At 31.5% G+C, this 94,982-nt stretch carries 85 protein-coding genes, 1 tRNA gene and 1 pseudogene (1 of these 87 only partly in view); 21 read left to right on the top strand and 66 right to left on the bottom strand.

What is annotated here, in order from left to right:
• From OQK60_RS06240 to OQK60_RS06230, 3 genes and pseudogenes are all read right to left on the bottom strand, one after another.
• Positions 1–690: pseudogene (locus tag OQK60_RS06240) on the bottom strand (cell shape-determining protein MreD); the annotation flags it as partial.
• Positions 691–830: 140 nt separating this feature from the next.
• The gene (locus OQK60_RS06235; protein ID WP_297685202.1) at positions 831–4,991 is read right to left on the bottom strand and encodes an Ig-like domain-containing protein; all 4,161 of its coding nucleotides are present in this window, start codon (positions 4,989–4,991) and stop codon (positions 831–833) included.
• A gap of 151 nt (positions 4,992–5,142) precedes the next feature.
• Positions 5,143–5,232, bottom strand: a tRNA-Ser gene (locus OQK60_RS06230).
• Between the two features lie 151 nt (positions 5,233–5,383).
• Between OQK60_RS06230 and OQK60_RS06225 the strand changes: the two genes are divergently transcribed.
• Both OQK60_RS06225 and OQK60_RS06220 read left to right on the top strand, forming a co-directional pair.
• Positions 5,384–6,007 (top strand): transglutaminase-like cysteine peptidase, encoded by a 624-nt coding sequence (locus OQK60_RS06225; RefSeq protein WP_297685200.1) that lies wholly within the window; start codon positions 5,384–5,386, stop codon positions 6,005–6,007.
• Between the two features lie 100 nt (positions 6,008–6,107).
• The gene (locus OQK60_RS06220; RefSeq protein WP_297685198.1) at positions 6,108–6,731 is read left to right on the top strand and encodes a transglutaminase-like cysteine peptidase; all 624 of its coding nucleotides are present in this window, start codon (positions 6,108–6,110) and stop codon (positions 6,729–6,731) included.
• On the opposite strand, the gene pyrF is transcribed toward OQK60_RS06220, so the two are convergent.
• Complete coding sequence (gene pyrF, locus OQK60_RS06215; protein WP_297685196.1) at positions 6,728–7,411, bottom strand: orotidine-5'-phosphate decarboxylase; 684 nt, start codon at positions 7,409–7,411, stop codon at positions 6,728–6,730. The two genes, OQK60_RS06220 and pyrF, sit on opposite strands and share 4 nt — an antisense overlap.
• Positions 7,412–7,611: 200 nt before the next feature.
• Here pyrF and OQK60_RS06210 point away from each other — a divergent pair, with 200 nt between their 5' ends.
• The 4 genes from OQK60_RS06210 to mgtE are packed head-to-tail and all read left to right on the top strand — an operon-like array spanning position 7,612 to position 11,043.
• On the top strand, positions 7,612–8,592 hold the full coding sequence (locus tag OQK60_RS06210) for a phosphatidylglycerol lysyltransferase domain-containing protein (RefSeq protein WP_297685194.1): 981 nt from the start codon (positions 7,612–7,614) through the stop codon (positions 8,590–8,592).
• A complete protein-coding gene (locus OQK60_RS06205; RefSeq protein ID WP_297685192.1) occupies positions 8,589–9,050 on the top strand; it encodes an N-acetyltransferase in 462 nt (153 codons plus the stop codon). The genes OQK60_RS06210 and OQK60_RS06205 overlap by 4 nt, the downstream gene beginning before the upstream one ends.
• A complete protein-coding gene (locus OQK60_RS06200) occupies positions 9,019–9,669 on the top strand; it encodes a hypothetical protein (protein WP_297685190.1) in 651 nt (216 codons plus the stop codon). The genes OQK60_RS06205 and OQK60_RS06200 overlap by 32 nt, the downstream gene beginning before the upstream one ends.
• Positions 9,670–9,681: 12 nt before the next feature.
• Positions 9,682–11,043 (top strand): magnesium transporter, encoded by a 1,362-nt coding sequence (gene mgtE, locus OQK60_RS06195; protein WP_297685188.1) that lies wholly within the window; start codon positions 9,682–9,684, stop codon positions 11,041–11,043.
• 23 nt (positions 11,044–11,066) lie between these two features.
• Here the strand turns inward: mgtE and acs are convergent, their stop codons facing one another.
• The 10 genes from acs to OQK60_RS06145 all read right to left on the bottom strand — a co-directional run bounded on the left by acs (position 11,067) and on the right by OQK60_RS06145 (position 23,677).
• Positions 11,067–13,016, bottom strand: coding sequence for an acetate--CoA ligase (acs, locus tag OQK60_RS06190; protein ID WP_297685186.1), 1,950 nt, complete (start codon positions 13,014–13,016; stop codon positions 11,067–11,069).
• On the bottom strand, positions 13,017–13,634 hold the full coding sequence (locus OQK60_RS06185; protein WP_297685184.1) for a 3'-5' exonuclease: 618 nt from the start codon (positions 13,632–13,634) through the stop codon (positions 13,017–13,019). It abuts the gene before it with no gap.
• Positions 13,634–15,448, bottom strand: a complete 1,815-nt coding sequence (locus OQK60_RS06180; RefSeq protein ID WP_297685182.1) for a putative nucleotidyltransferase substrate binding domain-containing protein — start codon at positions 15,446–15,448, stop codon at positions 13,634–13,636. The genes OQK60_RS06185 and OQK60_RS06180 overlap by 1 nt, the downstream gene beginning before the upstream one ends.
• A 142-nt stretch (positions 15,449–15,590) precedes the next feature.
• On the bottom strand, positions 15,591–17,255 hold the full coding sequence (locus tag OQK60_RS06175) for a cation acetate symporter (RefSeq protein ID WP_297685180.1): 1,665 nt from the start codon (positions 17,253–17,255) through the stop codon (positions 15,591–15,593).
• A complete protein-coding gene (locus OQK60_RS06170) occupies positions 17,256–17,570 on the bottom strand; it encodes a DUF485 domain-containing protein (protein WP_297685178.1) in 315 nt (104 codons plus the stop codon).
• Between the two features lie 11 nt (positions 17,571–17,581).
• Entirely contained in the window at positions 17,582–18,928 is a 1,347-nt protein-coding gene (locus OQK60_RS06165) for an OprD family outer membrane porin (RefSeq protein ID WP_297685176.1), read from the bottom strand.
• Between the two features lie 128 nt (positions 18,929–19,056).
• Positions 19,057–19,713: a response regulator transcription factor gene (locus OQK60_RS06160; RefSeq protein ID WP_297685174.1), complete on the bottom strand. Its 657-nt coding sequence runs from the start codon at positions 19,711–19,713 to the stop codon at positions 19,057–19,059.
• A complete protein-coding gene (locus OQK60_RS06155) occupies positions 19,713–20,930 on the bottom strand; it encodes a HAMP domain-containing sensor histidine kinase (protein ID WP_297685172.1) in 1,218 nt (405 codons plus the stop codon). Before OQK60_RS06155 ends, OQK60_RS06160 begins: the two co-directional genes overlap by 1 nt.
• Before the next feature lie 34 nt (positions 20,931–20,964).
• The gene (locus tag OQK60_RS06150; RefSeq protein WP_297685171.1) at positions 20,965–22,221 is read right to left on the bottom strand and encodes a response regulator; all 1,257 of its coding nucleotides are present in this window, start codon (positions 22,219–22,221) and stop codon (positions 20,965–20,967) included.
• On the bottom strand, positions 22,211–23,677 hold the full coding sequence (locus OQK60_RS06145) for a DUF3365 domain-containing protein (RefSeq protein WP_297685170.1): 1,467 nt from the start codon (positions 23,675–23,677) through the stop codon (positions 22,211–22,213). Before OQK60_RS06145 ends, OQK60_RS06150 begins: the two co-directional genes overlap by 11 nt.
• A 121-nt stretch (positions 23,678–23,798) precedes the next feature.
• Between OQK60_RS06145 and OQK60_RS06140 the strand changes: the two genes are divergently transcribed.
• From OQK60_RS06140 to OQK60_RS06085, 12 genes are all read left to right on the top strand, one after another.
• Complete coding sequence (locus tag OQK60_RS06140) at positions 23,799–24,302, top strand: peptidylprolyl isomerase (protein WP_297685168.1); 504 nt, start codon at positions 23,799–23,801, stop codon at positions 24,300–24,302.
• An 82-nt stretch (positions 24,303–24,384) separates the two neighbouring features.
• Positions 24,385–25,467, top strand: coding sequence for an epoxyqueuosine reductase QueH (locus OQK60_RS06135; RefSeq protein WP_297685166.1), 1,083 nt, complete (start codon positions 24,385–24,387; stop codon positions 25,465–25,467).
• Positions 25,468–25,514: 47 nt separating this feature from the next.
• Positions 25,515–25,964: a 3-hydroxyacyl-ACP dehydratase FabZ gene (gene fabZ, locus OQK60_RS06130; RefSeq protein ID WP_297685164.1), complete on the top strand. Its 450-nt coding sequence runs from the start codon at positions 25,515–25,517 to the stop codon at positions 25,962–25,964.
• The gene (lpxA, locus tag OQK60_RS06125) at positions 25,964–26,749 is read left to right on the top strand and encodes an acyl-ACP--UDP-N-acetylglucosamine O-acyltransferase (protein WP_297685162.1); all 786 of its coding nucleotides are present in this window, start codon (positions 25,964–25,966) and stop codon (positions 26,747–26,749) included. Before fabZ ends, lpxA begins: the two co-directional genes overlap by 1 nt.
• The gene (gene clpX, locus OQK60_RS06120) at positions 26,746–27,990 is read left to right on the top strand and encodes an ATP-dependent Clp protease ATP-binding subunit ClpX (protein ID WP_297685160.1); all 1,245 of its coding nucleotides are present in this window, start codon (positions 26,746–26,748) and stop codon (positions 27,988–27,990) included. The genes lpxA and clpX overlap by 4 nt, the downstream gene beginning before the upstream one ends.
• A 10-nt stretch (positions 27,991–28,000) precedes the next feature.
• The gene (locus OQK60_RS06115; RefSeq protein WP_297685158.1) at positions 28,001–29,038 is read left to right on the top strand and encodes a rod shape-determining protein; all 1,038 of its coding nucleotides are present in this window, start codon (positions 28,001–28,003) and stop codon (positions 29,036–29,038) included.
• Positions 29,031–29,792 (top strand): rod shape-determining protein MreC, encoded by a 762-nt coding sequence (gene mreC, locus OQK60_RS06110; protein ID WP_297685208.1) that lies wholly within the window; start codon positions 29,031–29,033, stop codon positions 29,790–29,792. The genes OQK60_RS06115 and mreC overlap by 8 nt, the downstream gene beginning before the upstream one ends.
• Before the next feature lie 82 nt (positions 29,793–29,874).
• Positions 29,875–33,132, top strand: coding sequence for a carbamoyl-phosphate synthase large subunit (gene carB, locus OQK60_RS06105; protein WP_297685156.1), 3,258 nt, complete (start codon positions 29,875–29,877; stop codon positions 33,130–33,132).
• A 1-nt stretch (position 33,133) separates the two neighbouring features.
• Positions 33,134–33,568 (top strand): Sua5/YciO/YrdC/YwlC family protein, encoded by a 435-nt coding sequence (locus OQK60_RS06100; RefSeq protein WP_297685154.1) that lies wholly within the window; start codon positions 33,134–33,136, stop codon positions 33,566–33,568.
• Positions 33,565–34,005, top strand: coding sequence for a hypothetical protein (locus tag OQK60_RS06095; RefSeq protein ID WP_297685152.1), 441 nt, complete (start codon positions 33,565–33,567; stop codon positions 34,003–34,005). The genes OQK60_RS06100 and OQK60_RS06095 overlap by 4 nt, the downstream gene beginning before the upstream one ends.
• Positions 34,005–34,574 (top strand): hypothetical protein, encoded by a 570-nt coding sequence (locus OQK60_RS06090; protein WP_297685150.1) that lies wholly within the window; start codon positions 34,005–34,007, stop codon positions 34,572–34,574. Before OQK60_RS06095 ends, OQK60_RS06090 begins: the two co-directional genes overlap by 1 nt.
• A gap of 2 nt (positions 34,575–34,576) precedes the next feature.
• Positions 34,577–35,755: a glutathionylspermidine synthase family protein gene (locus OQK60_RS06085; protein WP_297685148.1), complete on the top strand. Its 1,179-nt coding sequence runs from the start codon at positions 34,577–34,579 to the stop codon at positions 35,753–35,755.
• Position 35,756: 1 nt separating this feature from the next.
• On the opposite strand, the gene OQK60_RS06080 is transcribed toward OQK60_RS06085, so the two are convergent.
• From OQK60_RS06080 to OQK60_RS05830, 51 genes are all read right to left on the bottom strand, one after another.
• Positions 35,757–36,002, bottom strand: a complete 246-nt coding sequence (locus OQK60_RS06080; RefSeq protein WP_297685146.1) for a helix-turn-helix transcriptional regulator — start codon at positions 36,000–36,002, stop codon at positions 35,757–35,759.
• Positions 35,971–37,185 carry a type II toxin-antitoxin system HipA family toxin gene (locus tag OQK60_RS06075; protein ID WP_297685144.1) on the bottom strand — a complete coding sequence of 405 codons (1,215 nt, stop codon included), beginning with the start codon at positions 37,183–37,185 and terminating at the stop codon, positions 35,971–35,973. The genes OQK60_RS06080 and OQK60_RS06075 overlap by 32 nt, the downstream gene beginning before the upstream one ends.
• 75 nt (positions 37,186–37,260) lie before the next feature.
• On the bottom strand, positions 37,261–37,509 hold the full coding sequence (locus tag OQK60_RS06070) for a helix-hairpin-helix domain-containing protein (RefSeq protein WP_297685142.1): 249 nt from the start codon (positions 37,507–37,509) through the stop codon (positions 37,261–37,263).
• 81 nt (positions 37,510–37,590) lie between these two features.
• A complete protein-coding gene (pglF, locus tag OQK60_RS06065) occupies positions 37,591–39,324 on the bottom strand; it encodes a UDP-N-acetylglucosamine 4,6-dehydratase (configuration-retaining) (protein ID WP_297685140.1) in 1,734 nt (577 codons plus the stop codon).
• Positions 39,324–40,283: a glycosyltransferase family 4 protein gene (locus OQK60_RS06060; RefSeq protein WP_297685138.1), complete on the bottom strand. Its 960-nt coding sequence runs from the start codon at positions 40,281–40,283 to the stop codon at positions 39,324–39,326. Before OQK60_RS06060 ends, pglF begins: the two co-directional genes overlap by 1 nt.
• The gene (locus OQK60_RS06055) at positions 40,284–41,138 is read right to left on the bottom strand and encodes an NAD-dependent epimerase/dehydratase family protein (protein ID WP_297685136.1); all 855 of its coding nucleotides are present in this window, start codon (positions 41,136–41,138) and stop codon (positions 40,284–40,286) included.
• 4 nt (positions 41,139–41,142) lie between these two features.
• Positions 41,143–42,345: a glycosyltransferase family 4 protein gene (locus OQK60_RS06050; RefSeq protein ID WP_297685134.1), complete on the bottom strand. Its 1,203-nt coding sequence runs from the start codon at positions 42,343–42,345 to the stop codon at positions 41,143–41,145.
• A complete protein-coding gene (locus OQK60_RS06045) occupies positions 42,342–43,859 on the bottom strand; it encodes an oligosaccharide flippase family protein (protein ID WP_297685132.1) in 1,518 nt (505 codons plus the stop codon). The genes OQK60_RS06050 and OQK60_RS06045 overlap by 4 nt, the downstream gene beginning before the upstream one ends.
• Complete coding sequence (locus OQK60_RS06040; protein ID WP_297685130.1) at positions 43,846–45,075, bottom strand: hypothetical protein; 1,230 nt, start codon at positions 45,073–45,075, stop codon at positions 43,846–43,848. Before OQK60_RS06040 ends, OQK60_RS06045 begins: the two co-directional genes overlap by 14 nt.
• Positions 45,068–46,456: a hypothetical protein gene (locus tag OQK60_RS06035; protein WP_297685128.1), complete on the bottom strand. Its 1,389-nt coding sequence runs from the start codon at positions 46,454–46,456 to the stop codon at positions 45,068–45,070. The genes OQK60_RS06040 and OQK60_RS06035 overlap by 8 nt, the downstream gene beginning before the upstream one ends.
• Complete coding sequence (locus tag OQK60_RS06030) at positions 46,456–47,319, bottom strand: SDR family oxidoreductase (protein ID WP_297685126.1); 864 nt, start codon at positions 47,317–47,319, stop codon at positions 46,456–46,458. The genes OQK60_RS06035 and OQK60_RS06030 overlap by 1 nt, the downstream gene beginning before the upstream one ends.
• Before the next feature lies 1 nt (position 47,320).
• Complete coding sequence (gene wecB, locus OQK60_RS06025; RefSeq protein ID WP_297685206.1) at positions 47,321–48,430, bottom strand: UDP-N-acetylglucosamine 2-epimerase (non-hydrolyzing); 1,110 nt, start codon at positions 48,428–48,430, stop codon at positions 47,321–47,323.
• Positions 48,431–48,441: 11 nt separating this feature from the next.
• Positions 48,442–49,464, bottom strand: a complete 1,023-nt coding sequence (locus OQK60_RS06020; RefSeq protein ID WP_297685124.1) for a polysaccharide biosynthesis protein — start codon at positions 49,462–49,464, stop codon at positions 48,442–48,444.
• Entirely contained in the window at positions 49,457–50,578 is a 1,122-nt protein-coding gene (locus tag OQK60_RS06015) for a glycosyltransferase (protein ID WP_297685122.1), read from the bottom strand. Before OQK60_RS06015 ends, OQK60_RS06020 begins: the two co-directional genes overlap by 8 nt.
• A 3-nt stretch (positions 50,579–50,581) precedes the next feature.
• Positions 50,582–51,406, bottom strand: a complete 825-nt coding sequence (locus OQK60_RS06010; RefSeq protein WP_297685120.1) for an NAD(P)-dependent oxidoreductase — start codon at positions 51,404–51,406, stop codon at positions 50,582–50,584.
• The gene (locus OQK60_RS06005) at positions 51,403–52,197 is read right to left on the bottom strand and encodes a glycosyltransferase family 2 protein (protein WP_297685118.1); all 795 of its coding nucleotides are present in this window, start codon (positions 52,195–52,197) and stop codon (positions 51,403–51,405) included. The genes OQK60_RS06010 and OQK60_RS06005 overlap by 4 nt, the downstream gene beginning before the upstream one ends.
• On the bottom strand, positions 52,197–53,171 hold the full coding sequence (locus OQK60_RS06000; RefSeq protein WP_297685116.1) for a GDP-mannose 4,6-dehydratase: 975 nt from the start codon (positions 53,169–53,171) through the stop codon (positions 52,197–52,199). The genes OQK60_RS06005 and OQK60_RS06000 overlap by 1 nt, the downstream gene beginning before the upstream one ends.
• On the bottom strand, positions 53,168–54,274 hold the full coding sequence (locus OQK60_RS05995; RefSeq protein WP_297685114.1) for a glycosyltransferase family 1 protein: 1,107 nt from the start codon (positions 54,272–54,274) through the stop codon (positions 53,168–53,170). The genes OQK60_RS06000 and OQK60_RS05995 overlap by 4 nt, the downstream gene beginning before the upstream one ends.
• The gene (locus tag OQK60_RS05990; protein WP_297685112.1) at positions 54,271–55,305 is read right to left on the bottom strand and encodes a polysaccharide pyruvyl transferase family protein; all 1,035 of its coding nucleotides are present in this window, start codon (positions 55,303–55,305) and stop codon (positions 54,271–54,273) included. The genes OQK60_RS05995 and OQK60_RS05990 overlap by 4 nt, the downstream gene beginning before the upstream one ends.
• 7 nt (positions 55,306–55,312) lie before the next feature.
• Positions 55,313–55,885: an acyltransferase gene (locus tag OQK60_RS05985; RefSeq protein ID WP_297685110.1), complete on the bottom strand. Its 573-nt coding sequence runs from the start codon at positions 55,883–55,885 to the stop codon at positions 55,313–55,315.
• Positions 55,875–56,858, bottom strand: coding sequence for an FAD-binding protein (locus OQK60_RS05980; protein ID WP_297685108.1), 984 nt, complete (start codon positions 56,856–56,858; stop codon positions 55,875–55,877). The genes OQK60_RS05985 and OQK60_RS05980 overlap by 11 nt, the downstream gene beginning before the upstream one ends.
• Entirely contained in the window at positions 56,851–58,455 is a 1,605-nt protein-coding gene (locus OQK60_RS05975) for a hypothetical protein (protein WP_297685106.1), read from the bottom strand. The genes OQK60_RS05980 and OQK60_RS05975 overlap by 8 nt, the downstream gene beginning before the upstream one ends.
• 142 nt (positions 58,456–58,597) lie before the next feature.
• On the bottom strand, positions 58,598–58,912 hold the full coding sequence (locus OQK60_RS05970) for a hypothetical protein (RefSeq protein ID WP_297685104.1): 315 nt from the start codon (positions 58,910–58,912) through the stop codon (positions 58,598–58,600).
• A 153-nt stretch (positions 58,913–59,065) separates the two neighbouring features.
• Entirely contained in the window at positions 59,066–59,821 is a 756-nt protein-coding gene (locus tag OQK60_RS05965; RefSeq protein WP_297685102.1) for a GNAT family N-acetyltransferase, read from the bottom strand.
• Entirely contained in the window at positions 59,808–60,794 is a 987-nt protein-coding gene (locus tag OQK60_RS05960; RefSeq protein WP_297685100.1) for a glycosyltransferase, read from the bottom strand. The genes OQK60_RS05965 and OQK60_RS05960 overlap by 14 nt, the downstream gene beginning before the upstream one ends.
• The gene (locus OQK60_RS05955) at positions 60,795–61,856 is read right to left on the bottom strand and encodes an N-acetylneuraminate synthase family protein (RefSeq protein WP_297685098.1); all 1,062 of its coding nucleotides are present in this window, start codon (positions 61,854–61,856) and stop codon (positions 60,795–60,797) included.
• Positions 61,853–62,203: a hypothetical protein gene (locus OQK60_RS05950; RefSeq protein ID WP_297685096.1), complete on the bottom strand. Its 351-nt coding sequence runs from the start codon at positions 62,201–62,203 to the stop codon at positions 61,853–61,855. The genes OQK60_RS05955 and OQK60_RS05950 overlap by 4 nt, the downstream gene beginning before the upstream one ends.
• The gene (locus tag OQK60_RS05945; protein WP_297685094.1) at positions 62,200–63,330 is read right to left on the bottom strand and encodes an N-acetyl sugar amidotransferase; all 1,131 of its coding nucleotides are present in this window, start codon (positions 63,328–63,330) and stop codon (positions 62,200–62,202) included. Before OQK60_RS05945 ends, OQK60_RS05950 begins: the two co-directional genes overlap by 4 nt.
• Positions 63,327–63,956: an acyltransferase gene (locus tag OQK60_RS05940; RefSeq protein ID WP_297685092.1), complete on the bottom strand. Its 630-nt coding sequence runs from the start codon at positions 63,954–63,956 to the stop codon at positions 63,327–63,329. The genes OQK60_RS05945 and OQK60_RS05940 overlap by 4 nt, the downstream gene beginning before the upstream one ends.
• Positions 63,956–65,617, bottom strand: coding sequence for an asparagine synthase (glutamine-hydrolyzing) (gene asnB / locus OQK60_RS05935; protein WP_297685090.1), 1,662 nt, complete (start codon positions 65,615–65,617; stop codon positions 63,956–63,958). The genes OQK60_RS05940 and asnB overlap by 1 nt, the downstream gene beginning before the upstream one ends.
• Before the next feature lie 3 nt (positions 65,618–65,620).
• Positions 65,621–66,922: a UDP binding domain-containing protein gene (locus tag OQK60_RS05930; RefSeq protein ID WP_297685088.1), complete on the bottom strand. Its 1,302-nt coding sequence runs from the start codon at positions 66,920–66,922 to the stop codon at positions 65,621–65,623.
• A 4-nt stretch (positions 66,923–66,926) separates the two neighbouring features.
• Complete coding sequence (locus OQK60_RS05925) at positions 66,927–68,057, bottom strand: DegT/DnrJ/EryC1/StrS aminotransferase family protein (protein WP_297685086.1); 1,131 nt, start codon at positions 68,055–68,057, stop codon at positions 66,927–66,929.
• The gene (locus OQK60_RS05920) at positions 68,054–68,914 is read right to left on the bottom strand and encodes a radical SAM protein (protein WP_297685085.1); all 861 of its coding nucleotides are present in this window, start codon (positions 68,912–68,914) and stop codon (positions 68,054–68,056) included. Before OQK60_RS05920 ends, OQK60_RS05925 begins: the two co-directional genes overlap by 4 nt.
• The gene (locus tag OQK60_RS05915) at positions 68,911–69,600 is read right to left on the bottom strand and encodes a hypothetical protein (protein ID WP_297685083.1); all 690 of its coding nucleotides are present in this window, start codon (positions 69,598–69,600) and stop codon (positions 68,911–68,913) included. The genes OQK60_RS05920 and OQK60_RS05915 overlap by 4 nt, the downstream gene beginning before the upstream one ends.
• Positions 69,597–71,282, bottom strand: coding sequence for an ABC transporter ATP-binding protein (locus tag OQK60_RS05910; protein WP_297685081.1), 1,686 nt, complete (start codon positions 71,280–71,282; stop codon positions 69,597–69,599). Before OQK60_RS05910 ends, OQK60_RS05915 begins: the two co-directional genes overlap by 4 nt.
• Positions 71,283–72,527, bottom strand: a complete 1,245-nt coding sequence (locus OQK60_RS05905) for a nucleotide sugar dehydrogenase (RefSeq protein WP_297685079.1) — start codon at positions 72,525–72,527, stop codon at positions 71,283–71,285.
• Positions 72,520–73,482 carry a GDP-L-fucose synthase gene (locus tag OQK60_RS05900; RefSeq protein WP_297685077.1) on the bottom strand — a complete coding sequence of 321 codons (963 nt, stop codon included), beginning with the start codon at positions 73,480–73,482 and terminating at the stop codon, positions 72,520–72,522. Before OQK60_RS05900 ends, OQK60_RS05905 begins: the two co-directional genes overlap by 8 nt.
• Positions 73,482–74,603 (bottom strand): GDP-mannose 4,6-dehydratase, encoded by a 1,122-nt coding sequence (gene gmd / locus OQK60_RS05895; RefSeq protein ID WP_297685075.1) that lies wholly within the window; start codon positions 74,601–74,603, stop codon positions 73,482–73,484. Before gmd ends, OQK60_RS05900 begins: the two co-directional genes overlap by 1 nt.
• 34 nt (positions 74,604–74,637) lie before the next feature.
• Positions 74,638–76,005 carry a mannose-1-phosphate guanylyltransferase/mannose-6-phosphate isomerase gene (locus OQK60_RS05890; RefSeq protein WP_297685073.1) on the bottom strand — a complete coding sequence of 456 codons (1,368 nt, stop codon included), beginning with the start codon at positions 76,003–76,005 and terminating at the stop codon, positions 74,638–74,640.
• Entirely contained in the window at positions 75,998–77,017 is a 1,020-nt protein-coding gene (locus OQK60_RS05885; protein ID WP_297685071.1) for an NAD-dependent epimerase, read from the bottom strand. Before OQK60_RS05885 ends, OQK60_RS05890 begins: the two co-directional genes overlap by 8 nt.
• 1 nt (position 77,018) lies before the next feature.
• Positions 77,019–78,188, bottom strand: coding sequence for a nucleotide sugar dehydrogenase (locus tag OQK60_RS05880; RefSeq protein WP_297685069.1), 1,170 nt, complete (start codon positions 78,186–78,188; stop codon positions 77,019–77,021).
• Positions 78,189–79,397 (bottom strand): glucose-6-phosphate isomerase, encoded by a 1,209-nt coding sequence (locus OQK60_RS05875; RefSeq protein ID WP_297685067.1) that lies wholly within the window; start codon positions 79,395–79,397, stop codon positions 78,189–78,191.
• Positions 79,394–79,840 (bottom strand): HepT-like ribonuclease domain-containing protein, encoded by a 447-nt coding sequence (locus OQK60_RS05870; RefSeq protein ID WP_297685065.1) that lies wholly within the window; start codon positions 79,838–79,840, stop codon positions 79,394–79,396. Before OQK60_RS05870 ends, OQK60_RS05875 begins: the two co-directional genes overlap by 4 nt.
• A complete protein-coding gene (locus OQK60_RS05865; protein WP_297685063.1) occupies positions 79,833–80,120 on the bottom strand; it encodes a nucleotidyltransferase family protein in 288 nt (95 codons plus the stop codon). Before OQK60_RS05865 ends, OQK60_RS05870 begins: the two co-directional genes overlap by 8 nt.
• A 2-nt stretch (positions 80,121–80,122) precedes the next feature.
• The gene (gene galU / locus OQK60_RS05860) at positions 80,123–80,950 is read right to left on the bottom strand and encodes a UTP--glucose-1-phosphate uridylyltransferase GalU (protein WP_297685061.1); all 828 of its coding nucleotides are present in this window, start codon (positions 80,948–80,950) and stop codon (positions 80,123–80,125) included.
• 31 nt (positions 80,951–80,981) lie between these two features.
• A complete protein-coding gene (locus OQK60_RS05855) occupies positions 80,982–83,114 on the bottom strand; it encodes an STT3 domain-containing protein (RefSeq protein WP_297685059.1) in 2,133 nt (710 codons plus the stop codon).
• Positions 83,104–83,937 carry a glycosyltransferase family A protein gene (locus OQK60_RS05850; protein WP_297685057.1) on the bottom strand — a complete coding sequence of 278 codons (834 nt, stop codon included), beginning with the start codon at positions 83,935–83,937 and terminating at the stop codon, positions 83,104–83,106. The genes OQK60_RS05855 and OQK60_RS05850 overlap by 11 nt, the downstream gene beginning before the upstream one ends.
• A 62-nt stretch (positions 83,938–83,999) precedes the next feature.
• A complete protein-coding gene (gene mqnE / locus OQK60_RS05845; protein ID WP_297685056.1) occupies positions 84,000–85,034 on the bottom strand; it encodes an aminofutalosine synthase MqnE in 1,035 nt (344 codons plus the stop codon).
• Positions 85,035–85,037: 3 nt separating this feature from the next.
• Positions 85,038–86,237: a methionine adenosyltransferase gene (metK, locus tag OQK60_RS05840; protein WP_297685054.1), complete on the bottom strand. Its 1,200-nt coding sequence runs from the start codon at positions 86,235–86,237 to the stop codon at positions 85,038–85,040.
• 67 nt (positions 86,238–86,304) lie between these two features.
• Positions 86,305–87,867 carry an autoinducer-2 kinase gene (gene lsrK / locus OQK60_RS05835; protein ID WP_297685052.1) on the bottom strand — a complete coding sequence of 521 codons (1,563 nt, stop codon included), beginning with the start codon at positions 87,865–87,867 and terminating at the stop codon, positions 86,305–86,307.
• 4 nt (positions 87,868–87,871) lie between these two features.
• Positions 87,872–88,159 carry a putative quinol monooxygenase gene (locus OQK60_RS05830; RefSeq protein WP_297685050.1) on the bottom strand — a complete coding sequence of 96 codons (288 nt, stop codon included), beginning with the start codon at positions 88,157–88,159 and terminating at the stop codon, positions 87,872–87,874.
• A 105-nt stretch (positions 88,160–88,264) separates the two neighbouring features.
• On the opposite strand from OQK60_RS05830, the gene OQK60_RS05825 reads away from it, so the two are divergent.
• From OQK60_RS05825 to OQK60_RS05815, 3 genes are all read left to right on the top strand, one after another.
• The gene (locus OQK60_RS05825; RefSeq protein WP_297685204.1) at positions 88,265–90,778 is read left to right on the top strand and encodes an HD domain-containing protein; all 2,514 of its coding nucleotides are present in this window, start codon (positions 88,265–88,267) and stop codon (positions 90,776–90,778) included.
• Entirely contained in the window at positions 90,779–92,632 is a 1,854-nt protein-coding gene (gene glmS / locus OQK60_RS05820) for a glutamine--fructose-6-phosphate transaminase (isomerizing) (RefSeq protein ID WP_297685048.1), read from the top strand.
• A 129-nt stretch (positions 92,633–92,761) separates the two neighbouring features.
• The gene (locus OQK60_RS05815) at positions 92,762–94,609 is read left to right on the top strand and encodes a GGDEF domain-containing protein (protein WP_297685046.1); all 1,848 of its coding nucleotides are present in this window, start codon (positions 92,762–92,764) and stop codon (positions 94,607–94,609) included.
• Between the two features lie 324 nt (positions 94,610–94,933).
• Here OQK60_RS05815 and OQK60_RS05810 read toward each other — a convergent pair whose 3' ends face one another.
• Positions 94,934–94,982 carry the 3' end of an Mrp/NBP35 family ATP-binding protein gene (locus tag OQK60_RS05810; protein ID WP_297685044.1) on the bottom strand. 1,058 nt of this gene lie beyond the right edge of the window, so the window shows 49 of its 1,107 coding nt (coding positions 1,059–1,107); its start codon lies beyond the right edge, outside the window — the gene reads right to left on this strand; it ends in the stop codon at positions 94,934–94,936.

Below are 94,982 nucleotides of genomic sequence, written 5' to 3'. Positions count from 1 at the left end.
GTTGCCTGTTGATGTTATTGTTTGAGAAATTGTAAATGCATTTGTAAATCCCATATCTTCATTACCTACATTTATGCTTGCGTGGTTTTGGGAAACATCTATTATATTGTTTTGGACTTTTGTTATAGTATCATCTACTGCTACAGGGTTTTCATTGGTATCAGTTATTACAGAAGCATCATTATTTATCTCAACTCTACGAGCTTCTTCTTCAAAACTTAAATTATTATTTTCTGGCTCTTCACTTGTAAATGATTCTGGATTAAGAGCCGCATTAATATCTGTGCTGGCATTACTTGCTTTTGCAAAAACAGCTTCACCACCTTCAGTAGACTCTACCCCAGCCCCTTCTCCTGCAGCAGTTTCCAGCTCTTGTGCATTATCAATATCACCATATTCTTGCAGTATATTTTGTATTGAGTCATTTTGAGTAACTGTCTCTTCTAAAGCAAACTCCTCAGATGAAAGAGAAGAGTCAAAAAGTTGCTTATCTTGACTCGGTAAGATTAGCTCACTTCCATCACTCATAGATATCACAACAGTAGCAGAAGGGTTGTTTCCTTTATCGCCAACTATTGTTTCGCCTTTTAAAACCTCATAACCTTCTGAGACTTCACGAAGAGAACCATCAGAGCCTTTTACATAAAAAGTACCATCCATACTTGCGATTTTTCCAATAATTGTTGACATGTCAGACTCCATAAAGATAGTTTAATATCACTATAATATGATAAATTTTAAATAATGTATATTGTACTCAGGTACAAAAAAGAAATAGATATGTAAGTAAGATATGCTACTTACATGTCATAAAATTAAGACATAGATTATCAACTCTCATCAATAGTAATTTGAGTACTTATCTCTAAAGTAACAGTATCATCTAAACTACTGTAATGATTGTATGTTTGACCGGTTTGTGCATCAGTGATTTCGTCTTTAAATATCCATTCACCACTACCATCTACCACTGTATCTATATTAATAGTATCTCCGTTAAGGCCATCTATTCTAAGTGCATTATCACTATCTGTGATATTTAGTACATCATCAAGATGAAGTGTAATGTCTTGATTAGCTCCACTAAGATTTATAGTTTCAATATTAGAAATATTTCCACTTAAAGCACTAAAATCTATAGTTAAATTGTCTTCATCAAGAACCAATGTGTCTAAACCAGCTCCACCATCTACGGCAGCTGCATCATAAATATATGTTTCGTCTATACCAATAACAAGATCTAGATTATTAGTTGCTATATCACCGTCATTATCTGTTACTGTTACACTAAAATTTTCCGTGATATCATTTTCAGAGGCAATAATAGGAGTATAGATATATGTACCTGTATCAAAATTTAAAGCCATATTCCCTTCACTTAGTTCTATTGTTTGGACAGGGTTAGAGGCATCATATGTATATGTCACACTGCCATTTACCTGGTCTATATATGTCAACTCAACTATATGACCTCCATCTGCTCCAAAATTGATTCCTGCAGTGCCATTATCCCCATATAAACTTCCTTCAATAGACTCTATGCCAGCAAGTATTGTTGAACTTAGTTGAGTCTCCTCTGTTATTATAAGAGCATCTTTTCCCTCCACTACTTGAACCATATCAAGATAGGTGCTATCTAGGTTTGTACCTATGCCAATAACATTCAAATCAATATTATTGTTGTTTATAAAAGTTGTCCATTGTGTAACATATGGAGTATCCAACCAGCCACTTTCTGCATCATTGCCAACATTCCAGTTTTTGTCCTTTCCTTCAATGTTTTCCACATTTGGAGCACCGTCAGATATAAAATAAGCCACTGTTCTATCAGCTGACGGCAAGTTTGTATTATAAGTTGATGGTGTTACATCAACGGCAGCTTCGTAATTTGTATAAAAGTTTGTAAGGCCTTCGATACTGCTTCCATCATAGTTTATATAACTGCCGCTCATTGTTAACTTACTTAAATAATCAAGAGCTTCAGTGGTACTCATCCAGCCTAAATTTACTGCTCCAGAATTAAAAAGTGTCAAATTGACATTAACATCTCCTTGAGCATCATACGCATTTATCGTATCTATAAGTGCAGCTTTTGCTATATCAAATCTTGTCTGCGTAATTGTCACATCTGTATTCATTGAACCCGATACATCCAATGTTAAAACTATATTTGTATCTATAGCTTCTGGAATCGATAAAGAAACTGCTGTTGTATTATTTACAATAGGCACATCATCAACAATCGTAACTGCTAAATCAGCAGTAGAAGAAGAACCATCAGCAGCAGTAACAGTATATGTAAATGTATCCACAAGAGTGTCATTTCCTGTAACTGGGTGGTTAACTTTACTTAAAAGAGTATATGTGTATTCACCATAATTTGCAGAAGTTACATCTGCATTAACTACAAGGGTATTACCATCAGCTGTTACAACTGTTATAATACCGTTAACATCAGCACTTACTCCATTAATGCTTGTTAACGCTCCTCCAACAGGCAAGATATCATCACTTAAAATATTTCCTGTAGCAACTTCATCTGTGCTTGCGCTGTCAGTTCCATATGACATTGCAGACTCATTGACTTGAGCTAGATTATCTTCTAATGTCATTTGATTTGCATTATTCGTTACAGTCACACTAATTGGTAAAGTAGTTGAAGCTGTATCTGAATTTGAATACTCTGTAGATGTCGCAACAACATTTAGTGTATATATTGTTGTAGCATCAACAGCAGGTGCGGTTAGTGTTAAAGCATTATAAGTCCAATCTGTAATATTTACACTTGTAGTAGATGCATCTGCTGTAAATGTATGAGTACCGTCAGAAATTGTAAAGCCATCTGGTATATCTCTTAGTTCCAAGTTCAGGCTTTCAGAGCCATCAGTATCAGCCAAGGCGGACTCAATGTTAAAGGCAACTGAAGAGTTCTCCTCTAAAACTAATGGGTCTGAATTTGTTTCCACTTTCTCATATGTAATAGAATTAATAAGATAATCATCATTACTATACGGTGCAGCAAACACTATTGTGTCAAAAGATGCTCCATCAGTAGCTTGAAGTGTTTCAACTGCTTCAATACCATCATCACCAAATCTACTCTCACCATAACCAACCTCTACACCATCTTTATAAAAAGTGTATGAAGCGCTTTCAGTATCATTCATCCAAGCAAAAGAGACATCTACAGAACTCACTAAATTATCAAATGTAACAACCAGTTTTTCAGAACCTCCTAACTCGCTATCAGCACCATTTGAAGCAGCTCCGGAAACACCAAAGCCTTCAGGATAGGTTGTATGTGTACTAACAGTTGTTTCTATTCCATTGACATCTAAAGCAGTCACATTAAATCCACTAGTAGTGCTAGTTACATTAGATATATCAATAGTTTGTAAAGTAGTTGTTTCTCCTGTTACACTCAGAGTAGGAGCATCAGCAACAGCGTCAACATCGACAGTCATTGTTGAACTGGATTCACTCCAGTTTAATCCATCACTTACGCTAAAGTTAAACACAGCATAGTCAGTCAACTGCTCGCCAACACTTGTCTGATCTACAATATCATCACTATACTGGTCTGAACCTGAATCATGTAAGGCTGGTGTAAAAGTCAATAAATCAATACTAGCAGCATCTATCTCTTGACCTTGCGTAACAGCAATATCATCATATAAAAGCTGCCCCATTACAGGAAGAGAATCTATTCTAATATAACTTAAAGAATCACCATCAATATCACTAAAACCAAAATCACTAAGTGCAAATGAATAAGTTGTATCCTCGTTCATAGTTATGTTACTAACACTTGCTACTGGTGTATCATTTACTGGAGCTACAGTAATTGTTAAAGTACCTATATCAGTAAGTGTTCCATCTGTAACTGTGTAATTAACTGTATCAACACCGTTAAAGTTAACTGCTGGTGTATAAGTATAAGATCCATCACTAGCAAGAACTAAAGTTCCGCCTTTGACTGTTGTGAAAGTACCTGGTGTTACACTTAGTGCATCTCCATCTAAGTCTGTATCGTTTGCATCTAAATCAATTGTAGAAGTAAATACTGTATCTTCAATTGCATTAATTTCATCATCTACTGCAACCGGAGCGTTATCGTTTTGAGGAGTCTCATTTAGGTTTACTGTGATATCTGTTGTGTTTGTACCATCTGTTGCTTGAACTGTAATAACTTGTGCATTATCTCCAAGCTCAAAGTCATTTGCGTAAGCTGTTACACCTGCAGCACTTAAGCTGATAGCTCCTGTATTTGTATCAATCTCATAGTAACCGTTCTCATTATTAGTGATTGTGTAAGTTACATTGTCACCATCTAAATCTGTTGCTTTTACAGTTCCTAGTACATCTGTAGCTGCTGAGTTTTCAGAATAAGTAAATGTGTAATCATTTACCGGATTACCGGTTGGATCTTCAAATACCGGAGCGTTATCGTTTTGAGGAGTCTCATTCAGGTTTACTATTGGAAGCTCAGCACGACGAGCCTCTTCTCCAAGACCTTCTCTGTCTAGCAGTTGCTGTTCAATATATGCTCTATCTCTAAGATCTGCGTTTATATCAACACTGGCATTATTTGCATCTGCAAAGTCAGCTTCTCCGCCTTCAGTTGATTGAGCAACAGCAGCTTCTTCACCGGCGGCAGTTTCGATATCTTCAATATTTTCACTGTTGATATCACCATTATTTTCTAAAAGTGCTTGAAGAGAATCTTTTTGTGTAACTGTTTCTTCTAGGGCAAACTCTTTAGATGAAAGAGAAGAATCAAAAAGTTGTTTATCTTGACCTAATAGAACCATATCGTTTCCATCATTCATAGATATAATAATATTATCAGTAGGACTGTTTTTCTTGTCTCCAATAATAGTTTCGCCTTCTAAAATCTCATAATCTTCCGAAACTTCACGAAGAGAACCATCAGAACTCTTTATATAAAAAATACCATCGACACTTGCGACTTTTCCAATGATAGTTGACATATTACACCCTATATTAAAATATTTATTGTAGAGATTGTAGTTTAAAAGTTAAAATAAATATATTGTACTCAGGTACAATGTTCATATAGTAGTTGTATTTTGATTAATTTTTATAATTATGTGTAAGTGAAGTTATTGGATTATAAGCTTGTGGTGGACGAGGAGAGATTCGAACTCTCGGTACAGTTACCCGTACGCATCCTTAGCAGGGATGTGGTTTCAGCCGCTCACCCACTCGTCCATTTGAAGAACGAGATTATAGTCATATATTAATAATATGTAGCTTAAGATATTATCTTTTCATTACTTTATTTTTATAATCAATAGCACCCAAAGAAATATATTGATAAAATACAAAATAGTTATATATAATTTTTTTCCTAGGCATAATTATGAAATTTTTTTTATTTTTTTTCTTAATCTCCATTGGCTATGCTTCTGAGTATCCACATTTTTCAGAGCGTGAATTACAAGATATAAAGATGAAATCTGGAATCATTGCTAAAAATAGGATTCTTGATTATAAACAAACAGTTACATCATTCAAAGAATATTCAAAATCTAAACAACTCGAACAAGTAAATTTTTATCTTAACAAACTTTTACCACAATATGACGCAGTTATTCAAAAACAAGAAGATTACTGGGCAACTCCAAAAGAGTTTTTAATAACAGGATATGGAGATTGTGAAGATTATGTAATAATCAAATACTTTACACTTCTAAAGTTGGGATTTAAAGAAGAAGAACTATTTTTAACTACGGTGCATGACAAATACCATGGGGGATATCATATGGTCCTTAGCTATTTTAAAACAAAACACAAACCACCACTTATTTTGGATAACCTAAGTTTTAAAATTTTAGACTTAAAGCAAAGAGAAGATTTAGAAGCCGATCTGTTTGTAAATTCAAGCGGTGTTTATAAAATAGACAAAGAGTATAAACTTATACCTGTTGCCAAACATTTTACACAATATGATAAGCTTCTTCGAAAAATTCAAAAAGAAAATTAAGTTTTTACTTATACATGTCGATAGATAATCTTTAGTCTTTAATGGAACTAAATTTGCTGATAAATTCTAAATTAAATATACTAACATACCAGGATTATAGATGAAACTACTTTTGTTTTTGCTAACAAACTCTATAATATATGCTTCAAGTTACCCAAATTTTACAAAAAATGAATTAAAAAAATTTACAGGGCATTCTGGAATAATCACTAAAAACAGAGTGCTTGACTACGCTAAAAGTGTAGACTCATTTAAAAAACTACCTAAACAAAATCAACTTATCAGTGTTAACCATTATTTAAATCAACTGCCACACAAAACAGACATGTTAAATAACAAACAAAGTGATTACTGGGAAACTCCAAAAGAGTTTTTAACATGTGGTTATGGTGATTGTGAAGATTATGCGATTATTAAATACTTTACACTTTTAAAACTTGGATTTTCTAAAGATAAACTTTTTATAACTACTGCATTTGAAAAATATACCGGGCAATACCATATGGTACTTAGTTATTTTGAGGAAGAAGACAAACCACCATTGGTTCTTGATAACCTAAGTTACAAGGTTTTAGACCTTAAAAAAAGGGAAGATCTAAAGGCAGATATATTTATAAGCCCTGCTGGAACTTATAAACTTGATAACTTCAATAAGCTTATTAAAGTTGACAAAGTACCGGAAAAATTTATTGACTTACTCGAGAGAGTAAAAAAGGAGAGTTAGATTTTTTCTAAAATTTTCTTAACTACCTCAGCGGGGTTTTGAGACTGATAAATTGGACGGCCGACTACTATGAAATCAACCAATGCATTCTTAGCAAACTTTACATCCGCTACTCTTTGCTGATCGCCTGAATCTTCACCAAATGGACGAATACCGGGAGTTAATGTCATAAAATCTTTAGTTGTTATATTTTTTATCGACTCACTCTCATAAGCTGAACACACTACTCCATCTAAACCACTATTCATCGCATCTTTTGCGAACTGGTCAGCTTTTGTTGATATATCTTTTTCATAAACTGCTTTAAACTCATCTTCACTAAATGAAGTTAAAGCAGTTACAGCCAATACTATTGGACGATTTTCATATTTTTTGAGCCTATCCATTACTGTGCTCATGGCTCTTTTGCCTGCACTTGCATGGACATTAAACATATCAACACCAAGTCCCATTATGGACTCAGCAGAATCAGCCATAGTATTTGGAATATCGTAAAGCTTAAGGTCTAAAAATATTTTAAAATCAGGGTTTATTTTTTTAATATCTTTTAAAAAATCTTCACCATCTCTTATATAGGTGCGAAGTCCGACTTTTAACCAAACATCATACCCTTTTATTTTATTAATCAAATCTAAATTTTCTTCTTTTGTTGGTAAGTCAAGTGCTACACAGAGTTCCATTGTTTCTCTTTTTATAATTTTAATTACGAAATTATATCATCTTGAATACTATTACTCCTTAGCCGTTGCAATTAAGAGATTATTACCCATACATTTAAAGCCTAAAATAGGCACATTTAAAGGCTAAAAAAAGTTGTGTATGCAAAAGTAAAAAAAAGATGTATTATTTCAAAAATTATTTCAAAATAAAGAGGAATTAAATGGCAAATTTGGCAGTAAATGAACAGATACTGATGCCCTTCACAATTGATACTAAACCTGTAATAGAAAAATATCTTGCAAAGCTTGATGTTGACCTTAGTGACTATACTTTTGCGGCTAATTACATTTGGCTTGCTAACAGCAGTGGTTTTTATGCAATCATAAACAAATGTTTTTGTTTGTTTGTTATGAGTGGAGGAGAGTTAACAATGCTTTTGCCACCTCTAGGAAAGAAAAAATACATAACTGATGCCATTGTAAAATGTTTTGAGATTATGAACGAAAACAACAGTTCGCCATATTATGCGCGAATTGATTATGTACAAGAGTCTATGATAGATGAATTTTTACAATCAACAGATGAAGCCGGAAATATTTTTGAGATGCTCGAACACTATCTTGTTGAGAAAAAACTTGTTGATTATATATATCAAGTAGATGCCTTAATAGAACTTCGCGGGAACAGTTACCATACAAAAAGAACTGAGATAAATAAGTTTAAAAAATCATATCCAGACCATATTGTAGAAGAACTTGATACGCATAAACATCATGATGAGATAGTAAACCTTTTTAACAAATGGGTTGCAGACAGAGTTAAGTATATGCCAAAAGAGGAAGCTGAAGTGTTCTTAGAGGGTATTCATCAAGAAAGACACGCGATTAAACATATGCTTAAAAATTATACTAAGCTAAATCTTATTGGAATTGTTCTTTATATAAATGGTGAACTTAAAGGCTTTACGGTTGGTGAGCGTATCAACAACGATACTGCAACGGTTATCATTGAAAAAACTGATTTTGAAGTACTTGGATGTGCGCAGTTTATATTTAGAGAATTTTCAAAAATGTTAAAAGAGCATTATGATGTTACTTATATAAATGTTGGCGATGATATGGGATTTGAAAATTTAAAAAAAGTCAAAATGTCTTATCGCCCTTTTAAGCTTGTACCAAAATACACAATTTACCAAAAATGACAATAAAAAAAGCAGATATCAAAGATATAAATGAACTTTATGAACTTGAGCTGAGTTTATTTAATAAAGAGAACTTTCCTTTGTCTAAAAGTTCTCTTAGGTACCATATACAAAACAATCTTATCTATGTTGTGAGAGTTCAAAGTGAAATAGTTGGATATATTTTAGTACTTATTAAAAGAAAAGTTGCAAAAATATACTCACTTGGTGTTAAAAAAGAGCATAGAGGAAAAAAAATTGCTCAACTATTAATAAGTGAATCACTAAAGCAACTATATGAGATGAAGTTTTTTAAAACAGTGTTAGAGGTAAGAGTTGATAATAACAATGCCATAGCACTCTATGAAAATTTCGGTTTTAAAACTATAAAAAAAATAAATTCTTTTTATCTTGATGGGTGCGATGCATATCTTATGGAGATATACAATGGTTTACAAAAATTACACAAAACTATATAAAGAGGTAAGAAAAAGCAAACTTTTAAAACTTCAATTTGTAGTTTTATTTTTAAGCACATATATAGACTGGGTTTTAATGCCCTATATAGCAAAACTTGAAGGTTTATATCTTCCTGTTTTTATGATAAGTTTTTATATGCTCATAAGTGCAACTGATGGTTTGATACAGCCACTGTTTAAAAAAGTAAAAATATATAAAATATATATGTTTGTAATTATACTAGACATCATTCAGATAAGTAGCTATTTTTTGATTGAAGTTGACATAGTGATATTTACATATGTAATACTAAGTATATTTACATTTCAAGCTATCACTTTTGAGATATCAAGAATTCATACAATAGACTTTATGAAAAATGAGATAGAGTTAAAAGATTACTTAATGTTGCGCTCTTTTATTGTGTCTGCTGCCATAATTGGTGGAGCTGTAAGTGCCATGATTTTTGACTATTTTGATATAGCATTAAAAAATATATTATATTCATTAGGTATCTTTGGAATTTATGTTATATTTATTGAGTACAAACTTTATGCAAAATTTAAAAATATTGTTCAGACAGAAGAAACTATCATAGAGCGACAAAAAAGCCTGCTTAGTGAAAAAATAAATTTATAAGGAAAAACTAGTATGAAATACTCATCACAAGAACTTATTGAATCTCTTGAACTTAGAGTACAAAAATATATAGATGGGTTTGATACAAATCTTCATCCGTACGATATTGCCGAACTTCTTTTAGAATTGCGTGATATTGATGAGAAGATATACTTAGCAGAGTTGGCAAAACTGCCTGAAGAGTTAAAAGCTCTCGTCCTTATAGAACTTCCTAAGCAGTGTCATGAAGAGTTGGTTGAACACTTTAGTACCAATGAGCTTGCAGAACTTGCCAACACTCTTGACACGGACGATGCAGCTGAATTGATTCGTAATATCGAAGAGATTGATGAAGATATAGCTGAAGAGGTACTGCAAAATCTTCCTAATGAAGACAGAGAAAATCTTGAGACACTTATATCTTACGGTGATTACGAAGCTGGTGCGTATATGCAAACTGAGCTTTTCTCAGCATATATTGATGAGCAAGTCGGTGAATCAATCAGAAGACTAAAGCGCCTTAAAGCGGCAAAAGAACTCGACAGTGTCTATCAGGTTTATGTGATTACACGAAGAAATAAATTTTTAGGTTCTATCCCGTTAGAGGATTTGATACTGCTTGGCCCAAATGTCAAATACGAAGAGCTTATAAAAGAGGGGTTAAATACCATCTCCGTAAATGCAAAAGATGACATACATGATGTTGTCGAGATAGCATCAAATTATGACATGGGCGTTATCGCCGTAGTTGATTTAAAAGGAAAACTTCTTGGTCGTATCACCTCAGATGATATCTATGACATCATAGAAGAGCGTGCTACCGGACAACTGTATAACCTTGCTGGTGTAAACGATGAAGCTGAACAAGAAGAGAGCCTTTTTCTCATTGGTAAACACCGTGCTATCTGGCTTGGCATTAATCTTCTAACAGCCATAGCCGCTTCTTTGGTAATTGGACTCTTTGATACAACCTTACAGTCACTAGTGGCACTAGCTGTACTAATGCCAATTGTTGCTTCAATGGGTGGAAATGCAGGAACTCAAACACTAACAGTAACGGTGCGTCAAATGGCACTTGGTGACATTAGTGACGATGACGCTAAAAAAACTATAAAAAAAGAAGTGATTTTATCTATCATGAATGGTTCCATATTTGCGCTTGTAATTGGCATAATAGCTTGGTTATGGTTTTCTATGCCTCTTTTGGGTGTTGTAATAGCACTTTCAATGGTTATAAATCTTATAACTGCTGGGTTTTTTGGTTCTATGATACCGCTAATTTTGAAAAAAGCAGACATAGACCCAGCTGTTGGATCTTCAGTAATTTTAACAACCGTTACCGATATAGTAGGATTTTTCAGCTTTCTTGGGCTTGCGACAATTATCTTACTGTGATGTGTTGGTAAAGTAGGAAAACCCTACTTTGCCATTGCTACAATTTTTTCAACTATACTTGGATCTTCCAAAGTAGAAATATCTTGTGTAATCTCTTCACCCTTAGCAATTGAGCGAAGTATTCTTCTCATGATTTTCCCTGAACGAGTCTTTGGAAGTCCAGGAACAAAAATTATATGATCACAGAGTGCTATATTTCCTATTTCTTGTTTTATAATATTATTGATAGATTTTTTCTCAGCTTCTTCATCTGATACTTCAGATTTTAGAGCTATATAAGCAAATATACCTTCACCTTTTAAAGGGTGTGGTTTACCAACAACAGCTACTTCTGCTACATTATCATCTTTTAGGATTGCTGCTTCAACTTCTGCTGTTCCCATTCTATGTCCAGAAACATTGATAACATCATCAGTACGACCGGTAATAGTTATATAACCATCTTTGTCATAAACAGCGCCGTCACCTGTAAAGTAAACTGGTTTACCGTCTTTTTTAACATCACCAAAGTAAGACTTGATAAATCTCTCTTTATCGCCCCAAACGCCTCTTATCATAGCAGGCCAAGGACGAGTAATACACATTAGTCCTTTTTCACCGAGTTCAGGAGTATTTCCTTCTTCATCAATAATCTCGGCCATAATTCCAGGAAGCGGAAGTGTTGCACATGCCGGTTTGATAGGAGTAGCACCAGGAAGTGGCGATACAACATGTCCACCTGTTTCTGTTTGCCAGTATGTATCAACAATAGCACATTTTGAATTACCAACCTCTTCATAGTACCACTTCCATGCCGGAGGATCGATTGGTTCACCAACAGTTCCAAGAACTTTTAAAGATGACACATCATAGTTAGCAGGTTCATGCTCACCCATTTTATGTAAAACACGAATAGCCGTAGGGGCTGTGTAGAACTGATTTACTTTATGGTCTTGTACCATTTTCCAAGGGCGACCAGCATCAGGATAAGTAATAACACCTTCAAACATTACGGTTGTAGCACCCATTGCAAGCGGTCCATAAACTATATATGTATGTCCTGTAATCCAGCCAACATCAGCTGTACACCAATAAACATCATCTTCTTTTACATCAAAAACCCACTCCATTGTCATCTGAGCCCATAAAATGTACCCTGCACTATTGTGTTGAACACCTTTTGGTTTACCAGTAGAACCTGAAGTATAAAGCAAGAAAAGCGGATCTTCTGAGTCCATAACTTCTGGCGCACAAACATCTGATTTGTTTTTAATCAGTTCGTGATATGAATAATCTCTTCCGTCAACCCAATTAATTTCTTCATTGTTTCTCTCAACAACCAATACCTTTTTAACAGGCGTTTCACCTTCGAGTGCAGTATCTACAACAGGTTTTAGCATATATGGTTTAGTTTTTCTGTAAGCTCCATCTGCTGTTATAACAACCTTAGCTTCTGCATCTTGAATTCTATCTTTAAGTGCTTCTGCCGAAAATCCGCCAAATACTATTGAGTGAATAGCGCCGATTCTTGCACATGCTAACATTGCGTATGCAGCTTCTGGAATCATCGGCATATAGATAACAACTCTGTCACCTTTTTTAACTTCGAAGTCTTCTTTTAAAAGGTTTGCAAACTTATTTACATTTTTTGAGAGTTCTTTATAAGTAATTTTTTGAACATCACCTCTGTCACCTTCAAAAAGTATAGCAGTTTTATCACCGCGAGCATCTAAATGACGGTCGATACATTGAGATGAAACATTTAGTTTTCCGCCATCAAACCACTTTACAAATGGAAAATCTGACTCATCAAGTACATTTGTAAATGGCTCAACCCAGTCAAGCTTTTCTTTTGCAAATCTGCCCCAGAAACCTTCATAGTCATTTGTAGCTTCATCTTGTAGTGCTCTATATTCATCCATACTTTTAATAGCTGCGTTTTTTGCAAACTCTTCATTTGGATGGTAAACTTTTCTATTATGTAAATCTGACATTTATTTTTCCTTTGTTAATTTTAAATATATCATTGCTGTCATAATCGCATCATTTACAGCATTGTGTGCTCCCATATCAGGAACCTCACATTTTTTTAAGATTGTATCAAACCGTAAATCAATATTTCCTTGCGGAATTAATGAAACATTTTTATCAAAGTATATTTCAGATACTTCAATCATTTTGTTTGGTAAGGTAATGCCCAACATCGGTTTTGTGTATTTATTTATCATTGCAACATCAAACTCTAAATAGTAGCCAACAAGGGGTCTAGAGCCTATAAAATGCAAAAATTCTTTAATAGCCAAATCCATAACCTTAGCATTTTCTAAATCACAAGGTCTAATTTGATGTATCTCTATACTCTTAGGATTTATTTTACCAGAGTTTCGTATTAATACTTCAAAAGTCTCTGATATTATAATTTTATTGCCCTTAACTTTAACTGCCCCAATTGACAACAGCTCATCTTTTTTTGGATCTAAACCTGTTGTTTCTGTATCAAACACAACATACTCACCACTTGTATCTTCCTCAAACAAAAATTCAAAGTTTTTATCATTAAGTCTTGAATGGTTAGCGCTTGTTTTAAGTTTTTTTAATAATGAAGCTATCATTACGAAACCATATTTAAATGAAAATGAAAAATCATAAACTTTTTAAACTTATTTATAATTTTAAAACTATCTTTTAGTAAATCCCTTTGATTTTTTTGCAAATTATTAGGATTTATATAGTTACTTTCATCTAAATCTTTTGCTTCTAGCATTGCTTTTAGACGAATTGATGACAATGTATCAAAACTCTCAATAAGCTCTGTTGCAAATATTTTATCAATTACACCTTGCCTATTTAGCTCTTTTATTCTTTCAATTGTATTGGTTGCTTTTATTTCATACTGTAAACACAGTGTGCGAACACCGTGAACAATGGCAAATATACCTCCTTTTTTTATGTCTAATTTATTGTTATACTCTTTATCTGTAACAAATGAAGAAAACATAGATATTGGTGTTTGGAAATTTAAAATTGCTTTTGCAATATGCGCTAAAACATCATCTCTTTGATAAAAGTGACTGTACATGTAGTTATTTACTTCATCTAATAAAGCACAGTTTCCGGCTACGCATTTTGCATCCAAAAATATACTTAGGTTACGAAGACTATCTTCTCCCATATCGTGTGCCCAGCTGTCAATACTGTTTTTATACGCATAAACCTCTTTTCTCCAATAAGCATTAGTTACCATTACATTGCCTTTGCATTTAGGAAATCCAAGTTCTAGCAAATAACTGTTTAATTTACTCATTGCTTCTTCAAACTTTTGTGTATCAGCGCAATCTTCAATAATGAGAGCATTATCCTGGTCTGTTTTAAAGGTTTGTTCCTCTCTGCCTTCGCTGCCCATAACGATAAGTGCACACTTGTTTTGTAAGGGTTTATCCACGCACATGTCAAAAACTTTTTTGTAAACCTTTAGATTTAGAGCAGATACAAGTTTTGTCACATATCTTACTTTTACGCCTTTAGCTGTAAGTGTAATGATTAAATTTTTAAAATCTTTTTGAAGATTTTTCAAATCATCTATTGTTTTTGCTTTATCAATTTGTACTGCAACAAGATGGGAATGGTTAGCAAAGTAACTAAGAAGGTCTAATTGTTCTAAAATTCCTTCAACTTTATCTTTGTTCATTACAACTAATCTTTTTATTTCATTGTGAGTCATGGATAAAAGCGCATTAAATAAAAAGTCATTGATATCTATAGTTATGAGATTTTTTGTAGCAATTTTATCAATAGTATCATCTGTATTGAATTTGCCTAAAAGCATTTTTTTTCGTATATCAGTATCAGTTACAATAGAGTAAGAATCAATCTCTTTTACTAAAATTACTTTTGCTTTTTTATCTTGTTGTTCAACTAGTGCATTATAAATACTCTGTGTTGGTTCTACTATGCAGGCTTCATGTAGAAAAATATCAGATACTTTTGCAATTAAAAAAGAAGACAATTCACTTTGAAGTTCATAATCTTTTAGGTTTTGGTGTCTTGTTACAAAATCTTGTAAAAAATAACTTTGAACATCTTTGTTTTGCATTAAATCAATAAAATCATTTTTTTTGATCTCGTAGCATATCAAGTCTTCATCAACAACAAATTTGCCTTTGGTTGTTGAGTAGATGAGAGCATCCGCATCAAAGCTGTCTCCAGCATTAAAAACACTGTAAACTTCATCATCTATTAGTTCTTTTACAGAACCTTTTATAATAATATAAAAAGCAATTGATTCAAGACTCGGCGAGATTAAAAGAGTGTCTTTGGGATAGTAAGCGATATCTATCTTTTTCATAAGAGTGTCTAAAGCGCTTGAACTTAGTAGTTCAAAAGGATGAATAGATTCAATAAGTTTTCTCTGGTCTAATATACTCATGAAAAACATACTCCATATTTTAACAGCCCTCAAGGCTGTCTTTAGTCGCCTACAGTAAAAAATTTAGTTTTTTACTGCATCGTGTTTTAACACAGTAGCGGCGCAAGCGAAGTAAAAGGGGCGAGTTCCTTTTACGGACTAATTAGTGTTCACTAGCGCCTTCAGCACCGATACCTGTCTGACTTCTAATATATTGAGCTTCAAAAGCTTCTCTTTCTTGCTCGGCATTATGAGAGCTGTCTGTAATAGAGAAAAACCAGATACCGATAAATGCTGCCGTTACAGAGAACAGTGCCGGATATTTATAAGGAAAAATCGCCTCTGCATTTCCTAAAATATCAACCCATACAATTGGGCCCAAAACAACTAAAATAACAGCGGTTGCTAATCCTAAGGAGCCACCAATTACAGCACCGCGAGTTGTAAGTTTACTCCAGTACATAGAAAGAAATAAAATCGGAAAGTTTGCAGATGCTGCAATAGCAAAAGCAAGACCAACAACAAATGCAATATTTTGCTGTTCAAACATAATACCCATAATTATTGCAAGAAGCCCAAGAACAACTGTAGCAATTTTAGATACTCTCATCTCAGCCATACCGTCAGCTTTACCTTTTTTAATTACTGAAGCGTAAAGGTCGTGACTTATTGCAGATGCACCGGCTAAAGTAAGACCGGATACAACAGCTAAAATAGTTGCAAATGCAACAGCTGAAATAAAACCTAAGAAAAAGTCACCACCAACTGCATGAGAAAGATGAATTGCAGCCATGTTGTTTCCGCCTAAAATAGGATAACCACCGTCTATAGCTTGCTTTGCCATGTCTAAATATTGAGGATTTTGAAAAACCATGACAATCGCGCCAAAACCAATAATAAAAGTTAAAATATAAAAATAACCGATAAAACCAGTTGCATAAAAAACTGATTTACGAGCTTCTTTTGCATCACTAACCGTAAAAAATCTCATAAGGATGTGAGGAAGACCGGCTGTACCAAACATAAGTGCTACGGCTAAGGATATAGCAGATATTGGGTCACTAACCAATCCGCCAGGACTCATAATTTTAATACCTTTAAGCTCTGTTGCATGTGAAAAAAGTGCACCAAAATTAAAATCATAATGTGCCATAACAGCTACTGCCATAAATGTAGCACCTGATAGTAGTAAAAATGCTTTAATAATCTGAACCCATGTAGTTGCAAGCATACCACCAAATGTTACATAAAGTATCATCAAAACACCAACCAAGATAACAGCTATTTCATACTCAAGACCAAACAGAAGCTCAATAAGTTTACCCGAACCAACCATTTGAGCGATAAGATAAAGAATAACAGTTGCGATTGAACCAGATGCCGCTAAACTTCTAATTGGTGTTTGACGAAGTCTATAAGAAGCAACATCGGCAAATGTATACTTACCTAAGTTTCTAAGTGGCTCAGCAATCATAAAAAGTATAATTGGCCAACCAACTAAAAAACCTATAGAATAAATCAGTCCATCATAACCCTTTAAATAAACAAGACCGGAAATTCCAAGAAATGACGCGGCTGACATGTAGTCACCTGCTATTGCCATACCATTTTGAAAACCGGTTATTCCACCACCTGCAGTATAAAAGTCTTTTGCACTTTTTGTTCTTTTTGCAGCCCAGTAAGTGATACCCAAAGTACCGCCTACAAATATTAAAAACATTACAATAGCAGACATATTAAGGTCTTGTTTTTGTATCTCACCCTCTATGGCACCAGATGCAAATACTGCAATTGTTCCCAGTATTAAAAATAAAAATATTCTATTCATCTAGTCTTCCTTTATAGATTGTTTGATTTTATTTGCCAAATCATCAAATTCACCATTGGCGCGTTTTGTATAGATACCGGTTAATATAAAAGCAAATATGATGACAGCCACACCTATTGGAATACCTATAGTTGTCACAGAATCTTCTGATATCGGCGTACCAAGTATTGAGGGGTTAAATGCTATTGTCAATATAAATGTAAAATAGACTGCCAGCATAGTAACGGAGAGTTTTATAGCAAAACTATTTCTTGTGGAAGCTAGTTTTTGATAATCCGGATTTTCTTTAATTTTTTTAACAAGTTCTTTATTCATTTTCTTTTCCTTTAAAAGTTATAGTTCAATATAAATCGATATTCATCCCAAGATGTTGTTGCATCTGCTGCTGATACATGAAAATCATCAGCATAGTTAGCACGCAAACGAACTTGTAAGTTTTGTATTATTTCTGGATGATAAATTATATCAAAACCCATCTCACTTGCATCATCAAATGTATATCCATTATTTATATCCATGTCATATGAAGTGTAATATAGAGTTGTTTTAAAGTCAACTCCCATATCTTTAAAGTCATATGTAGCTGCGAGTTTTGTAGCCTTTGTACCGGCTAAAAACTGATGTCGCGTAACCATACCTTGTGTAAACGCCGGCATTCCGCCCCATGGACTAACAATAGCATTTGCATAACTTGCATCACCTGCATCATTTTTGGATGTTTGCGAGTAAGCAACATAAGCACTCAGGTTTTGAACTTTTGCACCAAGCTTAATAGCCCAATAATCACTGTCAATTTTACCATCTCCTCCTATATTTTTTATAAGACTTTTACCGACATCATTTTCTTTAATAAATTGCACAGATAAAAATGCCATAGCTGATTTTATATCCATTTTATAATCAGCCTGAGCATAGATAGCATTTAAAATGTCGTGCGCATAATAATCCCAAAGCTGAAGCTTAAGACCTTCAATACCTGTGTAGGTAACTGATGCCAAAGAAATGCCATCAGTTGATTCTCCAACCGTATATGTGCCTATATTTTCAAACCCACCTACTTGATCTCTAGAATCTACTGGAGAGTAACCAGATGTAGCTGACAAGATTCCACCATCATAAACTCGTCCAAATGTACCTTGAGCAAATTTACTGACATGCCCTGCTACCAATGTTGTATCAGCTATGTCCGTATTACTTAAAACATATGCTTCAAACAGATTGGGCAACATTCTTGCATCATCTGCTGAAGCCATTGGTGTGTTTAATTTTTGGCGACCGCCTTTAAATGCTGTATTATCAAACTTGAACTCTAGATATACTTCACCTAAAATTGAGTATGATTCATTATCTTTACCTAAAAGAGTAGGATCTACTTTGGAGTAGTTAGTTTTTGGGCTATCATTTAAAAACCCGTTTGTTGTATAAAACGCAGCTCCCAGACTTAAACCTTTAAAGTCCGCTGTTTCATATTTTAGATAACCGCCTACAGCATTTGCTGAGCGGCTATCATCTTGGCTGGTTGATTTTTTATAAGTTCTTACTATGCTGAACTCTCTAATCTGTCCGCTAAGCTTGCCCTCACTAAACATTGAACTTAAATCATCAGCTGCATTAACACCGACTGTTTTCATAAGCAATGTTATGATTAGACTATTTAGTAGTCTTTTTCTCATCTATCTTCCCTCTTTACATTTTAAACATTCCAATGCTAAAATAAGAAAATAGCATGAACATAGCAAAGGCAAAAAGAGGCTGTTTTAATTTATTGAGATTTAAAAGTGTGAAGAAAAGTAACGCAGGCTTATGGCTTATCTATCATGTACCCCATTCCTCTAACATTAATGATTAGATCTTCTTTTAAAACTTTTTTCAATCTGTTCATTTCAGTTCTTATGGTGGCATTATCTATAATCTGTTCATCCCAGACATAGATTCTAAAGTCTTCAAAGTCAACCACCATACTCCTGTTTCTAGCTAACAAATCTATAATCTGTGATTGCTTTTTTGTCAAAGTCTGGGGTTCATGATTAAACAAAAGTGTGCTATGTTCTTGGTCGTAACTGTAGTTTTTAGAAAGTCTTAGATGAATCCTTGGTGTTTCGTTTGAGAGTTTAATTCTATTGACTCTTAAAGAGAGTTCTTTTAAATGAAACGGCTTTTTCAAATAGTCATAGCATCCCAAATCATAGGCACGGGATATCTCTTCTATATCTACTAAAGCACTTATATATATGGTTGGTACATGTATCTTTAAACCATGAATATTTTCTAAAAAACTAAGCCCGTCCATTCCAGGAACATTTATATCTAAAATCAGCAAATCATAAGAGTTGTTTTTTATACTTTCATACGCTTGTAATCCATCAAAATATGAATCAACCTGATGGCCTTGAGAGTCCAAGTATTCACATATAGATTCATTAAGCATTACTTCATCTTCAAGTAAAAGTATTTTCATTATTCTCCAATCATTTTAAACTTATATGTAAAAGTTGTTAAAGTATCGCTAGAATTGACCTCTATATCAACACCCTCTTCCTCGCAAATACTTCTTACAAGTTTTAAACCTAAGCCAAAACCATCACGACTCTCTTCTTCTCTATAATATGCATCAAAAACCTTGTCTGTGTCTTTTATAATTTTAGACCTGCTTCCCACGCTAAACTCCACAAAAGCACCGACTTGTTTTATTCTTACATGTACCTCTTCATCAGGCATAGTATATTTGATTGCATTTGTTATTGTATTGTCTATTATTCTTTGAAGTTTTGTCTCATTGAAGTATACATGTATATCTTCATTTGTTTGTATGTAATTGAACTTTATTCGAGACATATGGGCTACTTCTGTAAAAAAATCTATCCTACTAGAGAGATAATTGTTAAGGTTAATTACAAGTTTTGGATACTCAATCTGATCTTTTTTTACCAGATAACTCAAATCGTCATATATACTAAATATGTTTTTAACAGCGGCTTCTATTTTAGAGAGCTGTCTATCTTTTGGATTATTCATTAAGTATAGTTCTATACTTGTCAATATTACACTAAGAGGAGTGTTCGTCTCATGCACCGTATATCTCAAAAATTCCTTTTGTGATTTTAGTAGATTTTGTGAAAATGTTTTTTCTTGCTCTAAATTTTCATTTATCTGCAACAAAGCTGCTGTTTTGTTTTTAACCCTCTCTTCAAGCCCCAGATTTAATTCTTTAAGCGTGTGTTTTTGCTCATTAATCTTAGTGACCATATCATTTGCATACCCGACCATAATCTTTAAATCTTTAAAAAATATAAGTTTTGGATTTATAACCTGATCATGATGGACTGAGTGTTCAAAAAAATCCAAAAATGTCTGCATATCTCTTTGTAAAAGCTTATTAAAAAGATTGTTTAGCCCTAAAAACACCGCAAAAAGTATAAAAGAGAGCGTGACAATCACTAAAGCAGTTTTTATTAAAAGTGCTTTTAATTTTTGCTGTTTTTGCTTTAAAACTTCATTATCGGGGCTAACTTTACTATCTGTAATATAACTCTGCTCAAGAGATTGTTCATAATCTTCATATATCTCCTCTACAAGAAGCCCAACAAAGACCATTGAAAACAAAAATATAACCGTTATAGTAAAAACATTTGCCTGTTTTATGGTTATATTTTGAAACAAATACTTTATTTTCATAGAGATGTTATGCCATAGTATATTTTTATCAACTTTACATCATATCAAAAGCATTAATCAAATCAACTTCTATTTGATTGATTTCTTTGTTTGTATCTAAATTTTCAAGTTTAATCTTTGTAGACAACTCAAGTTCCATATCAGAACCGGCATGTTTTTTCACCACATTTAATGCAGACATGTTTATATTTTTTAGTTTTTCATAAAATCTATTAAAATTGTTACTTGGGATAATTATTATTTGATTTTTTTCAAAATACCCAATAAATGCATCCGGCATAATTAAGTCTCTAATGCTTTTTATAGCATTAGCAAATGCAGTTTCCACCTCTATAGCATCTTGCTTGCCATACCATTTTTCAACAGTATCAAAGTGATTTACACTCATGATAATTACATTTAAACTACTTGCTTTTTGTTTTAAAATCTCAATCTTTTCCAGTGTAAATCTTTTAGCTGGCAGCTTTGTATGTTCTTCCATAAACAAAGCATTATGAATGGCCGTAATATCAGTAAATGTCAGTATATAACTCTCTTCATCTTCTATTTTAGTTAAAGTAACTTGATACTCGATTGTTTTTGCGTCTTTCATTATCCTTACTTTTCTATCTTCATCACCCAATGTTTTTAACTGTTCTATTAAATCACTGTTACTTTCGGCATTTATACAGTGAGATGCTTCTTCAAATAAAACTCCGATTTCAGGCATTTCCAACACTAATGTGTCAAAAGTGTCAAAACCGCCGATATCCAAAAAGGCCTTGTTTGCCATATCAAGTTTATTGTCTTTTATTACAATTATTCCTATATTTGCCTGATCAACAATAAGCTGAGCTCTTTTTGAAATGTAAGCAATCTCATCTTGAAGTTTTGCCTGCTCTTTAGTAAAAGTCAACTCTTCAGCAATCTTATACAGTACATATAAAAACTGTTTGTTGTTAAAAGGCTTAAGTACAAAACGCATAACATTTAAGTTGATAAGTTTCATAAGATATTCGCTGTCATTGTATGCAGATGTAACCAACACTATCTGTTCGTATTTTATCCCTTTTATTGCCTCTATCATCTCTATGCCGTTCATATTTGGCATATTGATGTCGGTGATTACAACATCAAAACTTCTCTCTTTGTATTTGGCAAGTCCTATCGCTCCATCTTCTGCTACAACAACATCAGGGAAAAAACGACCTAAAAAACTTGCAGTCTGTGAGCGAATCAGCTCATCATCTTCAACATAGAGTACTGAACATACTGAAGCATATTTTTTCAATTTTACTATATTAATATCCATCTATAACATCCTTTTTAATTAATACTATTTTAAATGTAGTCGAAGCATCTTTACTTTGAACATCTAAATATCCGCAAAGATGATCTTCAACAATCATTTTAGACATGTAAAGACCGAGCCCTGTACCGTTTTTGTTGTCTTTTGTACTAAAATATGGGTCAAATATCTTTTCTATTGTGTCTTTTGGTATTCCGCCTGCATAATCTTTAATGAATAACTCAATCCTTTTAGGGTTGTCAACTGCGGTGATTTCGATTATTTTATTGTCCTCTATTTTGTTTTCTATATATGCATCAATAGAATTTTTTATAAGATTTAGGATAATCTGCACAACATCATTTCTCTGAGTTAAAATTGTCAAATCATCACTTATGCTCAGTTTTATCTCTATTGCGTTACTTTTAATAGAACTATCAATAAGCATACACGAGTCTTTTACTACCTGAGCTATATTGACTCTTTCAGGTTTATTGTCCGGTCTAAAGAAGTTTTTGAAATCATCTATTGTTTCTGAGAGATATGAAATTTGTTTATTAACAACTTCTAAATTATCTTTGAGCCTTTTGTCATCAATATCTTGAAGTTCAATATCTAAAAGCAGATTATTGGTTGTTATACTCATACCTGTTAGCGGCTGTCTCCATTGATGGGCTATCATACCTATCATCTCTCCCATTGCGGCAAATTTAGACTGCTTAGCAATAAACTTATCTTTTTCAGTTAACTGAACTAGAAAATATCTTACTACTAGATATATGATAAAAAAGATTATCAACATCATAAACTCTACCATCAAAAAAAAGTTCCACATCTTGTCATCAGAGTCAATTGTAGAATACACTGCATTTATTGCGCGAATTTGTCCGATTTCTTCATTAAACCCGTTTTTATCTCCATACATCTCAATCATTTCTTTTGGTGCATCTTTTGGATCGCCGTGACACTGCATACAGGCTTTAGTATTTTTCATTACGGGAAGCGCGACAAAGAGTAGTTTTTTACCATTTCGTTCAATTTTTTGTGAGTATGAAGTTATATCAGAGTTGTTAAATTTTTTTAGTATTTCAGACTCAAATGCATCTGCTTTGTTTGCAGGATTTGTAGGATTATCACTTGGAAACTTAAAGTTGAGCTTTTCATGAATATGAGCAGAATTTTTTTTATGCTTATCATGAAAAATCTCATTGATTTTTGATATTATAAAGGTTGAGGACATTAGAGTCGGGTCAAAATAATCTTTTGATAATTTACCATCTTCGACAAGACTCTTAATGGTTGTTTTTTGATACTTACCGACATACTCTTGCATAGCTTCGAACATGGCTACATTGTCTTGTATAAAATCAAATGTTTCTGTCTCGTGGTAATCTTCTAAAACAAAATAAAAAATTGTACTACCAACGAAAAAAGGAACAATTAAAATTAATTTCAATCTATTGAGTAAGTGATTTAACATAAATACTCCTAAAAAATCTTAATAGTAATACTAACACATATTATTCTAATCTATATATCTTGTTTATAAAAATTGATAAATTTACACTATAATTTCAAAAAATACCTATAAGGACAAAACAATGTTTGGAAGAACTGAGTTAAAAACATACGATTTAAGTGCTGATGAGTTAGCTAAGCTGCAATGGGCAAAAGTATCAACTGCCAAAGGTGATATTTGGATAAAATTATATCCTGAGGAAGCTCCAAACACAGTAGCAAACTTTGCTCATTTGGCAAATACAGGTTTTTACAACGACCTTAATTTTCATCGTGTAATTCCTGGATTTATGGCTCAGGGCGGTTGTCCTACCGGAACCGGTACAGGCGGACCTGACTGGGCTATCCCTTGTGAGACTTCCGCTAACACTTCTGTTCATAGAAGAGGAACTCTTTCAATGGCTCACGCCGGACCAAACACTGGCGGAAGTCAATTTTTCATAACTTTTGTTGCTACTCCACATTTAGATGGTGTTCACACAGTTTTTGGTGCGATAGAAGAAGATGATGCGGATAGCTTTGCAGTTCTTGACTCAATAGTTGGTGAAGATGCAATCAACTCTATCGAAGTTTTAGAAACTCGTTAATTTATGAAAAACATCTCACCGATGGTTGTAGCTTTAGTGAGAGCAATTATAAAGTAGCTTTGCTGCTTTATAAGGAGACATTATGCTAGTACACATCTGTTGTAGCGTCGATAGCCACTTTTTTTTACAAAAGCTGCAACAGGACTTTCCCGAGGAGAAGCTAACAGGCTTCTTCTACGACCCAAATATACACCCATATTCAGAGTATCAGCTTCGCTATCTTGATGTTGAACGCTCATGTAAAAAACTCGGTATTGATTTACTTGAAGGTCCATATGATTTTGAAGCTTGGATGCAAGCGGTAAAAGGTTTGGAAAATGAACCTGAAAAGGGCGCAAGATGCGAAGTATGCTTTGACAAACGCTTTGAAGTCAGTGCAAAAAAAGCTTTAGAACTTGGCGAGAAAAAGGTGACTACAACTCTGCTTGTAAGCCCTCTAAAATCACAAGAACAGCTCAAACGCAGCGGCGATATTTTTCATGAAAAATATGGAGTAGAATTTATTGCTGTTGATTATAGAGCCGGTGGCGGTACACAAGACCAGAGCCGTGTGACAAAAGAGGAGCAGCTCTACCGCCAAGACTACTGCGGATGTATCTTCGGACTAACTATGCAAAGAGAACAGCAAGAGCGTCTTATGGACGAGATGTTCTCTCCAATCTCAAATCAAATCCTCCCTGCTTCTATTGAAGAGAGGCTTGACATGTACAAGTATCGTATGGAACTTGAAGATAAAAATATAGAGTATAGAATCATTAAGCAGAAATTTTTAAATTATCGTCAATTTAACTTTAAACTTATCAAAGGTAAAAAAGAAGTTATTCCTGCTTATGCACTTTCATATTCAAGCTTGCCAAGAGGTAAAGCACAAGGTCGAATTGAATTTGAAGATAAAAACATTTATTATTTCAACCGAGAAGAGATAAAATTTGTAACTTTAAAATTTTTCAACTCTACATGTAAAACTGATTATAAAACTATAAATGAACTTATTTTCAATCCACCAACTATTGAAGAAGAGCTAAACTTTAGAAACACTATGACATGTACAAATTATGATTTAAGCCCAATTGTAATCGTTGATGAAATTCCGCTTACAAAGCTCACAGTAGAACTTAATGCAAAAACTTATGAAGATGTCAGAGAAAAACTAATCATTATATAATCTTTTTTTAGGTAAAATAACCAAAATTATTATAAAGGCTTCTGCTTATGACTATGGATGTTGTTGAAATTCAAAAAATTATACCTCACCGTTACCCTTTTTTACTTTTAGACAGAGTTACTGATATCAAAGAAAATGAATCTTTAATCGGCTATAAAAATGTAACTATCGGAGATAATGTATTTCAGGGTCACTTTCCCGGTCACCCGATTTACCCTGGTGTTATGATTTTAGAAGGAATGGCTCAAGCCGGCGGAATCTTGGCATTTAAAAGCATGGGTGATATGACTGAAGAAGAAGCCGCTTCAAAAGTTGTATATTTTATGAGTATTGACAAAGCAAAATTTCGCGCTCCTGTTAAACCAGGAGACAAGCTAGAGTATCGCATAAGTGTTATCAAAAACAAAGGTGCCATCTGGATGCTTGACGGAAAAGCTTATGTTGATGATGCTTTAGTTTCACAAGCTGAATTAAAAGCTATGATTGTTGATAAATAATGAGTAAGATTTCTCCACTAGCCATCATTGAAGATGGTGCAATTATAGGTAAAGATGTTGAAATAGGACCTTACTGTCTTATCTCTGCGCAAGCTACTATTGGCGATGGAACCAAGATAGACCAAAATACCTCAATCTATGGCAAAACAACTATCGGTAAAAACAACCATATATTTTCACATGCTGTTATCGGTTCTGTCCCACAAGATTTAAAATTTGCAGGCGAAGATGTTGAACTTATCATAGGCGATAACAACAAAATCAGAGAATTTACACTTTTTAATCCAGGAACAAAAGGCGGTGGCGGCAAGACTATCATCGGCTCACATAATCTTTTTATGGGTTATGTTCATATCGGTCATGATGTAATTATAGGCAATCACTGTATTTTGGCTAATGCTGCAACACTAGCAGGACATGTTGAAATGGGAGATTACGCTGTAATTGGCGGAATGACTCCAATACATCAGTTTGTACACATTGGTGATTATGCGATGGTTGCAGGTGCATCTGCTTTAGCTCAAGATGTTCCTCCGTTTTGCATGGCTGAGGGAAATCGAGCAACACTTAGAGGCCTTAACTTAACAGGACTCAGAAGAAATCTTTCACGAGAAGATATAGATGAAATCAAATCAGCATACAGAGAGCTATTTGAAAATGGAAAACCTTTAAAAGATGTTGCAAATGAACTTCTTGAAAGCAGTAACAATCATCATGTTCATGACCTTTGTCACTTTATACTAAAAACTAAAAGGGGTATCCCTTATGAGAGGAAAAATATATGATTCATAGAACTTGTAGTTTTTGTGATGCTCCTGAGAGCGATGAAAACCCGCTGATAGCCGGAAATGGAGTCTACATATGTAAAAACTGTGTAATTTCCGCATATAAGATTATGTTCGGTGATGACTCTGAATCGGCATCTGCTGAAGATAATGACTTAGTTGATGCAGTTATAAAGTTGATGACTCCCAAAGAGTTAAATAACTTTCTAGGTGACTATGTTATTGGTCAAGAGCGAGCTAGAAAACTCGTAAGTGTAGCAGTTTATAACCATTACAAAAGAATCTTTAAAACTGATGCAGTAACTGATGACGATACAGAAATCACAAAATCTAATGTACTTCTGATTGGACCTACTGGAAGCGGAAAGACTCTTATGGCGCAAACTATTGCAAGAGTTTTAAATGTTCCTATTGCAATTGCTGATGCAACAAGCCTGACAGAAGCCGGATATGTTGGTGAAGATGTTGAAAACATTCTGACTAAACTTATTCAAGCTGCAGATGGTGATGTTGAAAAAGCTCAACAAGGAATCGTTTTTATCGATGAAGTAGATAAAATATCTCGTATGAGTGAAAACCGCTCTATAACTCGTGATGTTTCCGGAGAAGGTGTTCAACAGGCACTTTTAAAAATTATCGAAGGTGCGATGGTTAACATCCCTCCAAAGGGCGGAAGAAAGCATCCAAATCAAGAATTTACTCAGATTGATACTACTGGAATACTATTTATTTGCGGTGGTGCGTTTGATGGTCTTGATGAGATTATGAAGAAAAAACAGGGTGAGAATGTTTTAGGCTTTGGTCAAGAGAAAAAAAGTAAAGATGAGCAAAAAACTACTTACGCTATGGTTGAGCCTGATGACTTGGTTAGTTATGGTCTCATTCCTGAGCTTGTTGGTCGTCTCCCTATTATCGCATCTTTAAATGAAATAACAGAAGATGACATGGTTCGTATTTTAACTGAGCCTAAAAACTCTGTTATCAAACAATATAAAAAACTTTTTTCAATTGACAATGTAGAACTTAACTTTGAAGATGATGCACTAAGAGCTATTGCAAAGAAATCTATAAAAAGAAAAACTGGTGCTCGCGGTCTTCGTGCAATTTTAGAAGAAAATATGATAGATATCATGTATGAGCTCCCAGAATATAGCGGATACGAAGTTTTAATAACAAAAGCCGTAATTGACGATGGTGAAGCTCCTGTTTACATCAAAAAACAAACAAAACAAATAGCATAAGGCAGTATAAATGATATTTAATAAACTAGTTGGTCTTTTTTCAAACGATTTATCAATAGATTTAGGAACAGCGAATACGATTGTTATCGCAAAAGGTAGAGGTATCATCATTAATGAGCCTTCTGTGGTTGCAGTTAAAACAGAAAAATATGGACAACAAAGAGTTTTAGCGGTTGGGCAAGAAGCAAAAGATATGGTTGGTAAAACTCCGGGAAATATCAAAGCAATTAGACCTATGCGTGATGGAGTTATCGCTGACTTTGACATGACTGAGAAAATGATTAGAAAGTTCATAGAAAAAGCGCACGGCAGAAGCAGCCTTATCAGTCCAAGAATTATTATCTGTGTTCCTTATGGTCTTACTCAAGTTGAACGCAAAGCCGTTCGTGAATCAGCTTTGAGTGCAGGTGCAAGAGAGGTTTTTCTTATTGAAGAACCTATGGCAGCGGCAATTGGTGCAGGTGTAGAAATAAGAGAACCACAAGGAAATTTAGTAGTTGATATTGGTGGTGGTACAACTGAAATTGGTGTTGTTTCACTAGGTGGTCTTGTACTTTCAAAATCAATCCGTACTGCCGGAGATAAGATAGACCAAGGCATAATCAACTATGTTAGAAAAAAATACAACTTACTTATCGGTGAGAGAGTTGCTGAAGAGATTAAAATAACTATAGGTACTGCTGTTACACTCGATGAAGAACTAGTAATGGTAATAAACGGTAGAGACCAAGTAGAAGGACTTTTGAGTTCTGTTGAATTGACAAGTGAAGATGCTAGAGAAGCGATGAGAGACCCTCTTAAAGAAATTGGAGAGGCTCTTCGTGATGTACTAGAGCAGATGCCTCCGGATTTAGCAGGAGACATAGTAAACCATGGTATTATATTAACTGGTGGTGGAGCTCTAATCCGTCAACTTGATAAATATTTATCTGATATTGTAAAAATTCCTGTATATGTTGCTGATGAGCCTCTGCTTGCTGTTGCTCGCGGAACTGGCCGTGCACTAGAAGAGATAGACCTACTACAAGAACTTTTTGACAATGACTAAGGGGCTGTTTAGCTTTTTATTTATTTTTATTGCGCTCCTCGTGAGTGCACTGTATTATACAAATATAATACAATCACCATTTATTTCTATACTTAATAGCATTAAAATAAACTACCACGATAGCACAGAATTCATACAAAAAACTATCGATAAACACTTTTTTCAAGCAAAGCATATAGCAGAACTAGAAGAAAAACTTCAAAAATATGAAAACAACCATCTTGTAATGCAACAACTTGCTTCTGAGATTAATGACTTATTTCAAGAGAATCATTCGAGTATTAAGACAGATCCAAAAGTAGAACTTGTAAGAACTATTTCTTATCAAAAATTTGCAGATTTAAATAGAATCTGGCTAGAAGTGCCTGATTATAATTCATCTAGGGTATATGGCCTTACATATAAAGAGTTAGTAGCAGGAATTGTTGTCTCAGAAAATGGAAGAGCTTTAGGCCTTTTAAACAGAGATATAAAGAGTTCGTACGCTGTTTATATTGGTGATTCAAAAGCACCTGGAATCGCTCATGGCAACAGTGCAAAAAACTTAGTTGTTAAGTTTATTCCGGCATGGTTTTCTATAAAAAAGGGAGATGAAGTTACAACTTCTGGTTTAGATGAGATTTTTTTCAAGGGGCTAAAAGTTGGAACCGTAATATCTGTTACAAAATCTCAAGGTTACCAAAATGCTGTTATAGAGCCATACTACAAAGCCAATGACCCAAACTATTTTCATATGATAAAAAAAGTTAAGTAAAGCTAACAAAACTCATCAAATCTTAAGTGCTTTTTGCCTATAATAAACAAATTTTTTTATGTACAAATATTAAAGGTAAAAAATGCCAAAACGCACCGACATTCATACTATTTTACTTATAGGCTCCGGTCCAATAATTATTGGTCAAGCTTGTGAATTTGACTACTCCGGAACTCAAGCAGTTAAAACTTTAAAAGAGCTAGGTTATCGCGTAGTTCTTATCAACTCTAATCCAGCAACTATTATGACAGACCCTGAGTTTGCTGATAGAACCTACATTGAACCTATCAAAGAAGATATAATCGCTAAGATTATCAAAGATGAAAAAGTTGATGCCGTACTTCCAACGATGGGCGGACAGACTGCGCTAAATGTAGCAACAAGCATGTATGAAAAAGGAATGTTGGAGGGAGTAGAGTTTTTAGGTGCATCTCCCGAAGCTATCCACAAAGGTGAAGACCGTTCAGCTTTTAATGAGGCTATGATAAAAATTGGTATGGATTTACCAAAAAGCAATAATGCATACAGTGTTGATGAAGCAATAGCTGTAGCAAAAGAGATTGGTTTCCCGGTCATTAGCAGAGCTTCTTTTACACTTGCAGGTGGTGGTTCAGGTGTAGCATACAACATGGAAGAGTTTAAAAAATTGGCACAAGAAGGTCTCTCGGCTTCTCCAGTTGGTGAAATTGAAATTATGGAATCTATGCTAGGTTGGAAAGAGTATGAAATGGAAGTTATTCGCGACAAAGCGGATAACTGTATTATCGTATGTGCAATTGAAAATTTTGACCCAATGGGTGTTCATACCGGAGATTCTATTACAGTTGCACCCGCTCTTACTTTAACTGACAAAGAGTACCAAAGAATGCGTAATGCTTCTTTTGACATTTTAAGAGAGATCGGTGTTGATACCGGTGGGTCCAATGTTCAATTCTCAATTGACCCAAAAACAGGCAGAATGATTGTTATTGAGATGAATCCTCGTGTAAGTCGCTCATCTGCATTAGCTTCTAAAGCTACCGGCTATCCTATTGCAAAAGTAGCAACACTTTTGGCTGTTGGTTTTACTCTTGATGAAATTACGAATGATATTACAGGTACTCCTGCTTCATTTGAACCTGTAATTGATTATGTTGTTACAAAGATTCCTCGTTTTACTTTTGAAAAATTCCCAGAGGCTGTAAATACACTTAGCACAAGCATGAAAAGTGTTGGTGAAGTTATGGCAATTGGTAGAACATTTAAAGAGTCTTTGCAAAAAGCTCTTTGCTCACTTGAGACCGGTCTATGTGGTTTTGAACCTATAGATGCTGATGATGCGTTTGTTAAACATGAAATCCGTCGTCCAAATGCAGAGCGCATTCTTTATGTAGCTGAAGGTTTCCGTCGTGGAATGAGCGTTGAGGAGATGTTTGACACATGTCAAATCGATCCATGGTTTTTGTGCCAAATGCAAGAGATGTTAGAATCTGAGACTACTATTACAGATAAAATCCTGTTTGATGCAGAGTTTATGAGAAGCATCAAGGTTGATGGTTTTTCGGATAAAAGAATTTCTCAATTAATAGCTAAAAACTCAAATCAAAATGTTAGCGAAAATGAAGTTTACGAAAAAAGAAAAGCTTTGGGTGTATCTTTAGAATTTAATGAAGTCGATACATGTGCAGCTGAATTTGAAGCATTAACACCATATCTTTACTCAACTACAAACATCACTAAGCTTCCTAATGTAACTAGTCGTGTAAGTGACAATAAAAAAGTTCTTATACTTGGCGGTGGACCAAACAGAATCGGTCAAGGTATCGAATTTGACTACTGCTGTGTTCATGCGGCATTTGCTCTAAAAGAAATGGATATTGAGTGTATCATGTATAACTGTAATCCTGAAACGGTTTCTACTGACTACGACACCTCAGATGTACTCTATTTTGAGCCAATTGACTTTGAACATGTACGAGAAGTTATAGAAAATGAGCAGCCAGATGGAATTATTGTTCACTTTGGTGGACAAACTCCGCTAAAACTTGCAGATGGACTTACTAAAATAGGCGCTAAGATTGCAGGTACTCCATCTGCTGTAATCGATCTTGCAGAAGATAGAGAGCAGTTCTCTGATTTTGTAAACAAACATGGACTTAAGCAACCCGCAAATGGATTAGCAAGAACAAAAGAAGAAGCTCCTGCAATTGCTGAGAAGTTAGGTTTTCCTGTTCTTGTTCGCCCATCTTTTGTTCTTGGTGGACGCGGTATGAAAATCGTTTATTCCCAAGAAGAACTTGCAGAGTATATGACATTAGCAATAAGCGTTTCAAATGAAGCTCCGGTTTTAATTGACAAATTTCTTGACCAGGCAATTGAACTTGATGTTGATGCTATCTGTGATGGAACTGATGTTTATATCGGCTCTGTTATGCAGCACATCGAAGAAGCCGGAATTCACTCTGGTGACAGTGCATGTTCACTTCCTCCTGTAAATCTTTCTGCAGAGATGATTGAAAAAGTAGAGCAACAAACTAAAACAATCGCTCTTGGGCTTGGAGTCGTAGGACTTATGAATGTTCAATATGCAATCTTTCAGGATGAAATATATCTAATCGAAGTTAATCCAAGAGCTTCAAGAACAGTTCCTTTTGTATCTAAAGCTACCGGCATGCCACTAGCCAAAGTTGCTACTCGTGTTATGGTTGGGGAAACTCTTAGAGATGCCCTTGAATATTATGACAAATATAGCATAGTTCAAGAAGTAAACGGTCTATTAAAGCCAAAACTTAAAGGTCATGTCTCCGTAAAAGAGGCAGTATTTCCTTTCCATAAGCTTTATGGTGCAGACTTGGTTCTTTCTCCTGAGATGAAATCAACCGGTGAAGTTATGGGAATCAGTTCAAACTTTGGTATTAGTTTTGCAAAAGCTCAACTCTCTGCCGGAAATAAAATCCCAACAGATGGAACATGCTTTTTATCTTTTGTAGATACAGACAAACGACACGCTCCTGAAATAGCAAGCGGACTGCATAGACATGGGTTTAAACTTGTAGCAACAAAAGGTACTCAAGCTATAATAGAAGAAGCGGGCATTCCTTGTGAAGTAGTTCTTAAAATCTCTGAGGGTCGTCCAAATATTGAAGATAGTATGAAAAATGACGAAATCTCAATGGCAATCAACACTTCAGACAACAACACCTCTAAAAAAGACGCTGTAGTAATTCGCCAAGAGGTACTAAAAAGAAGTATTCCATATTTTACTACTCTTAGTGCTGCGAGAGCACTAATACTTGCACTTGACGAGATGAAAGATGACTCATGGTCAGATGTCAAAGCACTACAAGACTTTCTAGCTTGAGATGTCACAAATAATCCTAACTCAAACCGACACTACTGTCGGTTTTTTATCTCAAAACAGCAAAAACCTTTATGAGATTAAGTCCCGCTCTGCTACAAAACCATTTATAAAAGTCTACAGTAACTTCAAAAGTTTTTTAGAATCCGGCAATAGAGTTTCAAATAGTAATAAAAAATTAGTTCGTAGAGCTAAAAAAACAACATTTATAGTAAAAAATAGAGCATTTAGAGTTGCTGCGACTACATTGAATTCTCAAATACTAAGAGACTCCTCTTGGCACTACTCAACTTCTGCCAACAAAAGCAATGAAAGTTTTAACAGGGAGTTTTGTGAATCAAAAGCTGATATAATAATAGAAGATGTTAATGGACTTGTTGAAAAGAGTTCCTCGGCACTTATAAAAATTAATCGAAACAAGAGGATAAAGCTAAGATGACTAAAATTTTACAAGCACTTTTGACCGGTATGTTTTTTACATTTATTTTTGATTTTTTTATATTTTTGGGGATTCAGCAGAACTACATAGATTTTTATAATATAGACCTATACTACAATATTTTATTTGCAGACAATCAAAACCTGTATATCTTCTTTTTATTTTCAGTTATATTGGGCTTTATTATTATTTATCTTAATAATGACAAAATCAGTATTGCTATAATAGGTTTTTTATCTATACTTGCAATGTCAACCCTTATTCCAAGCGTTGGATATACTGTTGGTGAAATGCTGTTTATGACAAAAAACACAACACTCAAAGACAGCAGGTATATATATCATGGTGATATTTATTATGATGGAAGAAAACAGATAACATTTTACGATTATGAATTAAAGAAAACTATACTATTAAATAAAAAGGATTTGAAATAGTGAAGCATATTTCTAGCTTAGCCGGTGGCGTTGCACTTGGAAGTGCGGGTGTAATAATGATGAGTGTTCTTAGCGGCTGTGAAGCACCGCAAGAACAGATGAAAAATAGATACCTTGTAATTGAACAACAGACAAACGGAAAATATGTTGTAGTTGAAGAGATGCCTACAGAAGGCCCAAATAGAGCAATAATTCGTGAAAAAGACGAAAATGGCAATATAGTTGAACGCTTTATGAATGAAACCGAGATGAAGGCTCTTGCTGAACAAGAGTATCAAAAAGTACAAGATGGCACATCTGAGACAGTTCAAAGTGGTGATAGTAGTACCGGTATGGGCTTAGGAGGAACTATACTTGCTGTTGCTGCTGGTTCACTTATGGGTAATATGATTGGCAATGCTCTTATGAATAATAAAAACTTTGCCAACAGGTCTACTTCAGTAAATAAAAGTGCTTACAGCCGTTCAGCTGCAGGTAAAGCGGAGAGAAGCAGAACTTCATCAAAAAAAAGCTTTTTTGGCAGCAAGAGCGGATCTTCTTCTTATGGCAGCAGAAGATTTGGTGGTTAAAATTGATTAAATTACAAAAAGTAAATCCTCTAGAGGATAAAACACTAGATGAGCTAGGGTTTACTTGGCATACAGATGTTGATGGAAGTAAATATGTAAGTGATGAATTGGTTCAAATATCTCAAAATGAAGCAGAAGCATATTATAAAGCTGCAAATGAGATATATGACATGTATGTAGAAGCTGCAGAATATGTCATTCAAAATGACCTTTTTTTTGAACTTGGAATCCCTTTTAATCTTATTGATATAATCAAAAAATCTTGGGAAAATGATGTTCACTGGCATATATATGGTAGATTTGATTTAGCAGGCGGTATTGACTCTCAGCCAATAAAACTTATAGAGTTTAATGCAGACACCCCTACAGCACTTTTTGAGACTGCCCTGCTTCAATGGGCACTGCTAAAACAAAATAATATGGATGAAGAAAAACAATTCAATAATGTTTATGAAGCTATTCAAAACAATTTTAAAAGGCTTATTACCCTTTTTGAAGATACAGAACTTTTCAATGAAAGATATGATGGTTGGAAGATACTTTTTTCATCCACAGAAGGCAATGATGAAGAAGAAGCTACGACAAAGCTGCTTCAACAGATTGCCACTGATGCAGGTTTTAACACAGGTTTTGAGTACCTGCAAGATGTAAAGTTTGATGAAAATGGAATCTTTGATGCCCAGGACAACCAGTACGAGTACTGGTTTAAACTATACCCTTGGGAAGATATTGCATCTGATGAGCCAGAACTTGCAACTACTCTTACAAATATCATACAAAATCAAAATGCCATCATACTCAATCCGGCATATACCCTGCTCTTTCAGTCAAAAGGAATGCTTAAGATATTGAGTGATCTGTTTCCTGACTCTCCATACCTTCTTAAAACCTTTTTTGAGCCGCTTAAAGGTGTTAAACAGGTTGAAAAAACTGTTTTTGGCAGAGAAGGCGCCAATACAAAAATAATCACCTCTGACGGGACTACTGTAGAGCAGATAGATGGTCCATATGATAACTATAAAAAAGTTTATCAAGAGTATGCAGATTTTAACAAAGATGAAAATGGAGCGAAATACCAAGCCGGCGTTTTTTTTGCATATGAAGCATGCGGACTAAGCTTTAGAAAAGGCTCAGAGATTATGGATAATATGAGCAAGTTTGTTGGACATGTTATAGTTTAAGTTATCCAAGTTCATCTAATGTTGGTAAACCAAAACTTTCCGTATTTTTTTTCATAAAATCAATCTCATAATCTAAAGCATCTAAAAGAATGTCTAAGGTTTTTATGGATACTGAAGCCACCAGACCTCTTTCAAGCTTACCAAGAGTTACTCTGGAAATCCCAGATATTGTAGCTAACTGCTCTTGCGTGAAACCTTTATCTTTTCTCAATTCTTTAATTTTCTGTCCAATTTCGAATAATTTCATCCGGTATCTCCTTATAACTTTTTTCATTTAGCGACAATCTCCAGCTATCTATAATTTTACAAGCTATATCATCAAAAGTTTTATTATTACTTTTATACGCCTCAATCTCTTCTATAATTTTTTTTAAAGCATTATTGCACTCTTCGTAAAAAACAGTCGCGTTACTTAGTGATAGATAACAATGATTTATTCCGAATTTAATCAGCTCTTTTTTACCAAACCAAATCTTTTTTCCAAACATTGTTAAAGCAGGTTTATCTTTGAAAATATAGGCAGTTGTATTTACAATATCATAAGCTGGCGCAAAATTTATGCTCTTAAATTCACTATCATAAAGAACACCAAAATTTTTTAAATGAGCATCTCCATTTTTTAGAAGATAACTCATAACTATAGTTTTATATAGCTGACTCATAGAGGTTTCTTTGTCTGTAGAAACGGTATAAACAGTTTTTGCTATCTGCTCATAACTGCCACTATATTTTTTATCTCTATTTTTTCCTAAAAGTACCAAAACCTCTTCAAAACCCAGATACTCAGCACTTTTTTTGTTATAATTAAACTTCTCCACCAATAAAAACTTTTTGTTAATAGATAGTCGTATATTTGGAACACTAACTCCAGCATACTTGACTGCCTTCATACAAAAATATTCATTTTCAGCAAGATATGGATACTCTTCTCCCCATGTCTTAACAATATACTCTTTAAGTGATAAACTCTCTTTATCTTTTATAAGAGCTAATGTTTTTGGCTGAACACCAGATATAGCATTTTTATCTAAAAAAGTTTTTAATAATTTCATAAATGTATCTTCACTATCATTATTTAAAATTTCATCAATATCTACACCTTTAAATAATCTTTTGTCAAAATCACTTTCAAAGGTCAGTCTACTCTCTATATTTGGTGCTAAATATGAAAAAACTAAAAAATCATCTATATAACCATATTCTTTAGAAAGATATTTTTTAAAGATTTCAAATAAGTAGCCCTCTGGCAGATTCATTTCAAAGATTGGATGTAGATAGTGTTGCCATGAGTATGTGGATTGTTTATATGGCATAGTAAGAGAGATTGGAGCACTCTTTTTTACATAATTAAAACCATATTCTCGTTTTTTCTTATCAAAAAAAAGTGTACCTATTTTATCATTGTTAATTAATACTTTAATGTCATTCATAAAATTTCCATAATGATAAATTTACTTGTCATTATGGCATAATAATGTTTAAATGTAAAGTATTATTATCATTAATTACTTTTTACAGGCACTTGCAGTTAAGTTATCTCTATTTTTTTCAACTGTTTTTTTTCCAATACCTTTAACTTTTGCCAGCTCATCTATGCTTTTGAAACAGTTTTCAGCTCTAAACTCTATAATGGCATCAGCCTTCTTAGCACCAACACCACTCAAACCACTCAACTCTTTTACATCTGCTGTATTTATATCTACAGCTCCTAATAGTAAACTAACTCCAAGAAAAATCATTGCTAAAATTTTCATTTTAACTCCTTTGTTTTAATTTGGAGCAGTATACAATAAAATTAAATATTTTTTAATTTTATTGCAAATTGTCATATTTTTCTAATTATTTTTCTGATGATTGAACTCCGGCACTATCTCTTTAAGTTTTGACAATTTATCTTTACATGTCAATAACTCCTCTATGTCGCTATTTAACTTATCTATATCATACTCTGTCGGACTTGCAACTGTAATAGACTCATAATCAGTTTTCGTATCGCTATCATCTATCAACAACTCTTCATAAAGTTTTTCACCTGGACGAAGTCCTGAAAACTCAATCTCTATGCCTTCTCGCCCACTAAGTTCAATCATTTTTTGTGCCAAATCAACTATTTTGATTGGTTCACCCATATCTAGGATAAATATCTCTCCACCAGTTCCAATTGCTCCAGCTTGAAGTACAAGTTCACATGCCTCAGGAATAAGCATAAAATATCTTGTAATATCAGGATGAGTTACGGTAATATTTTGACCATTTTCTATCTGAGATTTAAACTTTGGTATAACACTGCCACTTGATCCTAAAACATTACCAAATCTAACTGCCACTATATCCGTGCCTTTTCCATTAGAGTTTTGAGCATATAGTTCACAAATCCGCTTTGTTGTTCCCATAACATTTGTCGGACGCACTGCTTTATCAGTAGATATCATTACAAGTTTCTTTACGCCATATTTTATAGATGTGTCGATGACATTTTTTGTGCCTACTACATTGTTTAATATACCTTCTTGTATATTGGATTCTACCAACGGTACATGTTTATATGCCGCTGCATGGATAACTATATCCGGCATATAATTTTTAAATGTTTTATCTAAAAATTCTTTATCAACTATATTTTGCATAACGAGTATAGTCTCAACATTTTTAATATCTTCACTAATAGCATATAGATTATATTCACTATGATCTAAAAGTATAAGTTTTTTTGCGCCAAATTTTTCACACTGTCTGCATATCTCACTACCGATACTACCACCAGCGCCAGTTACTAAAATAGTTTTATTTTTTATAAAAGATGATATTTTATTTTTATCCAAATCCTGAGGATGACGAGCTAATAAATCTTCTACAGAGATATCTTTTAACTGAGTAGAAAAATCTTTACCTTCTAGTATCTCATCCAGGGATGGCAATACTTTTATTTCTCTAAAATATCCTCCAAAATCATTATAAATATCTTTAATTCTAACTTTTGTGGCTGATGGCATTGCTATAACTAATAGGTCATATTTTTCATTACCGATTTTAGCTTTTAGCTTTTCTTTTGAAAGTACCTGAATTGAATCAATTGAACGGTTTTGAATAATTTTATCATCATCTACAAAATATTTAACTTTAAATTCTGTTTGCGTAAATTCTGACTCTAGCTTTACACCAGCTTTTCCAGCGCCATATATAACTACTGACTTCGTTTTTTCAATACGACTTTTATTGATTATATAGTAGTAAAGATACATAATAAAATTAATGCTAAAAAGATACAAGAAGAGTTCTGAGGCTAAAAATGCGAATCTAACTTCACCATAAAATATGGGAAGATAAACAAAAAATGCACTTATGTATACAACACTTTTAATTATAAATGTTTTTTGAGAAGCTTTTGACCATGAAATGGAGTAATCATTAAAAATAAGTAACGAAAACAGTATACGAATAGCAATTACACTAAGTACAAGTTTGAAATCAAACGGCATATGGAATATAAAAAAAGTCCACCAAAATGTGATACAAGTCAATATGATTATTACTAAAAAATTTAATATTCTTTTGTCTAAATAAAACACTAAAATGCCTTTTTATTGTCTACAAACTTTACAATTGCATAGAGTAGCATAAGTGACACACAGAATGCAATCAATACATTTGAAATTAAATACACTATGCATAATAATAAAGCATTCCCTAAAATAGAAAACACTACTACCCTGCTGTGAGTCCATCCACTTTGCGTCAATCGTTGATATGCATGTTTTTTATGAGCTTGAGATAATTTTTCTTTATTTTTATATCTTCGATACAGAGTTAATGTCGCATCAAACCAAAACAATCCAAACATAGTAATCCAAACCCAAAGATTTGCACTCTCGATATTTGCATAATAAATAGTAAATACGGCTATGTTATATCCAAGAAGCGTACTACCAACATCACCCATAAATATTTTTGCTTTATGCCAGTTCCAAATCAAAAATCCAAAAACAGCCGCTACTAAAACTAAAAAATAACTTTGAGAGAAAAGTAAATATCCAGCTAGTCCTAAAAATATAGCTTCACTTCCAGCATATCCATCTATGCCATCTAAAAAGTTGTAAAGATTTATAAACCAAACTATCATGAGTATTGCAAATATATTTGTAACTATCTGATTTTCTATAGAGAATACAACTAGATCAATTTTTTCTAAACCACCTAAAAAGTACAAACCAATAAATGCAACTAATATTTGTGTAGCAAGCCTAACTTTGGCACTAAGTTCATATAAATCATCAAGATAAGAAACTATGGAAATCATTGCACCCGCTAACAACGCTAAATACAAAGAACTATTTATATCGTTGATATAATATAAATATGATATTCCGATAAACCAAGTAATAGCTATGGCTATTCCACCGCCATGAGGAGTTGGCGTAGTATGAGAACTTCTGTCATTTACTTCTGCTACAAGAGATTTCTTAATAGCATAATTTTTTATAAGATATGTAAGAGTAAAAGAGATAAGAAATAAAACTATGTATATCATCTATTTTTCTCCATGTATCATAAACCTTATGCCATCATCTACACTGTATAGATTTTTATGACTAAGCCTCTCTTTTGTAACTCTGTTATCTACTTCTAAACTTTCGTACAGCCTTTTATAAAAAGATGGTTTTACTAACTTCAAAATCTCTTTAAAAAGTGGAATTTTTACAAGATATACTTTTTTGTTAAGCTCTTTAGCAATAAATTCAATTAACTCTGTAGTACTTAAAGGTTTATCGTCACTAGCCAAATATATACCGTTAATTTGTTTTTGTATAATAATATCTATTAGATGGCATAGATTTCCAACATAAACCATACTTCTTTTATTTTTTATGTTCGCAAATGGTAAAATTGATACTTTTTTTACAAGAGACATTAAATTTTTAATGTTAGCCTTAACTCCGTAACCATAGACGATAGGAGTTCTGATTATAGAAACTGTAAAATCATCATCTTCAAGTTTTTGTAACTCTTTTTCAGCTTTTAGTTTACTTTTTCCATATTCATCTTCTGGCTTACACCGACTATTTTCTTTGTAAGCTATATTTGTCTCTTCGCCGTACACTTTAACCGTACTCATAAATATAAAATGCATTACTCCATTTTCTTTAGCTTTTTTTGCTAAATTTATAGTTTGAGTCACATTTACTTTTTCATACTCTTCTTGATCAGCTCCACCCATTTGATGAACAAGTGCTGAAAGGTGAACTACCGTATCTATATTATTAAAATCTAAATCTACAAAATTATTATTTAGAAATGAAAAAGTTTTTATGTTATATTTTTCGCTGTACTTACTTATAAAATAACTTCCTACAAAACCATTTGAACCTGTTAATAAAATATTCATAATATTATCTCGCCAACAACTGTAATAAAGAATCAATTATCTTATTTTTATTGAAGGTACTATTTGTTAAATGTTCACAGTTTTTTGTAAACTCTTGTATAATCTTTTCATCTGCATTTATACATTTCATAAAAGTCTCTTTTATTTCAGAAATATCACTTGGATTAGCACAATAACCCAAATTATTGTCTCTTATTATATCTGCTGCATCTCCATTTATAACAGCTAAGATAGGTTTTTTTGCCGCTATATATGTTTGTACTTTAGCTGGAACCGTTAATGAAAATATTGGTTTATCAATCAAAGACACAATTAAAAAATCGCTAGAACTAAAATATTTATACATCTCTTCTCTTGGTTTTCTACCCCAAAAAACAATATTTTTAAAATTATTTTCATTAACTAAGTTTTTTAAGTCTTCAAAATAGGATCCATCTCCTATTATATTTAACTGGGCTTTCTCTATATATTCTGACCCTAAACCTCCAAATGCTTTTATAATATTATCAAGATTTTGTACTTTTCCTATATTGCCTGCAAATGTAAAGTGTATTTTTTTCTCTTCACTAAATTTAAGCGGTACTAAATCTTCATTAAATTCATCAGCCCAATTCGGCAAATATTCTATCTTTTTATCATTTTCAACATATGGACTAACTCTATCTATAAACCCTTTTCCAGATACTGCAAAATTAGAACTATTTCTGTAAACAAATTTTACAAAACCATCTAAAATAAACTCTAAAATCTTTCTTTTTTTAAAACCATAAGCATACACACTGTCGGGCCATACATCTTGTATCCATAATGTCACTTTTTTATTGTAAATTTTTTTCAGTAAAACTGCCGGCACCATACCTGTTAATGCACCAACATCAAAACCAAATACATAATCATATTTTTTACCAATTTTTAGGCTTACTATGCTACCCAGCATCATAAAAGTAAAGTATTTTAATAGCTTTTTAAATAAGCTTACTTTATATCCTGTAACAGTCTTTACTCTGTAAATATTTATACCCTCGTATGTATCTTTACTATACCATTTATTATCATAATTTTTATATATTTTCCCAAATGGATATGTAGGATTTTGTGTCAAAACATCGACATCATATCCTTTTTCTTTCCACTCAATTGCTATCTCATTTATTTTAAACTCTTCTGGGTAAAAGTATTCTGTTACTATAAGAATTTTTTTCTTCAATAGTTATCTTTTTTTCTATAATTTAAAAACAACATCACTGTCTCTTTCTTTTTAATTGGCAATAGCAGCCATGAATACCAAATATAATATATGCTCATCAATAAAAATACTAAAAATTTTATCATAAATAATTCCACATATATAGCTACAATAAAAGCAATAAGAATATTAGGCAAAATAATTAATAAAAAATGCTTTTTTTGTATATCAAAATTCAGGCTTACCTTGCCATCGCTTTTATCAACTATTTGTTTAGGAAGATATAGTACCGAAGTAAGAATTATGGCTATAGACATACCTATAGCCACACCTACCAAACCTAAAAAATAAACTGCTACCAAAGAAACAAATAGACTGACAATCACTTCCATCCATCGTATACTAACTACACTTTTAACTTCGCCTATACTATATAAAATAGTTATATAAGAGTTTACATAGCCTATAAAATAAAAAAATATCCCAATATAAAACACATACCAATTACCTATAAAGAAATTTTCAGAGCCTGTCCATAAAGTCATTACATCAGACATAAAGTAAAGTGTTCCCATCCAAATAAAACCACCTACAAATGGAAATAATAAAAGCATCATAGAAAAAGTATCATTCATCCTTTCCCATGCACCTTCTGCAAACAACCTACCGTATAAAGGAGCTAGTACAGTATTTAAAACAACTAAGGCATAAAATATGTATATATAAATTTTCATTGTCAAACTATATACTGCCACATCCTGCAATGATAGCATATGACTAATTAAGAAAATACCTGTTCCCCAAATAATAGTTTGAGTCATTGAAACTTGAAAAAAAAGAAAACCACTTGCCAGTAAGCTGGAAATATTATAACTCTCATTAACTACATTATCTTGTAGATATTTATATTTTACAATTAAATGAATCAAGGCAACAACGGTTACTAATAAATCCAAAAAACCTGCTAAAAAAGCAAAAGAGACTATATCCATGCCAAAATATACAACAATCAATATCAATAAAAAATTTATCAACAAATTTAAAATTTTATAAATCTTTTCTAAATACACTACATGTAGTCCAATAAAAATAGAAAGACTAAGTTCTGCAGGAATTTTTAGTAAAGCAAAAATTATTAAAATAAAAAAAACACTTAGCACATTTTCTCTGCTTAAATCATATACATCACCTAATATAAATCGCCAATCTTCTATAAAAATATTTATTAAAAATATTAATCCAATAATAAAAACTACAATTAAAACTAGAATTAAAAAACTCTTTTTAATTATCCATTGATTAAAAGATTTATCTTTACTTTTAGCTAACAAAGCAGCTAGTGATTCCGGTAAGCCAAAACGAATATTATTTAAATATGTTATTAGTCCATATATTAACATCAGTAAAGCAAAATAATCTGCTTGAAAATAATTTAAGAGTAATGGTGTCGTTAAAACACCCGTTATTAAATATACAAATATATATAAATAACTAAAAGAGATTCCTTTAAAAAAAGTATGCTTATATTTTGGCATTTACAATTCTCTCATTTTTACTTTCTAGAGTTAAAACGGCTAATATCATTCCCAACATAATTCCAACATAAGGATTTGAAATGTTTATTTGAATTAAAGCACCAACAATTATAATAAACATTAAGAAATACGAAATCAATTTATACTCTTCATTAACACCAGAATATATTTTCATAATTAAATAATAATAGTAAATAATAGTTAAACCAAAGAAACTAAATATTTCTAACAACTCATTGTGAAAGGAGCCTACTGTTTCCATACGATGTTGGCTCATAAAAGGCAATATAACATTTAAAAAACTTAAATCATTAAAATACTTATAAGCCAAAATATTTCTTGTAGCTAACGAACTATCATTAAAATTGAAATCTACTAAGCCTATAGCTAAACTTACACTTATACTTATCAACATAAATAAATAAAAGTATGTTTCTAATTTAAATTTTGTTGTTTTATAAAAAATATACAGTATTGGTATTAAAACAATACCATATGAAAAGAGTCTTGATCCTGTAGCTGCAACAGCTAATATTGATATAATTAACAAAAACAGTGAATATGATTCCATTATTTTATTTTTAATATTATTTATCGATAATATTACGGCAAGATAATATATAAATGGGAAATAATCCAAATAATTGTAAATCATAATTGAACGAAAAACATAATGCTGAGTATTAAATTTATACTCTATAAAACTATCTAAAATACTTGAAATAGTTGGTACAATGGCAGGCTTAAGTGAAATATATAAGTGGTATATGTCAAATATAAACTTTATAATAATTACACTAAATAAAGCCAAATACATTACTTTATATACATTTTTTAAAGTATTAAGAAGATTTTTAAAAATATAAAATGAAATTACTGGTATAAACATCCCAAATCCAACAATTACAGCTCTAGTTGTTCCATTATATAGATTTAATAATGTATAAAGTCCAATTAAGCCAAACAAAATTAAAAGTTTTTTATTTTTCAATAATTGTTTTAAGTATAAAATGCTTATTAAACATAATAAAATTAATGATATTGGAATAGATGGTCTAAAATATAAATTACCAACCCATGCATCAAACTTGAAACCATTAGAAAAATCTAAACTTAAAAATATTGGACTGAATATAATAATAAAAATAATGTATATGAAATACCCATTACTTTTATTTAATATTTCTTTTTTATCATAAAATATGCTTCTATCCATCTTGCTTATACCACAAAGACAATACTTTATTAGCTCCATAAATTATAAATATATTTAAAAATATTGAACCAAACAGAAGATAACTCTGGGCAGGAACATATCCAAAGTGAGTATAACGATATGCAATTACTTGAGCTATTAACGCAGCAAATATTATATTATTAGCACTTAATCTATATGAAGCAAGCTCTATCAAGCTAGCTAATAATCCTAATGATAGTAATACAGCAAATAAAAATATTATTGACCCAGAGTAATAGAAAAAAGCAATAAACCCTGGAAGTGATATATGATGATGCTTACTCATATCAGTATTTAAATATGGTGAATTAATAAGATTCAAATCATAAAAACTAGTTTTATGCTCATCATACTTTTCATTTGCAGCTTCTTGCAACAAGCTCCATCCTCTCCTTGAACTCATAGACACTGCCAGCATTCCCTCAATACCAACCCATCGGTCTAAAAAAAGAATTTTTATACCATTGGTACTTTGATTAATATTAATGCTAGTAATGGTATTGGTATTATTTCTTAAATTATTAACTAAAACAACTGAACCTAAAAATAGTACTACAAATGTTATTACTATTATAAGGAAAAACTTTTTATTTGTTTTTATACGATTAATTTTTATATTTTTAATCATACCAAAACCAAGTGCGCTTGTATTTAAAATCATTCCTCTGCTTAGAAGAGAAATATTTGTAATACACGCTTCTATTAAAGTCAATACAGGAACAAAATATGTTACTTTTCTTTGTAAGCTAAATTCATACTTCAAAATCAGAGCAGCAAAAGATGATAAACCAAAAAGGAGTAACCATTTATAAATACCGTTAAGTCCAAAAGGAAGTACAGTATGTGTTATTCCTCCTCTTTGGTAAATGTCAAGATAAAAATTGCTTAATGCGACAAAAAGAAATAAAAAAGTATATGCCAGTAGTATTTTTTTTCTATGATCTATATAAAATAAATAAAGAGCACTGGTTTCTTCTTCTTTTGTATCTGGATACTTAAATATAAATCTTTCTCTTACATAACTTGCGATTATTAATGCTAAAAAAGCAATACTTGACATAAATAAAGCATTATCAAAAGTCTCTCCAGAAATAATTACACCACGAAATCCTTCGGAGAATTTACTATCTAAAAAGACAATTCTTACGGTTGCTTTAAGCCAAAATCCCAACCATAAAAAAACACCTATAAAAGTATCAAAGAAAATTGCATTTTTTCTAAAACCAAAATATAATAGTAGATTGGAAGTAATTGTAAATAACAAAAAAATATAAAATTCTCCAGCATATTTATCAACAGCTAAAACAGTAAATATAGTTATGAATACAATAAATGGTAAAAGAAAATGTAATGGTATCATTATAAAACACTTTTATATTGACTGTACATATCATTACTATGTATATTTTCAACCATGTTCTTAACCATCTCATCATAACTTGGTATTACATAGTCAATCTCTTTTCTAGTATCTATAAAACTCTTATCAACTTCTTTATCATCAACAGGAATAATTTCAATTTCTTTTTTAGTATATTTTTTAAATAAATTAAGTAAATCATATTTATTTATAGATTCACCATTAGTAACATGATATAAGCCTGTTATTTCATTTTCTATAGCCCATTTTATTGCCTTTGCAAGTTCTAATGTAGTAACTCCTGACCAAATAGCTTTCGTAAACCCATTTATAGTTCCCGATTGATTCATAAACCAGTGAAATAAACCTTCAGCATTAGTTTTCAACTCAGGACCAATGATTGATGTTCTCAATGTTACATTGTAGTTGTCAATTATTTCGCCCAAAATTTTAGTTTTTGCATAAATATCCTGCCCATCCCTTTTGTCTGTTTCAATATAGTTACCTTTTTTACCTGAAAATACACAGTCAGTAGATACATGAATTAACTTTGCATTAAGATTGTTTGCAATATCTTTTAGTAAATGGGGTAAATAAGCATTGATATATATTGCATTAGTAAAATCATTATTTGAGCTATCTATTAATATACCTATACAGTTAACAATATAATCTGGCCTTATTTTATTAATCGTCTTCATAAGCAAATTCTTATTAGTAACATCTAAAATAATCGTTTCTTTTCTAAGCTTATTTCTAAATGAAATATCTACAATATCATATTCATTAAATTTTAAAAAATAATTCACTACCTGATGCCCGAGCATCCCGGTAGAACCAAGTATTAAAACTTTTTTTTTCATACTAGTATTTTTTCCAAACAGTTCTATTTATATAATCAATATAGCTTAGAATTATTCGTACAACTTTTTTTGAAACATTATTGGTATTATAATCTTTAATTAAATGCATACTTTCTTCAGCATTTTGCTTGGTTACAATCTCTATAGAATTTAATATATTTTCACTTGTAAGTCCAGACATTATTAATGTGCCTTCATCCATACCTTCAGGTCTTTCATGTGCTTGTCTTATTGTAATTGCAGGAAAACCTAACAGTGATGATTCTTCAGTAATTGTCCCACTGTCAGATATAGCACAAAAAGCGTTCATCTGTAACGATATGTAATCAAAAAAACCTAAAGGTTTCATAAATTCTATCAATTCATTAAAATCTTTTTTTTCTAAAGATTCAAGTTTTTTTCTAGTTCTTGGATGTGTGGAGACTATAATTCTTTTATTATATTTTTTGGCAATTTTATTAAGAGAATCTAACAAGTTATTAAAATTTTCTTCTGAATCAATATTCTCTTCCCTATGAGCGCTCACTATAAAAAACTCTTTTGGCTTTAAACTTAGCTTATCAAGTATTTTTGAATTTTCAATATCCTGTTTATAATACTCTAAAACTTCAAGCATTGAAGAGCCTGTTTTAATTATTGTTTCTGGTCGTATACCTTCATCAATCAAATACCTTCTGGCATGTTCAGTTAAAGTCATATTAATATCACTAAGCTGATCCACAATTTTTCTATTTATCTCTTCTGGTACTCTTTGGTCAAAACATCTGTTACCTGCTTCCATATGAAAAATAGGTATTTTTCTTCTTTTAGCAGAAATCACAGATAAACAACTATTCGTATCGCCATAAAGTAAAACTGCGTCAGGTTTAAGTTCTTCAAACAACTTATCAGATTTACTAATTACATTAGCAATAGTTTTAGCTGCATTATCTGCTGCTGCATTTAAAAAATAATCTGGTTTTTTGATCTCCATATCATTGAAAAACACTTCATTCAACTCATAGTCATAATTTTGTCCACTATGAACTAATATGTGATCAGTATATTTTTCAAGTTCAGAAATAACTCTGCTTAGCTTTATAATCTCCGGACGAGTTCCTACTATGGTCATCACTTTTTTCATTAAATTACTCCAAACTCTTTTAAATCTTTTTGAATTTCCCTAAGAGATAGCAACATCTGTTTCATCTCCCCTTCATCAAGTTGATGAGTATTATGAGAATGATAATCTGAAGTTTCAGTTATAACTTCACCCTCTTCAAAGTATTTGCCATAGTTTAAATCCCTAATATCTGCAGGTATTCTATAATATTCGTCCATATCAACAGCATGGACCATTTCTTCTCTTGTTAAAAGTGTTTCATATAATTTCTCACCGTGCCTTGTACCAATCACTTTAATGACTTGTTCTTCTTTATTCAACATGTTTTTTAAAGTATTTGCTAAAAGTTCAATAGTTGCAGCAGGGGATTTTTGTACAAATATATCTCCATTTTTACCATTTTTAAAAGCAAACATCACCAAGTCAACTGCATCATCCAAGCTCATCATAAATCTAGTCATGTTTGGATCTGTAATAGTTATCTCTTGATTGTTTTTAATCTGCTCTATAAACAAAGGTATTACAGAACCTCTACTTGCCATAACATTTCCATATCTTGTACAACAAATTGTAGTTTCACTATCATTAAGATTTCTTGATTTAGCAACAGCAACTTTTTCCATCATTGCTTTACTGATTCCCATAGCATTTATAGGATATACCGCTTTATCAGTACTTAATACTATTATTTTTTTAACTTTGCATTTTATAGCTATATTTAAAACATTTTCTGTGCCTACTACATTTGTTTGTACCGCTTGCATTGGGTAAAATTCACAAGATGGCACTTGTTTTAAAGCAGCCGCGTGAAAAATAAAATCAACACCGACTAAAGCATCTTCTAAAGAATTAATATCTCTAACATCTCCAATATAAAACTTTAACTTATCATTGTTGTACTTTTTACGCATATCATCTTGTTTTAATTCATCACGGGAAAATATTCTTATTTCTTTAATATCTGTATTTAAAAAATTTCTAAGAACTGCATTTCCAAAAGAACCTGTTCCGCCTGTGATAAGTAATATTTTATTTTTAAACATCTTCTGTAACCTTTTTACATAACTTTAAATATTCTTCTGCCCTTTGCCTTGATGAAGGTAATTCTTCAACAATTGATAAAGCTTTTGACACCATTGTTTGATACAACTCTTTATCTAAATAAATTTTTATTATCTGTTTCATAACATCATCAACATCATACGGATTAAAATAAAGTGCTGCATCTTTGCAGACTGAAGTTGCGAAAGAATAACCTGATGTTAAAATGGGTTTTTTCATCACCATAGCTTCAGGATATGATGCTGTAAAACTTTCAATCAATGTTGGTAAAAACAATGCATCTGCTTTTGAATATATATATGGACACTCTTCAAGTTTTACAGTTCCTAAATTAATAATATATTCCTTTGATTTTTTAAATTTACTTTCTATAACTTCATTTGGTAATGTTAATATAAACTTTATGTGTAAGTCTTTTTCTTTTATAATTTCAACTAACTCATTTATTATATCCAATTTCTTGTGCGGATAATAAGCTGAAATAGTAACAAACCAAAATTCACATGCTTCCTTTTTTGGCAATAAGTTTAAATCTTTAATTTCTTTTTCAAATATAGAATGATATTTACTAGAAACAACACTTATCTTTTCTTTAGGCTTGTCTATAAATTTAGATAACCTATTTTTCATATCCACTGTTTGCACAACATAAAGGTCTGCATTCTTTTTTAAAAGAAATTGATGATACAATTTAATTAAATTAAATTTTAATTTTTCAAAACCCTTCATTTTTTGCATATAGGGCAAATCTCCATACAAGTACAATCCATTAGCAAAACCCATAACATGTCTCGATTTTGGTTTCCAATATGTTGGTCCAAAAACTGAAAAAACACAATCCGGTTTTATTTCAGCTTCCATTCTATTTAAAAGACTAATTGTTTTATCAAATACTATGAGCCTACTAGGATTATCAAAATTATAAAACTTAAAATTATGTGGAAACTTTTTTGTATTAACCTCTTCTTTCATAGATGGGGATAAAAAAACATGGTACTCATTTTCATTAAACTCTCGACACTCATAAATAAATGATATTGCTACTTGAAGTGCTCCACCAATTTTAAGATTTGTTGCATTAATTATAATTTTCATCTACTAACTAAGCTTATTAAACAAAAAGTTTTTAACATCCAAAAGTTTTTCCGTATCTACAATTTCACCTAGCAGTGTTACATCTGCTACAGAGGCTTTTATCTCATCTCTTTGGATGTTATTAATATCCATAACAACACCTCTGCTTTTTAGACTATTTATAATGTCAATTACCCTCTTCCCATTTCCGCTTGCAACATTTAGAATAGTAGGATATTTTGTTCTATTATAAATCAATACTTTATAAATATAAACAACATCATCAATATTGATATAATCTCTAATCGCTCGTCCGCCATTAATAATATTTAGTGTCTTCTTATTCAAACAAGAATCTTTGATTTTACTTATAACAGAAAACTTATCATCTCCACCATACATATTAAATACTCTTGCAATTGTATAGTTAATCTGATTTTTTGCACAAATTCTTTTTATTAATTCTTCATTAGAAATTTTCAGTGCTGCTTGCAAACTCATTGGTTTAACTTGATCATTTTCTGAACAAAACTTATTGTTACCATATACGGAACTGCTGCTTGTATAGATTAATTTATTAATTACAATATTATTATTTATTAAAAATGATAATATGCGAGAAGTGTTCAAAAGAGACTTAATAATATAGTCATCAAAGTCATTATCATCATTCAACAATACTGAAGCTTGAAAATTATTTAAAATTATATTGACAACACCACTGTTGCAATACTTCAAAATAGACTCCAAATTATTGTCAATTTCTGAAGAAGAGATTAATACGCAATCATCAAATTGTTCAAATATTTTTTTTGAAAGATTACTTCTTTTTCCTATAATTAGTGTCAATGAATACCTTTAACTTTTATCATATCTATAATACTTTTTGGCAGAAATAGTTTGACTGCTTTTCTAATAAATTGATCAATATACAGATATAGATAGTAAATATTATACTTTAATGAAAAACCATTATCATTTACTATTTGATGCATTTGGCGTATCGATTTAAACCTGTTGCCATCAGATAAACCATTTACATCCATTATAGAAATTATATTATTGATGTACTTAAACTTTTTATTTTTCTTAAATGTATTATAAAAAAATTCAAAATCTCCTGCTATATCATAGTTAAGTCTATATTTATGCTCTTTATGATAATCACTATGTATAAAAGAGCTCTGATGAGAAAAAATCATACCCTTCCACATACCGTTAATGCTTCTTGCTTTTTCAAATCTTTGAAACTTACCATAATCTACAATAAGGTCTCCATACAAGACATCTGCATTATCAAAATTTTTATTATCTTTAAATATGCTATTACAAGTTTTATTTTCATAAAACTTATCGCCAGCATTCATGAAATTAATCCAATCTCCACTTGCTATGTCAATTCCTTTATTCATGGCGTCATAAATACCACTGTCTTTCTCACTAATCCAATAATCAATACTGTCTTCATATTTTTTAATAATATCAATTGTTCCATCTGTAGATCCCCCATCTACAATAATATATTCAATATTTTCATAACTTTGATTTATCACACTTAATATCGTCTCTTCAATGTATTTTTCAGCATTAAAAACTACTGTAATAATTGATATTAGTGGATTATCAACTGCTTTTTGCATTACTTAAAACTTCTAATAACTTTTGAATTTTTTTCTTCTTCTATTAATATATCTAATATATCAAAAAATGACATGTCATATTCCCATCCCAAAATATTTTTTGCTTTGCTATTATCTCCATATATTTCTTCAATTTCATTTGGTCTAAATAGCTTTTCATCCTCTATAATAAGATTCCTATCTAGGTTCATTCTATCAAATACAAACTCTACGATATCTCTAAGTTGTATTGACTTTCCTGAACATATAATAAAGTCATCTGGAGTGTCTGCTTGTAAAATTTTCCACATTGCTTCTACATATTTTGGTGCAAATCCAAAATCTCGCTTGACATCAAGATTACCAAGCCTTAAATTTTTTATTTTTTTATTTTTTATCTCTAATGCGCTTCTGATAACTTTTTTAATAAAAAAATTGTCACTTCTTAAATATGACTCATGATTAAATAAAACACCATTAGAAGCAAATATATCATAAGATTCTCTATATGTTGATATCATAAAATATGAAGACATTTTAGAGATACCATATGGGCTTATGGGATGCATTGGAGTCTCTATATTAATAGGCATGTTTTTAACTCTACCATACATCTCACTGCTTGATGCTTGATATAACCTTGTGTCAGGACTAAATACTCTTAGGCATTCTAGTAAGTTATTTACTGATGTAGTGTTAAACGAAAATGTTCCAATTGGCTGCTCAAATGAAAGTCCAACTGAACTTTGAGCAGCTAAATTATAAATTTCATCTGGATTATATTTTTTTATTATGCGAATAACATTCGTCAAATCTAGAAGATCAACTTCTTCAATTAGTACATCATTTTCAATTCCAAGATACTCTAAACTTTTTGTATTTGCACATCTGTAACTTCGAACTGTTCCAATCACCTTGTAACCATTTTCTAATAGAAGTTTAGCCAAATAAGGTCCATCTTGCCCACTAATTCCAGTAATTATAGCTGTTTTCATTGTAAGATACTTTCATAAATTTTTTTAGTTTCTAGCGCTGTTTTTTTCCATGAAAAATGCTTAAGTCTTTTTCTTCCTCTTTCTACTAAGTCATCTCTTAAATTTTTATTGTATAGGACTTCAGAGACTGCACTAAAGATTGATTCTTCATCATTTGGATCGAAATATTTTGCTCCATCTCCAGCAATCTCCGGTAGTGAACTAGTATTACTACATACTAAAGGACACTCACATGCAAATGACTCGAGTATAGGAATACCAAACCCTTCATATAAAGAAGGAAAAACAAACATTAATGCATTATTATATAGTAGTTGCAATTTACTATCATCTAAGTCAAATTGATGTACCTGATGATTGATATCTAATGTAATAAACATTTCGTTCTCTGATGTTTTAAATTTTCCACCACCCGCACAAACAATCGATAATTCTCTATCTTCATTTAACAGTTTTGATATACTTTTTATAAATTTATCAAAATTTTTATATCCACCCCTAGAACCAACAAAAAGTATATATTTTTTCGGTATCTTGAGATTAGAATTCTGATTAGTATTTGAAATCATAGAGTTACCAAGATAGACTACTTCAATCTTTGATGCTTCTAGACCAAATAATTCAATTAGATCTCTTTTAGTACTTTGGGAAATGGCAATAATTTTTGAAGCTTTTTCTACTAACATTCTTTTTTGTTCAGATGTTTTATCTTCTGTTGAAAATGTATCGTTAAACCTCTCATGAATCATGTCATAAACTGTAAGAACAAATGGTTTGTCTCCTATATAACTCAAAAAATATGGATCGTAGTATGTAGGGTGAAAAATATCAAAGCTTTGCTTACTTATCTGATAAACAGAATTAGTTTTGTTAAATAGATTCATAAATCTCTGTTTTCCTCTAAATTCACTGTCTGGAAAGAAAGAAATATGTTTTACATCATTTTTCGATGATATATAATGGTTATTTGAAAATATAAGAGAAGTAGAAGGTTCTATACCTTCCATATGATTAAACTCTTTTATTAATTCATAAAAATACCTTGAGATCCCACCATACTTTTGCAGTGTGAATATTTGGTGATCAAACAAAAGTTTCATCATTTTAGCTCATTAATATTATCAAGTAAATATTCCTTGGATTCTTTTATAAAATCCTCTAATTTATTATTTATATCAGCATAGTTTATTCCAGTATTATACATATCTTCAACACTCTTTTCTTTATTATAAATAATTGAGTCTAAATTAAATTTATCTAAAAAATAAACTAATTTATTTTTTCTATAGGGGGTTAGCTCTAAAATAAAATTTCTTCGAAACTTAACTGAAAACATTGTACCATGGAACATTGTTGTTACGATAAAGTCTGCATTTTTCATATAAGACATCCATGTAAAAGGATCAATCCCAATAATATTTCTATCACACCATTTATTTTTATATCCTACGGAAAGTAATTGTTTATTTTTATTGCGACTAAGCGCTATAGCCTCTTTTATAATAGTATCTGAAAATCCAGCACCATATACTAAAATATAATTAGATGTACTAATAGCCGGCAAATCATTAAATTCAATTAAAAATGTAGGATCTACTGTCATAATAGGCTTTTTAGATAAGTTTTTTTCTATTATACACTTTGAGTTGGTATCTCTAACTGATATACTACTAAAACTGTTTAAACATTTTTTAACGTTTTCATTCAATGCCTCATCACAGTTTACAGTACCAAAACTTGCAGCATAAGAAATTATTTTTTTAAATTTTAAGCTTTTTGAGAAATAGACTTCATCTAAACCAAATAATGGATTATTATAGTTCCAAATTTCATCACTACCAACAATAATAAGATCATATTCATCTGTATTGCTAACATCAAATGTAAATTTTGAGAACTTTAATTTATCATGCTCTTTTTTAAACTTAAATATTTTTATGATATTAGTAAATAATGTAACAGGATTCTTTGTACACAAAAAAACTTTATACTCTTCCCACCAATGTCTAAAATTTTTATAATTTATTATTTCATTCTCAATACCCTGACTTAATAAAAACTTATGTTGTGAATAAACTTGTAAGTATGCTCCAAAGTTAAATCCGTCGTGAAAGGTTAAAATGCCTATTTTCATATAAGTCCTATTTTAAATGTTTGATAATTTTAGCAGGGTTTCCACCAACAAGGGTGTTATTTGGTACATCTTTTGTCACAACACTACCAGCAGCTACAACTGACCCTTCACCAATATGAATACCTTTAAGTATTATAACATTCATACCTATCCAAACATCATCTTCTATTGTTATTTTTTTTATATTCACATTTTCCCAGTTTGGGGGCGTGCCATTAATTGCATTAAGAACATCATCTTTTCTAAGTTTGTAATCTATCGAGTGAGAATCATGATCTACTATCGCACAACCATAAGATATTAACACATTATTACCAATACTAACACCACTAGCAACAGATATTAAAGAGTTATTGATAGATGAATTATCTCCAAATATTACTTCACTATCATTTTTTGAAAAATCTATAATCCCTCTTATAAAAGAATTTTTTCCTATATTCAACTTACATCTGTCAGATAAAACACCAACTCCAAAACTTATATTTGGTATCACTTTTGAATTTTCACCTATTTTTAATTCACCTACTGTTTTAATTCTTCTATATATAAGTAATCTTCTAATAAAACTAATCAGCATTGAGTATTCCTATTATTTCATTTTCTAGTTTCATTTCTGGATTTATACTTTTAAGATCTAAAATATATTTATATACTTCTTCACACCCTTTTCCTCTATTAACAATACAATTCATTGTTTTATCTGAAAATGGTTGTGATTCAAAATCAATATCAAAGAACTTACACGTTAGTTTATTCAAAAATTTATTATTAATCTCTTTTTTAAATCTATATGTTTTACGAATTAAATAAAGAATTACTTTATATATAACATTAACTTGAGCGATATCACTATAAATATCACGAGTTGCAAATAGACTACCTAAGTTAGGCAACACATGTTCTTGGGTGTCTCTTCTGTTTACACTTACATTTTTTATCTTATTTTTAATTGAACTCAAGTTCCCTTTAACAAGTGAGAACTTAGTACTCAGCACTATGCTACTATCTATTTTAAATTGAGTATTTCTAAATGAGAAGTCAATATCTTTTTTATAAACTGTTTTTATATTTCCATAGTTATCTAAAATATCAACACTAATCAAATTGTCAAATACTTCATTGCCATATGAGCCAGCATTCATTAAGACCGATGCTCCAATACTTCCCGGAATTCCAACAAGCCCTTCAAAGCCAGTATATCCACTCATTGAAACAGTTTTTGCCACAGTTGGCAAGTAAGCACCGCACTCTGCTATCAAATACTTTTCATCCTCTATCATGATATTATTTATATGCTTAGTAAAAATAAATAAATTGGCTACAAAACTATCTAAAAACAGACAATTTGTTGTTTTACCAAATATTTCAAATTTAATATTGTTTGCTCGAGCAAAATTTACGATATCTTTTAAACTATTAATAGAATCTGGATATACAACAAGTTTAACAACTCCACCTGTTTTAAAATAAGAAATTTTACTCAAGCTAACATCTTTTTTGAATGAAATACTGTTAATATCTAAATAATTTTCTAAATTTTTATTAATCACTTAAATATCTTTCTTTATACTGTATTTCACCCAAAAGAGTAAGACTATCATCATTCAAGAAATTCACCCAGTTTGCTAGATACTCTTTATAATTTTCTTCAAACTTTTCTAACTTTTCTATTAAAATGTCTGCTACATTATCTTTATATGGATTTAATGGTAACTGTTTTGGATCTGTAACAAGGTATTCTTCCTTAAATAAATCCTCTTTTTTAAATCTCAACTCATCACCTAACTTATAAAAAATTGAATTGAAATACATAAAGTATATTAACTTGCTTTTTCTTATACTGACATCATCTAGTTTCTTTAAGTTATGTATATTCGCAATTGCTTTTTCATATTCATCTACCTTGTCAATTTCGTTTACAATCCCAAAACCTGATGCACCAGCATGATCTTTACCTGCTAGTATTACAGGTATTCCAAATCCAGGAAATTCAAAAGAAACACTACCCCTAATAGTTATTATGGCATCTATTAGGTCATGATTGTCTTTCATATCTAAGTTATCAGGCCACAATTTTATATTTTTTAAATTTAAATCATTATATACATCTATAATTGTTGGCGTGTATTTAAATGCATATTCTCTTGGATGTGGTTTTAAAAATGTAATAATATTTTTATTTTTTTCACACAGTATCAAAGTTTCACGTAACCATACGAGTATATCTCTGTAAGTTTGTCTACGACCGTCTGAACCAACAATATTATCAATTAAAACATGAGAAGATATCACAACTATTTTTTTACCACTATTCTTATACTTTAGCACCTCTATTCGCTCTTGGATATCAGTAATAGTTTTTGCAACCTCAAAATTAACACTATCATGCGTTTTTACTGTTTGATTCATAACATTATCAAAAAAAACTTCTGCTTTTTTAACTAACTTCTCTCTCTCTAAACTTTCTTTATATAGTTTTGTATTCATTATTGAATAAAAATTAAAAACTGCATCATCTGGGTATAATTTTCTGGCAAGTATACCCATATAATCACCACTTAGCAATATTGGCTTAGAACCAAATCTTTGTGACACTCTTCCTATTAAGGCATTGCTAATATAACAGTTATGATTTAAGATAGTATACTCATATTTATTAGATTTAAATATATCAACATAATAGCAATAATAAAAAAAAGCTTCATTTATTTTTCTAAAATATTTTAAATTTATTTCATCAATGGATGGCTGTTCTTCTCTTCTATTATAAGAATCATATATTAAATCTCCGACATATACATTATCTATATACATATTAAATAATTTATTTACACTAAAATAATTTGGTATATTTATAAGATTTAATAACATCATTTTTGGTAAATACTTTAATATCTTATATTTCTTTGGCGTGAAAAAATTCACAGCGTTAAAACTATATATTTTTTTTAATTTACCTTGATTGTTGCCTATCTGATAATCTATATTATAACCCAACTTATTCATTGTTATGGTAAATAAAGCACTACTGTATATATAACCTGGGATTTCAGCACCTAATATATCAAAAAAAATTCTTTTACCACTATCTTGATTTTTATATTTCGAAAATTTTTTTAAATACTCTATAAATTTATCTAATTCCACTATTAATTGTCCTTAAAAACTTAAATAAAGGGTCACCCTTCATGCATATAATGTAACTAAATTTTATTAAAATTATGCTTATTGTTAAACTCTAGATATTTTTCTATAAATTGTTTCGTTCTAATTGGTGCTGCCATATTATTCAAATGATAATATGAATCATAAAAATATTCTTTTGGATAAAAAAATCTGATGGTCTCCCAATTACATCTATTTTATTAATTTTAAAATATTTTATTAAGTCATTAAAGTAATCTTTGTAAGAAGTCTTTAAATATGATTCATGAGTCATAATATTTGGAAAAGTTATGAAAAATTTAATATTATTATTTTTACACCATTTTGAAAATTTTTTTATCTCTAATAGTCCTCTTGTTTCATAAAAATTATCTTCTAAATGAAAAGCTTTATAATAATCATGTTCATATATATTTTTCTTGCTTCCTTGCTTGTACATATGATCACCATTTTTATTTAAACTGTTTGAATTAAAATTTGTCTACTTTATTGGGGTCATTCCAAATATCATAAAGTTTCAGCCTCAATTTTATATACAATTTCGGGACAGTTCATCATCTGGGTGTATTGCTATAATTAAATTTTTCATTCACTACCACCTATGTAAAATTGTTGAAGTTTTTTGAATTTTACTTAAACCGTTGCTGATATAAAAATTTAGAGCATTAGTATTTTTAACTTGTGTTCCTGTTTGAATTGTATAATCTTTAAAATAATCTAAAACTTTATTAATAAGCACTCTGCCAACTCCTAATCCTCTAAACTGTTCTACTACTGCTACAAAAAAAAGTGTCGCTATTTCTTTATCTACATTAACCAAAATAATACCAGCAAACTCACCACTAATTTTGGCACTAAACATATGCTTATCCTCTGAAAGTTTATAGTTTTTCAAGTAATTTGTCCATAAAATATCTGCTTTAGAATTACTAATATTTAAATCTGTATGAAATCTTGTTAAGGAAAACGACTTTCCTAATTCATCATACGGTAGTTTTTCATTTTTATTTTCTTTGATTGCTTGAATTTGATTGATAGTATCTTTATCTTCAGAGTTTTTATCACTTATATATTCCAGTGTAATTTCTGTATCAATGTAAGTACAACCGCATTCTTGTAAAAATGACACTATTTCATAATTAAAACATGTATCTATTTTTACGGTAACAAAACATCCTTTTAATCTTTCTTGTATTTCTTTTTTTATCAGATTACTCACAAGAAGATTTGATTTTTTAATATCTAAAAAATATGATGGTCTATTGAAAAATTCACTATCCCAATCCAAATATCTAAAATAATAGCATATCTCTTCATCTTTTAGCACAATATCATTAGAAAAGCTCATCTATTAACTCCACTATTTTACTTGTATTGAAAATGTTTTTGTCTAATGGTTTAATTGGGTTTGTGATAGCATCTCTCAATTCACTATCACTAAGTTCTCTGTAACCTAAATATTTTGCCCAGCCTTTTTCATCAAAATATTCACATCTTGCTATTTGATGTTTATAAGTTGCAATTAAAATAGGTGAAACTTTTGTTGCTACCAATTCGCTAGATGTCAGTCCACCTGCTCCTATACCTATGTCACAAGCCAAGTATTCATCTAGCATATTTGTAATGTTATGCTTTATTTGGTACTTCACACCACTGTTGTTTAATCTAGCTTCCAAGATATCTTTATATTCATAACCAGAACCTGTGATAACATTTAACTCTATTTCTAAATTGAATCTTATTATACTATCGACAACTTTACCAGTAAAATCAAATTCATCTGCCCCACCCATTGCGATTAAAACTTTTTTATTAGTTAAATTGAATTTTCTTATTTTTACCTTTTTAGAATAAAATTCTTTAGGTAAAATAACATATTCTGGCCCTAGTAGAAATCTTGTATTTGGATACTTTTTTATATCGAAAAACTTATGAGCCTCGACATCCCAATCAATTACCAAATCTAAATCATCTAAAATATTACCATCAAAATTAACTGCTACTTTTTTAATTTTTTCACTTATACCACTATACTCAGATAACTTTCTTTCTGTAATTTCAAAAAACAGTATATCTATGTCATAACTATCTATAAAATTATTTATATATGTGATTTCATCTTTTAATACTGTAGTAGAATCAATAATAAAACAATTTTGCAAATCATATTTTTTAACTAACTCTACCCCAGCTTTATAATCTTTGATTATAAAATACTTTTCATAAGTTTCATCAAAATACTTTGATATATTGATCAATGACATCAAATCACCTATCCCAATATGAGGAGCAGCATCTGCCCTAAAGAGTATCTTTCTCATTTATAAAATAGATTCCCAATTTATTGGATCTTCAAAGCCAATATTTTTTGTTGCGGTTACTTTGTTTTCTTTAAATAACTTAAGATACTTAGGCTCCAAACCTTTTTCTTTTTTACCTGCTCTTAAAATAGAAATATCTTCTGCTTTTATTATTTCGCCTTTTTGAATATCTTTTTTAGAAAACAGTGTCATATAACAAAAATCTCTTAAATATTGTTCATGTTCATGACATATTTTTTCACTGCTTCCATATATAGTTTTGTCAATTTTAAAAGTCTTTTTTTCATATCGTTTTTCTGCATCTCTAATATCTACAACCATCTTTTTCAATTCATCTGGTTCAAGTGCGAAGAAATGATCAGGACCTTTCATCTGCTTATCTAATGTTATATGTTTTTCAACAACTGATCCACCTAAATAAATAGATTGAACAGGTGCATCTGAAGGTTCCTCTGTATGATCTGAATACCCGGTTTTAATATTTGGAAAAACTTTTGCAAATGTATCCATAACACCCATATTTACATCTTCTAACTTTGTCGGATATTGAATCGAGCAATGCAATATAGTTAAATTGTCATGATACTTTAAAACTGTATTAACGGCACCTTCTGTTTCACCGATAGTAGCACCACCAGTACTCATAATAATAGGAAGTCCAGTTTTTGCAGCAGCTTCAATAAGAGGTATATTAGTAATGGTATAAGAAGAAAGTTTAATTACTTTCATCCCTTTTTCTATCATTATATTCAAACCTTCGATATCAAATACTGAAGCCATAAAATCTATTTTTTTGTCTTTGCAATACTTCATTAATTCATCTACCCACTCATTTGGTAATTCGAATTTTTTTACAGCCTCAAAAATATCATAACTATATTCTTCTTTATCATCTTTCCAATCGAGTTCACCTGCACTTCTTGGATACAAATTTTTTGCACTAAATATTTGAAATTTAGCTGCATTACAACCAGCATTAACAGACATATCAATCATTTTGTAACAGTTGTCAAGACTGCCATTAAAATTTATCCCTATTTCTGCTATTATGTAAGTTTTCAATTCTCTTCCTTAAAAAATTCATCTAACCAACAAATGATTTTATTGTCCTGATTATTTTTTAAATACTTTTTAAAAATATCAAGCTTATCTTTCTCAACTGCCATTATATATAATTGGTTACTTTCATTAACTACTAAAGCAGTTTTAAAGCCTTCTTTTATCAATCTAGAATTAATGGAGGGTGTAGCATAAAATCCCCACTCTTTTGCAACGAAGTCATACTCTTTACCACTCCCTGATTTAAAAGAAACCATCTCATCATGATTTAAAAAGATTTTTCCATAATCTTTTATTTCATGCCCTTTTACACCAAAATGTCTTGGTTCATCTGTTAAATCAAGTCTCACTTTAAAAACTCTTTCCAAAATCCAAATTCTTTTTTAAATGCAGGCAAATACCAACTTCCATATTCATCTTTTTCCCATATGTCTAAATTTCTATGAGATTCCGCTAATTCATAAAATCTTTCTATAGATATATTTAAATAACTACAAAAACTTTCTATCTCTTTGTTCGGTATAGGCTCTTCATTATTTTTAAGATATTCTACAGACTCATCTCTTGTCATTCTTCCTTCTCGAATTTCAATAGCTAGATTATCCCAAAGCTTTGTTAATCCAAATTTATACCACTTCATAAAATGGTGTACTACTCTAAAATCACAATCAACACCTACAAAAGGATGTAAACCTAAAACAGGATTTTCAGCCCATTCAAAGCCGACTGTTTGTGATTTCTTTGCAACATCCTCTGGCTCCCATTCCATATACATACCTAAGAATAAGTTTTCAATACCTGCTTTATTTAATTCAGATTCATACGGTAACTGATAACTACTTATATCTTTTAAAGTTATATTTTCATCTATCCAGTCTTCAGCTACTGTTCCATTAGTAACACCATATTTTTTTATCCAGTCATAATCCATTCTAAATTTATTTCTATCATCTTTACTACCACCATATTCCAAGGCAGAATTTTCAGCCCAAACTATCAAATTAATGTTATACCTAAGTGCTGTTTTAATAATAGTGGACCACATTATTAGATGTTCTACTAGCGATGGATTACCATTTTGTTCAAATGTCTTCAACATAAATTTAGAGTCAATTTCAGGATTAACAGTAAAGTCAATATGATCTACGCCTAAACTTATTAAGTTATCTAAGTTTCTTTGCCCTAGTTCTGTTCTATATTGACATTTTATGGTTATTGCTAAAGGTTTCATACCCCGCTGAAGCATCGTATATACTTGCCATGTGCTATCTTTTCCACCACTTACTGGAATCAGACAGTCATAATCACCTTTACTTCTAAAAGTATCTAATATTTTATCTAATTCTTTGCCTCTTGATTTCCAATCAATCTCTTCTTTTTTTTCTTTAAAACCTAAGCATCCACCACATATGCCCTCTTCATTTAAAGTAATTCCAGGTCTACTAGTAGGCATAATACATTTTTTACAATATTTCATTTTCTTTCCCCAATCTTTTTACTTGGTGTACCCGTAATAATACTATTATCTTCATATTCAATATTACGTAAAAACGATTTAGCTCCAACTACGCATCCACTACCTAACTTAACATTTTTTGCGATCATTACTTCTGCTGCCAACCAGCAATCATCTCCTATAATTATCTCACCATATGAATGGTTCTGTTCTTTAATAAGCTTTCCTTTATCAAATCCATGCTCAGAAGATTGAATATAAATATGTCCAGAAATTAAACAATTTTTTCCAATACTAACGCTCACACCACAGTTGAAAACACAAAAAGGACCTATTCCAGTTCCTTCGCCTATAGTTAAGATTGTATCATTAGCAGAAACAAACCTAGTATCACTATCTATACTTACACTATCACAAATAACAATTTTGCCATTTTCCCTATTTCTAAGGTCAATATTACCTAAAAAATTAACATTATCTCCAATAACAATATTTTTAGCTTTACCTCGTATTTTAAGTTTTGGCACACCCTCACAATAAAAATTTTTACCAACTTTTATACCATAAATAATAAATATAAATTTAATTATGTAACTGTGAAGTTTCCAATAGTGCTTATTAGTAATTAAAGCTAAAAATTCAAACATTACTTAACTCCAAAAGATTTTTTCCAATCTTCAAAAACCATATTTTTGTAAGCACTTCTATTATATTTTCCATTTTCATCCCACTCATACCATTTATTTATTGGGGCTGCAAAGCCTCTTTTATCAGTTCTATTACTTATTTCATTCGGAATAAACTTTTTAGAAACTTCTTTTAATATCCACTTTGTTATACCATTTTTAATTTTATATTTTGATTGAACAGAAAAAGAATATTGAACCAACCTATGATCTAAAAATGGAGAACGATTTTCAATACTATGTGCCATATTCAATCTATCACTCATTTGTAAAAGTACTTGCATTGTGCTATAAAAATCATTTAAGCCCATAAAGTGAACAATATCTTCACTCATTTTATCAGAATAATTTCCTATAGTTTCATCTAAATATCTATTAACCTTTTCATTATAAGGATTTTCACATCTATTGACTAGTTTTGCATATCTACTACTTGCTGAGCCATGATACTTTCCAATAAGATAAGAGTATTGTTTCATCGCTTCTAGCTTATGTATTTGCTCGTCATGGTGAAGTAAGTGATATCTATGATAACCTGCAAACATTTCATCTGCACCTTCACCGCTCATAACTATCTTTATGCCATCTTTTTTAGCCCTCTCTAGTAACATCCACAAAGTAAAACTTGTCCAAGTACAAGGAGTATCTAGATGATAAGCTATATCCTTTCTTGTTCTTATAAAGTCTTCTTTGGTTGGTGACACAATAATTAATTCTTTATTAATCTGTTTTGCCACCATCTTAGCGTAATCTAATTCATCAAAGTCACTATAGTTATAATGTGCTGTATATAAATAGTCTGGCTTAGCGATACAAGCAATAAGTGAGCTATCAACACCACCACTAATAAATGCAGCATATTGATGTGCCGTATTTTTTGTTCTTAATAGTATAGAATCCTCAACTAACTCACTTAAATCAGAAATTATTTTTTCTTCATTATCTGGTATATCAATAATATTATCCCAAATTTTCCAATAATTATAGACTTGGTATTTCCCATTATTAACTTTAATATATTCACCTGGCTCTAATTGATATATATCTTTAAAAAGTGTCTCTTTCCCAACTGTAAATTCATAAGCTTCATAAGAAACTGCCTCATCATTAAATCTTGGTTCCACTAAATTAAGTAAACATTTCATCTCACTTGCATATGCGAAAAAATCTTTACCTTGAGTATAGTATAAAGGTTTTTCTCCAGATTTATCTCTAACAATAGTTGTTTCTTTTTTTTGTTTATCATAAATAGAAAAAGCATACATTCCATTATGTTCACCAAAAGAGTCTACACCGTTTTTTATATAACTAACTAAGGCTGTTTCTGTATCTGAGTTTGTTCTAAAGTTATAGCTAGATTTAAGTGAGTTTCTTATTGAGTCATGATTATATATCTCGCCATTATAGACAATAGAATAATTTCCACTATTATCAACAATTGGTATATCATGATCAATGCAGTCTATTATACTAAGTCTAACCATACCCATTGTTGTATTATCATAAGTTTCAAAATCTTTTTGATCTGGTCCCCTATGAGATATCAAATCTAACATTTTAGATACTATTTTTTTTGAATCATAATTTTTATTTGAAGATATAAAACCTGCTATTCCACACATATTTTAGTTTATAACCTGTATTAAGTTACCATCACACAACTGATGATATAAAGTATTCTCACTGTATTTAAAGTTCTTAAAAAAACCAGTATTGTCTAAAACATACTTAACTTTTGACAGACCGATTTCATCTATTTTATTTTGAGTATAAAATTTATATTCTTTAGATAAGCTCATTATTACAACCACATCCGTTTTTATCGTATTTGAATTGATATCCATAAATTCACAATGTGGTAATACCTCTAATACTTCATCTTTATTAAAATTATCATCATGTATGTATACTTGTATATTTTCTTTATTGAGATATTCAGCTAACATCACTGATGGAGAAAATCTTAAATCTTTCATACTATTATAAGAAGAAAGACCAAGTATTGTTACAGAATTTACATTTTTATTTTTCAATAAATTAACATAGTAAAATAAAAATGAAATATTTGTATTGTTTGCCTCTTTTAAAATCGATAAAAAGTCTCCGGAAGAGCTTCTTAGTATATTTTCTATAGATTGTTCAGATTTATAATCTACACTGCTAACACCTAAAAATAAATTATTAAAATTCATATCTTTTAATAAATTTTTAGACAACTCATTAATATCTACATGTGGATATGCTAAAGACAACTGATTGAAAAATGCAACCATAGTATAGTTTAATGCATTTTTTGTATTTTCATAAATTTCAGATTCTTCAATGCTACTTAGCTTTATCGATTCTAAGTTCAATAATTTAAGAAAGATTTGTGTTTTATCAACTGCTTCTAGATTATTGCCTGATATTGTTTTTTTATAGTTTTTATTGAAAAAATCTTCAATTGTCCAATCACTTCTAAAAACAGTTGAGACTTCAATATTTAAATTATTTTCTTCTAATATTTTACAAAAAACATCTTCAATTGTTTTTGGTATACCTGCTGATTGAAATATAATTAAAGAATCTTTTAATTTATCTCTGTTTTTAACAAATAATTTTGCTAATTCACTATAATCAAATTTATCAGTATTTGGAAATGATACAATATGTACATGGTTTTCAAACAATAAATTATTATCTTTAACAACATCCAGTTTTTCAAGATTTAAAATAGGAATTTTACCACCCTTTGACCAACTATTTAATTGTTCTTTACTTGGGTATGTATTACCTATTAAATCATCCAACCTAGATTCATTAAAATCATAAACTGTTGTTCTAAACCCATTTTTTTGTAATCTTAGTATTGTTGTATATCCTAAATATCCTATACCCCAGATAGAAACTTTTTTTGTTTTTAAAATCAATTCTTTAAAGTTATTCATAATTTCAACCTACTATTTTATTTATGGTTTTAACAACATATTCTACTTCTTCATCACTCATAGCTGAACACATTGGAATAGATAAAATAGTATCAAAAACTCTGTCAGCAACTTCAAAATTATTATCAGACCTATTTTTATAAAAAGTATGCAAATGCAAAGGAATAAAATGCACACTTGCGCCAATATTGTTTTCTTTTAATTCTTCTATAAAATCATCTCTATTAATATTTTTAGGTAATCTAATTGGAAACAGATGATATGTGTGAGAATGCTCATCAGAATCCTTGTTAAAAGTTAATTTATTAGTTAAATTTTTTCTATAATATGAAGCTATATATCTTCTTCTTTTATTCATTTTATCTAGTTTATTTAACTGAATTATTCCTAATGCAGCATGAAGACTGTCCAAGTTTGCTTTATAACCAATCTCTTCTATATCATAATACCAACGACCAGCTTTTTCATATCTTTTAAAAGCTTCTTTATTAATTCCAAAATAACTCAACTTTCTCATTTTTTCAATTAATTCTTTATCTTTAGAAACAGCTGCACCACCCTCACCCATTGCTAGGTTTTTTGTTGCATAAAAACTAAAACATGTAATATCTGAGAAGTTTCCTATTTTTTTATCTTTATAACTTGTACCTATTGCATGTGCTGCATCTTCTATAACTTTTAAATTATATTTTTTTGCTAAATCACTAATGGCTTGAATATCACAAGGATACCCAGCAATATGCACTGGAATAATCGCCTTTGTTTTATCCGTAATCAATTTTTTTGCTTTATGTACATCTATATTTAAAGTATCTTCTTCAATATCACATAAAACAACTTTAGCACCAATCCAATCCACCACTTGAGCAGTAGCTGCAAACGTCCATGTTGGCACAATAACCTCATCCCCCACCTTTACATCTAAAGCTAAGAGAGCTAAAAAAAGTGCTGAAGTGCATGAATTTAAACCAAGAGAATATATCTCATCATCATATTTTAAATATTCTGATAATGCATTTTCAAATTCCGTAACTTTTGGACCAGTTGTTAACCACCCAGACTTAATTGTATCTACTACTAAATTAATTTCATCATCACCAATATCTGGCTTTGCCAATGGTATAAAATTTATCATTTCTCTATAACCTCGCCCGTATCCTGATTTCCAATTTCCGGATACCAACTATCACATGTGCTACATACTGGATCAAATAACTTTTGTTCAAGATGTTGCCAACGTAAATTTTTATATTTATCATTATGCCAAATCTCTTGTAATGTATTTTTTGTAACATCACCCATGCCATCACTATCCCAATCATGATTACATCTAGCAATAATTCCATTATCGTATATAAGCATTTCGTAAACTGGCATCATACATGGTTTTCTTTCTTCTCTTGGATTTATAAGTGACCCAAAATTACCATCAGTTGAGTGTTCTTCATATATTCTCACTCTGTCAACTTTATCTTTCCATATATTAATAAATTCTTTACACATATCTTCCGTTGTTTCAGCAGTCTTAACCATAGATGCCTGTGTTCTCACACGACCTTGATTAAAATCTAAAAAATCTAAAATTTTTGCTTCAACTTTTTCATATTTCGCTGGCAGTCTAGTAATATTAAATCTTTCAGGAGTGTCTAAACTAAAAGATAAAAAATCAAGTCCATTAATTATTGATTGATATTTATCAGGATTTAAAATTGTGGCATTTGTAGCCATTTGAACTTCTTTAAACTTACCACTAACATAATTAAGCATTTCATTGAACTGTGGATGCAACATACTCTCCCCACGCCTATGTAAAACTAAGGTTGTACTAGGATGGATTGCTGATTCATCAATAATTTTTTTAAATAAATCAAATGTCATATACCCAGTTAACTCATTAACAAGGTGCCTTGGACAATATGTACATTTCAGGTTACAATCACTTACTAACTCAATTTCAAGTCTTAACGGAAAATCTGGTGTAGAATAATTCATATCTCTTCTTTAGTGTCTTTTAATATATTTATAATGTCTTCTGATTTAAAAGAAAAATCTTCTAAATTTGATGCTATTATTTTGGCTACAATCATATCTTCAGGATAATCTATAGTTAAAGTAAACTTTTCTAACTCTTTTGGCTTTAACTTTAAATCTAATTCTTTTACATTAAGCTTAGAAATATTATCACGAATATACTTTGTTACATGCTCTTTATCTTCCTTTGATAAGTCGTCATTGTATACTTTATTTAATAAATTAGAACTAAATACTTCTGACATAAATCCATTCAAAGTATTTGTTGTTGAAATATAATCAATATTAGCATTAGATTCATAGTAATCAAACATTTGATCTATAGCCTTAACATCAACAAATGGAGAATCACCACATACTCTACATATAACATCTACATCAAAAAAAATTGAAGCATCAATATACCTTTTTAAAACATTATTTAGTTCACCCCTAAAAACAGCAATATTTTTATTAACACATAGTTCATATAACTCATCATCACTTTCTTCATCAGAAGTTATTACAACTACTTTATTAGCTTTTTTTGACTCATTACATCTATTATAGACATACTCTACTAGAGTGATATTATTTATTTTTTCTAACATTTTTTTTGGGAACCTTGATGATGAAAGTCTAGCTTGAATTAAAATGGTTTTTTTCAAACTATTACACCATTTTCTAATCTATAAATTTTTTCACACCTTTCTATTGTACTTAGTCTATGTGCAATTATAATTAATGTTTTGTCTTCACTAATATTGTATATTTCATCCATAATTTTGCTTTCTGTTTCTAAATCTAGTGCAGAGGTAGCTTCATCTAATACTAAAATATCAGGATTACCATATAACGCTCTAGCTATAGCAATTCTTTGTTTTTGCCCGCCACTTAGCATTACACCACCCTCTCCAACTAATGTATATAGGCTACCTTTGTTTAAAATAAAATCATATATATTTGCTTTTTTTAAAACTTCAAAAATTTTACCTTCATCATAATCCCTTCCAAATACTATATTATCTGCAACTGTACCATCAAAAAGATATACACTTTGAGGAATATAACCTATCTTAGATCTCCAGTCCTTAATATTCGTTTCATCTAGCTTTATATCATCTACATGTATACAGCCAGATGTCGGTTTATGCAGTCCCATAATAATATCTACTAATGTAGACTTTCCGCTTCCACTCTCTCCAATAAAAGCTATTTTGTCATTTTTATTAATATTTATATTAATATCTTTTAATACTGTCTTTTCTTTATCGTATTCAAAATTAATATTTTGAATACCTATTTCCTTATTAAAAGATACTAATTCCTCACCTAATAATTCAGTGTTGTATATTAAATCATTATGTATAACTTCTAATGATTTTAAATAAAATAAAATATTGTTATAATTTGTTGCTATTCTATTGATTGATGGCATCAATCTATACAGTGCCAATACAAACATAAACAACATAGAGAGAACTGATGAAATATTGTTTTCATATTTCCAAACCAAATATAATACAATAATTATAATTAAACTAAACGCAATTGCTTCTAAAACTAATTTAGGAACTTGCAGTAATGTTTGTGCCATTATATTAATTTTAGAATAATTGGAACTAGCATCTTTAAACTCTTTCAATACAATATTATCACTTGTATGAAGCTTTATAAGTTTAAAATTTCCAAAACTTTTATTAATAACTTCAAAGAATAATTGTTGTACATTCACCCTATCCTCACCTTGTTTTTTTATTTTTACTGAGATTGTTTTCAGCATTAAAGTAGCATTTATTAAAAAAAAGAATGTTAATAACAATGTAATTTTGTAATTGATAAATAACATCATGCTATAAATTAATACAGTAATTAGCAGTTCGCTTATCATAAACAATACAGATGATATTAATCTAGTTAAATTGTTTGCTTCAGAAACAATTATTTTTGTTAAATTTGATGAATTTTTTTTTACAAAGTCTTTAAATTCCATACCCATATAATTCTTAAATAATCGACACACTATAAAATGATAACATTCATGGGAAAATTTCGCCATAGCATAGTTATAATATATATTTATAGCACTTCTAAAAAAATAATATAATATTAATATGATTCCAAACATAATTACAAAATGCATATCATCATCAAATTGAAATAAATTAAAAAAATATATAAAATATTTATTTGAATGTATACTATTGGAATCCATAGCAACTGACATAAATGGCATTATGGCAGATATACCAATAACTTCAATGATAGAAATTAAAATAGAAAATAAAACCAGAATCAAGAAGTTTTTTTTATCTTGTTTTGTAAATATACTATGTAACTTATTAGTCATTTATAAAGTACCATCAGAACTATCCAAAATAGACTTTACATCAAACAATACTTGTTCTAGGTTATTTAATTTAATTTGTTTGTACTTTTCATGTCCTACAGCTACTACAATAGCCTTATATTCATCTAACTTAAAATTTTCAATTAATTGTAAATTATATTCTTTCATTACTTCATTTTTATTCACAAGATAATCACTTACATCTACATTGCATCCATACTCTTGAAATCCATTAATAATATCAACTACTCTACTATTTCGTATATCAGGACAGTTCTCTTTAAATGCTATGCCTAGTACTAAAACTTTAGCACTATTTATATTTATATCTTTTTTTATCATAAGTTTTATAGTTTTTTCAACTACATACTTACCCATGCTATTATTAATTTGTCTTGCACCAAGAATTAGGTTTGGCTTATACCCTAATTCCTCAGCTTTATACGTAAGATAGTATGGGTCCACACCTATGCAATGGCCACCTACAAGCCCAGGTTTCAATTTAATAAAATTCCATTTTGTTGCAGCTGCTTCTATTACTTCATTTGTAGGTATATTCATAGTATTAAATATAAGTGCTAATTCATTTATAAGTGCTATATTTACATCTCTTTGTGTATTTTCTATTACCTTACTGGCTTCTGCTACTTTTATACTAGAACATTTATATGTACCAACAGTTATAATTGATTTATACAACTCATCTATTTTTGTAGCTATGATTGGAGTACTTCCACTCGTTACTTTAAGTATTTTTGTTACAGTACGTTCTTTATCTCCTGGATTTATTCGTTCAGGACTATAGCCACAAAAAAAATCACTATTAAACTTAAGTCCACTAGTTTTCTCTAGTTCAGGAACACAGATATCTTCTGTAACACCAGGATAAACAGTTGATTCATAAATAACTATATCATCTTTTTTAAGTACTTTTCCGACTGTTTGGGATGATTTAATAAGTGGTGTTAAATCTGGTTTATTATTTTTGTCTATTGGAGTTGGTACTGTTACTATATAAATATTTGAATTTTCTATATCATTTAAATTTGAACTATACCTAAGATGATTTTTTATTCCTGTCAATTCCTTACTAGTTAACTCTAAAGTTCTATCAAAATTATTATTCAATTCTGATATCCTTTCATTATTGATATCAAAACCAATCACATCATACTTTTTTTTTGCAAAAGCATGAGCCAACGGTAGTCCTACATAACCCAAGCCTATTATACATATTTTATACATTTTTCAAATACCATTCATACATCATTTTAATTCCATCTTCTAACTTAATATTATGTTTCCATCCAAGTTTATGTAACTTAGATGAATTAGTTGATTTTATCATTGTTCCATCCGGCTTGTCTGTATTAAAATAAAGTTCACCATTGAATCCAATAATATCTTTTATTGTTAAAGCCAACTCTTTTATTGAAATATCAACTCCTGTTCCAATATTAATGTGAGTATTTATTATCTCCCTATCTGTGGAAGAAAAAGTATCCTTAAAATTTCTATTTTCTAAAAGAAACACACAAGCATCTGCCATATCTTCTGAGTATAAAAATTCTCTTCTAGGTTTTCCACTTCCCCAAATTTCAACTTGAGGAGTATTATTAACTTTTGCTTCATGCATCTTTCTTATAAGTGCCGGCAACACATGCGAAGTTTCTAAATCAAAGTTATCGTTAGGTCCATAAAGGTTTGTTGGCATTACTGATATAAAGTTTGTGCCATATTGCATATTATAACTTTCACACATTTTTATACCTGCTATCTTTGCTATAGCATACGGTTCGTTTGTGTATTCTAGTTCTGATGTAAGTAAACTATCTTCAGACATTGGCTGAGGAGCGTTTTTTGGATATATACATGTGGAACCTAAGAATAAGAGCTTCGTAACACCATTCACATAACTTTGATGGATTATATTATTTTGGATTTGTAGGTTTTCATATATAAAGTCAGCTCTATAAGTATTGTTAGCAACTATGCCACCAACTTTTGCAGCAGCTAATATTACATACTCTGGCTTTTCAGCTTCAAAAAAGTCAGATACTGCTTGTTGATTTAATAAATCCAACTCTTTATGAGTTCTGTAAATTAAATTTGTATAACCTTTTGAAAGTAGATTTTTCAATATTGCACTACCTACAAGACCACGATGACCAGCTATATAAATTTTACTTGTTTTGTTCATTACTCGAAATAACTCATAGTTTTATAGCCACCATCTTGCAGATATACATCTTTTGTCATAAGTTTTAAGTCTGATTTCATCATATCATCTACAAGCTCTTTTAGCTTATATTCTCTAATCCATCCAAGTTTTTGTTCTGCTTTAGTTGGATCCCCTAGAAGTAAATCAACTTCTGTAGGTCTGAAATATTTTGGATCAACTGCAACTACCTCTGTACCAACAGCTACTTGGTAATCCGGATTTGAGCAAGATAGAATATACGCTTTTTCATCGACCCCATTGCCTCTAAACTCTAACTCTATTCCTGCATAAGCAAATGACATTATTACAAAATCTCTTACTGTTGTGGTTTCACCAGTTGCAATAACCCAATCCTCCGGTTCATCTGCTTGAAGTATCATCCACATCATCTTTACATAATCTTTCGCATGACCCCAATCTCTTTTAGCATCGAGGTTACCAAGATATAGTTTATTTTGCAATCCTAATGCTATTTTAGAGGCCGCACGAGTAATCTTTCTAGTTACAAAGGTCTCACCTCTTACTGGAGATTCATGATTAAAGAGTATTCCATTACATGCAAACATACCGTAAGCTTCTCTATAGTTAACTGTTATCCAGTATGCATACATTTTTGCAACAGCATATGGACTTCTTGGATAAAAAGGTGTTGTTTCGCTTTGTGGTGTTTCTTGTACTTTTCCATACAGTTCAGATGTACTTGCTTGATATATTTTTGTTTTTTTTGTCAATCCTAATAGTTTTACCGCTTCAAGAATTCTCAATGTTCCAGTACCGTCTGCATTTGCTACATATTCAGGGGTTTCAAAAGATACTGCGACATGACTCATTGCTGCAAGATTATAAATTTCATCCGGTTGAACTTCTTGGATGATTTTAGTTAAGTTCATACTATCTGTCATGTCTCCATGGTGAAGAATTAGGTTTCTATTTTCTACATGTGGATCTTGATATAGATGATCTATTCTATCAGTATTAAACAGCGAACTTCTTCTTTTTACTCCATGTACAATATAGCCTTTCTTTAGTAAAAATTCTGCTAAATAACTTCCATCTTGACCTGTAATTCCTGTTATTAATGCTACTTTCTTATCTGTCATATATACTTTCCATCTTAATATTTTATAATTTTATCTAACTTCTACTGAAATCATCATCAAGTCTTTCGATGTCATCTTCACCTGTATAACTGCCAACTTGAGCTTCTATAATAACTAGTCCTTCATTTGTATCGTTTGAAAGTCTATGGATATCACCTGCTTTTATGTATGTAGATTCATTTTGATTTAATATAAAAGTTTTGTCATTTATGGTTACAGCAGCTTGTCCAGACACTACTATCCAATGTTCATTTCTATGTTTATGTTTTTGTAAACTTAGTCTTTTTCCAGCTTTAACTTCTATGCGTTTTATTTTGTATCCATTACTATCTTCAAGAATAGTATAAGTCCCCCATGGTCTATGACCAGTTAAGTGAATATTGTGAAGTTCTGTAGTTTTTTTTATCTCTTTAACTACTTCTTTTACTTTTTGAGAAGATCCTTTTTTACTTATAAGCAGTGCATCACCAGTATCAACTACTATACAATCTTCTATGTCTACTGTTGCTATGTATCTATCAGTTCCATAAACTAAATTATTTTTACTATCTATAGCTATATGCTTTTCATTTAATGTATTACCATCTTTATCTTTTGGTAACTCTTCATATAAACTATCAAAACTTCCAACATCTGACCAGTTAATATCAGAAGGCACTACTTTAACAATATTTGATTTTTCCATAACGGCATAATCAATACTATCTTCTGGAATATTTAACATGTCATTATGTTTAATTCTAATTACAGAGTCTTGATTTGAGTTGTTAAATGCTTTTAATGAAGAGTTATAAACTGTTGGAGAATATTTTTTAAGTTCTTCTAAAAAAACTCCTGCTTTAAAACAAAACATTCCAGAATTCCAATAATAGTTTCCTGCTCTAAGGTACTCGGTTGCTGTATCAAAATCTGGCTTTTCATGAAAAGCTTTTACAGTTAAGCCTTCACTCTCAATATACCCGAACCCTGTTTCTGCAAAAGTTGGAGTTATGCCAAATGTAACAAGATTATTTTCAGATGCCAACTCCTTTGCTATATTTAATACTTTTTCATACTCTTTTTCATCTTTTATAAGGTGATCAGATGGAGTTACCAGTACTACCTCTTCACTCTCTAAAGCCATACAAGCTAGGGCAATAGCCGGAGCTGTATTTCGCCCGACCGGTTCTAATAGGTATTTGTTCTTGGATTTATGTAATTCTTCAAGTTGGTCAAGTGCCAAAAAATATTGTTCGGTATTAGAAACTATAAATTGACTATCACATACTTTAGAGTTTCTCTCAACTGTCAATTGAAACAGCGACTTATCATCAAACAACTTTACAAATTGTTTTGGCATAAGTGTACGACTAATTGGCCATAATCTTGTACCACTTCCTCCGCAAAGTATTATATTAGTCATTTTTAACTCTGTAAAAACTTTTATACCAAGACACAAATTTACCTATACCGTTTTCTAAAGATGTATCCGGCTTATAGCCAAAATCACTTATCAAACCGCTAACATCTGCATAAGTAGATGCTACATCACCATCTTGCATATCCATAAAATTTTTCTCAGCTTCTTTGCCTATAGCTTTTTCCAATATTTTTATAAAATCCAAAAGTTGCACAGGAGAGTTGTTTCCTATGTTGTACAATTTATATAATTGTGAATTATCAATTTGAGCATCTATAACTTTTATTACACCATCAACAATATCATCTATATATGTAAAGTCTCTACTCATATCTCCATGATTGAAGACATTAATTGCTCTGTCATTTAGTATAGCATCTGCAAAAAGCATCGGAGCCATATCAGGTCTTCCCCATGGTCCGTAAACTGTAAAAAATCTCAGTCCTGTAGTCTGTATACCGTAAAGATGGCTGTAAGTATGCGCCATAAGCTCGTTTGATTTTTTTGTAGCTGCATATAAAGATATTGGTGTGTCTGTTTTATCTGTAGTCTTGAATGGTTGTTCTTTGTTTAGTCCATATACTGATGAGCTGCTTGCATATGCTAAGTTTTTCACACCAAAGTTTCTACAGGCTTCAAGAATATTCATAAATCCAACTACATTACTTTGTATGTACGCATGTGGATTCTCAATACTATATCTTACACCAGCTTGAGCGGCCAAATTACACACTGCGTCAAATTTCTCTGTTTTAAAAAGAGTGTTTATAGCTTCTTGGTCTTCTAGATTTGCTTTTATAAACTTATGATTTTGATATTTAGTTGAAGTTGTTAATTTGTTTTCTTGTATCTCTTCTTTTTCTATACCAAGCTCATTTAATCTTGCATACTTCAAATTTACATCGTAGTAATCATTTATATTATCTAGCCCAATTACTTCATCACCGCGTTCAAGAAGTTTTTTTGCTAAATGGTAACCGATAAAACCGGCTGTTCCTGTTATAAGTATCTTCATCTTAACTGTCACTTCCAAACAAATCTCGAGTATAAACTTTAGACTCAACATCTTTTATGCTATCAGAGAGTCTATTTGCCACTATTACATCTGAAATCTTTTTAAATTCATCTAAATCTTTTATAACTTTTGAGTTAAAAAAACTCTCTTCTTCTAAAACTGGTTCATAGATAACTACTTCTATACCTTTTGCTTTTATGCGCTTCATAATACCCTGAATAGAAGATGCTCTAAAATTATCACTTCCGCTTTTCATGATAAGTCTGTAAACACCTACTACCTTTGGATTTTTAGCGATGATACTGTCAGCTATAAAATCTTTTCTAGTACTATTTGAGTCTACAATTGCACCTATAATGTTGCTTGGCACATCTTGATAATTAGCTCTAAGTTGTTTCGTATCTTTTGGCAAGCAGTAACCGCCGTAACCAAATGATGGGTTGTTGTAATGAGTTCCTATGCGAGGGTCAAGTCCAACACCGTTTATAATATCTCTCGTGTTTAAATCATGAGTCTGTGCGTAAGAGTCAAGCTCATTAAAGTATGCCACTCTAAGGGCAAGATAAGTATTTGAAAACAATTTTACGGCTTCTGCTTCTGTTGAGTCAGTTAAAAGAATGTCAATATTTTCTTTTATGGCACCCTCGGCAAGAAGATTTGCAAAAGTCTGTGCTCTGTCACTTTTTTCACCTACAATAATTCTTGATGGATAAAGATTGTCATGCAGTGCTTTTCCCTCTCTTAAAAACTCTGGCGAAAATATTATGTTATCGGTGTTAAATTTTTCTCTTATGGATTTTGTGTAACCTACCGGAACTGTTGATTTTATAATCATAACGGCAGTTGGATTTATCTCAATCACATCTTTTATGATTATTTCTACAAGTTTTGTGTTAAAGTAGTTTGTATCAGGATCATAGTCCGTTGGCGTAGCGATAATGACAAAATCTGCATTTTTATATGCTTCATTTTTATCAAGCGTTGCTTTAAAATTTAAATCTCTGTTTTTAAGATACTCACTTATCTCTGTATCTTCTATCGGAGATATTTTTTTGTTTAACATGTCAACTTTTTTGGCATCTATATCCAAGGCCACCACTTCATTATGCTGTGCTAATAAAACACCATTTGACAAACCTACATATCCTGTTCCCGCTATCGCTATTTTCACTTAAATTTTACCCTCTAACTTTTTTTTTAAAATAATCTTTCCAGCCTCAACACCGGGTTGATCATAAGCGTTTATATACATAAATTTAGCACATACAGATGTAAGAAGCTCATACTCATACATAAGATTTGCTATACTTCTTTCACTTACTCCATCGATTGTAATCACATCACAAGGGATATCATTTAAATTATTTATTGATTCTATTGTAGCATCTGCCTGCTTATTTATCAGTGAAGAAAACTCTATGCCGTCAAGATAATCTAACTCTGAAAGTCCTTCTAATTTTACCTGCGGTATTTTCAAGTCACTATCAAAATCATCAACTTTGATTACTGTTACTGTTTTATCTCTTTTTCCTTCAACTATCAGCTGTAAAAAAGAGTGTTGGTCAATCGGTCCAATAATGCCTATTGGAGTCAAACCTTGTCTTGTACTGTTTATATCTACCTTACCTAAACTCTCGCCCCAAAGTTGAATATACCACTTATTGAAACCCTCTAATCTCGAAGAGTATGAAAAGACTACATTCATGTTAAAATTATTCTTATACTCTACAAAAAACCTAGCCTTTTTAAGTATTCTGATGTATTTTCTACCTTTTGTAAAAAAAGAATCATATACCTCTTTTGCACCTCTTAAAAGTTCATCAATATCTATACCGACAATTACCAAAGGCAACAGACCAACAGCACTAAAAACTGAAAATCTTCCACCTACATTTTTAGGTATTTCAAAGCTTTTTATACTGTTTGCTTTTGCATATTTATTGAGCTTTGAGTCATTTTCTGTTATAACTAAAGTATTATTCTTGTCACACTTAACTAAAGAGTTTATATATTTAAATATTGATACTGTTTCAATAGTCGTACCAGACTTTGATATAACAATAAAAAGAGTATCATTTAAGTCAATAGCTTCTACTTTTGATTTAATATCTATAGGGTCTGTGGTCTCTAAAAAGTATAGTTTTTTGCTTAAGTGTTTTGAGTGTTTTAAAAATTTATATATTGCATATGTTCCAAGTGTACTCCCACCTATGCCTATAACAACTATATTTGACTGTTTTACTGTTTTAGCATACTTTTTAAATAGATTTGTATCTTCATGCATAAGGTTATAGTAACCGATACTCTCTTTTTCTTTTACTATCTCATTAAAGATGTCTTTATCTGATAGTGTTGGATTAAAGTTGTGTTTATATTTCATGATATACTCTTTAAATATTTTACAATATTTTTATCTTTTAACTTTTCATATTCTAAAATCTCATACTTTATAGCTTCTGATAAATCTATGTTATTATCCACAATAGTTAATAGGTCCTCATAAAGTATATCTAACTTCCCTACTATAACATTCCAAACCTCAGAAGCATCTATCCCAAAATATCCATGAACAATTACATTCCTAAAATCTACAATTTTTCTAAAATAAGATGGAGAAAGTAAACTGAAACCTTTATCATTCAAAAGATTATTTAAAGCTTCTCCTACTATTTCTAGTTCTCTAATAGTTGCATCCCAGTGAAGGCTACTATATCTAAGCTCTTCTTCATCAATAAATTCTTTTGTATACTCTTTTAATTTTTGAATCGCCACAAATATATCTATAATAAAAAGTTCAATATCTCTTTTTTTATTTTTAGACATAGATTATATCTCTTTCTACTTTTTTCTTATAAAATTCTCTAAAGCTATCAAAGTATCCTATATCTACAGGTGTTTTAAATGAGTTTTCCAAATACTCTTTTAGATCATTTCTCAAAAAAAAATCTTTTTTTTCCATCTCTATTACTAGGTCTATATCGCTATCTTTAGTAGCTGTACCTTTCGCGTAGCTACCAAACAAACCAACTTTAGTCAATCCAAACTTATCTTTTAATTCACTTTTATGATTTTTTAAAAACTCTAAAATTATATTTTTTGTCATTTTTATTTTTTCTCTTTATTATAAAAATAGTTTGTTGCTTTTACAAAGCCATCAACGCTTCCACAGTCAAATCTTTTGCCTTTAAATTTATAGGCAATAACTCTACCTTGTTTTGCTTGAGTTAAAAGTGCGTCTGTTATTTGAATTTCTCCGCCCTTTCCAGGTTTGGTTTCTCTAATAATGTCAAAAATATCCGGTGTTAATATATACCTGCCGATAATTGCTAAGTTTGACGGCGCATCTTTTGGGTCCGGTTTTTCAACCATGTCAGTAACTCTCAAAACATTGTCATCTTCCGCGTTTCCGCCTACAACACCGTATTTATTCGTTTGTTCCATTGGTATCTCTTCTACAGCAACAATAGAACATCTGTATTTTGCATAAAGTTTTGTCATTTGAGAAAGAACTGATTCACCGTCATTGTCACATAAATCATCTGCAAGGATTACCGCAAATGGCTCATTTCCTATAAGTGTTTCGCCGCTAAGAATTGCATGGCCGAGACCTTTCATCTCAATTTGCCTTGTATATGAAAAAGTACAATTTGTTATAACTTTTCTAATCTCCGTTAAATAATGCTCTTTAGATGTTCCCTTTATCTGATGTTCTAGCTCATAGGATATATCAAAATGATCTTCAATAGCTCTTTTTCCACGACCTGTAACAATAGCCATAGTGTCAATTTTAGCACTTATTGCTTCTTCTACACCGTATTGCAAAAGAGGCTTTGTTAGTACTGGCAACATCTCTTTTGGGATTGCTTTTGTGGCAGGCAAAAATCTTGTTCCATAACCAGCTGCGGGAAATAAACATTTTCTAATTTTTGACATTTTTCACCTTGAAACTTTTTAATATTTATTATTATATCTTTAGTTTATAAACTTTAGCATGCGGATTCAATAAAACTTCTTCAAACAGCGATTTGTCATACTCTTCTAGAATCATTAATTGAACATACAAAGAGTTATATATCTTTTCGTCAATAACTAAAAAAGTATTGTAATTTTTCATATATATCACACTTATATCCGCCATGGAGCTAGATACTTTAATATCTTTTTGAAGTTTCATATTTTCATCATAAGCTGTTGTAACAAATCTTTTTACCGGCAATTCTTTGTTACCAAGCTTTATGCTTTGCTTTTGTAAATCAAATACAACACCTCTGCCTAGATTAAGAATATTTTTTTCCTGTTTAAACATCTTACTTATATAAAAAAGTGGTTGCTGTTTCATCTCACCAGTCATTAAGTCTATATTTGAAAACATATTTACAGTCGGATAAATATTTAGCATTCTAAATGGCAAATAAAAATAAATGTCTCGTGTTTTATCTGCTAATTTTATATCAGTTTCCAATGATAATAAAAAATCATTTGTATCACTAAATCCATAATCTTTTGTCATCTCTTCTATATTTGAAAAAAGTTTTACTTTTTTTGATGTTTCTAAATTTTTATTTTTATCTTGTACTTTAAAAGCTTTTTCAGTGTACTCAACATCTAGCCTTGCCATTTTTGCTGCGATATTTTGTGGCTGAGTTAGCATAAAACTAACCGGAAAATTCATATATCCTAAATGCTTATTACCATCAATTAGTGTTTTAACATCACTGTAGTATCTGATAGGATATCCATAATCCCACCAAGAGAGCACATAATCCTCCCTATCGGCAACACTTCCCAATTCACTTAAAATTTTAACTTCATCGGCATTAAAAACTGTAGGAACTCTATACTCTTCTATATGTTTATAGTTTGGATACAAAATTGCCATAGCAAAAGCTATCATACTTAAATACTTTAACTTATTCGTAGGCATAAATCGTGAAATTTCAGTGATTAAAAAAGCAGCCCCAAAAGCTAAAATAGGAACAGCATAGATAGTAAATCTAAGTCCGCCAACTGATGCTAAAAATCCAAGCCCAATCATCGGAACTGCAAAAAGCATAATCTTATGTCTATATGCCAAATATACAAATCCAATTATTGATAAAACAAATGTGATTACATGTCCACTAATCCTATTTGCAAATGTCTCAAATGGAATATGTCCAGCTTCTCTAACTGTCTGCATTACCGAGTAAAAATGAAGTTTCAAGCCTTCTTCGCCTGCACTTACTACATCTTTAAATACATAAATTTTCAATTTACCCCAGATTGGGTTGAAACCACCAGTGTAAAAAAACAAAACTATAGATATTGCTAAAATATAATAAATGTATTTTTGAAGCTTTTCTTGTTTAAATATGTAATATGCGGCTAAAACTAGTGGAAATCTAATAAATCCATCGAGATTAATCATAGCAAACATCATAATCGCCAAAAGTTTATAATTGTATAGATTTTTTCTGTCCCAAATTAAAGCATAAAATAAAATCAAACCAAAAAATGAAAACTCTAAAGCATAACTTTGTGGATACCACCATCTGTATATTAAAACATCTAAGGCCGTTATAATTAAATACTTGTCTTCATTTGTTTTTATAGCCCAAATAATAGACCAAAGTAAAAACATCGGTAAGACTATATTTAACATATCGGTATCAAGATAACCTATCATAGTACGGTTATAATAACTCCAAGCTATAGAAGCCAGCAGTGCAGTAATTAAACCCATTTCTAGGTTATCTAAACCTTTAGCAATTAATATAATTGGGATTACTACTAATGAGCTTAAAAATACAGGAAGAAATAAAATTACAGTCTCAAATGAAAATGGTAATATATAAGCAAATAATGCTGTTAACCGAGAAGCAGCTGAAGTTATAGGTGAGAAATCATTGTCTTGATTTATCCCACTAAGAATATCTCTAGCACCTTCTGCCCAAACATATCCATCGTTAGTATTTATCATCAACTGGCCATTAAATTTAAAGGCTTCTACATCGATAAAATTATAATACCAAATCATCCTCATAGCTACTGAAAATGTAAATGCAATCAATATATAAATAAGTGTTAATCTTGTCTCTTTAGTCATACTATCGGTCATATTCATATCTCTTTATTTTTATTTTATACTCTTTAATTTGCAACATTCTATCATATTTTATAGCGCCTTTTAAAAGCACCCTGTACTTTTTAACTAAAGTTTCTCTAATTAAATCTTTTTTTTCTTTTGATAACTCTAAGTCCAATAGTTTTTCCAAAGCCTGAACTCTAAACCTGTCCATACCCCAAAACTTACTGCTTAGCTGATCATCTGCACCACCGTATTTAATAATAAGTTTTTTATCTATTAAACCGATTTGATTTTTTAGAGCAACTCTTAACCACATGTCATAATCTTCACATACTTCAAGACTCTCATCGAAAAGTCCAACTTCATCTAATAAACTTTTATGAATAACTGTCGCCGATGGAGCAATAATGCAGTGGGAAAGACACTCAGCAAATATATCTCCACCAAATTTTTGATACTTTTTAGACAACTTAACATCGATGCCGTTTCTTATCCACTTTTCATCCGTATAACTCATAAGTGTATCTGGAGAGCTTTTATGAAACTCTACATGTTGTTTCAGTTTATCGATATGCCACTCATCATCAGAGTCTAAAAATGCAATCCAGTTACATGTAGATTTATTTATACCTAGATTTCTTGCAGATGATACACCTGAGTTTTCTTGATAATAGTACTTTATTTTTGGGAAAAGATTTTGAATTTGTGAGGTTTCATCTGTTGAGCCGTCATCTATTACAATGACTTCTTTTGGATGATATGTTTGAGAAAAAACAGACTCTAAAGCACGCCCAAGAACTTCAAATCGGTTATAAGTTGGAATTACAACCGATATATTATAATTATCACTCATATTATTTCAGCAAAGCCAAAATAATATTCAGACACTGAAGCTTTGATTATCATCAAGAAAAGTTACCAAATCTTTATTTCATTATAAACGCTGTCTCTCTCAACTGGTATAAATCCACTGTTTTTTATAAGTGCCGTGAAGTCTTCTAAAATCACACCATTTGCACTTTTAGCACCTGCAGCTGAGTTTATAGACTCTTTCTCAATTGTTCCATCCAAATCATTTGCTCCAAACTCTTGAGCAACTAAAGCCAGGTTTACAGTACTTGTTACCCAGTAAGCTTTTAAATTTGGTACATTGTCTAAAACAATACGGCTGATTGCCATGGTTTTTAAAATCTCATTTGCAGTAATTTGCTCTTTTACATTTAGGTAGTTATTCTCAGTCTGGTAAACAAGAGGGATAAAGCAGTTAAACCCGCCTGTCTTATCTTGAAGTTCTCTTATTCTCATCATATGATCGATTCTGTCTTTACGCTCTTCAACATGACCAAAAAGCATAGTAACATTGCTCTTTTTACCGCGCTCATGCCATTTTTGATGAATATCTAACCATTGTGACGATGTGACTTTGCCCTTACAGATATAATCTCGCACTTTCTCATCAAAGATTTCAGCACCGCCTCCAGGCATACTATCAACTCCATACTCAACCATCAAGTCAAGTATCTCATCATAACTTTTGTTGTAGTGTCGGGCTAGAAAATCAACCTCGGCAGCAGTTAATGCTTTGACATGTAGCTCTGGATAAGCAGTTTTAATCTTTTTGAATATCTCTAAATACCATTCCAATCCAGTATCAGGATTATGGGCAGAGACTATATGTACTTCTTTAATACCGCGAGACTCTACATCCTTTACTATCTCCATAATCTGCTCATGGCTCATAGTATATGGATTTGGATTTTTTCTGTTTGCAGAATATGCACAAAACTTACAAATATCTGCGCAGATATTTGTAGGATTTATGTGACGATTGATATTGAAATATGTTTTTTTACCATGCATTTGCTGACGAATATCATCGGCCATAACACCGAGTTCAAACAAGTCCATATCATAAAGAGCCAGAGCCTCATCAAAAGTTATTCTGCTCATTAATTATTTTAGAGCTTCAAATTTTTCAAGTTCATCAAGTTGTTCCCATGGATAATCACTCTGCCCAACTTGACCGCGAGCAGCAACATCTGCATAAAGAAATGTCTTTTCACTCGGCTTATCAAGAGCAAACTTTTTTGTAATCCAATTTGGAGTCAAAGAGAAGTTGTCCTGAACAAAAGTCGACAACTTGTCATCATCTAAACCATCTATAACTGTTCCACATGTATCAACTGAAACAGAAGTCGGTTTTGCAACACCTATCGCATAAGAGAGTTGAACTATTGCTTTTTTTGCCAAACCTGCAGCTACTATATGCTTGGCTATATAACGACCTGCATAAAGTCCGCTTCTGTCAACTTTTGTGTAGTCTTTTGAGCTTTGTGCCCCGCCGCCAATAGGTGCATAACCGCCAAAACTGTCTACGATAAGTTTTCTGCCTGTCAAGCCGCTGTCATGAAGCGGAGAGTGAGACACATACTTTCCAGTCGGGTTAAGATGGATAATACAGTCTTTTGGGTCAAAAAGACTTTTAGGAAGTCCGGTATCAATAATAAGTTCCATTAAAAGTTCACGAACAGTCTCTATATTCATACTAGATACACATGGAGCTGAAACTACTATGGTGTGAATTTTTTGAGGGTTACACTCTTCAAAATTTGCCTTTTGACCATAATCCATTGTAACTTGTGTCTTAATATCAACACCAAGTTTATATGGATGAGCTAAAGCATAGTGATATACTTTTTCCATTAACATTCTTGCGTAAGTGATAGCACTTGGCATATAGTTGTTTGTTTCAGAATCAGCATAACCAAACATAATCCCCTGATCACCCGCGCCAGTCTCACCATCTTCTTGGTCAACACCTTGATTGATGTCTGGACTTTGACGATTTAGAAGTACTTGAACATCCACATCTTCAGGATAAAGACACTCTTCATGAGTAAAGTTTTTATTTCCATCATAACCGATTTTGATAAGTGCATCGAGTGCAATTTGTTTATACTCATCGGTTGTTACTTTTGTGTTTGATGTAACTTCCCCACCGATTACTATATGTTTTCCAGCAACAAAAACCTCTGATGCAACTCTTGACCTTGCATCACCGATAATCAACTTATCAACAATGGAGTCTGCAATAATATCTGCAACTTTATCTGGGTGTCCTGGACTAACTACTTCACTCGTAAATAAATACATCTTTTTCCTTGAATTATTATCAGCATAAAAACTATGCTAGTTCAGAAAACACTTTTTGATTTTAGCCTTAAAGACCAGGTGCTTTCCACATTGAAGTCGTAATATTATCATCTACTAACTTTAATTGTACTTCGTAAGCTTTTTCAAACTTTATTTTTATGTCATCATACACTTTTTTATTTGCCATATTTGGCTCATAAGTTTTATCCCAAACAACTAACTCTTTTGCAGCTGAGGCGATATTTTTATATATTCCAACTCCCACTCCAGCGGCCATTGCAGCACCTAAAGCAGTGGCTTCTGTAACTTTTGGGATTTTTACTCTACATCCTGTCACATCTGCAACTATTTGAGACCAAAGCACCCCTTTACTTGCACCGCCTGCAAAAACAATTTCATCTATTTTTATATTTGTAAATTCTTTTATTTTATCGAGATTTATACTTGAGACTATAGCAGCGTTTTCTTGCAGACTTCTAAACATTGAAGCACGGTTGCAAATGTCTGGGTTTATACTAAGGTTTAAAAAACTAGGAGATGCATGATACCATTTGCCGTACTTCATGCTGTCTGAAAAAATAGGTAAAATCCCATTTGAACCAACAGGGATTTTCGAAGCTTTTTCCTCCAAAATCTTATAAACATCAACACCTTTCTCTTTGGCTTCAAGTTTTTCCATATCACAAAAAGCATCTCTGAACCATCTCATCACAAGACCGCTAAAAAAGGTAATCCCTTCTGCTTGAGATTGCCCTTTTATGACATGTGGATTTACTCTTACACTCATGTTTTTTGGCGGTTTAGTATCACTTTTGATATTTACAACCTGCTGCCAAAAAGAACCGCCGAGTATCGCCGCCTGTCCAAGTTCTACAACACCTAAGCCTGCTGAGCCAAGCTGAACATCTCCGCCACCCATGACTACTTTTGTAGCTACTGAGAGACCAGTTTGCTTTTTAGCTTCCTCAGTAACACTTCCCATTAAAGTTCCGACTTCTAAAACTTTTGGAAAAATGTCATCTTTAAGGCCTACTTTTTTTGCCATTTCCGGCATCCAGTCACGGTTTTTAAGTGAAAATATTCCTGTTGTTCCGCCATTACTAGGGTCGGTTGCGATAACTCCGCTAAGGCGAGAGAGTATCCAATCACCAATCATTGAGATATTTGCAACCTTCTCATATATCTCAGGTCTGTTGTTTTTAAGCCACATAATTCTAGGAAGAGCACCAAGTGCGAATGTCTGTCCGGACTCTTGATAAAATTCTTCTTCAATACCGACAAAATTTTCTTTTAGGTATTTAACTTCTTTATCCGCTCTTGCATCAACATTTGCAACTGCCCAAAGTTCGCGGCCTTTTTTATCGTAAAGTACAATTCCCTCACGCATGCTTGTAGCACTGAGAGCTACTATATCTTCACCACTCAAGTTTGCACTATTTAATGACTCTTTTATACATGTACATGCCAGCTCCCAGTTTTTCTCAAAGTCAAAACTCATACTATTAGCAACACCTGACTCTTCTAAATGCGTCCACTCTTTTTGAGCAGCACTTATCTGATTGCCTAAAGTGTCAAATATTACAGCCCTGATACTTCCTGTTCCTGCATCTATAGCCATTAAATACTGCATAAATCTAACCTAGAACTTCTAATTCATCACTATATTTTTTCTCACAATACGGCTCGTAAGAAGATTTATAAATAGCGTAATGCTCTGTTGCTTTATGACCATCTAGTGCCGCTTCATCTCTCCAAGACTCAACTGCCATAAATTTTCTTGGGTTATTTTCATACACAAAAATATCGTAAAAAATACAGCCGTCTTCTTTTTTACTCGGCTCAACCATAGCTGTTAAAAGCTCTTTCATCTTAGCTTCACTTCCCTCTTTTGCTATAAAAGTTACTCTTTTTGTAATTGTCATAATCTACTTCTCTCTTTTTGTTTAAAATTTAATCTGGTGGATTATATCAAATTTAGACAACTACACTATAATAGTAAAAAACTTTCAGGACTTGACTTGGACATTGTGCTACAAATTGAAGATATTATAGAGAAAAATGGCTCTGATTTTGAGCTGTCAAAACTTTTTAAAGCTTACATTGATGAGTATAAAACTTCTCTACCGGAACTTTTCACAAAGAACCAAGGTAAAGATTTTTTAGTTCGTCACACAAAACAGCTAGACTCTATAATATCTCTGATGTACAAAACAGTTCTAAGACGCGTTTTTGGAAACTATATCCCGATGAGAAACTCTATTCCCATAGCTATTGTAGCTCTTGGAAGCTATGGACGTGAACAACTTTGTGTTCACAGCGATATCGACCTGCTGATAGTTTATGAAAAAGTTGATGGTTTTAACTCTGAGCTGATTATTGAAAAATTTTTCTATCTGGCTCTTGACGGGGGACTTAAACTGGGGCACCGCGTTCACGAACTAAAAGACTTGTTTCCTGCCAGTAATGAAGATATTACCATCAGGACTTCTCTTATGGAAGCCAGATTTATAACAGGTTCTAATTTTGCCTGGCACGCAACTACAAAAGAGCTAAATAAAATACGGCTTTATAATCAAAAAGAGTTTATATTTGCCAAAGTAGAAGAAGCACAGATTAGACGAAAAAAATATCCAAATTCAATGCAGCCAAATATCAAAGAGAGTGTTGGCGGGTTGAGGGATTCAAACCTTATTTTTTGGGTGGCACATACGATTTATGGCGTTACTGCTTTAAAAGATTTAACCCAAAAATTATTTTCTGAAGAGGAGTACAGAGACTACAGAAGCGCACTTGAGCTTTTATTTCGTGTTAGAAGCGCCCTTCACTTGATAACACACAAGCAAGAAGACAGACTTCTTCTTGAACATATACCTGAAGTTACAAGAATGCTCGGCTTTAGAAATCAACAAAAGATGGTAACCAAAGTCCTAGAAGCACAGTGGCGTATCAGTAACTTTACTCAAATCTTTGTTAAAAAAATGGTAAGGCCATACCTATGTGACATGTCATATGTAGCTAAATTCAGACATAACCGCATCAGCAAAGGTATTTATGAACTCGATGATAGAATTTTTGCCTCATTTAATTTAAAAGTTCAAAATGTAGATAATCTTTTAGAAATATTAGTAAAGCTTCCTGACAAATTTTATCATTTTGATGCTGGATTTTTAAACCAATTCACTTATGCAAAAATATCACCTCCGTTAAAACCAAAAACTCACATGCTCTTAAAAGATTTGCTGAAAAAAAGACATATGTACTGTTTTTTAAAACTTTTTTACGATGCGGGGATACTTCATCATCTATTTACCAACTTCAAAAAGGTGCTTCATCTACCGCAATTTGACGGATATCATCACTATCCCGTAGATATTCACTCCATCAAATGTGTCGAGGCCCTAGAAAATATACAAGACCCTTTTATAAAAGAGCTTTATGATGAATTCAGTGAAGATGAAAAAGTACTTTTAAAGGTCGTCACTCTTTTTCATGATACCGGAAAAGGCAGAAAACAAGACCATAGCGAAGTCGGTGCCAAACTTATTGTCCCTTTTGTTAAAAAATTAAAGTTTAAAGAAGAAGAGATACAGAGATGTGTTACTTTGGTCAAACAACATGTAACTATGAGCAGTGTTGCCTTTAAACAAAATATACATAATGAAAAAACTCTGTATAAATTTATGTCAAGTGTTCAGGATATTAAAAACTTAAAGCTTTTGTATGTATTGACATATGCGGATATAAACGGAGTTGGAGGAGATGTTTACAACTCATTTAACTCAAAACTTCTTTATGACCTGTACACAAGTGCCCTAGAAGTAGCACAAAACCTCGGCAGAATCACCGATGCGACTAAAAGAATAAATATAGAAAAGCGTGTGCAAAAACTTCCAGAGTTTTTACAACTGCCAAAACTTTTACAGACAAAACTTCTGCGTGTAGAGTCAAATCTTTTCTTTTTTAAGCATACCCCCATAGATATAATTAAAATAGCAAAAAAAGCAAAAGAGACTAAAGAGTATGATTATTCTATACATGTTGACGGCTCTCTTAGCATTGAAATATACAGAAGAATTCCTCTAAATATCAGTTATCTGCTTGCGAAGTTAAGCCATCTGGATGTCGCATCTATGGAAATTTTTACACTTTTTGATGATGTGAAATACTTTAAAATAGAGTTTATTGAAAATATAGGTTCTAACGAAATAATTGAAGTTGAAAACATAGTTAAAAATGCATTTGACATGAATCTACATGTAGAGATGAAAAATGTGATTATCGATAAAAAAGAGATTGCAATTGATTGCGAACATTCTCTTACACATGCCGAAGTGAGCGTACACACACAAAATCAAAAAGGTCTTTTAGCATATATTATGGAGTGCTTTGAGAAGCTTAATATTAACATTGTAACTGCTAAGATTCACAGTACCAAACATAAGGTTCGAGATAGCTTCTTAATGGAAAAACAAAATGATATATGCAATAATGTCGAGAAAATATATGAATTATTAACAAAAACTAGTGACAAGGGCAATTAAATGTGTGGAATTGTTGGATATTTAGGCGAGAAAAATACAAAAGAAATTTTATTAGACGGTCTAAAAGAGTTAGAATATCGTGGCTACGATTCGGCAGGTATAGCGGTTCTTGAAAATGGAAATTTTTCAAACTTTAAAGCTGTCGGTAAACTAGTAAACCTTGAAGATAAAACTAAAGATTATGAGACAAAAGGTTTTGCTGCGGGCATCGGTCATACTCGCTGGGCAACTCATGGAAAGCCCACAGAACTAAATGCCCATCCACACTTGGGCGAGAGTTCTTATGTAGTTCACAATGGAATTATAGAAAATTATGCAGAAATAAAAAAAGAGTTGATTCGCAAGGGCGTTACATTTTTAAGTCAAACAGATACAGAAGTTATCGTTCATCAATTTGAGAAAAATTTAAAATCAGAGTTAAATGCTTTAAAAGCCTTTAGCAAAACAATATCTGAACTTAATGGTGCTTACGCAATCTTGCTTGTAACAAAATCTGAACCAGACACTATCTTTTTTGCAAAACATGGTTCACCTATGCTAGTCGGTATTAGCTGCGATGACAATGAGGGCTCATCAGAAAGAGACAACACTATGAGCTGTGAAAAATATTTTGCGTCTTCTGATACCCCTCTTATTGGCCACTGTTCAGATGTAAACTACTTTGAAGATGGTGATTACGGGTATGTAACATCTGATGAAATCGTCATATTTGACAAAGACGGAGCTAAAAAAGATCCTATTTTTTCTGCACTTTCACAAAATAAACTCTCAGCACAAAAAGATGGATTTAGATTTTTTATGGAAAAAGAGATCTACGAGCAAAGTGATGTTATTTCTGACACACTTATGGGAAGAGTCGGCGATGAAGAGATTCATTTTGACGAATTAGACAAAACTCTTTTTAATGGCATTAATGAGATAAAACTTTGCGCATGTGGAACATCATATCATGCTGCCATGACCGCATCATACCTTTTTGAGAGGTACTCAAAAATAAGAACTACACTAGAGATAGCAAGTGAGTTTAGATATAGAGACCCGATTATGAGCAAAGATACACTTTTTGTAGTTATATCACAAAGTGGAGAGACGGCTGATACTCTTGAGACTCTAAAAATGGCAAAAAAAGCGGGACTTAAAACCTTAGTCATATGTAATGTAGACAACTCTTCTATGGTTCGTTTAGCTGATGCCTGCATATTAACTCGTGCCGGAATTGAAAAAGGTGTAGCCTCAACAAAAGCTTTTGCCACTCAAGTCACTGTTTTTTGGATGCTAAGTCTTTATATTGCAAAACTTAAAAACTCTCTTGAAGACCAAAAGATAGCTAGACAAGTCTCTTTACTCCGTGAGATTCCAACTCATGTAAAAGTCACTGATGAGATGCATGAACGCATAAAAAGACTCTCTAAAAGATACCTTCACGGCCACGGCTTTTTCTTTATAGGCAGAGATGTGTTTTACCCTCTAGCACTAGAAGGTGCCCTAAAGCTTAAAGAGATTTCATATCTTCATGCCGAGGGCTATCCTTCCGGTGAGATGAAACACGGTCCTATTGCACTTGCAGACCCTGAACTTTTTACAATTGCCCTGCTTCCAGAACATCTACACTATGAAAAATCAAAAAGCAATGTAGAGGAGCTAAGTGCAAGAGACTCTACTATTTGCGCCATTAGTGCACTAGAATTTGACAAAGCAGATGATTTTGTGCAAATATCTACATGTCAAGACTACATGTTAGAATTTTTTGAGATGATGATTGTTGTGCAGCTTCTTTCACTTGAGATTTCTATAAGACTTGGTAATGATGTTGATATGCCAAGAAACTTAGCAAAATCAGTTACCGTTGAATAGAGTAACTGATTTCTTTAGAAAAAGTCTAGCCGTTAAATAACATTATTTCATATTTACAAGATATTTCATATTAAATTTATATAATATTTGATAACATCTGCTAATAAACTATTTAAAAGTGATATTCTCATGAAAACAAAATCCAGACTTCTTATCATAGTTACATTTATGCTTCTTGGCTTAACAGCAGCAACAATTATCAATATCTCTCTTAACTTCAGAGATTACAGCATAAAGAGCGCTGTTGAAAAAGCACAGATGGCCTCAAATATTGTAAAAGATGGACTTACTTCTCACATGGTTCATGGTATTATGGACAAAAGACAATACTTTTTAAATCAAATTTCCAGCAACCCTGATGTAGAATTTTTAAGACTTATTAGAGCTGATAGTGTTGTTAAACAGTATGGACCAGGTCTAAATGAAGAGACCCTTAGAGATGCCATAGATAAAGAGGTCATGAGAACAGGCGAAATGGTTAAAAGTATCAAGGAAACTTCAAAAGCTATAAAGCTAAGGGTTACTATACCTTACAAGGCGACTGTTGATAATAGTGAATCTAACTGTTTAAACTGTCATAATGTACAAAAAGATGAAGTTCTCGGTGCGATTAGCATGGAGTTTGATATTAGTCATATGAGAAACAGCGGTATGATGACAATACTAAAAATTTTAGGAATCAATTTACTGTTTATTGTAATTGCTCTTATATTAATTAATTACTATGTAGCACCTTATATGAAACTTTTTTCAAACCTGCAAACAGGTGTCAAGATGGCATCACTTGGTGATTTTACTCATAAATTTAGCTCCAAAGTAGGCGGTGATGCTAAAAAAGTAATCGATCAGATGAACTCTCTTTTTGGAAAGATGCAAGAGACTTTTGGAGATATTAAAGAAAATTTATCTACATTTGTTCCTCAAGGCTGTGCTACTTCTTCTAATGACCCTCTTTATGAAGCTAATACAATTATTAATGAGTTATCGGACATATATAAATTTAAAAAGACCATAGAGCTTGATGAATCAAAAGACATGGTTTATTTTAGAATCATTGATATTTTGAAACTAAAGTATGAGATTGAAGATTTCACTTTTTATCAAATAAATAATGTAACTCAAAAAAGACTGCTTATACATAGCTGCAGTGATAGCATATGTTTTGACAATGTAGACCACAACGCTGGGGAGTGTAGAGCATACAGAACTAAAAGCGATGTTATTTCTACCGAATTTGTTAATCTTTGTCAAAATTGTGATCCTAAAGGTTTAGAGTATGTATGTATACCGTTCAATATTAATGCCGATAGTTCACTACTTATCTCAATCAAAGCTAAGACACCTGATGAAGTAAATAAAATTACATCTTCTATGGCGAGTATAAAAAATTATCTTGAGGCTGCTAAACCGGTTATCGAGAGTAGAATACTTATGGATAAATTGCGAGACACTTCATTGAGAGACGGTATGACCGGTCTTTACAATAGAAGATTTCTAGAAGAATTAATCGATAAGATTATGAGTCAAGCGACTAGAAATGATGATACATATCATGTAATGATGCTTGATGTAGACTTCTTTAAAATGGTAAATGACACTTATGGACATGATATAGGTGATAAAGTGATTGTAGAGCTTGCAGCAATTCTTAAAAATAGTATTCGTTCATCAGACCTTGCTATTCGCTATGGCGGAGAAGAGTTTGTAATAATGCTTCAAAATGCAACCAAAGAGTCTGCTATGAAAATTGCAAAAAAAATCCACTCACAATTTGGTAACACCATCTTTGATGTAGCGCCAAATGAGAGTATACAAAAAACTATGAGTATCGGTATTGCAAAATTTCCTACAGATGGCGACACTATTTGGAAATGTATCAAATATGCCGATACAGCTCTTTATGAAGCTAAAAATACAGGTAGAAACAAGATAGTTGAATTTAAACCTGAGATGTACCAAAGTGGCGAAGATTTTTAGACTACTTATTAGTGCGTAAAAGGAACGAAGTCCCTTTTCTCAAAGAGGGAACAAGTGCCACCTTCGCTTGGACCGCTCTGGTCACTCATCGTGGAGAATGCCATTGGTTAGCATTCCTAAAAGCTTGAGCTTTTTCAAAGCTCAGAATATTAATACTTCAATAAAATAAACTTTTAGTCTTATATAAAAAAGAAAAGCACTAAACAAAAATAAAAAGAGTGGTGTAGTTACAAGGCGCTAAGTTTTGAAGCATACTGTAGTATGTGAGAAGATTAGCAACGCAGTAAATGCGTTGCTATTTAAATTTTTATTATATAACCTGACTTATGTAGAACAAGCACTAACACCCGGAGGTGTTGTCGGCTGTACTGAC

The organism is Sulfurimonas sp. (assembly GCF_026196735.1).
In the GTDB taxonomy this organism is placed as follows: domain Bacteria; phylum Campylobacterota; class Campylobacteria; order Campylobacterales; family Sulfurimonadaceae; genus Sulfurimonas.
The sequence above is the reverse complement of the archived record's forward strand: the minus strand, read 5'-3'. Positions and strand labels throughout refer to the sequence as shown.

What these genes read in the sequence shown, in the direction of transcription:
- OQK60_RS06160 (WP_297685174.1), bottom strand. Translation starts at nt 19,713, where the DNA reads ATGAAAATACTTTTACTTGAAGATGAAGTAATGCTTAATGAATCTATA.
- OQK60_RS06210 (WP_297685194.1), top strand. Translation starts at nt 7,612, where the DNA reads ATGGCAAATTTGGCAGTAAATGAACAGATACTGATGCCCTTCACAATT.
- OQK60_RS05875 (WP_297685067.1), bottom strand. Translation starts at nt 79,397, where the DNA reads ATGAAATATAAACACAACTTTAATCCAACACTATCAGATAAAGACATC.
- OQK60_RS05965 (WP_297685102.1), bottom strand. Translation starts at nt 59,821, where the DNA reads ATGAGCTTTTCTAATGATATTGTGCTAAAAGATGAAGAGATATGCTAT.
- OQK60_RS05990 (WP_297685112.1), bottom strand. Translation starts at nt 55,305, where the DNA reads ATGAAAATAGGCATTTTAACCTTTCACGACGGATTTAACTTTGGAGCA.
- lpxA (WP_297685162.1), top strand. Translation starts at nt 25,964, where the DNA reads ATGAGTAAGATTTCTCCACTAGCCATCATTGAAGATGGTGCAATTATA.
- OQK60_RS06145 (WP_297685170.1), bottom strand. Translation starts at nt 23,677, where the DNA reads ATGTTAAATCACTTACTCAATAGATTGAAATTAATTTTAATTGTTCCT.
- OQK60_RS06060 (WP_297685138.1), bottom strand. Translation starts at nt 40,283, where the DNA reads ATGATATACATAGTTTTATTTCTTATCTCTTTTACTCTTACATATCTT.
- OQK60_RS05940 (WP_297685092.1), bottom strand. Translation starts at nt 63,956, where the DNA reads ATGTTTGAATTTTTAGCTTTAATTACTAATAAGCACTATTGGAAACTT.
- OQK60_RS06155 (WP_297685172.1), bottom strand. Translation starts at nt 20,930, where the DNA reads ATGAAAATAAAGTATTTGTTTCAAAATATAACCATAAAACAGGCAAAT.
- metK (WP_297685054.1), bottom strand. Translation starts at nt 86,237, where the DNA reads ATGTATTTATTTACGAGTGAAGTAGTTAGTCCAGGACACCCAGATAAA.
- OQK60_RS05910 (WP_297685081.1), bottom strand. Translation starts at nt 71,282, where the DNA reads ATGACTAATAAGTTACATAGTATATTTACAAAACAAGATAAAAAAAAC.
- OQK60_RS05865 (WP_297685063.1), bottom strand. Translation starts at nt 80,120, where the DNA reads ATGACAAAAAATATAATTTTAGAGTTTTTAAAAAATCATAAAAGTGAA.
- OQK60_RS06100 (WP_297685154.1), top strand. Translation starts at nt 33,134, where the DNA reads ATGTCACAAATAATCCTAACTCAAACCGACACTACTGTCGGTTTTTTA.
- OQK60_RS06040 (WP_297685130.1), bottom strand. Translation starts at nt 45,075, where the DNA reads ATGGATAGAAGCATATTTTATGATAAAAAAGAAATATTAAATAAAAGT.
- galU (WP_297685061.1), bottom strand. Translation starts at nt 80,950, where the DNA reads ATGTCAAAAATTAGAAAATGTTTATTTCCCGCAGCTGGTTATGGAACA.
- OQK60_RS05900 (WP_297685077.1), bottom strand. Translation starts at nt 73,482, where the DNA reads ATGAACAAAACAAGTAAAATTTATATAGCTGGTCATCGTGGTCTTGTA.
- carB (WP_297685156.1), top strand. Translation starts at nt 29,875, where the DNA reads ATGCCAAAACGCACCGACATTCATACTATTTTACTTATAGGCTCCGGT.
- OQK60_RS06165 (WP_297685176.1), bottom strand. Translation starts at nt 18,928, where the DNA reads ATGAGAAAAAGACTACTAAATAGTCTAATCATAACATTGCTTATGAAA.
- OQK60_RS06080 (WP_297685146.1), bottom strand. Translation starts at nt 36,002, where the DNA reads ATGAAATTATTCGAAATTGGACAGAAAATTAAAGAATTGAGAAAAGAT.
- OQK60_RS06005 (WP_297685118.1), bottom strand. Translation starts at nt 52,197, where the DNA reads ATGCAAAAAGCAGTTGATAATCCACTAATATCAATTATTACAGTAGTT.
- OQK60_RS06020 (WP_297685124.1), bottom strand. Translation starts at nt 49,464, where the DNA reads ATGTTTAAAAATAAAATATTACTTATCACAGGCGGAACAGGTTCTTTT.
- OQK60_RS05885 (WP_297685071.1), bottom strand. Translation starts at nt 77,017, where the DNA reads ATGAAGATACTTATAACAGGAACAGCCGGTTTTATCGGTTACCATTTA.
- OQK60_RS06135 (WP_297685166.1), top strand. Translation starts at nt 24,385, where the DNA reads ATGCTAGTACACATCTGTTGTAGCGTCGATAGCCACTTTTTTTTACAA.
- OQK60_RS06045 (WP_297685132.1), bottom strand. Translation starts at nt 43,859, where the DNA reads ATGCCAAAATATAAGCATACTTTTTTTAAAGGAATCTCTTTTAGTTAT.
- OQK60_RS05925 (WP_297685086.1), bottom strand. Translation starts at nt 68,057, where the DNA reads ATGATAAATTTTATACCATTGGCAAAGCCAGATATTGGTGATGATGAA.
- mgtE (WP_297685188.1), top strand. Translation starts at nt 9,682, where the DNA reads ATGAAATACTCATCACAAGAACTTATTGAATCTCTTGAACTTAGAGTA.
- mreC (WP_297685208.1), top strand. Translation starts at nt 29,031, where the DNA reads ATGACTAAGGGGCTGTTTAGCTTTTTATTTATTTTTATTGCGCTCCTC.
- OQK60_RS06200 (WP_297685190.1), top strand. Translation starts at nt 9,019, where the DNA reads ATGGTTTACAAAAATTACACAAAACTATATAAAGAGGTAAGAAAAAGC.
- OQK60_RS06170 (WP_297685178.1), bottom strand. Translation starts at nt 17,570, where the DNA reads ATGAATAAAGAACTTGTTAAAAAAATTAAAGAAAATCCGGATTATCAA.
- OQK60_RS06180 (WP_297685182.1), bottom strand. Translation starts at nt 15,448, where the DNA reads ATGAGTATATTAGACCAGAGAAAACTTATTGAATCTATTCATCCTTTT.
- OQK60_RS05830 (WP_297685050.1), bottom strand. Translation starts at nt 88,159, where the DNA reads ATGACAATTACAAAAAGAGTAACTTTTATAGCAAAAGAGGGAAGTGAA.
- lsrK (WP_297685052.1), bottom strand. Translation starts at nt 87,867, where the DNA reads ATGCAGTATTTAATGGCTATAGATGCAGGAACAGGAAGTATCAGGGCT.
- OQK60_RS06205 (WP_297685192.1), top strand. Translation starts at nt 8,589, where the DNA reads ATGACAATAAAAAAAGCAGATATCAAAGATATAAATGAACTTTATGAA.
- OQK60_RS06095 (WP_297685152.1), top strand. Translation starts at nt 33,565, where the DNA reads ATGACTAAAATTTTACAAGCACTTTTGACCGGTATGTTTTTTACATTT.
- OQK60_RS06000 (WP_297685116.1), bottom strand. Translation starts at nt 53,171, where the DNA reads ATGAAAACAGCTATAATTACTGGAATTAGTGGGCAAGATGGACCTTAT.
- glmS (WP_297685048.1), top strand. Translation starts at nt 90,779, where the DNA reads ATGTGTGGAATTGTTGGATATTTAGGCGAGAAAAATACAAAAGAAATT.
- OQK60_RS05970 (WP_297685104.1), bottom strand. Translation starts at nt 58,912, where the DNA reads ATGTACAAGCAAGGAAGCAAGAAAAATATATATGAACATGATTATTAT.
- OQK60_RS06235 (WP_297685202.1), bottom strand. Translation starts at nt 4,991, where the DNA reads ATGTCAACTATCATTGGAAAAGTCGCAAGTGTCGATGGTATTTTTTAT.
- OQK60_RS06220 (WP_297685198.1), top strand. Translation starts at nt 6,108, where the DNA reads ATGAAACTACTTTTGTTTTTGCTAACAAACTCTATAATATATGCTTCA.
- clpX (WP_297685160.1), top strand. Translation starts at nt 26,746, where the DNA reads ATGATTCATAGAACTTGTAGTTTTTGTGATGCTCCTGAGAGCGATGAA.
- OQK60_RS06030 (WP_297685126.1), bottom strand. Translation starts at nt 47,319, where the DNA reads ATGAAAAAAAAAGTTTTAATACTTGGTTCTACCGGGATGCTCGGGCAT.
- pyrF (WP_297685196.1), bottom strand. Translation starts at nt 7,411, where the DNA reads ATGGAACTCTGTGTAGCACTTGACTTACCAACAAAAGAAGAAAATTTA.
- OQK60_RS06140 (WP_297685168.1), top strand. Translation starts at nt 23,799, where the DNA reads ATGTTTGGAAGAACTGAGTTAAAAACATACGATTTAAGTGCTGATGAG.
- OQK60_RS05890 (WP_297685073.1), bottom strand. Translation starts at nt 76,005, where the DNA reads ATGACTAATATAATACTTTGCGGAGGAAGTGGTACAAGATTATGGCCA.
- OQK60_RS06185 (WP_297685184.1), bottom strand. Translation starts at nt 13,634, where the DNA reads ATGATAGCTTCATTATTAAAAAAACTTAAAACAAGCGCTAACCATTCA.
- OQK60_RS06175 (WP_297685180.1), bottom strand. Translation starts at nt 17,255, where the DNA reads ATGAATAGAATATTTTTATTTTTAATACTGGGAACAATTGCAGTATTT.
- OQK60_RS05985 (WP_297685110.1), bottom strand. Translation starts at nt 55,885, where the DNA reads ATGCTGATTAGTTTTATTAGAAGATTACTTATATATAGAAGAATTAAA.
- OQK60_RS05815 (WP_297685046.1), top strand. Translation starts at nt 92,762, where the DNA reads ATGAAAACAAAATCCAGACTTCTTATCATAGTTACATTTATGCTTCTT.
- OQK60_RS06035 (WP_297685128.1), bottom strand. Translation starts at nt 46,456, where the DNA reads ATGATACCATTACATTTTCTTTTACCATTTATTGTATTCATAACTATA.
- OQK60_RS05850 (WP_297685057.1), bottom strand. Translation starts at nt 83,937, where the DNA reads ATGAGTGATAATTATAATATATCGGTTGTAATTCCAACTTATAACCGA.
- mqnE (WP_297685056.1), bottom strand. Translation starts at nt 85,034, where the DNA reads ATGAGCAGAATAACTTTTGATGAGGCTCTGGCTCTTTATGATATGGAC.
- OQK60_RS05905 (WP_297685079.1), bottom strand. Translation starts at nt 72,527, where the DNA reads ATGTATAAAATATGTATAATAGGCTTGGGTTATGTAGGACTACCGTTG.
- OQK60_RS06015 (WP_297685122.1), bottom strand. Translation starts at nt 50,578, where the DNA reads ATGAAAATTATAATTAATGCAACAAATCTTAAAATTGGTGGAGCACTT.
- OQK60_RS06070 (WP_297685142.1), bottom strand. Translation starts at nt 37,509, where the DNA reads ATGAAAATTTTAGCAATGATTTTTCTTGGAGTTAGTTTACTATTAGGA.
- OQK60_RS05945 (WP_297685094.1), bottom strand. Translation starts at nt 63,330, where the DNA reads ATGAAATATTGTAAAAAATGTATTATGCCTACTAGTAGACCTGGAATT.
- OQK60_RS06055 (WP_297685136.1), bottom strand. Translation starts at nt 41,138, where the DNA reads ATGAATATTTTATTAACAGGTTCAAATGGTTTTGTAGGAAGTTATTTT.
- OQK60_RS06075 (WP_297685144.1), bottom strand. Translation starts at nt 37,185, where the DNA reads ATGAATGACATTAAAGTATTAATTAACAATGATAAAATAGGTACACTT.
- OQK60_RS05960 (WP_297685100.1), bottom strand. Translation starts at nt 60,794, where the DNA reads ATGAGAAAGATACTCTTTAGGGCAGATGCTGCTCCTCATATTGGGATA.
- fabZ (WP_297685164.1), top strand. Translation starts at nt 25,515, where the DNA reads ATGACTATGGATGTTGTTGAAATTCAAAAAATTATACCTCACCGTTAC.
- wecB (WP_297685206.1), bottom strand. Translation starts at nt 48,430, where the DNA reads ATGACCATAGTAGGAACTCGTCCGGAGATTATAAAGCTAAGCAGAGTT.
- OQK60_RS05870 (WP_297685065.1), bottom strand. Translation starts at nt 79,840, where the DNA reads ATGTCTAAAAATAAAAAAAGAGATATTGAACTTTTTATTATAGATATA.
- OQK60_RS05995 (WP_297685114.1), bottom strand. Translation starts at nt 54,274, where the DNA reads ATGATGAAACTTTTGTTTGATCACCAAATATTCACACTGCAAAAGTAT.
- gmd (WP_297685075.1), bottom strand. Translation starts at nt 74,603, where the DNA reads ATGACAGATAAGAAAGTAGCATTAATAACAGGAATTACAGGTCAAGAT.
- asnB (WP_297685090.1), bottom strand. Translation starts at nt 65,617, where the DNA reads ATGTGTGGAATAGCAGGTTTTATATCTTCAAATAAAAATTATGATTCA.
- OQK60_RS06150 (WP_297685171.1), bottom strand. Translation starts at nt 22,221, where the DNA reads ATGGATATTAATATAGTAAAATTGAAAAAATATGCTTCAGTATGTTCA.
- acs (WP_297685186.1), bottom strand. Translation starts at nt 13,016, where the DNA reads ATGTCAGATTTACATAATAGAAAAGTTTACCATCCAAATGAAGAGTTT.
- OQK60_RS05920 (WP_297685085.1), bottom strand. Translation starts at nt 68,914, where the DNA reads ATGAATTATTCTACACCAGATTTTCCGTTAAGACTTGAAATTGAGTTA.
- OQK60_RS05930 (WP_297685088.1), bottom strand. Translation starts at nt 66,922, where the DNA reads ATGAATAACTTTAAAGAATTGATTTTAAAAACAAAAAAAGTTTCTATC.
- OQK60_RS05855 (WP_297685059.1), bottom strand. Translation starts at nt 83,114, where the DNA reads ATGACCGATAGTATGACTAAAGAGACAAGATTAACACTTATTTATATA.
- OQK60_RS06115 (WP_297685158.1), top strand. Translation starts at nt 28,001, where the DNA reads ATGATATTTAATAAACTAGTTGGTCTTTTTTCAAACGATTTATCAATA.
- OQK60_RS06225 (WP_297685200.1), top strand. Translation starts at nt 5,384, where the DNA reads ATGAAATTTTTTTTATTTTTTTTCTTAATCTCCATTGGCTATGCTTCT.